77 protein-coding genes and 1 other annotated feature are annotated in these 82,460 nt (G+C 37.0%); of the genes, 14 read left to right on the forward strand and 63 right to left on the reverse strand.

Features of this window, described 5'->3' with window-relative positions:
• Positions 1-81 precede the first annotated feature (81 nt).
• The 4 genes from ACPLOV_RS05590 to nifV all read right to left on the reverse strand — a co-directional run bounded on the left by ACPLOV_RS05590 (position 82) and on the right by nifV (position 5,904).
• Positions 82-1,641, reverse strand: coding sequence for a methylenetetrahydrofolate reductase C-terminal domain-containing protein (locus ACPLOV_RS05590; RefSeq protein ID WP_424910785.1), 1,560 nt, complete (start codon positions 1,639-1,641; stop codon positions 82-84).
• Between the two features lie 176 nt (positions 1,642-1,817).
• The gene (locus tag ACPLOV_RS05595) at positions 1,818-2,825 is read right to left on the reverse strand and encodes an isocitrate/isopropylmalate dehydrogenase family protein (RefSeq protein WP_424909793.1); all 1,008 of its coding nucleotides are present in this window, start codon (positions 2,823-2,825) and stop codon (positions 1,818-1,820) included.
• A complete protein-coding gene (locus ACPLOV_RS05600) occupies positions 2,822-4,756 on the reverse strand; it encodes an aconitate hydratase (RefSeq protein ID WP_424910786.1) in 1,935 nt (644 codons plus the stop codon). The genes ACPLOV_RS05595 and ACPLOV_RS05600 overlap by 4 nt, the downstream gene beginning before the upstream one ends.
• 2 nt (positions 4,757-4,758) lie before the next feature.
• Positions 4,759-5,904 carry a homocitrate synthase gene (gene nifV / locus ACPLOV_RS05605; protein ID WP_424910787.1) on the reverse strand — a complete coding sequence of 382 codons (1,146 nt, stop codon included), beginning with the start codon at positions 5,902-5,904 and terminating at the stop codon, positions 4,759-4,761.
• Between the two features lie 297 nt (positions 5,905-6,201).
• On the opposite strand from nifV, the gene ACPLOV_RS05610 reads away from it, so the two are divergent.
• From ACPLOV_RS05610 to ACPLOV_RS05620, 3 genes are read left to right on the forward strand one after another with little or no spacing between them, the layout of a single operon-like run.
• The gene (locus ACPLOV_RS05610) at positions 6,202-7,287 is read left to right on the forward strand and encodes a class II glutamine amidotransferase (protein ID WP_424910788.1); all 1,086 of its coding nucleotides are present in this window, start codon (positions 6,202-6,204) and stop codon (positions 7,285-7,287) included.
• The gene (locus tag ACPLOV_RS05615) at positions 7,284-8,786 is read left to right on the forward strand and encodes a glutamate synthase-related protein (RefSeq protein ID WP_424909313.1); all 1,503 of its coding nucleotides are present in this window, start codon (positions 7,284-7,286) and stop codon (positions 8,784-8,786) included. Before ACPLOV_RS05610 ends, ACPLOV_RS05615 begins: the two co-directional genes overlap by 4 nt.
• A gap of 38 nt (positions 8,787-8,824) precedes the next feature.
• Positions 8,825-9,562: a hypothetical protein gene (locus tag ACPLOV_RS05620; protein WP_424910789.1), complete on the forward strand. Its 738-nt coding sequence runs from the start codon at positions 8,825-8,827 to the stop codon at positions 9,560-9,562.
• Positions 9,563-9,582: 20 nt separating this feature from the next.
• Here the strand turns inward: ACPLOV_RS05620 and accC are convergent, their stop codons facing one another.
• From accC to ACPLOV_RS05635, 3 genes are all read right to left on the reverse strand, one after another.
• Positions 9,583-10,926 (reverse strand): acetyl-CoA carboxylase biotin carboxylase subunit, encoded by a 1,344-nt coding sequence (gene accC / locus ACPLOV_RS05625; RefSeq protein ID WP_424909315.1) that lies wholly within the window; start codon positions 10,924-10,926, stop codon positions 9,583-9,585.
• Between the two features lie 3 nt (positions 10,927-10,929).
• The gene (gene accB, locus ACPLOV_RS05630) at positions 10,930-12,768 is read right to left on the reverse strand and encodes an acetyl-CoA carboxylase biotin carboxyl carrier protein (protein ID WP_424910790.1); all 1,839 of its coding nucleotides are present in this window, start codon (positions 12,766-12,768) and stop codon (positions 10,930-10,932) included.
• A 361-nt stretch (positions 12,769-13,129) separates the two neighbouring features.
• Entirely contained in the window at positions 13,130-14,314 is a 1,185-nt protein-coding gene (locus ACPLOV_RS05635; RefSeq protein WP_424910791.1) for a trans-sulfuration enzyme family protein, read from the reverse strand.
• Between the two features lie 243 nt (positions 14,315-14,557).
• Between ACPLOV_RS05635 and hypD the strand changes: the two genes are divergently transcribed.
• The gene (gene hypD, locus ACPLOV_RS05640) at positions 14,558-16,993 is read left to right on the forward strand and encodes a trans-4-hydroxy-L-proline dehydratase (protein WP_424909318.1); all 2,436 of its coding nucleotides are present in this window, start codon (positions 14,558-14,560) and stop codon (positions 16,991-16,993) included.
• 26 nt (positions 16,994-17,019) lie between these two features.
• Positions 17,020-17,928: a glycyl-radical enzyme activating protein gene (locus ACPLOV_RS05645; RefSeq protein ID WP_424909319.1), complete on the forward strand. Its 909-nt coding sequence runs from the start codon at positions 17,020-17,022 to the stop codon at positions 17,926-17,928.
• A 43-nt stretch (positions 17,929-17,971) separates the two neighbouring features.
• Here the strand turns inward: ACPLOV_RS05645 and ACPLOV_RS05650 are convergent, their stop codons facing one another.
• The gene (locus ACPLOV_RS05650) at positions 17,972-19,327 is read right to left on the reverse strand and encodes an MATE family efflux transporter (protein WP_424909320.1); all 1,356 of its coding nucleotides are present in this window, start codon (positions 19,325-19,327) and stop codon (positions 17,972-17,974) included.
• 87 nt (positions 19,328-19,414) lie between these two features.
• Entirely contained in the window at positions 19,415-20,308 is an 894-nt protein-coding gene (locus ACPLOV_RS05655; protein WP_424910792.1) for a copper amine oxidase N-terminal domain-containing protein, read from the reverse strand.
• Between the two features lie 179 nt (positions 20,309-20,487).
• Between ACPLOV_RS05655 and ACPLOV_RS05660 the strand changes: the two genes are divergently transcribed.
• Positions 20,488-20,853, forward strand: coding sequence for a zinc ribbon domain-containing protein (locus ACPLOV_RS05660; RefSeq protein WP_424910793.1), 366 nt, complete (start codon positions 20,488-20,490; stop codon positions 20,851-20,853).
• On the opposite strand, the gene dapB is transcribed toward ACPLOV_RS05660, so the two are convergent.
• The 20 genes from dapB to ACPLOV_RS05760 form a co-directional block, all read right to left on the reverse strand.
• Entirely contained in the window at positions 20,845-21,585 is a 741-nt protein-coding gene (gene dapB / locus ACPLOV_RS05665; RefSeq protein WP_424910794.1) for a 4-hydroxy-tetrahydrodipicolinate reductase, read from the reverse strand. The two genes, ACPLOV_RS05660 and dapB, sit on opposite strands and share 9 nt — an antisense overlap.
• Before the next feature lie 133 nt (positions 21,586-21,718).
• A complete protein-coding gene (locus tag ACPLOV_RS05670) occupies positions 21,719-21,922 on the reverse strand; it encodes a hypothetical protein (RefSeq protein ID WP_068747653.1) in 204 nt (67 codons plus the stop codon).
• A gap of 51 nt (positions 21,923-21,973) precedes the next feature.
• On the reverse strand, positions 21,974-22,972 hold the full coding sequence (locus tag ACPLOV_RS05675) for a biotin--[acetyl-CoA-carboxylase] ligase (protein ID WP_424908155.1): 999 nt from the start codon (positions 22,970-22,972) through the stop codon (positions 21,974-21,976).
• A 124-nt stretch (positions 22,973-23,096) separates the two neighbouring features.
• On the reverse strand, positions 23,097-23,534 hold the full coding sequence (locus tag ACPLOV_RS05680) for an OsmC family protein (protein WP_424908154.1): 438 nt from the start codon (positions 23,532-23,534) through the stop codon (positions 23,097-23,099).
• 158 nt (positions 23,535-23,692) lie between these two features.
• Positions 23,693-24,172: a macro domain-containing protein gene (locus ACPLOV_RS05685; protein ID WP_424908153.1), complete on the reverse strand. Its 480-nt coding sequence runs from the start codon at positions 24,170-24,172 to the stop codon at positions 23,693-23,695.
• A gap of 15 nt (positions 24,173-24,187) precedes the next feature.
• On the reverse strand, positions 24,188-24,511 hold the full coding sequence (locus ACPLOV_RS05690) for a hypothetical protein (protein ID WP_424908152.1): 324 nt from the start codon (positions 24,509-24,511) through the stop codon (positions 24,188-24,190).
• Between the two features lie 99 nt (positions 24,512-24,610).
• On the reverse strand, positions 24,611-27,262 hold the full coding sequence (locus tag ACPLOV_RS05695) for a calcium-translocating P-type ATPase, SERCA-type (protein WP_424908151.1): 2,652 nt from the start codon (positions 27,260-27,262) through the stop codon (positions 24,611-24,613).
• Between the two features lie 126 nt (positions 27,263-27,388).
• Positions 27,389-28,267, reverse strand: a complete 879-nt coding sequence (gene ilvE, locus ACPLOV_RS05700; RefSeq protein ID WP_424908150.1) for a branched-chain-amino-acid transaminase — start codon at positions 28,265-28,267, stop codon at positions 27,389-27,391.
• A gap of 36 nt (positions 28,268-28,303) precedes the next feature.
• Positions 28,304-29,980, reverse strand: a complete 1,677-nt coding sequence (ilvB, locus tag ACPLOV_RS05705; RefSeq protein WP_424908149.1) for a biosynthetic-type acetolactate synthase large subunit — start codon at positions 29,978-29,980, stop codon at positions 28,304-28,306.
• A gap of 14 nt (positions 29,981-29,994) precedes the next feature.
• A complete protein-coding gene (ilvC, locus tag ACPLOV_RS05710) occupies positions 29,995-30,987 on the reverse strand; it encodes a ketol-acid reductoisomerase (RefSeq protein ID WP_424908148.1) in 993 nt (330 codons plus the stop codon).
• Positions 30,988-31,048: 61 nt separating this feature from the next.
• Positions 31,049-31,256, reverse strand: a binding site (T-box leader).
• A 143-nt stretch (positions 31,257-31,399) separates the two neighbouring features.
• On the reverse strand, positions 31,400-33,148 hold the full coding sequence (gene pyk / locus ACPLOV_RS05715; protein WP_424910795.1) for a pyruvate kinase: 1,749 nt from the start codon (positions 33,146-33,148) through the stop codon (positions 31,400-31,402).
• Between the two features lie 14 nt (positions 33,149-33,162).
• Positions 33,163-34,122, reverse strand: a complete 960-nt coding sequence (gene pfkA / locus ACPLOV_RS05720) for a 6-phosphofructokinase (RefSeq protein ID WP_424908145.1) — start codon at positions 34,120-34,122, stop codon at positions 33,163-33,165.
• Positions 34,123-34,140: 18 nt separating this feature from the next.
• Positions 34,141-34,335 (reverse strand): hypothetical protein, encoded by a 195-nt coding sequence (locus tag ACPLOV_RS05725; RefSeq protein WP_068747642.1) that lies wholly within the window; start codon positions 34,333-34,335, stop codon positions 34,141-34,143.
• Positions 34,336-34,337: 2 nt separating this feature from the next.
• On the reverse strand, positions 34,338-37,787 hold the full coding sequence (locus ACPLOV_RS05730) for a DNA polymerase III subunit alpha (protein ID WP_424910796.1): 3,450 nt from the start codon (positions 37,785-37,787) through the stop codon (positions 34,338-34,340).
• A 3-nt stretch (positions 37,788-37,790) separates the two neighbouring features.
• Positions 37,791-39,089: a DRTGG domain-containing protein gene (locus ACPLOV_RS05735; protein ID WP_424908143.1), complete on the reverse strand. Its 1,299-nt coding sequence runs from the start codon at positions 39,087-39,089 to the stop codon at positions 37,791-37,793.
• A 45-nt stretch (positions 39,090-39,134) separates the two neighbouring features.
• Entirely contained in the window at positions 39,135-39,401 is a 267-nt protein-coding gene (locus ACPLOV_RS05740; RefSeq protein ID WP_068747640.1) for an HPr family phosphocarrier protein, read from the reverse strand.
• Entirely contained in the window at positions 39,394-40,356 is a 963-nt protein-coding gene (gene whiA / locus ACPLOV_RS05745; RefSeq protein ID WP_424908142.1) for a DNA-binding protein WhiA, read from the reverse strand. The genes ACPLOV_RS05740 and whiA overlap by 8 nt, the downstream gene beginning before the upstream one ends.
• Positions 40,357-40,416: 60 nt before the next feature.
• Entirely contained in the window at positions 40,417-41,352 is a 936-nt protein-coding gene (locus ACPLOV_RS05750) for a gluconeogenesis factor YvcK family protein (RefSeq protein WP_424908141.1), read from the reverse strand.
• Between the two features lie 6 nt (positions 41,353-41,358).
• A complete protein-coding gene (gene rapZ / locus ACPLOV_RS05755) occupies positions 41,359-42,270 on the reverse strand; it encodes an RNase adapter RapZ (protein ID WP_424910797.1) in 912 nt (303 codons plus the stop codon).
• Positions 42,260-42,988, reverse strand: a complete 729-nt coding sequence (locus ACPLOV_RS05760; protein ID WP_424908139.1) for a PHP domain-containing protein — start codon at positions 42,986-42,988, stop codon at positions 42,260-42,262. Before ACPLOV_RS05760 ends, rapZ begins: the two co-directional genes overlap by 11 nt.
• 109 nt (positions 42,989-43,097) lie before the next feature.
• Here ACPLOV_RS05760 and ACPLOV_RS05765 point away from each other — a divergent pair, with 109 nt between their 5' ends.
• From ACPLOV_RS05765 to ACPLOV_RS05775, 3 genes are read left to right on the forward strand one after another with little or no spacing between them, the layout of a single operon-like run.
• Complete coding sequence (locus ACPLOV_RS05765) at positions 43,098-43,835, forward strand: HAD family hydrolase (RefSeq protein ID WP_424910798.1); 738 nt, start codon at positions 43,098-43,100, stop codon at positions 43,833-43,835.
• Positions 43,822-44,157, forward strand: coding sequence for a YlbF family regulator (locus ACPLOV_RS05770; RefSeq protein WP_424908137.1), 336 nt, complete (start codon positions 43,822-43,824; stop codon positions 44,155-44,157). The genes ACPLOV_RS05765 and ACPLOV_RS05770 overlap by 14 nt, the downstream gene beginning before the upstream one ends.
• 12 nt (positions 44,158-44,169) lie before the next feature.
• Positions 44,170-45,342, forward strand: coding sequence for a class I SAM-dependent rRNA methyltransferase (locus ACPLOV_RS05775; RefSeq protein WP_424908136.1), 1,173 nt, complete (start codon positions 44,170-44,172; stop codon positions 45,340-45,342).
• A 26-nt stretch (positions 45,343-45,368) separates the two neighbouring features.
• On the opposite strand, the gene ACPLOV_RS05780 is transcribed toward ACPLOV_RS05775, so the two are convergent.
• The 3 genes from ACPLOV_RS05780 to murB form a co-directional block, all read right to left on the reverse strand.
• On the reverse strand, positions 45,369-45,806 hold the full coding sequence (locus tag ACPLOV_RS05780; protein WP_424908135.1) for a hypothetical protein: 438 nt from the start codon (positions 45,804-45,806) through the stop codon (positions 45,369-45,371).
• 113 nt (positions 45,807-45,919) lie between these two features.
• Positions 45,920-46,498 (reverse strand): hypothetical protein, encoded by a 579-nt coding sequence (locus ACPLOV_RS05785; RefSeq protein WP_424908134.1) that lies wholly within the window; start codon positions 46,496-46,498, stop codon positions 45,920-45,922.
• Positions 46,499-46,565: 67 nt separating this feature from the next.
• Positions 46,566-47,480 (reverse strand): UDP-N-acetylmuramate dehydrogenase, encoded by a 915-nt coding sequence (gene murB / locus ACPLOV_RS05790; RefSeq protein ID WP_424908133.1) that lies wholly within the window; start codon positions 47,478-47,480, stop codon positions 46,566-46,568.
• A 409-nt stretch (positions 47,481-47,889) separates the two neighbouring features.
• Here murB and ACPLOV_RS05795 point away from each other — a divergent pair, with 409 nt between their 5' ends.
• Positions 47,890-49,206, forward strand: a complete 1,317-nt coding sequence (locus ACPLOV_RS05795) for a hypothetical protein (RefSeq protein ID WP_424908132.1) — start codon at positions 47,890-47,892, stop codon at positions 49,204-49,206.
• A gap of 4 nt (positions 49,207-49,210) precedes the next feature.
• Here the strand turns inward: ACPLOV_RS05795 and ACPLOV_RS05800 are convergent, their stop codons facing one another.
• From ACPLOV_RS05800 to hprK, 5 genes are all read right to left on the reverse strand, one after another.
• Complete coding sequence (locus ACPLOV_RS05800; RefSeq protein WP_424908131.1) at positions 49,211-50,560, reverse strand: ABC transporter substrate-binding protein; 1,350 nt, start codon at positions 50,558-50,560, stop codon at positions 49,211-49,213.
• Between the two features lie 76 nt (positions 50,561-50,636).
• The gene (dat, locus tag ACPLOV_RS05805; protein ID WP_424908130.1) at positions 50,637-51,488 is read right to left on the reverse strand and encodes a D-amino-acid transaminase; all 852 of its coding nucleotides are present in this window, start codon (positions 51,486-51,488) and stop codon (positions 50,637-50,639) included.
• A gap of 75 nt (positions 51,489-51,563) precedes the next feature.
• On the reverse strand, positions 51,564-52,310 hold the full coding sequence (locus ACPLOV_RS05810) for a phosphatase (protein WP_424910799.1): 747 nt from the start codon (positions 52,308-52,310) through the stop codon (positions 51,564-51,566).
• A 14-nt stretch (positions 52,311-52,324) separates the two neighbouring features.
• Positions 52,325-53,377 (reverse strand): bifunctional phosphoglucose/phosphomannose isomerase, encoded by a 1,053-nt coding sequence (locus tag ACPLOV_RS05815; protein ID WP_424910800.1) that lies wholly within the window; start codon positions 53,375-53,377, stop codon positions 52,325-52,327.
• A gap of 15 nt (positions 53,378-53,392) precedes the next feature.
• A complete protein-coding gene (hprK, locus tag ACPLOV_RS05820; protein ID WP_424908158.1) occupies positions 53,393-54,316 on the reverse strand; it encodes an HPr(Ser) kinase/phosphatase in 924 nt (307 codons plus the stop codon).
• A 117-nt stretch (positions 54,317-54,433) separates the two neighbouring features.
• Between hprK and ACPLOV_RS05825 the strand changes: the two genes are divergently transcribed.
• The 3 genes from ACPLOV_RS05825 (at position 54,434) to ACPLOV_RS05835 (ending at position 55,860) form a co-directional block, all read left to right on the forward strand.
• Positions 54,434-54,634 (forward strand): DUF1540 domain-containing protein, encoded by a 201-nt coding sequence (locus ACPLOV_RS05825; protein ID WP_424910801.1) that lies wholly within the window; start codon positions 54,434-54,436, stop codon positions 54,632-54,634.
• Between the two features lie 93 nt (positions 54,635-54,727).
• On the forward strand, positions 54,728-55,615 hold the full coding sequence (locus tag ACPLOV_RS05830) for a ComEC/Rec2 family competence protein (RefSeq protein WP_424908157.1): 888 nt from the start codon (positions 54,728-54,730) through the stop codon (positions 55,613-55,615).
• A 29-nt stretch (positions 55,616-55,644) separates the two neighbouring features.
• Positions 55,645-55,860, forward strand: coding sequence for a DUF3006 domain-containing protein (locus ACPLOV_RS05835; RefSeq protein ID WP_424908126.1), 216 nt, complete (start codon positions 55,645-55,647; stop codon positions 55,858-55,860).
• Positions 55,861-55,896: 36 nt separating this feature from the next.
• Here the strand turns inward: ACPLOV_RS05835 and ACPLOV_RS05840 are convergent, their stop codons facing one another.
• The 14 genes from ACPLOV_RS05840 to ACPLOV_RS05905 all read right to left on the reverse strand — a co-directional run bounded on the left by ACPLOV_RS05840 (position 55,897) and on the right by ACPLOV_RS05905 (position 67,898).
• The gene (locus ACPLOV_RS05840) at positions 55,897-56,238 is read right to left on the reverse strand and encodes a tRNA-binding protein (protein WP_424908125.1); all 342 of its coding nucleotides are present in this window, start codon (positions 56,236-56,238) and stop codon (positions 55,897-55,899) included.
• Between the two features lie 12 nt (positions 56,239-56,250).
• Complete coding sequence (locus ACPLOV_RS05845; protein ID WP_424908124.1) at positions 56,251-57,366, reverse strand: aminopeptidase; 1,116 nt, start codon at positions 57,364-57,366, stop codon at positions 56,251-56,253.
• A gap of 22 nt (positions 57,367-57,388) precedes the next feature.
• Positions 57,389-58,252 carry a radical SAM protein gene (locus ACPLOV_RS05850; protein ID WP_424908156.1) on the reverse strand — a complete coding sequence of 288 codons (864 nt, stop codon included), beginning with the start codon at positions 58,250-58,252 and terminating at the stop codon, positions 57,389-57,391.
• Between the two features lie 93 nt (positions 58,253-58,345).
• On the reverse strand, positions 58,346-59,050 hold the full coding sequence (locus ACPLOV_RS05855; RefSeq protein ID WP_424908123.1) for a hypothetical protein: 705 nt from the start codon (positions 59,048-59,050) through the stop codon (positions 58,346-58,348).
• Positions 59,051-59,058: 8 nt separating this feature from the next.
• Positions 59,059-59,529 (reverse strand): HAD family hydrolase, encoded by a 471-nt coding sequence (locus ACPLOV_RS05860; protein ID WP_424908122.1) that lies wholly within the window; start codon positions 59,527-59,529, stop codon positions 59,059-59,061.
• 201 nt (positions 59,530-59,730) lie between these two features.
• Positions 59,731-60,267, reverse strand: coding sequence for a 2-oxoacid:acceptor oxidoreductase family protein (locus tag ACPLOV_RS05865; RefSeq protein WP_424908121.1), 537 nt, complete (start codon positions 60,265-60,267; stop codon positions 59,731-59,733).
• Positions 60,267-61,013 carry a thiamine pyrophosphate-dependent enzyme gene (locus ACPLOV_RS05870; RefSeq protein ID WP_424908120.1) on the reverse strand — a complete coding sequence of 249 codons (747 nt, stop codon included), beginning with the start codon at positions 61,011-61,013 and terminating at the stop codon, positions 60,267-60,269. Before ACPLOV_RS05870 ends, ACPLOV_RS05865 begins: the two co-directional genes overlap by 1 nt.
• A complete protein-coding gene (locus ACPLOV_RS05875; RefSeq protein WP_424908119.1) occupies positions 61,013-62,068 on the reverse strand; it encodes a 3-methyl-2-oxobutanoate dehydrogenase subunit VorB in 1,056 nt (351 codons plus the stop codon). Before ACPLOV_RS05875 ends, ACPLOV_RS05870 begins: the two co-directional genes overlap by 1 nt.
• A 1-nt stretch (position 62,069) precedes the next feature.
• Positions 62,070-62,288, reverse strand: a complete 219-nt coding sequence (locus tag ACPLOV_RS05880) for a 4Fe-4S dicluster domain-containing protein (protein WP_424908118.1) — start codon at positions 62,286-62,288, stop codon at positions 62,070-62,072.
• A 21-nt stretch (positions 62,289-62,309) separates the two neighbouring features.
• The gene (gene buk / locus ACPLOV_RS05885; RefSeq protein WP_424908117.1) at positions 62,310-63,380 is read right to left on the reverse strand and encodes a butyrate kinase; all 1,071 of its coding nucleotides are present in this window, start codon (positions 63,378-63,380) and stop codon (positions 62,310-62,312) included.
• Between the two features lie 16 nt (positions 63,381-63,396).
• Positions 63,397-64,437, reverse strand: a complete 1,041-nt coding sequence (locus tag ACPLOV_RS05890) for a Glu/Leu/Phe/Val family dehydrogenase (RefSeq protein WP_424910802.1) — start codon at positions 64,435-64,437, stop codon at positions 63,397-63,399.
• 25 nt (positions 64,438-64,462) lie between these two features.
• Complete coding sequence (locus ACPLOV_RS05895) at positions 64,463-65,353, reverse strand: bifunctional enoyl-CoA hydratase/phosphate acetyltransferase (RefSeq protein WP_424908115.1); 891 nt, start codon at positions 65,351-65,353, stop codon at positions 64,463-64,465.
• 160 nt (positions 65,354-65,513) lie between these two features.
• Positions 65,514-67,223, reverse strand: coding sequence for a sigma 54-interacting transcriptional regulator (locus ACPLOV_RS05900; protein WP_424908114.1), 1,710 nt, complete (start codon positions 67,221-67,223; stop codon positions 65,514-65,516).
• A 36-nt stretch (positions 67,224-67,259) separates the two neighbouring features.
• Positions 67,260-67,898, reverse strand: a complete 639-nt coding sequence (locus ACPLOV_RS05905; protein WP_424908113.1) for a thiamine diphosphokinase — start codon at positions 67,896-67,898, stop codon at positions 67,260-67,262.
• Between the two features lie 169 nt (positions 67,899-68,067).
• Between ACPLOV_RS05905 and ACPLOV_RS05910 the strand changes: the two genes are divergently transcribed.
• Positions 68,068-69,426, forward strand: coding sequence for a phosphomannomutase/phosphoglucomutase (locus ACPLOV_RS05910; protein ID WP_424910803.1), 1,359 nt, complete (start codon positions 68,068-68,070; stop codon positions 69,424-69,426).
• 42 nt (positions 69,427-69,468) lie between these two features.
• Here the strand turns inward: ACPLOV_RS05910 and ACPLOV_RS05915 are convergent, their stop codons facing one another.
• The 12 genes from ACPLOV_RS05915 to ACPLOV_RS05970 all read right to left on the reverse strand — a co-directional run bounded on the left by ACPLOV_RS05915 (position 69,469) and on the right by ACPLOV_RS05970 (position 82,432).
• Positions 69,469-69,879: a hypothetical protein gene (locus tag ACPLOV_RS05915; RefSeq protein ID WP_424910804.1), complete on the reverse strand. Its 411-nt coding sequence runs from the start codon at positions 69,877-69,879 to the stop codon at positions 69,469-69,471.
• A 92-nt stretch (positions 69,880-69,971) separates the two neighbouring features.
• Positions 69,972-70,778, reverse strand: a complete 807-nt coding sequence (locus ACPLOV_RS05920; protein WP_424910805.1) for a TIM barrel protein — start codon at positions 70,776-70,778, stop codon at positions 69,972-69,974.
• 12 nt (positions 70,779-70,790) lie between these two features.
• The gene (iolG, locus tag ACPLOV_RS05925) at positions 70,791-71,801 is read right to left on the reverse strand and encodes an inositol 2-dehydrogenase (RefSeq protein WP_424910806.1); all 1,011 of its coding nucleotides are present in this window, start codon (positions 71,799-71,801) and stop codon (positions 70,791-70,793) included.
• A gap of 64 nt (positions 71,802-71,865) precedes the next feature.
• Positions 71,866-72,987, reverse strand: a complete 1,122-nt coding sequence (gene iolN, locus ACPLOV_RS05930; protein WP_424910807.1) for a 3-dehydro-scyllo-inosose hydrolase — start codon at positions 72,985-72,987, stop codon at positions 71,866-71,868.
• 28 nt (positions 72,988-73,015) lie between these two features.
• The gene (gene iolM / locus ACPLOV_RS05935) at positions 73,016-74,200 is read right to left on the reverse strand and encodes a scyllo-inosose 3-dehydrogenase (RefSeq protein WP_424909948.1); all 1,185 of its coding nucleotides are present in this window, start codon (positions 74,198-74,200) and stop codon (positions 73,016-73,018) included.
• Positions 74,201-74,332: 132 nt separating this feature from the next.
• The gene (locus ACPLOV_RS05940; RefSeq protein ID WP_424910811.1) at positions 74,333-75,310 is read right to left on the reverse strand and encodes an ABC transporter permease; all 978 of its coding nucleotides are present in this window, start codon (positions 75,308-75,310) and stop codon (positions 74,333-74,335) included.
• Positions 75,311-75,341: 31 nt separating this feature from the next.
• Complete coding sequence (locus tag ACPLOV_RS05945) at positions 75,342-76,844, reverse strand: sugar ABC transporter ATP-binding protein (RefSeq protein WP_424910808.1); 1,503 nt, start codon at positions 76,842-76,844, stop codon at positions 75,342-75,344.
• A gap of 100 nt (positions 76,845-76,944) precedes the next feature.
• The gene (locus tag ACPLOV_RS05950) at positions 76,945-77,916 is read right to left on the reverse strand and encodes a sugar ABC transporter substrate-binding protein (RefSeq protein WP_424910812.1); all 972 of its coding nucleotides are present in this window, start codon (positions 77,914-77,916) and stop codon (positions 76,945-76,947) included.
• Positions 77,917-78,010: 94 nt separating this feature from the next.
• A complete protein-coding gene (locus tag ACPLOV_RS05955; RefSeq protein ID WP_424910809.1) occupies positions 78,011-79,018 on the reverse strand; it encodes a LacI family DNA-binding transcriptional regulator in 1,008 nt (335 codons plus the stop codon).
• 335 nt (positions 79,019-79,353) lie between these two features.
• Positions 79,354-80,736, reverse strand: a complete 1,383-nt coding sequence (locus ACPLOV_RS05960) for a glycine--tRNA ligase (RefSeq protein ID WP_424910810.1) — start codon at positions 80,734-80,736, stop codon at positions 79,354-79,356.
• Positions 80,737-81,053: 317 nt separating this feature from the next.
• Complete coding sequence (locus ACPLOV_RS05965) at positions 81,054-81,737, reverse strand: energy-coupling factor ABC transporter ATP-binding protein (protein ID WP_424909952.1); 684 nt, start codon at positions 81,735-81,737, stop codon at positions 81,054-81,056.
• A gap of 2 nt (positions 81,738-81,739) precedes the next feature.
• Complete coding sequence (locus ACPLOV_RS05970) at positions 81,740-82,432, reverse strand: ABC transporter permease (protein WP_424909951.1); 693 nt, start codon at positions 82,430-82,432, stop codon at positions 81,740-81,742.
• Between the last annotated feature and the right edge of the window lie 28 nt (positions 82,433-82,460).

Genomic DNA, 82,460 nt, shown 5'->3' on the forward strand with positions numbered 1-82,460 from the left:
TATTGGAAGGAAATTTTTTGGTACCAAAAAGTACCAATTTATATCATAACTTCAGTTAAAACTATTATTTTATACTATATCTTATTTTTTACCTTTTTCATTATTTTCTATTCCTAAATGGGAAGCTGAATGATCCCGTCCTAAGTAATAATTCAGCCAGGAGGATGTATGATAAAGATCCCAGTTGGGAGGAGGTATTATATCACCGGCAAGTTTTTCTTCTTTACCGTCATTTTTTAAGCGGGCATAAGCTCTAACATAAGCGCATTTTTTCTTATTTGGATATACCTCGCACCAGCCCATAAAACTGCCACCGCAAGCTCCATTCCTTTGTTTTTTGGGGCATTGAGACATGGGACATACATAGGCCACATCCATTAAAGCGCAGTCTCCGCAATCGTGGCAATCGTATAAACAAACCTTCATTAAATGTTCAAAAGCATGGTAAGGTCGCTCCAGCGATGTTCCGTCAACCCTTTTTGCTATTGCCCGCATTGGCTTCCATAATGGCGCTTTGGGTTCCAGCATTAGTTTATGGGTTAAAGTTGAAAGTTTATATACAAATTCCACCTTTGTATCAAGGGGTCTATTTTCCCTATCCACCGGTTGTGATGTATTTAAACCTGTTTCGGGATCTTTTTCATAATAATAAAAACCACCGGGGATGGGGTAGTCAAATTCATGAATATAGTCCATCCAATTTGCACTTAATTCCTCACCTTTTTCAATGATGTACTCCACATCCTCGTATTTTAAATTATGGCCACCGATATGAACACCATCAAAATTCATACCCTTCATAAAAGCATACATTTTTGCCGCTCTATCAAGGCAAGCTTTATATCCCTTATCCGGAGCTTGCGCTTCTTTTTCCAGCTCTGCTACCAATTTATCTGTAACCACGCATCCCGGAATTTTATTTTTGTTCATCGCCTTTGCAGTACCAATGGGTAAAACGTAAATATTGCCTATTACAGGGATATCCCATCCTTGCTGCCTGATATATTGAATTACTTCATGAAATTTCCTTGCATCATATCCCAGCTGGGTAACAATAAATTGGGCTCCCACTTCTATTTTCTTCTTTAACTTATAATATTGCACCATTTGCTCAGCTTCGGTGGCCTTGAAGGGAGACACTACAGCACCTGCAAAAAAATCACTGGGTTTATGCTTAACAGTCCCCTTAATTCCCGGGTATTCCAGCCCATTGTTCATCTTTGATATGAGTTCCAGGACGTGAACAGGATCTAAATCAAAAACCGGCATGGGACGACCCTTATAGCCTGTAACAGGATAGTCTCCAGTCATTACAAGGAGATTTCTTATTCCCATTCTATCCAAAGCATAAAGCTGGCTCTCAATCTGGTTGCGATTCCTATCCTTGCAGGTAAAATGAACTAAGGGCTCTATACCTTTTTTAATAATTTCTAAAGCAAGATAGTCAGCCAGTATCGCGGGATTTCCTCCCGGATTATCCGTCAGCGTAATAGCGTGAATTTTTCCCCCTTTAGCCGCCTGTTCAGCTGCCATGAGTACTTCTTCCTGGTTTTTTTCAAAAGCGCCCCTGCCAGGCACCAATTCCCAGGTTATAGAGAAAACCTCTTTATTTAATAATGATTCTTTAAAGCGGTTCTCCATCTTTTCTCTTCACCTTCCAAAATAAATTCCCCCTGCTGAATATCGGTATTATTTAAAAAATTCATTTTTTTCAATAATATTTTTTAAATACTTTATATTTTAATTAAACAATAATTTAAATAATTTTTCAATAGCTTAATTAATAACACGGTTCGAAAATTTGTCGTATTATTTAATTAAAGTTCTTTTATTTTTTCACAAATTTTTATTGAAAACTCTTCGGTAGTGGCATTTCCTCCAAGATCGGGAGTTAAGCATAATTTTTCTTTTATTACTATTTCCAGAGCTTTTTCTATTTTTCGTCCCCGTTCTGACTCACCTATGTATTTTAGCATTTGCGCTGCTGAAAGAATCAAAGCGGTAGGGTTTGCTATATTTTTCCCTGCGATATCCGGTGCACTCCCGTGAACTGCTTCAAAAACAGCTAAATTATCACCTATATTAGCACCAGGTACAACTCCCAGGCCACCCACAAGTCCAGCACAAAGGTCAGAAATTATATCCCCGTAAAGGTTCGGGCATAAAATAACATCGTAAATTTCAGGGTTTCTCACCAGCTGCATACACATATTGTCTACTATAATCTCTTCATAAATTATATCAGGGTATTCCTTTGATACATTACGGACACATTCTAAAAATAGTCCATCAGTAAGCTTCATAATATTTGCTTTATGAACGGCTGTCACTTTTTTTCTGCCCTCTCTTTTTGCGTATTCAAAGGCAAATTTTGCTATACGCGTAGAGGCTTTTGCGGTGATAATTTTAATACTTTCCGCCGCAAAGTCTCCTATTCTGTGCTCCACGCCACAATAAAGATCTTCTGTGTTTTCGCGAATAACTACAATATCCACATTTTTATAATGGCTATTTATTCCCTCAAGGGATTTAGCCGGTCGAACGTTCGCAAATAAATCTAATTCCTTTCTTAAAGCCACATTAATGCTTCGAAATCCCTCGGCAATTGGAGTAGTTGTAGGCCCTTTTAAACAAACACCATTTCTCCTTATTGAATTTATAACCTCATCGGGCAACGGGTTTTTATATTTTTCTATAGCACAAGTTCCTGCTTCAAAAATTTCCCACTCCACTTTTAAGCCTGTCGCTTCCACAACTTCAAGGGTAGCTTTAGTTATTTCCGGTCCAATTCCATCACCGGGTATTAGAGTAATCCTGTGCATCATACCTCACCCCTGAAATTTTGTTTTATAAAATTTAAAAGACCTCCAGCAAGCAATATCTTTATTTGTCTTGGTCCCAAATCAAACTTAACTGGAATTTCAATATTTCGGGTAACATTTTTTAGTATTGCCTCACCTTTCATTAAGCTTTCTTTTATATTTTTTAACACCAATTTGTCATTATCAGTTATATTCTCATAATCTTCAACTTTTTTAAATGTCATTGGAATAATTCCATAATTAACTAAATTATCCCGGTGTATCCTTGCAAAGGACTTGGCGATAACAGCTTTTACCCCAAGGTAATAAGGAGCCAGTGCGGCGTGTTCCCTGCTGGATCCCTGTCCGTAATTTTCACCAGCAACAATAATTCCCCCGTTTTTTTCTTTTGCCCTTTTTGAGAAATCTTTATCAATAGCAGAAAAACAATATTCGGCTAACGCAGGTATATTTGATCTCAAAGGTAAAAGCTTTGCTGTGGATGGTAAAATATGATCGGTGGTGATATTATCTCCTACTTTTATTAAAACCGATCCTTCTAAATGTTCACCCCGTTCCCGACCAGCAGAAATCGGAATTATATTTGGCCCATAATAAACTTTTATCGAATCTCTATCAATAGGAGGAGGTATAATCATATTATCTTCTATTACGTATTTTTCCGGTTCACATACTTCGGGCATATCGCCCAATTCTCTCGGATCGGAAAGTTCACCTTTTAGAGCAGTAATTGCTGCAACTGCAGGACTTGCTAATATTACTTGAGCATTTTGGGTCCCACATCTTCCTTTAAAATTTCGGTTAAATGTCCTGACGGAAACCTCTCCTGTGCCTGGAGCCTGCCCCATTCCTATACATGGTCCACAAGTACATTCCAGAATTCTGGCTCCGGCGGAAATTATGTCTGCAAGAATTCCACTTTGAGCCATCATCGTCAAAACCTGCTTTGACCCCGGAGATATTACAAGGCTCACCCCTGGATGAACCGTTTTCCCTTTTAGCATTTTCCCTACCAGCATCATATCTTTGTAGGAAGAATTGGTGCAACTACCAATTGCTACCTGATCCACTTTTATTCCTTTTACTTCATTGATGGGATGAACATTATCCGGGCTATGGGGAAGTGCTACTAAAGGTTCCAGCTCTGAAAGATTTATTTCAATTTTCCCATCGTAATTCGCTCCTACATCAGGCAGTAATTCGATCCAGTCTTTTTCTCTTCCCTGTGCTTTAAGAAACTTACATGTAACTTCATCGCTGGGAAAAATTGAAGTTGTTGCTCCGAGCTCTGCCCCCATATTGGCAATTGTAGCCCTTTCATGAATTGAAAGAGTTTTTACCCCTTCACCGGTGTATTCAAATATTTTGCCAACTCCTCCCTTTACACTTAATCTCCTTAAAAGCTCTAAAATTAAGTCCTTTGCAGTAACCCACGGTTTTAGCTTTCCCTTCAGCTCCACATTAATAATTTGGGGGACCCTTAAATAATAAGGATATCCTGCCATGGCAGCCGCCACATCAAGTCCCCCTGCGCCTATTGCAAGACAGCCTATTCCCCCCGCTGTAGGAGTATGACTGTCAGAACCTAAAAGCGTATCTCCGGGCACTGCAAACCTTTCTAAATTTACCTGATGGCAAATACCATTCCCGGGTTTTGAATAATAAATTCCGTATTTTTGTGCAATGGTAGCTATAAATTTATGGTCATCGGCGTTTTCATAACCTGTTTGGAGGGTATTATGATCTATATAGGCTACAGACCTTTTTGTTTTCACCCTATCTATTCCCATTGCTTCCAATTGTAAATATGCCATTGTACCCGTTGCATCCTGGGTCAGGGTTTGATTTATTTTAATAGCAATTTCTTCACCTGCTCTAATCTCTCCTTCTACTAAGTGATTTAATAAAATTTTTTGAGTGATATTTAATTTCATCTTTAGATCACCTCCCGTCCAACCTTTTTCTGATTCCAATTGTAATATAAATATAAAAATTCCCTTTCCGTTAGACTTCGTTTTATTGATACCGCGGTTTCTCTTACTCTTTTCAATAATTCTTGAGCTTCTTCTCTCGATATCCTTATATCATATTTCCCCAGGGTGCTAATTATTGCCGCAGTCCCCGAATGTTTACCAATGAAAATTTTTCTTTCCAGCCCCACCTCTGAAGGATTAAAAACTTCATAGGTTTCCGGATGTTTTAAGGCCCCATCCACATGTATTCCTGATTCATGAGCAAAAATATTTTCTCCAACAATTGCCTTCCACGGTGGTAAAATTCTTCCGCTGGCCTTAGCCACATATTCGGATATTTCTTTAAACAGTTCAGTTTTTAAATTTATTTCCCATCCGAGTACATATTTTAATGCCATTGCTACTTCCTCCAGTGCGGCATTACCCGCTCTTTCTCCCAAACCATTAACGGTCACTCCCACATGAGTAGCACCCGCTATTATTCCTGCTATGGCATTGGCCGTAGCCATTCCGAAATCGTTATGAGTATGCATTTCTATTTCTAAATCTACGGCTTCTCTTAACTTTTTTATCTTCTCATAGGTCGAAAATGGGTCTAAAATCCCCACCGTGTCGCAAAACCTCAATCTATCTGCTCCCGCCTCTTTTGCTGCTTTACCGAACTCTATCAAAAAATCCTGATCTGCCCGGGAAGCATCTTCGGCATTAACAGATACGTAAACACCGTGCTTTTTTGCAAAAATTGTCGCCTCTACCATTTGTTCTATTACTTTTTCTCTTGTAGTTCGTAGTTTGTGCTGTATATGAAGATCAGAAACTGCAATGGAAATAGCAACCGCATCCACACCACATTTGAGAGATTTTTCAATATCGTCGATAACTGCCCGGTTCCAAGCCATGATGCTGGCTTTCAGTCCAGCCTTTACAATTGCTCTAATACTTTTTTCTTCTTCCTCTCCCATCGCAGGTATCCCAGCTTCTATCTGGTCTATCCCTATCATATCGAGAAGCTTTGCTATAATCACCTTTTCCTCCGGCGCAAAAACCACTCCAGCGGTTTGTTCCCCATCCCTTAAAGTAGTGTCTACCCATAAAACTTTGGGTTTCATACGGCTACCCCCTTTGTTTATTTGTATTCTTGATTTATTGTATGCAATTATACAACGTGAGGATTTAGCTGTCAATATTTCAGGGAAAGTTTTTTTATTTATTTAATACTTTATCAATTTATCTTTTTAATTTTTAAATTTATTATTGACATAAATATCGCACGAATATATAATTTAAAAATAATTGTTTTATTGTATGCTATAATACAATTTACTATGTTTTCTTATTATTTTCTTAATTTACCTAAGGTTACAATAATTGTGTTTTATAATATTGAAAAGCATAGGAGGTTAAAAATGTTTCAATCACCATCTTTAAAGGATATTTCAGGATGTGCAATTGCAAGTATTTTAAATACTAAAGGAAAAGGTATTAAAGGGGATGTCATTACATCCGCAATATCTGTCATGCGAGAACGCTCAAATGGTTTAGGCGGAGGATTTGCTGCTTATGGAATATATCCAGAATTCAAAGATTATTATGCCTTTCATATTATGTTTGTGGATGAAAGTATAAAAGAATCTGTGGAAGCCTACCTTCAGGAAAAAATGGTACTGGTTAAAAGTGAGGCTATCCCTACTCGTAAAAAAATGAGCTTTTTAAATACTCCGCTTTTGTGGCGATATTTCCTTGAAGTGCCAAAAAGCAAATTGACATCTGCAATTACTGAAGAGGATTATGTAGTTTCAATAGTTATGAAGATTAATAAGCGCTTTAAAGGTGCTTTCGTCTTTTCCAGCGGTAAAAATATGGGAGTTTTCAAGGGGCTTGGTTATCCTGAAGATATAAGCAGGTTTTATAGATTGGAAGAATATGAGGGATACCTTTGGACTGCTCATGGTAGATTCCCTACAAATACACCTGGATGGTGGGGAGGGGCTCATCCTTTTGCCCTGTTAGATTGGTCCGTTGTGCATAACGGTGAAATAAGTTCTTATGGAACCAATAAAAGATATGTGGAAACTTTCGGATATGAATGTTCCCTCTTAACCGATACTGAGGTAATTGTCTATTTACTGGACCTTTTAATCAGACGACATGGATTACCTATAGATATCGCGCTAAATGCCTTAGCCCCACCTTTTTGGGCAGAAATCGATTCAATGGATAAAAACATGAAAGAAGCTCTTAGTGCGTTAAGGATGGTATATGCAAGTGCCCTTCTAAACGGCCCTTTCAGCATAATAATAGCTAACAGCCACATGATGATAGGATTGACCGATAGGATTATGCTAAGGCCTTTGGTGGCAGCAAAAAAAGATGATTTTTATTATATGGCTTCTGAAGAAGCGGCAATTAGAGAAATTTGTATCGAACCTGATACAGTATGGAGCCCTAAAGGAGGAGAGCCTATAGTGGTACGCATGGAGGTGAGAACATGAAATTTTCCCATCCTGACTTCTTAGTTAAAATAAATGAAAACTGTATAAAGTGTAAACGTTGTATATCTGAATGCAGCTTTCAAGTTTTTACCTGGGAAAAGGATAAAGTAAAAATTGCCCATGAAAAATGCGTAGCCTGCCATAGATGTACAGTCTACTGTCCAGCAGGAGCAATAGCTGTGGTGAAATTTCCTGCAGAATATAAAGAAAACTATCTCTGGGCTCAAGAGATTATTAAAGATATCTGGAAGCAGGCCGATACCGGCGGGAAAATATTAACCGGTACAGGAAACGATAGGCCTTACCCTGTATTGTGGGATAAAATCCTTCTGGATGCCAGTCAGGTGACCAACCCTTCCATAGATCCTTTAAGAGAACCTATGGAGCTACGCACTTACTTAGGAAAGAAACCAGAAAAGTTAGAATTCTGGTGCAACAAAAATGGGGAAGTGAAGCTTACAACAGTAATGGAACCGCAAATAAAACTTGAAACTCCCATAATTTTTGCAGGTATGTCCTATGGAGCAGTAAGTTTAAATGTTCATCTAATTCTTGCAAAAGCCGCTCAAGAATTAGGCACCCTTATGAATACTGGAGAAGGGGGACTTCCTGCAGAGCTTTTACCCTATAAAGATAATATTGTAGTTCAATGTGCTTCCGGCAGGTTTGGAGTAAGCCTTGAATATCTTAACTCCTGTGCCGCCGTTGAAATTAAGATCGGGCAAGGGGCTAAACCAGGAATCGGTGGACATCTCCCCGGTGAAAAAGTTACAGAAGATATTTCGCGAACCAGAATGATTCCATCGGGCACTGATGCCATATCGCCTGCACCTCATCACGATATTTATTCAATTGAGGACTTGAAACAGCTCATATATGCTATCAAAGAGGCTACTCGTTATAAAAAACCGGTAGGAGTGAAAATAGCCGCGGTTCACAACGTTGCCGCCATTGCAAGCGGCGTAGTTAGAGCAGGAGCTGATATTATTACCATTGATGGCTTTAGAGCTGGAACGGGAGCTGCACCAAAAGTTATAAGGGACCATGTGGGAATCCCTATAGAAATTGCCCTTGCGCAGGTGGATGAACAGCTTAGAAGAGAAGGTATTCGTCATATGGCATCTATTATAGCAAGTGGTGGTATAAGAAATAGCGCTGATATAATAAAAGCTATTGCCCTGGGAGCGGATGCAGTAGCAATCGGTACAGCTGCTTTGATAGCATTGGGTTGCCATTTATGCCAGAAGTGTTATACCGGGCTTTGCCCCTGGGGGATAACTACCCAAAAGCCTGAATTAATAAATCGCCTGGATGTGAATGAAGGAGTTTTAAGAGTAACCAATTTGGTTAAAGCGTGGAATCTGGAAATAAAGGAAATTCTTGGAGCCCTCGGAATAAATTCCATAGAAAGTCTTAGAGGCAATAGAGAAAGGTTGAGAGGCATTGATTTGGATGAGGTTTACTTAGATGTGCTGGGAATAAAACCGGCAGGTCGATAACTCTTGAGGATTATTAAATAAACAGGAGGGATAGAATCATGAAAATTGACGCAAAAGGAATGCATTACAGGGAACTTAACGAACGCATTCATGACGCAGTCTTAAAAGGTATTGAAGAAATTGATATAGTAAATGTTCTCGGACAGCGATATATCGGTACCGGCATAGGGCAGAAGATTACAATAAATATTTACGGAACACCAGGTAGTGACCTGGGAGCTTTTATGGATGGCCCAAGGATAAACGTTTACGGCAGCTGTCAGGACGTAATTGGAAATACCATGAACGATGGTGAAATAGTAATTCATAAAGATGCGGGTAATGTACTCGGGCTTTCCATGAGAGCAGGAAAGATGTTCATTAAAGGGTCGGTGGGTTATAGGACTGGAATTCATATGAAAGCCTATAAGGATAAATGCCCCGTGATAGTAATAGGGGGAAAGGCGGGAGATTTTCTCGGTGAATATATGGCTGGAGGGAGACTCGTGGTTTTAGGTATTTTTGGCAGAAAAAAAGACCCTGTAGCTGGAAGGTTCATCGCTACCGGTATGCACGGAGGTGCCATTTATATAAGAGGTGATATCAACCGCACTCATGTAGCAAATGATGTCTGCATAGAGGAAATATGCGAAGAAGATTTACCTATATTAAGGAAGGATATAGAAGAATTTTGCAAACATTTTGAGATAGGTGATATAGACTCCATTCTCTCTGGTCCTTTTATAAAATTAGTACCAAAAAGTTTAAGACCCTATGGTAAAATGTACGCTTATTAATATTCTTTCGATCATTTACATTAATCTAAAAGCCGTCGCTGAATAAAGTTGGTATAAACTTCTCCCCGCTGGAAGAAAGCATTATCCATGATTTTCAGATGGAAGGGAACGGTAGTAGTTATCCCTTCTATTTTTATTTCATTTAAGGCACCTCGCATGCGAGAAATTGCCTGGTCTCTCGCAGGAGCCCATGCTATTATCTTGGCAATGAGAGAATCATAATAAGGCGGTATTTCATAGCCCGTATAAATAGCGCTATCTACGCGTATGCCAAATCCTCCCGGGGCATGATAATATCGTATCCGTCCGGGAGATGGTTGAAAATTCCGCGAGGGATCTTCCGCATTAATACGACATTCAATAGCATGGCCGTTAATTTTTACATCTTGCTGTTGATAGGATAATTTTTCACCGGCGGCAATAAGTATTTGTTCTTTCACTATATCAATACCTGTCACCGCTTCCGTTACAGGATGTTCCACCTGAATCCGGGTATTCATTTCTATAAAATAATATCTACCCTGTTTATCTACGAGAAATTCGATTGTTCCAGCACTACAATAATTTACTGTTTTTGCAGCTTTTATAGCTATTTTACCCATTTCCTCCCGCATTTCGGGCGTTAAAGCAGTTGAAGGGGATTCTTCGAGAATCTTCTGGTGCCTGCGCTGTAAAGAACAATCTCTTTCATAGAGATGTATTATATTACCATGGGTATCGCCTAAGATTTGAAATTCTATATGTCTTGGTTCTTCAATGTATTTTTCAAGATATACCGTAGCATTTCCAAAGGAAACTTCCGCTTCTTGTTTAGCTGTCATAATTTCTTTTCTAAGCTCATCAGGATTCTGAGCAACTCTCATTCCTCGTCCTCCACCACCGGCTGCTGCCTTAATAATAACAGGATATCCGATCTCTTTTGCGACAGACAAAGCATGATCAATATTTTCAATGACACCCTCCGATCCCGGAACAACGGGAATTCCCGCGCTCATCATTGTTTCCCTGGCAGTTGCTTTATCTCCCATCATTTCAATGGAGCGGGGAGAAGGTCCTATGAATTTTATTCCACATGTGGCACACATTTCAGCAAAATAAGCATTTTCGGCCAAAAAACCATAGCCGGGATGTATCGCATCTGCTTTTTTAACCTTCGCCGCAGCTATAATGTTTGTAATATTAAGATAGCTCCTTACAGGAGAAGCAGGACCTATGCATATTGCTTCATCGGCAAGCTTTACATGCAGTGAATTTTTATCGGCTTCCGAAAAAACCGCAACTGTCTTTATTCCCAGTTCTCTACAAGCACGTATTATTCTGACCGCTATTTCTCCTCTATTTGCTATCAGTATCTTCTCAAACATATTCTAAATCTCCCTCTCCAATATAAAAAGAGTCTGTCCGTATTCTACCGGCTGCCCATTTTCCGCGAGAATTTCTACTACACGCCCACCTTCTTCTGACGTTATCTCATTCATTAATTTCATAGCCTCAATAATACAGAGGGTTTGCCCGGGTTTTACGCGCGTACCAATTTCTACAAAGAAAGGTGCATCGGGAGCAGGTGCCCGATAAAAGGTTCCTACCATTGGCGATTTTATTTCAATAAAGTTATTTTTTTTATTATCCGCCTCTTCACAGGGTTTTGACATTTCCTGCTTTTGCTTAAAAACTCTATCATCTTTTTCTTTTACGATATCACTTTCTCTTTTTATATTAATTTTTACCCCTCCGCTCTCGAGATTTAATTCCGTTACTTTCGTTTCCTCCAAAGCTTTTATAAGTTCAGTAATATTTTTGATATCCATATTTTCTTCTACCTCCCTTACAGATTCTTCGTATTTTTTATCCTCCCTTTTTCCTGGTTGAAGTTTCCCTTCTTTTCTTTTTTCCAAAAACTTCCTGGTCACTTGAGGAAAAAGAGCATAAGAAATTATATCCTCGTCGTTTTCAGCAAGTTCTCCTATTTCCAAACGAGCCTGTTCTAAAAGGGGTTCTAAATAATCAGCCGGTCTTCCCGAAATAGGTTCTACCTCATTCAATATCCTTCTTTTTATTTCTTCGTCCATTGGTGCCGGTGGTTTCCCGTAAAATCCTTTTACATAATTTTTTACTTCTTCCGGGACAATCTTATATCTTTCTCCTAAAAGAACATTTAAGACCGCCTGAATTCCAACTATCTGGCTTGTAGGAGTTACCAGGGGAGGATATCCCAATTCCGCCCTCACCCTCGGTATTTCCTTTAGTACCTCAGCTAATCGGTTTTCCGCTTTTTGTTCTTTTAGCTGTTGGATCAAATTGCTTATCATCCCTCCAGGAACCTGATGTTCAAATACCCCCATATCCGTTAATCGAGTTACCCCTCGCTCATATCCCAGCTCCCGGCGCAAATCATCAAAATATTTTGCTATATCAAATAAAAGATGAAGGTCAAGCCCGGTATCCCAGGGCGTACCCATTAAAGACCTTACTACAGTCTCTACAGGCGGAAGGGAAGCACCAAAAGCAAGCGGAGTAGTAGCCGTATCTACTACATCTACTCCTGCACGGACGGCTTCTATATACGCTCCCAGAACCAACCCGCCTATATAATGGCTGTGAAGTTGAACTGGCACTCTCAGATTTTCTTTGAAAAGTTTTACAATTTCATAAGCAGAAAAAGGAGTAAGTAATCCCGCCATATCCTTTATACATATTGAGTCCGCACCCATATTTTCGATATCCTTCGCTACTTTTAAAAAATGATCTATGGTGTGCACGGGGCTGACGGTATATACTACGGTCCCTTGAACATGGGCACCTTCCTTTTTTGCCACACTGATCGGCACTTCCATATTTCTTAAATCATTTAGAGCATCAAATATGCGGATGATATCTATGCCGTTTTCTACCGCCTTTCCAATAAAGGCCTTTACAACATCATCGGGATAGTGTCTATAGCCTACCAGGGATTGACCTCTCAAAAGCATTTGTAACGGGGTATGTTTCACATACCTTTTTATAGTTTTCAGTCGAATCCACGGATCCTCGTCTAAATATCGAAGACACACATCAAAGGTGGCACCGCCCCACACTTCCAAGGAATGATACCCTGCGCTATCTATTTTTTCCAGCACCGGTATCATATCTTGAAGTGACATGCGTGTTGCCCATAAACTCTGATGACCGTCTCTAAGAGTTACATCAGTTATTTTCACCGTGCCCAATTTGTTTCCCCCCTTATAAAGATAGATCTGAGTAAATGTTCTAAATTAATTATCGAAAATTGTTTTAAAGTAAATTTTTGTTTTTTATTTTTATATATTTGTTATTGACATAATTTTTTGAAATATAAATTTAAAAAATAAAATAATACCCCAATACAATATAATTTCAAGACAATAAAATATTTTTAGTTTTTTATTTTGTAACTTATTAACTTATTAAAAAAAATATTTCTAATAATTATACATACATCACAATTAGGTGTCAATATTATTTTTCGTTGGTATCCGTACAATTTTTTAGTAATATTTTTCTTCATTCGCCGATTTTGAATATTTAATATATAAAAATACCCTGTTAATATTACACCTTCGACAATGCTCTTTCTAAATCGTCGATCAAATCTTCAACATTCTCAAGACCTACAGATAACCTCACCAACCCCGGTTTTATACCAAAATCTTTAAATCTTTCTGCCGGGATTTCCTTGGAATAGCTAATTACCGGCGGGAAGGCAAGGCTTTCATATCCTCCCCAGCTTACCCCTAATTTTATTATTTTCAAATTGTTTATAAATCTTTTTACACCTTCTATGTCACAGTCTATCTCAAAACTCAGTAGCCCTGAAAATCCCTTCATTTGTTTTCTTGCAAGTTCATATTGGGGATGGGAAGGATGGCCTGGGTAATATATTTTGCTAATTTTAGGGTGTTTTGCCAAAAATTCAGAAATTGCAAGAGCGTTTCTCATGTGCTTTTCCATTCTTATTTCAAGGGTTCTAAGACCTCTAATCAATAACCAGGCTTCGAAGGGGGCCAAAATACCCCCCAATAAAGGGTACTCATTTTCTTCAATTCTACTAATTATATCTTTATTCCCTATGATACATCCAGCGACTACATCACTGTGTCCTCCAATGTACTTAGATGCAGAATGAACTACTATATCAATTCCCATTTCCAGTGGATTTTGAAAAACAGGACTTGCCCAGGAATTGTCAATTATTGTTTTTATTCCTCGTTCCTTTGCAAAGGATGCAATTTTTTTTATATCCTGGAGCATAAATATCAGGCTGTTGGGACTTTCCAAATATATTAAAGAAGTATTTTCTCTGATCGCCTGTTTAATTTCCTCAAAATTTTCACCGTTTACAAAGGTTGTCTCAATGTTAAATTTAGTAAGATATTTTGATAAAAAATTGTATGTAGGACCGTAAATATTTTTTACACAGATTACATGGTCTCCTGCCTTTATAACACTTAAAATAGCCGATGAAATTGCCGCCATTCCCGAAGCAAAACATTTTGCCCTTTCACCCTTTTCCAGGGCTGCCAATTTTTTTTCTAAAATTTCTACGGTAGGATTCATGCCCCGCGTATAGATATACCTTTTATTTTTACGAGAGAAAGCATCATCTATTTCTTCATAACTTTCAAATACAAAGGTAGAGGTTTCAAAAATCGGTACAGCAGCAGCCCCTAAATACTTTTCATTTTCTTCAGCATAGTGAGAAAGTAATGTCTGCAAACCATAATTTGTGTAATCCATTATTATCTCCCTTTCATCTTTTTGTTTTTGTTGATATTAATTATCTTATCATCGATAAAATCTCCTATCAACAAACATATCGTCAACTTTTTAATATAATGTATTTATTTTGAGATTTTGTCTCATAATTAATACACTTTTAAAATTATCAATCCCGGGTAAAACGGGATTTTTTAATTGGCACAATTTTTGCAAATACAATAAATTAATTAAAATTTAATTTTATTTCGGAGGAGGGTTTCTATGTGTGCTATAGCAAAAGAAAAAATAGAAAGGGAAATGGATAAAAGAAGGTCTTCGGTAAGACCCATAAATGAAAGAATCGCAAGGTTAAGGCAGGAAAGTGTAGATTCCGAAGTAAAAATCTCTTCGGAAAGAGCGAGAATAATTACGGAATTTTACAAAAGTGAAATGGCAAAAGGTAAATCTTTTCCGGTACTCAGGGCTATGGCTTTTAAGTACCTAATGGAAAGAGTAAGCCTTCCTTTAGAAGAGGGTCAATTAATAGTCGGACTAAGAGGAACGGGACCAAAAGAAGTCCCGACAAATCCTGAAATTTGCGTGCACAGTATGGAAGATTTGGAAATTTTAGATACCAGAGAAAATATGCCCTATCGTGTGGATCAGGAAACCAAGGAATTATATAAAAATGAAATTATCCCGTTCTGGAAGGGAAAAACGATGAGGGAAATAATCTTTGAGAACCTTCCCGAAGAGTGGATTGAAGCTTATAATGCGGGATTATGGACGGAATTCATGGAACAAAGAGCCCCCGGGCATACTGCCGGTGGTGACAGAATATTTAAAAAAGGTCTCTTAGATATAAAGGAAGAAATCAGAAAAAAAATGCAGGAATTAGATTCCAGCGATCCGGAGTATTACGATAAATTGGAGGAGCTAAAGGCAATGGATATTGCCGCAGATGCTCTTATAATATATGCAAAGCGTTACGCGGAAAAACTTCAAAAAATGGCGGAAGAAGAAAAGGATGTAAAAAGAAAAGAAGAATTAAGAAAAATGGCAGAAATTTGCAATTGGGTACCCGCCCATGCTCCAAGAACTTTCTGGGAAGCCCTTCAGCATTACTGGTTTATACACGTAGGAGTTGTATATGAAACAAACCCCTGGGATTCTTTCAACCCTGGTCGTATTGACCAGCATTTATTTCCTTTTTATGAAAGGGACATAAAAGAAGGAAGGCTTACGAGAGAACAAGCTAAGGAACTTTTGGAAGCTTTCTGGATTAAAATTAATAATCAACCTGCTGTTCCAAAAGTAGGCGTAACAGCTGAAGAAAGTTTTACTTACAATGATTTTACCAAGATTAACGTAGGTGGCTTAAAAGAAGACGGTGCTGATGGAGTAAACGAAATATCCTATATGGTTCTTGAAGTTCTGGATGAAATAAGGACATTGCAACCAAATACTGCGGTTTTAATTAGCAATAAAAATCCTGATCGCTTTTTGACTTCCGCACTGAAAGTAATCGCCCCAGGATTTGGCGAACCTCCCTTTTTCAATTTTGACGGTGTCATTGTAAAAATGCTTAGACAGGGAAAGAGCCTTCTTGATGCCCGTACCTGTGGAGTAAGCGGATGCGTAGAATCGGGGGCATTCGGAAAAGAAGCTTACATCTTAACCGGATATTTTAATTTCCCTAAAATACTCGAAATTACCTTAAACAACGGAATTGACCCCAGAACGGGTAAAAAACTGGGTATTGAAACGGGAGACCCAAGGAATTTTAATACCTATGAAGAACTTTATGAAGCCTTTCTGAAACAAGTAAAGCACTTTATGGACATAAAAATGAAAGGAAACGATATAATTGAAGCCCTTTACTCAAAATATCTTCCGGTACCCTTTATGTCCTTATGGATCGATGACTGCGTTAAAAAAGCAAAGGATTATAACGGAGGTGGAGCAAGATATAATACCCAGTATATCCAGGTAGTAGGTTTGGGAACGGTTTCTTCAGCCTTTTCAGCAATAAAATTCCATGTATTTGACAAAAAGGATATTTCAATGGATGAGCTCTTAGAAGCATTAGAAAACAACTTTGAAGGAAAATACGAGATAATAAGGCAAATACTTTTAAATAAAACACCTTTTTACGGAAATGATGAAGATTACGCTGATGTAATCGCAAAGGATTTCGTTGACAGAATTGTAGAAATGATAGAAAGCTACCCGCCTACACCTGTTAGAAAGGCATCAAGAAGGGCATACTTTTTGCCCACCACAGTACACGTATACTTTGGCGCAGTAACGGGAGCTACACCGGATGGCAGGAGAGCCGGATTCCCGGTTTCTGAAGGAATTTCCCCAATACAGGGAAGTGATAAAAAAGGTATAGCTGCTGTTTTCAGATCGGTATCAAAGTGCGATTGGGATAAAACCGGCGGTGCACTACTTAATCAAAAGCTAACTCCGGACCTTTTAGAAAACGAAGAAAATATTAAAAAGCTCGCCCAGCTAATTCGAACCTTCTTTAGAATGGGAGGTCATCACGTACAGTTTAATGTAGTTAGTGCCGAACTTCTCCGGGAAGCACAAAAACACCCCCAGGATTTTCAGGATTTGATGGTAAGAGTTGCCGGTTACAGCGATTATTTTGTAAACCTTCCTAAGGGATTGCAGGAAGAAATAATTGCAAGAACCGAGCATAAGGAGCTGTAATTAATTAGATTACTGGAGGTAAATTTATGAAAGAAGGTATAATATTTGACATAAAAAGGTATGCCATACACGACGGTCCAGGTATTAGAACTACGGTTTTTTTTAAAAAATGTCCTTTAAATTGCTGGTGGTGCCATAATCCGGAAGGAATCTCTCCTTCAAAAGAATTAATGTATTTTGAGTATAAATGCATTTTCTGTAAGACCTGCCAATTAGTTTGCCCGTTAAATGCAATTTCTCTTGATGAAAGGATTCATAAAATTAACCGCGAATCCTGCAATGGATGTGGAATTTGCTCCGAGTCCTGTCCTACGGGTGCCTTAAGGCTTGTAGGAAGAACCGTTACCTGCAGTGAATTAATTGAAGAAATCGAAAAAGACACCCTTTTGTATGATTCATCAGGAGGCGGGGTTACTTTTTCAGGAGGAGAACCTCTTTCTCAGTCAGCTTTCTTAATTGAAGTCCTGAAGGAGTGCAAAAAAAGGTACATCCATACCGCTCTTGACACTTCAGGATATGCTCCCGGCAATATTTTTGAATCAATTATCGATTATGTGGATTTATTCCTTTTCGATATCAAACTATTCGATGAAAAGGACCACATAAAATATACCGGAGTTTCAAATAAATTAATAAAAGAGAACTTGTCGCTACTTTTGGAAAAAGGCAGGGGAAAAGATATTATTTTACGCTTTCCCGTAATTACAGGTATAACCGATACTGAAGAAAATATTGAAAGTTTAGCTTCTTTCATAGCTTCATTAAAAGGAATAAAAGAAATAGATCTATTGCCCTTTCACGACATCTGTGAGAAATATCAAAGATTAGGGAAAGAATACAAAATGCCCACCAACCAGGCTCCTTTGGAAGCAAAAATAAAATATATTAAAAATAGATTCGAAAAAATAGGGCTATTCGTCAAAATCGGAGGATAAAAACAAAAAATTCCTTAAAGGTTTTAACCTTTAAGGAATTTTTTTATAATTTTATCTTCTTCCATTTACCCTTTTTAAATAAGGCATACATAAGCAGAGCTTCAAAAAAATACTGAATCACCGTTGATATCCATACATACTCCAGGCCTTTTCTAAATACAAATATAACCAAAAAAATCAACGGGAGCCTGATCAACCATGTGCTTATTAAAACTACTCTAAAAGGCCCCTGAGTATTACCAGCCCCTTTTAATGCCCCCGATAGGGTCATAGAAATCGCAATGGTGGTTTGTTCAAAAGCTGCAATTTTTATACATACTGAGGAGAGTCTCTCCACCTGGGGAATATCGGTAAAAAAATTGATAATTTTGTCGGGAATCAGGAAAAAAGCTATACCCACCATACTCATCAAAATCGCTGCCAGTTTTGTCGCTTCAATGCTCCCTGCTTCCGCCCTTTTTTCATCCTTTGCCCCTAAGCTCTGCCCCACTACGGTAGAAGCAGCCACTGAAAAGGCGTAACCGGGCATAAAGGAAATGGATTCGGCACTAACGGAGACCTGGTGTGCCGCATAAGATAACGTTCCTAAACGGTTCAGCCATTGAGTAGAAATAAGTCTACTTACATTAAAGGAAATTTCTTCTAAAGATGCGGGAATACTTAAAATAACCAGCTTTTTTATCGTTTTAATGTCCAATTTCTTAATATATTTTAATTTCATTTTCAGGTTTCCCTTTCCGTAAAATAAATAAAAAACGGTTATTAAAAAACATAAAACCTGAGCAACGGCAGTAGCAACAGCAGCTCCTTTAACCTCCCATCTCGGGAAACCGAAATTACCAAAGATTAAAAGATAATCCCCCGCTATATTAACAATATTGGCAATCGCTACCGAGTACATCGGGATAATGGTATTCCCAGCTCCTCGTAAGGCTGAATTTAACACCATAGCAGCTATATAAAAAGCTGCCCCGGCTGAAGCTATTTTAAGGTATACTGTACCCAATTCTACTACCTTAATATCCCTGGTAAAAAGTAATATCAAATTTTGAGCAAAGGCAAAATTAATTAAAAACACTGCAAACCCCAACAGGGCGGAAATTATAAAGGACTGTCCGGTTATAAAATTTGCTTTTTCTATCTCTTTGCTCCCAATAAATCGGGATACCATTGCTGTGGTACCAACGCCAAGAGCACCGAAAATAAAGGCACTGCTGTAAGCCAAATGACTCCCAAGCCCTACAGCGCTTAAGGCTTCTGCGCTCAAATGACCTACCATAGCAGTATCCACTACCCATATTACGGTTCCGGAAAGCATCTCTAAAATGGTAGGCCAGGCAAGTCTTAATATTTCTTTTCGAAGCAACTTAATTTCGTTTCCTTTTGCCGTTGTTTGCATAAAAATTCCTCCAAAAAATTTTACGTCATTTTCTACAATGACAGGTATATTTATTATACAACAAAAAAGCAGGGTCAAAAACCCTGCTTATTGATTTTGAGTTGTCGTTTGCTCCTGGGATTGTTCGGAGATAGACTCGGACGAACCGCTGTTGTTCCCTTGATTTTGATCGGTAGTTCCGGTTTGCATAGTTTGATTTTGTTGATCATTGGTTTGTTCACCCTGACCGGTTGTACCCTGGTTGCTTGAAGTATCGGAAGTATTGCTTGTGCTATTTGTATTTTCGTTATTGCTTTGATTACCGGCCTGTTGTTCGTTAGAACCTTCTACTTGAACATCTCCATTCTTATCCTGGTAAACTTTTAATCCAAAAATATCCCTCAATACTCTTATAGGAACATACGTCCTGTTGTTTATAGAAAGCGCTGGTACGTCAATCGTTATCTTATTTTCCTTGCCGGGCTCTGTTACAATGATTTCCATGGAACCCAATACTATTGCTACCGTTTTATCTCCTTTAATAATGTAAACCACCTTATTTTGTTCATCCCATTTGACTTCCGCATTTAAAACGTTCTTAATTACGTTTATTGGTATAAGTATCCTCCCATCCTTTATTACCGGTGGGGCATCAAATTTCCCTTCTTTGCCGTTAAGTTTTACTTTTTTCTTGAATTCCTGTACCTTTTTAGGGTTCATTACGATATTAGCCTTTGCTTTCTCCCTTTTCTCTAACTGCTCTTTAATAAGATTTTTTAACCTTTCCTGAACCTTGGGATCCTTTAAAAATTCCTTTACTTTTTCTTCAATAACCTTGTCAATCTTTTCCATAATGTTTTTTTCTTTTACGCTTTGCATTACTTTTTCTTTAGCCTGTAACCCCTTGCCGGGCACTGTCCCGTTTGGTTTTGCAAAAGCAACCGTTGATAAAACCATTACCAGTATTAGAGTTAAAGAGATAATTTTGAAGAACCCTTTCATAATCCCATCTCCTCCTTTTGTAGTTTTTTTGTGCCCCTCTTTCTAATAATACTTATTCGAAGTATAATGAAATAAAGTTGGGGTTATTTTATAAAAAATTTTTTTACCGAAACACTGCTTTAAAAGTATTAAAAAAACTTATAAAATATAACCAGAATAAAGTGTCGGGAGGAATATAAATGTTTTTTTTCGGGATTTTTGGAATCCAGGACAGAGAAAAAACTATTAAAGAATTTGAAAGCACCATTTGCCCGCGCTGCGGAAGGCTAACCAGGGCAGAGCTCATAGAGGTTTATACCTATTTTCACTTCTTTTTTATTCCTTTATTTCAATGGAATCACAGGTATTACGTAACTCTAAGATGCTGCAGGGCTTTTTACGAAGTTCCTAAGGATTATATTAACGAGCTCAAACAAACTTCAATAATAGATTTCTCCAGATTAAAAGATTTATCCTATTTTAACCCAAATACCTGCCCTCGTTGCGGTAATATCGTTAACCCCAATTTCAATTACTGTCCCTTCTGCGGTGAAAGGCTAAACTAAGTCTTTCATTGTGTAATATCCGGGAGTTTTACCTACGACAAACCTGACAGCTTTTAGTGCTCCCCTGGCCAAAACCTTCCTTGATGTTACGGTATGTGCAAGTTCTATGGTTTCATCTTCCCCGGCAATTAAAATCCTATGTTCACCCACTAAATTACCCGCCCGGATGGAGTGTATCCCTATTTCATTCTTATCCCTCTTTTTCCTTTTTTCTGCCCTGGAAAACACATACTCGCAGTCCTTTTTTAATTCTTTTATGGCCTCGGCGATCATTAGCGCCGTTCCGCTGGGTGCATCAATTTTTTGATTGTGGTGTCTCTCTATTATCTCTATATCGTAATCGTCGAGAACCTCTACTGCCTTTTTGACAAGATTTACCAACAAGAACACCCCGAGGGACATGTTGGAGGAAACGAATACGGGCACGAATTTAGAGGTTTCTTTTAACATTTTATAATGTTTTTCTTCCAGTCCAGTAGTTCCTATTACTAAAGAAATCCCATTTTCTTTTGCGAACCTGCAAAGATTCTCTATGGATGTAGGATGTGAAAAATCAAGTATAACATTTGCTTTTTCCGTAATTTTAAAAACATCATCGAATATTGGAAATTCGCCGCCTTCCGTGTTTTTGTCTACCCCCGCTACTATTTTGAAATCATTGCTCTCCTTTATGATTTCACGAAGGGTTCTTCCCATCTTCCCGTTTGCCCCGCTCAAAATAATATTAATCACTTACATTCCCCCTTTTTTAATATTAGGATTTATATAAATAATTATATTTTTTAGTATTACATATTATAAACAAAATCCCTGCAGCCGTCTACCGCAGGGACGTTATCTTTCATGATTTTTTCATTTCAAATCCTTATTTAATCATGTAATAAAAAGTTTCCAATTCCTCATTATCAGCTCGAGGGAGTTTCACCTGCAACTCATGAATTACCTCATCATCCACCTTAATAAATTTATCTCCCAGCATCCTTGAACAAATATTAATGCTTGCAAGGGAATTTTTATGGTGTTTTATAAAGTCTATTATCTCCTCAATGGTTTTTTCTCTATCGTGCATAAATGTAAACACCTCCACTATTATTTTTAATAATATTTATTTTTTTATGCCCTATCTTAACGAAACATCTCCGCTCAATATTCTCTCCACACTTCCATCGTTTTTTCTAATTAACAATGCTCCGAACCCATCTATATCAAAAGCTATCCCTTCAATCTCTTTTGTTTTTCCTATTATTTTTACATTCCGGCCAATAGTACAATTTAAAGCCTTCCATTCCTTCAACACCTCATGAAAATTACCTTTTTCCAGCTTTGAATAAAAATATTCAAATTCCTTTAAAAAATCGATTAATATTTTTTTCCTGTCAACGGGTTCTCCTTTTATTAAATACAAAGATGTGGCAATGTTTTCCAATTCACCGGTAAATTTTTTGGTGTTTACATTTATGCCTACGCCGACGATAACATGATTTATCCTATCTATTTCCGCGCTGATTTCGGTTAAAATTCCTGCTAATTTTTTCTCCTCATATAAAATATCATTTGGCCATTTTATTGCACAGTTTATTCCCTGTTTCCTGATGGCTTTTGCACAGGCCACTGCGGTCACCAGGGTGATTTTGGGAGCCTCTTCGGGGGATAAATTAGGCCTTAAAATTATAGATAACCAAATACCTTCATTTTTTGGAGATTCCCATTTTCGGCCCATTCTTCCCTTACCCATAGTTTGTTTTTCAGATAAAATCAAAGTGCCATGGGGTTCCCCGTTTACTGCTAAAATCTTTGCTTTTTCATTTGTAGACCCTATGGACTCATAATAGTAAATTTTATTTCCTAAAAATTTTAGTTCTTCATCCTTCCATATTTCTTCAGGATACAATATATCGGGGGAACTTTTTAAACAATACCCCAGCCTTGGAACCGAATCAATTTCGTATCCAAGCTTTTTGAATCCATTTATGTGTTTCCATATAGCCGTCCTGGTCACATTCAATTTTTCGCTCAGTTCTTCTCCGGATACGTATTTCCCCTTGTTGTTCAAAAGATATAAAAGTATCTCATTTTTATTTTTTTTATCCTGAGCCTTAATTAAAATCTCTTCTTCCATTTTTCATCACCTTACTTTTAAAATAAAAAACTACTACCAATATTCTATATTTAAGGCTTTCAAAATTAAAGACAAAAATTAAAACGGCTGCAAAAATTATATCGGCAGCCGTTTTTCCTTCCCTTTAACCTATAACAAGATCACCTTTTACGGGAACACCCCGAAGAGTATCCTTTACAGGGCATCTCTCCTCAATGAGATGATAAAGTTTTTTTATATTTTCTTCCGGTGAATCGGATATGATATGCATTTTATACCTTATTTCAGAAAAACCCTTCCTCACATTGGGATTTTTCCCTAAAAATCCATCGGGATCAAGATCGCCTTCCAATTCTACCGAAAATCCCTTTAATTCTACTCCGCATTTTGGTGCAAAAGCACTGGCTACAATTCCCATACATCCTCCAAGAGAGCAAAGAAGTAATTCCACAGGGTTCATTGCGGTGTTGGTTCCTCCCAGCTCTTTTGGCTCGTCTACCGTCACTTTAAAACCCCTGGCTTCACCCTCTACTACCATACCGTTTTTCCAGTTTGCTTTTGCAGAAAAAGTTACGTTTGGCATTTATTTACCCTCCTTATTTTTTCTAATATCCCATAATTTTTGTTATATTAAAAAATAAATTACACATCCCCTTATCTCATTTCTTTCTATATTTTTTATTAAATTTACTTTTATTATTCGCAAAAAGTAAAAACCGCATCAAAATGCGGCTAAAAAAATTAATCTTCATTAAAATAATTTATAAATTCTTCATTAATATCCATAACGGTAACATCAATATCTTCAACGTTCCTTAAAACTTCTTTGAAAACCTCTGCCGCTTCCTTTTTAGAAACACCGCCAACTCCGGTAGCGAGAGCCGGAATTACCATTGATTTTATTTTCATTTCTCGAGCTTTTGTAATAAGATTATTTAAGCATTTCCTTACAATCTCAATATTTGATTTTTCAGCGGGATACTTCATGGTTACAGCATGGAATATATATTTTGCATTTAATGCTCCCGCTGTGGTCACATAAACATCTCCCGGTTGAGGATCTAATTTTTTGCAAACTTCAATAGCTTCCTCTTCTATTACCTTACCACCCGCTTTTTTTATTGCGAAGGCTACTCCACCGCCCATAGGACCTATGCCATTTGCGGCATTAACTATCACATCAGCTGAAGCTTTTGTTATATCACCAATAACAGCTTTCATTTCCATCCCTTCTTTTTACATCCCGCAGGAGGATCCTACTTTTTCCATCGAGAGTTCTTCGTATTTTTTCCTCCAGTAATCCAATCTCCTTCTCATTTCTTTTACCAGTCGCTTATCCTCTTCAGTACAGAAACCTGATTCAACCTTTTCTTCTGCATGCTTTACGGCTTCCTCGTAGGTTTCCAATGCTTTCTTTAATAAACCTTCTGCGAAAATAGCTCTTTCTCTTTCATGGGGCCAGGGAGATTTTTTTGCGTCTCTTATGAGGACCTTCAGTAAATCAAAAAATCTTTCTCCTTCTGTGTAAAGGTTTATTGAAAATTCCAGGTCTTTTAACATATACATCCCTCCCGGGTGCTTTTATAATATTAATTCCACAAAAATATGAAAATTCCTCCTAAGATTAAAATTAATTTTGTCGAAAAAGGTCAAAAGAGATTAAATTATAGTTCCAATTGCAGAAATAGCTATTATGAAAATCCAAACCGAAAAATCTAAGGGAACTGTATGAAAGATACCCTGTAAATTCGGAACATAAATAGTTAACAAAAACACACCAAAGGAAATTATTACCGAAAATAATAAATAAATATTGGTAAATAGTGATTTAATGGTGATCCCTTTTTCATCGTTTCTGCACTCAAAAGCAAATATTAGCTGGGACACTATCAAAGTAGAATAAGCTAAGGTCCTGGAATAAATAAGATCACCCGAAGATAGGTACATTCCAAAGATATAAGAAATTATCGTGCATATACCTATCTTGATCCCTCTTACAAATATCTTTTTTTCAAGCCCACCGGCAAAAATATCCTCTTTTTTCCTTCTGGGAAGTTTTTTCATCACATCTTCCACGGGAGGATCAATACCCAGTGCCATTGCCGGAAGTCCGTCGGTTACTAAGTTCATTAAAAGAATCTGGGTTGGAAATAGGGGAAGAGGTAAACCGAGTATTATTGAAAAAATCATCGTTAAAACTTCCCCCGTATTACATGAAAGCAAATACCTGATAAATTTTTTAATGTTTTCGTAAATAATTCTTCCTTCTTCCACAGCATTAACAATGCTTCTAAAATTATCATCCGTTAATACCATTGCCGAAGCTTCTTTTGTTACATCCGTTCCGCTAAGCCCCATGGAAATTCCAATATCCGCTTCTTTTATTGCAGGTGCATCGTTCACCCCATCACCCGTCATTGCTACGACGTGTCCTCTCTTTTTTAGGAGTTTGACTATTCTTAGTTTATGTTGCGGCGAAACCCGGGCATATATAGCTATGTCCTCAATTATCTCTTCAAGATTTTTATCCGTTATTTTATCCAGTTCCTCTCCTGTTACTATTCGCCCTCCTTTCTCTAAAAGACCTACTTCCTTCGCAATAGCCCAGGCCGTAGATTTATGATCTCCGGTTATCATTACAGGTTTAATTCCTGCAGTAAAACATTTTTCTATTGCTTCCTTTACTTCTCTCCTGGGAGGATCTATCATGCCCATTAAACCTGAAAATATTAAATCCCTTTCCAAATCGCCCTTTTTTGCCTCATTTAAGCTTACATGTTTATAGGCAAAAGCCAGAACCCTCAGCGCTTCCCCGCCCATTTCTTCGCTGACTTTCATGATTCTTTCTTTATCTTCAAAAGTTAAAGGAATAACCTTCCCTTCCACATCCATATATCTGCAAAGGTTAACTACAACTTCGGGAGCGCCTTTTGTAAAAAGTAAAAGTTCTCCTTTTCTTGTTTTCACCATAACCGACATTCTTTTTCGATCCGAATTAAAAGGAATTTCCTTTATTCTCACATATTTTTCGTCGATTTCTTCTTTACTCACTCCCCCTTTTAATCCGGCAATGATAAGCGCAGCTTCGGTTGAATCACCATAAACAGTCAGCTCTTTTTTCCGGTAATCCATCAAGTTTAAAAGAAAATTGGATGTTTCTTTTTCTTTCAGGTAAGCATTATTGCATGAAACCGCTATTTCAAATAATCTTTTCAGTTCATCACCATTTTTAAAAACACTTCCATCTTTTCTTACGATTTCTCCTTCCAAACGGTAGCCGGTTCCCGTTACAATATACATCTCATTATTTGCATATATTTTCCTTACGGTCATTTTATTTTCTGTAAGTGTCCCGGTTTTATCGCTGCAAATTACGGTAGCACAACCTAAGGTTTCTACTGCGGGAAGCCTTCGGATCAACGCATTTTTTTTAGCCATCCTTTGAACACCCATGGCTAAGACTATCGTCACTATAGCTGGCAAACCTTCCGGGATTGCAGCTACCGCAAGGCTAACACCAAATAAAAACATATTTGCTATGCTCTCTCCGCGAAGAATACCTACCAATGAAACAAATACGCATATTAATGAACATATTACTATCAACTTTTCGCCCAGTATTTCAAGTTTCTTTTGTAGAGGGGTTTTTTTATCTTCAATACTTTCAATTATATGGGCAATCTTACCCATTTCGGTGTTCATGCCCGTTTCCGTAATAAGTATCTTTGCCCTGCCCGATATTACCAAGGTTCCCATAAAAACCATATCTTTTCTGTGAATTTTTAGTCCTTTATTATTTGTATTTAAGTCAAAAGCACTTTTTTCTACCGGAAAGGATTCCCCTGTAAGCAGTGATTCATCTACTAAAAAACTTTCACATTCCAATATTTTCCCATCCGCAGGTACCCGATCTCCCGATTCCAGTAAAACCACATCTCCGGGCACCACTTCCCGGGCGGGAATAATCTTAATTTCACCGTCTCTCAATACCCTGGTGGTGGGTGCTGCAAGTTCTTTCAATTTATCTAAGGACTTTTCGGCTCTATATTCCTGGATAAAACCCATTATACCGTTAATAAGAATAATTATTAAAATAGCCAGGGAATCGGTTATTTCCCCCAAAATATAGGAGACCAACAGGGACCCGAATAGCATATAAGAAATCAGGTTATTGTACTGATTTAAAAAAATAGACACCGGATTTACCTTTTTTTTCTCTATAATTTCATTTTTTCCAAATAATCTTTTTTTAACCATTACTTCCCTATTTGTAAGACCTTTTTTTATATCTACCGAATAAGAATTTTGCATTGTACATACCTCCTATCTACTGCTCCATTAAAACTTTATTCCTTAAAAGGTAGTATTATGTCATTTCAAATATAAATTTTGCACAAAAAAAAAGGCCCCTTTTCAGGAGCCAGATATTCGCTCTTTTTAATTGTAGATAGGGGTACCTTCGTTTTTAATATATTCTTTAAATTCGCTTAATAATTTTTTAGTAATTGGGCCGGGTTTACCGTCCCCTATAGGTCTTCCGTCCAATTTAACTACGGGAATCACTTCTGCTGCGGTACCGGTAAGGAAACATTCATCGGCAGAAAAGATTTCAAATCTTGTAAATACCTTTTCTTCTACATTGATTCCCTGTTTTTTGGCCAGTTCCATAATGACATTTCGTGTTATTCCTACCAGAATTCCAGCGTAAGGTGGAGGAGTAATAAGTTTTCCATCCTTAATTATAAAGATATTATCTCCGGTACACTCTGCTACATAATCTTCAGTGTTCAAAATGAGGGCCTCTAAAGCACCATACATATTTGCCTCAATCTTTGCCAAGATGTTGTTCAGATAGTTCAGGGATTTTATCTGCGGATTTACTCCCTCCGCAGGATTTCTTCTAACCGCCGCAGTTATTATCTCCAATCCTTCTTCATACATCTTTTCGGGATAAAGGGTTATTTTATCAGCAATGCAAATTATTGTTGGCTCTTTACATTTTCTGGGGTCAAGTCCTAAGTCTCCTTCCCCTCTCGAAACAACAAGTCTAATATAAGCATCTTTTAAGTTATTTTTCCTTAATGTCTCTAAGACTACTTCTATCATTTCCTCCTTGGACAAAGGAATATTTAACATTAAAGCATTGGCACCATGGTATAGTCTATCTATATGCTCTTTTAATTTAAATACCCTGCCATTATAAGCCCTTATACCTTCAAAAACTCCATCCCCGTACAAAAAGCCGTGATCAAAAACCGAGATTTTGGCATCTTCTTTATTATAAAATTTCCCATTGATATAAACCTGTATGCTCATATTCATCCTCCTAAAAAATATGTTTATATGCCCTTTTTACACACCGAGCATATTGTAAATGGGCTCACCCGCGGGAACCATAGGCATGACATTTTCTTCTTTATCAATCATAGCTTCTATCACGGTAGGTCTACCCGAATCGATCGCCTCTAATATGGCTTTTTCTACTTCATCTTTTTCTTTTATCCTTATAGCATTGCATCCACAACCCAGGGCAATTTTTACATAATCGGGTTCTTCGGAAAGAATCGAATGGGAATACCTTTTATTGTAAAACAGTTCCTGCCACTGCCTTACCATTCCCAAACTCCCGTTGTTAAATATTACAACTACAATAGGAATATTATACCGGGCAGCTGTAATCAGTTCATGGCAGTTCATCTCAAAACTACCGTCACCGGCGATATTAAATACTATTTTGTCAGGTCTTCCTATTTTTGCTCCTATAGCAGCCGGTAACCCAAATCCCATGGTTCCAAGTCCACCGGAAGTTATTAAGCTACGGGGTTCCTTGAATTTATAATATTGGGCCGCCCACATTTGATGTTGGCCTACTTCCGTAGCAATTAGGGCATCTCCCTTTGTAATTTCCCATATTTTTTCAATAATATACTGAGGTTTTAAACCCTCATTTTTATACTTAAGAGGATATTTACTTTTTAAGACCTCTATTTCCTGGAGCCAATCCTTCAGATATCTTTTGCTCACCCTGTTTAACAATTTTTTCATGACTTCCTTTAAATCACCTTTAATGGGTAGATCTGCGTTTTTATTCTTGCCCAGTTCAGCTTGATCTATATCGATATGAATTATTTTTGCATTTTTTGCGAATTCACTGCCTTTCCCAATTACCCTGTCATCAAATCTCGCACCCAGGGCTATTAGTAAATCGCATTTTGAAACAGCGTAATTTGCGTAAGCGGTACCGTGCATCCCAAGCATTCCCAGGAAGTGTGGATGTTCATAGGGGAAAGACCCTAATCCCATCAGGGTAACTGCTACCGGAGCGGATATTTTCTCCGACAGCTCCAATACTTCCTTCCATGCCTGGGAAGCAACTACTCCTCCTCCGGCGTAAATTACTGGTCTTTCGGCTTCCTCCATCATACGCACAGCTTTATCGATTTTTTCTTCTATATCCGACGTGGTCTGATACTTTTTCTGAAAAGAACTGATGAAACCGTTAATTTCCCTATCTACACATCCCGGATCCACTTCGGATGACATCACATCTTTGGGGAGATCCACCACTACGGGACCAGGCCTCCCTGTTGAAGCTATTATAAAAGCCTCTTTGACCTTTTTAACTATTTTTTCCTTTTCTCTAATAATAAAGCTGTGCTTGGTAATAGGGAGTGTAACCCCCGTTATATCCACTTCCTGAAAGGAATCCCTTCCCAGAAGGGGTAAAGATACTTGACCGGTAAATGCCACCACCGGTACAGAGTCCATATACGCAGTAGCAATACCCGTCACGAGGTTTGTAGCTCCCGGTCCGGATGTGCTCAGGGCTACGCCTACCTTCCCCGTTGCCCTTGCATAGCCATCGGCGGCGTGGGCAGCCCCTTGTTCATGAACCGTCCTGATATGTTTAATCTTTTTATTTCTGTAAAGTGCATCGTATATGGGAAGGGCAGACCCTCCCGGAAAACCAAAAATTACTTCTACACCCAGTTCTTCCAGTGTAGAAAGCAATAAATCCGCTCCCGTCATTATTTCACCTCAAATCATTTTTTGAGCCAGGGCATCATATTCCTTAAAACTTCACCTACTTTTTCTATGGGATGTTCTGCTTCTTTTTCCAGTACCGTTTTATAAAAAGGCCTTCCAGTTTTATTTTCCAAAATCCATTTTTTCGCAAATTCGCCGTTTTGTATTTCGTTTAATACCTTTTTCATCTCCTTTCTTACTTCTTCATTTATTATCCTTTTACCAACGGTAATATCGCCGTACTTAGCCGTGTCGCTTACGGAGTAACGCATCCATTTTATTCCACCTTCATAGATTAAATCAACGATCAATTTCATTTCATTCAAGCATTCAAAATAAGCTATTTCCGGCTGATATCCTGCTTCCACAAGGGTTTCAAATCCAGCCTTAATAAGTTCCGTCAAACCTCCGCATAAGACGCACTGCTCTCCAAAAAGATCGGTTTCAGTCTCTTCTGCAAAAGTCGTCTCAATAACTCCCGCCCTTGTCGCTCCTATTCCCTTGGCGTAAGCCAGAGCTATTTCCTTAGCCTTATTTGTATAGTTATTGTGTACTGCTATCAATGCGGGAACACCATTACCCTGTTGATACATCCTTCTTACAATATGGCCGGGCCCTTTTGGTGCTACCATAAATACATCAACATTTTTGGGTGGTTCTATTTGATAAAAACGTATATTAAACCCATGGGCAAAAGCTAAAGCCTTTCCCTCGGTCAAATGTAGCTTTATGTATTTTTCGTAAATCTCCGGCTGAGTATGATCAGGAGTAAGAATCATAATGACATCCGCTTTCTTTGCTGCATTTTCAACGGTATCCACCTGTAAGCCATCCTCTTTTGCTTTTTCCCAGGATTTGCTCCCTTCATATAGCCCAACTACTACCTTTATTCCGCTATCCTTTAGATTCAAAGCGTGGGCATGCCCCTGACTTCCATAACCTATTACCGCTACTGTTTTTTCCTGCAGTAATTTCAAATCCGCATCATTATCGTAATATACTTTTGCCATAAAAATCCCCCTTTAATTTTTTTTTTCAAAAATAAACTCCCCTCGTCCCGAGAAAGATCTTCCCAGGGACGAGGGGAGTTTTTCCCCGTGGTACCACCCTGATTTACCTTAAAAGGCCTCATTTATTTAACGCAACAGGCGGCTGGTACTACTCAGGTTCGCACCAGCTGCTCCGGAGCGATAGAAAAACACAGACCCGTACCGGCTTTCACCTTACCCGGCTCTCTTTGACGGTGTCAACTGTCTTTCTTCTCCTTCACAGCATTTTATAATATTAAATTTTTAAATAAATAATCTACATCTTTATAAAAATACCAGCGATTTTATCGCTGGATATTCTTATAGTTTAAGAAGTATTTTACATCCTCATTAAAGATATGTCAAGGGGGTGTTATAAAAAAATTTTGTTAATTTATTTTACATCCACCCTTCCCCTAAAAATAAGCCCCCTTTGGCTATCTACAGTGATCTCTTCTCCGGTTCTTATCCTTTCCGTTGCACCTTCAGCTCCGACAACCACGGGAATACCAAATTCAAGGCCCAGTATTGCCGCATGGGAAGTAAGTCCACCTTCTTGTGTAATAACGGCGCTTGCCCTTTTTATTATCGGAGTATAATCCGCATCGGTAGCATCTACAACAAGAATAGCTCCGTCCGGCATTTCCATAGCTTTTTTTAGCGTATCCGCCACAAAAGCAATACCGGTAACAAATTTATTTCCTATACCCGTCCCTTTTAAAATTACCTCGCCCACAATATGCACCCTTATCAAATTTGTTGTACCTGTTACATTCACCGGCACACCGGCGGTAATAACCACCAGGTCTCCTTTTTTAATTATACCAGAATTTAATGCTCCAGATATAGCCTCTTTAAACATTTCATCGGTAGAAATAACCTCATTTATTTTTATTGGATAAACACCCCATACGATTTGAAGAGTTTTCAAAACTTTTTCTTTTGGCGTAACGGCTATAATCGGGGCTTGTGGCCTGAATTTAGCCACCATTCTTGCAGTGTAACCCGATTTTGTGGACGTAATTATGGCAGCAGCACAGAGGTCTCTCGCGATGGTGTATGTAGCATGGCTGATAGCGTCCGTTACCGTCTTTATTATGCGCTGCCTTCCGGATGTCACCTCATCAACTTTTATAGATTCCTCCACTTTTTCAGCTATTTTCGCCATCATTCGAGCAGCTTCTACCGGAAAATCTCCCGCTGCTGTCTCCCCAGAAAGCATAATTGCATCCGTACCATCTAAAATAGCATTTGCCACATCGGTGGTTTCCGCTCTGGTAGGCCTGGGATTTCTTATCATAGAGTCAAGCATTTGAGTCGCGGTAATGACAGGTTTTCCTGCTTTATTGCACTTTTCGATGATCTTCTTTTGAACTATTGGCACTTCTTCTACCGGGATTTCAACACCTAAGTCACCCCTTGCTACCATTATTGCATCGGCCACTTTTATGATCTCATCAATGTTATTTACTCCTTCCTGGTTTTCAATTTTTGCAATTATTTGTATATCCTGTCCACCATTTTCCTCCAAGATCTTTCTTATTGCGATCACATCCTGAGCCTTTCTGACAAAGGATGCCGCAATAAAATCCACTCCCATTTTAATGCCGAAAATAATGTCTTCCTTATCTTTCTCGGTAACGGAAGGCAGGGGTACAATTTTGTCGGGAAGATTGACACCTTTTTTGCTGCCCAGTTCTCCCTCATTATTAACCGTACAGATAATTTCTTCCCCTTTTATTTCATCCACGAAAAGTTCTATCAAGCCATCGGCTATTAGCACCCTGTCTCCTTTTGTTAAAATTTCACTTATTTGTTTTAAATCCACGTATACTCCCGTTTCGTCCCCTTCACAGGGATATGTTTTTAAAGTAAATTTCTGTCCTTTTTTCAGGTAAACCTTACCGTTTTTAAAAGTTCCTATTCTTATTTCGGGCCCTTTAGTATCAAGCATTATTGCAACGTTTGCCCTTAATTCTTTTTCTACTTCCCTTATAGCGATTATTCTTTTTTCATGCTCTTCATGGGTACCGTGAGAAAAGTTAAGCCTTGCTACATTCATACCGGCCAGAATTAATTCCCTTAATACATCCTTTCTTTCGCTGGACGGTCCAATGGTACAGATTATTTTAGTTTTTCTCATTGCCTTCCTCCCCTTTAAATCGAAAGAATATTTGCAAGCTCATATAATTCCATGTTAAAGGTTTTTTTCTTTTCCTTTATTTTTTCTAAATCGGTAATGACAATTTCTCCCTTGGAATAACCTACCATCTTTGCAGTTTCACCTTTAATTAATAGTTCCACAGCCTTGGCTCCCATGCGGCTTGCCATAATCCTGTCAAAAGCCGTTGGTGTTCCTCCCCTTTGCACGTGTCCCAGGACAATAATCCTTGTTTCAAGACCGGTAATTTCGTGTATTTTTTTCCCCACATCAAAACTATGCCCTGCACCTTCGGCTAAAATAATGATGCTGTGGAGTTTACCCCTTTTATACCCGTTCATTATTTTTTTACAGACTTCATTTATATCATAGGGAATTTCCGGCACCAAAATATTCTCCGCTCCACTTGCTACTCCTGCATAAAGGGCGATGTTCCCCGATTCCCTTCCCATTACTTCTACAATAAAGGTTCTTTCATGAGAAGTGGCCGTATCCCTTATTTTGTTCACTGCTTCCACAACGGTGTTTACTGCGGTATCAAAACCAATTGTGTACTCCGTATAGGGAATATCGTTGTCTATTGTTCCCGGCACGCCAATTGCAGCAATCCCTCTTTTTGAAAGCTCATAAGCTCCCCTGAAGGAGCCATCTCCACCAATTACGACCAGTCCTTCGATCCCGTAATCATTAAGATTTTTAATAGCTTTAGCAATTCCTTCCTCGGTTTTAAATTCTTCCGATCGAGCTGTCCTTAAAATGGTTCCCCCCCGGTGAATAATATCCCCCACAGAACCGAGGTCCATTTTGACAAAATCCGCGTTTATCAGTCCCTGATAACCTTTTTTTATACCGTAAACTTCTACTCCGTTAAATATAGAATGCCTTACCACCGCCCTTATTGCTGCATTCATTCCGGGAGCATCCCCACCGCTTGTAAGCACTCCAATTCTTTTCATTACTTTCTCCCCTTTAAATTATAAATTTTTCTCCAGAATTATTTTATGAGCTTCCTCAGCTTCGGCTTCAGGTACAAGAATTTCTATATAACATCCCTTTTTTTTACTTTTTAAAGCTTCCTTGGTTTTAACAAGAAAACCTTCATTTTTCAATATCTCCGCTACTTTATCAGCAGTCTCCTTGCTGGTAGTCATATAAACAACCGTCCACATTTTTAAACCTCCTCTTCAAAATTATTTAGAAAGAGGCATCCCTGAACTCCTTTTATGCTAATTAACTCTTCTAAGGTTTTTTCACTCTCATTTATGAAAAATTCCTTACCCGTAACTATTGCTTTTTTTAATTCGCTAATATAAATTGTAACAGGACAATTGCCTGGATGCAAAAGGAAAAATTCTTTAAGAGAATTTATCAGTTTTTCATCTCCCTTATTAATATTTATTATTATTGCCCCGGGTTTTTTTGAGTTAACTGCTATCAACGGTTCAATTTCTTCTGCTATGATCTTGGGAGTTTCTTCTTCCTTTAAATTGACGCGACCCCTAATAAGTACTTTATTATCCTGGACTAAAAGCTCCCTGTATTTTTCCAAGACCACTGGAAATACTATTATTTCCATTGTACCGGTTAGATCTTCAAGATTTAAAAATGCCATCATTCTATTTTCTTTTGTAGATTTAAGTTTTATTCCCGAAATTATTCCACCTACGGTTACGTTAGCTCCGTCACTCAAATTATAGCTTTCTAAAATTTCTTTTGCTCTTAAATTGGTGTTTTTTAAAAGAAAATTCTCATATTCTTTGAGAGGGTGTCCGCTGAGGTAAAGCCCCAGAACATCTTTTTCCATTGCAAGAAGCTGGTTTTTGTCATATTCAGGTATATCGGGAAGTTCATCCTTTTCATAATCTTCATTTTGTTCTTCCAGTAACTCTAAAAAAGAGACCTGATTTTTATCTACATTCCTTCCGTTTTTCCTTTTTTGTATTTTTTCCAGCACATCCTCGTAAACCGACAATAATTGCGACCTTTTTGCACCAAAAGAATCCATGGCTCCGGCCATAATTAAGCTTTCGATCAATCTCTTATTCAACTCTCCCGAAGATAGTTTTTCGCAAAAATCCGCCAGCGATTTAAATTTACCCTTTTCTTCTCTCACTTTAATTATGCTTTTTACAGCATTCTCACCTACATTTTTAACGGCCGAAAGCCCAAAGCGAATTTTCCCATTAACTACCGTAAAGCTTTCATAGCTTTCATTTACATCAGGAGGCAGTACATCGATCCCCATTCGCCTGCACTCTAAAATATACTGAGCAACCTTGTCTAAGTTATGCATTACACTGCTTAACAGGGCTGCCATGTATTCCACAGGAAAGTGTGCCTTCAAGTAAGCAGTTTGATAGGCAATAAGGGCATAAGCAGCCGCATGGGATTTGTTAAATCCGTAACCCGCAAAATATGAAATGTCATCGAAAATTTTTTCCGCAACTTCCCTTTCTATGCCATTTTTAAGGCACCCTTCGATGAAGGCATTTCTCTGGGCTTGCATAACATCCTGCTGCTTTTTGCCCATAGCTTTTCTCAAAATATCCGCCTGGGCAAGAGTAAAGCCTGCCAGTTCTTGAGCTATCTTCATTGCCTGTTCCTGATAGAGTATAATACCGTAGGTCTCTTCCAGTATGGGTTTTAATTTGGGGTGCAGGTATTTCACCTGTTGTTTGCCGTTTTTATTTTTTATAAATTCCTGGGCAGCTCCGCTTCCCAGCGGCCCCGGTCTGTATAAACCAATTACAGCTATAATGTCTTCAAAACGTTCGGGTTTCAACTCTTTTAATAAAGTTCTCATTCCTTCGCTTTCTAATTGAAATACACCAAGGGTTTCTCCATTGCTCAAAAGTTCATATACCTTTTTATCATCTAAGGGAAGAGTCTTAAGGTCAATCTCCACTTCTTTAGACTTTTTTATTAAATCTAAGGCATCTCTGATAACCGTTAAAGTCCTTAAACCCAAAAAATCCATCTTTAAAAGGCCGATCTCTTCTAAATTGGTCATAGTATATTGAGTAGATACGGTGTCTCCCACTTTGTGCAAAGGAACAAGGTCCGTTAATGGCAATGCTGAAATTACTATTCCCGCCGCATGAGTAGAAGCATGCCTGGGAAAACCTTCTATAGATTTAGCTATATTTAAAAGTTTTTTTATTCTATCGTCCGTTTGATATCTAATTTTCAGTTCTGGATTCAATTCTAAGGCTTTTTCTACAGTCATCCCCAATTCCATGGGTATCATCTTTGCTATTACATCAACTTCACCGTAAGGATAACCCAGTACCCTTCCTACATCCCTTACTGCTGCCCTGGCTGCCATTGTCCCAAAAGTACCTATCTGGGCTACCCTATCTTCCCCGTATTTATTTATTACATATTTGATTACCTCTTCTCTTCTCTCAAAACAAAAATCTACATCAATATCCGGCATTGTAACCCTCTCGGGATTTAAAAACCTCTCAAACAGTAAATTATATTTTAACGGATCTATATCGGTAATTCCCAAACAATAAGCTACCAAACTTCCTGCTGCAGAACCCCGTCCGGGTCCTACCATTATTTGATTTTTCCTGGCATAATTTACGTAATCCCATACTATTAAAAAATATGCAGAATAACCCATCTTTTTTATAACTTCAAGTTCGTACTTCAAACGCTCTTTTATAGCAGGACTTATACTTTTATATCGTTTTAATAAACCATCCTGGCATAGTTTTTCCAGATAGGAATCATGGGTATATCCTTCCGGAACCTTAAAATCCGGAAGATAAATTCTATTAAACTCAATTTCCACATTGCACATTTCCGATATTTTGATAGTATTTTCCAGAGCCTCGGGAACCTCGAAAAACAACCGCCTCATTTCGGTTTCGGTTTTCAGGTAAAATTCATCCGTAGGAAATTTTAACCTGTCCTCATCCTTTATGGTTTTACCGGTTTGTATACATAAAAGAGCATCGTGAATTTCATAATCTTCCTTAGATATATAATGTACGTCATTGGTAGCTACCAGAGGAATGCCTGTTTCTTTGCTAAGATTATACAGTGCCTGATTTACTTTTTTCTGTTCCAAAATTTTGTGGTCCTGAAGCTCTAAATAAAAATTTCCCTTCCCAAAAATATCTAAATATTCCAATGCTATTTTTTTTGCCTCATCGTAATCTCCTTCAAGAATTTTAGAAGGAATTTCTCCCGCAAGACATGCACTTAAACCGATAAGCCCCTTAGAATATTTTTTCAATAATTCCTTATCTATCCTGGGTTTATAGTAAAACCCATCAATAAAGGCTATGGAGGTAAGTTTAACCAAATTTTTATAACCTTCATTATCCTTTGCTAATAGAACCAAATGATACTGTTCATCATCTTTGCCCGGTTCTTTATCATTCAATCGGCGTTTTGCAAGGTATACTTCGCATCCTATAATTGGCTTTAAACCTTCTTTTTTCATAGCCTTGTAAAAATCTATCACTCCATACATTACTCCGTGGTCTGTAATGGCTGCCGCCTTCATTTCTCTTTTATTAAGTTCTTCTACCAGCTTTTCTATGCTGCAGGCTCCATCCAGAAGGCTATAATTGGTATGCAGGTGTAGGTGTACAAATCCCAGAATCATCACCTACCTTATAAGTACTTTTACGGACATTACTCCCTTTGCTATCATTCCGTTCTGATTTTCGACATTTATTTCAACTTTTCCTGCTTTTCTACCAATTTCCATTATCTCTGCTTTAATAATAATATCTTCTTTTAACTGGACCGGCTTAGAGAAATACACAGTAAATGTATCGGGAATGGTTTCCAGCCTTTTTACTATTCTAAAAGCTTCGAGTCCCGCATTGGCCATTGCAGTCATTAAAGACCCAAAACTCGTTACCCCGTATTGATTTAGCATTGCAGGCGTTGTAAATCCTTTTAGAATCACACCGTCGCTGAATTTCTCTATAGAAAAAGAGTTTAATATCATTTCATCTATTGTCTCACCAATTTGAGGCTGCATGCTCAAACTTTTTAGTACCTTCATGGTATCCTGTCGAGAAATTACGCCGACCAATTTTTTGTTTTCCACTACCGGAATCAGCTCAATACCTTCCCATACCATTAAATGGACAGCATATGCAATCGGTGTATCGGGCGATACACATATAGGATTTTTTGTCATTAGGTCCTTTATAGGCACATCATCAGGATAACCTATGACATCATTGGTTGTAGCTATCCCAACCAGTTCTCCTTCGTCGTTTACAACCGGGAATTTGCTGTGCCTTGTTGCTCTGAGTAATCTCCTCCAGTCCCCTACCTTTGAATTAATATCAAGAAAATACGGGTTACTTACCATTACATCTTTTGTTAAAATTACTTCCTTTTGTTTTAACTTTGTAGAAATTGCCCTATTAATAAGCATAGCTACCGTAAAGGTATCATAGGAGGAAGTAATTATTGGTCTTTCAACTTTATTTGCAAGTTCAATTACTTCAGAATCAGGGTAAAATCCTCCTGTTACCAAAACCGCTGCTTTTCTATTCAGTGCAAGGAGCTGGGCTTCTTTTCTGTTCCCTACTATAAGTAGGTCACAGGGCTCTATATACCTGGCTATGTCTTCGACTTCCATTGCACCTATCAAGAATTTTTTCAACGGTTTTTCTAATCCGGAAAAACCCCCTAAAACTGAACCTTCTACAATATTTACAACTTCCTGAAAGGTAAGTTCCTCTATCCCTTTTTTATTCTCTTTTTCAATTCTAATTGTCCCGATTCGGGGAAGTGTAGTCACAAGACCTTCTAATTGAGCATCTTTAATAGCTCTATATGCGGTCCCTTCGCTTACATTCAACTCCTTGGCTAATTTTCTTACCGATATCCTGTTCCCTATTTTCAAATTTTTTATATATTCGATTATCTTCTCGTGTTTTGTCATAACCTTCCCTCTCAATATTAATAAAAGCTACCTTTAAGGTAGCTTTTATTCTTCTCCAAATTTAGAATCGATAAGTGCAACGAGTGCTTCAACTGCTTCTTTTTCATCTTCTCCCGATGCGGAAATCTCTATTTTTGTCCCCTGACTTACCGCAAGAGACATTACTCCCATTATACTTTTTGCGTTTACCTTCTTACCTTCTTTTTCGATAAAAATTTCTGATTTAAACTTACTTGCTGTTTGTACGAACAAAGCAGCCGGCCTTGCATGTAATCCGGTTTTGTTTTTTACTTCTACAGCAATTTTATACATTTAAGTTTCCCCCTTCAAATTGTTTAAATTTTTCCGCTATCTGCTTTAATCTTTTTAACCTATGGCTTACGCCCGATTTACTTAATGGTGGGTCCATAATTTGACCCAGTTCCTTTAAACTGAGTTCTGGAAATTTCAATCTCATTTCGGCTATTTCCTGTAAAACCGGAGAAAGTTTGGGTAAAATACCTTTCTCCTTTAAAAAAATAATAAACTCCATCTGATTAAAAGCTGCATCAATGGTTTTGTTTAAATTGGCTGTTTCGCAATTGACCAACCTGTTTACATTATTTCTCATATCCTTTAATACTCTTTCATTTTCAAACTTTAAAAGGGACTCATTAGCTCCCATCAATCCCAGTAAATCTTTTATATTATCACCGTTTTTTAAATAAACAACATACTTTTCCTTTCTCCTCGTTATTTTTGAAGAAATATTAAATTCCTCCATAAGCTTCGACAAATCATGGGCAATTTTAATGTTGTTGGTGATAAATTCTAAATGATGCGCCCGCTTAGGGTCACTTATTGACCCGCCACCCAAAAAAGCCCCTCTTAAATAAGCTTTTTTGCAGCATCTTTTTTTAAATATTTTAAATTTTATTCCTTCCTCTAAGGTGATCTTGCCGTTTTTCACACTTATGATCCCGATTTTTGATAAAAATTCTTCCATCTTTTTTTCCCGAGAGAAAGCTTTTACCAGGTAAAGATTTTTATTTCTCAATTTTTCTTTTTCGACGGTAATTTCAAACTCTACGGTTTCATATTTTTTCATTAATTGGATAAACCTGCGGGCAACAGCGGCATTTTCGGTATGAACGGTAATAACTATGGAATCTCCTCTGGGAGACATACCACCGCTCATTTTGATCAAAGCGGATAATTCCGCCAGGCCGCAACAATCCTTATCGGTGATTTTTGAAATTTCTTCTTTTAATTCCGATGAAAAAGACAATTTTTTTCACCCTAACTTTTTTTATTCTACATAAAATTATTCCGTTTGTAAATAAGCAAACTAAGAAAATAACTTCATAATTTCCCTGGCTAATTTTTCTGAATCATGTCTTATTACATCATTTATTGAAAGCACTTCTGTTTTTATTATTTTATAACCCATTTCTAATATTCGCTCTTCATCTACAACTACAGGCACCGACCCTTCTTCTTTGTACTTTTGCAATAATCTTTCGGGTATTTTTTCCACATTAACGAGCACATACTCTATAACCTTTCTCCCTGCATGCTCGACTATCGCTTTAACATGGTCAAAGGCAGTATAATTGTCAGTTTCTCCCGGCTGAGTCATAATGTTTACCACAAAGATTTTTTTGGCGGAAGAACTTTCGATAGCTTCCCTGATACCGCGAATCAAAAGGTTGGGTATTATACTTGTATAAAGACTTCCCGGACCCAATATAATTACATCCGCTTTTTCAATGGCTTCCAGAGCTTCATTTAAGGGTTTTGCATCTTCCGGAATCAACTTGACTTTATTAATTTTTCTTTTTATTCTTGGTATTAAAGACTCTCCTATGGCTACACTTCCATCATCGTATTCAGCCATCAATACTATATCCTCAAGAGTTGATGGCATTACCTGCCCGCTTACTGCAAGAACCTTACTCGACTCCTTTATGGCAAGTTCAAAGTCTCCCAAAACTTCTGTCATGGCTGCTAAAAAAAGATTGCCAAAACTATGCCCCTTTAAAAAACCGGTATCAAATCTATATTGAAAGAGCTTCTCCATTAAAGGCTCGGTATTCGCAAGAGCCAAAAGACAATTCCTGATATCCCCTGGAGGAGGCATCTTCAATTCATCCCTTAAACGTCCGGAACTACCTCCATCATCGGCAACAGTGACAATCGCAGTTATATCCTTTGTATAGTACTTTATTCCCCTTAGCAAAGAAGGCAATCCGGTACCTCCACCGATCGCTACCACTTTTAACACCGGATATTACCCCCTTGTTTCTTTTTCATCTCTGTGTTCTATATTTACATAATAACCCCTTTCTTTTAACAACCTCGCCAGTTCATCGGCTACGGCTATTGACCTGTGCCTTCCTCCGGTACATCCTATAGCCACCACTAATTGAGATTTTCCTTCTTTAATATAGTAAGGAATTAAAAACTCTATCAAGTCCTGCACTTTCTTAAGAAATTCCTTCGTTTCCTCAAAATTAAAAATATAATTTTTTACCTTTTCATCACTACCCGAAAGGGGCCTTAGTTCATCATCATAAAATGGATTTGGTAAAAACCTTACATCAAAGACTAAATCCGCATCAAGAGGAAGCCCTTGCTTAAAGCCAAAGGAAACGATATTTATCAATAAACCTGTATCGCTTTTATCCCTCTGCAAAAACCTTTTTTCTATTTCTTCTTTAAGCTGGGCAGGAGTCTTGAAAGAAGTATCTATTATAAAATCTGACTTTGCCTTTAAAAGTGCCAGTTTCCTTCTTTCTAAGTTAATACCTTCAACTATTCTTTTATCCGGTGCAAGCGGATGTTTTCGTCTGCTCTCTTTATACCTTTTAATCAAGACCTCATCGGAGGCATCTAAAAAAATAATTTTATAGGAGTAACCCATATCTTCTAAAGATTTTAAGCTATCAAAAAGGTTATCGAAAAAATCCCCTCCCCGGATATCGATAACAAGAGCAACTTTTTCGAGCTTTTTTCTGCTCTGACTGCATAACTCCGCAAACTTGGGAATAAGCTGGGGAGGTAAATTATCAATACAGAAAAAGCCGTTATCTTCAAATACCCTCAAAGCAAGGGTCCTTCCTGCCCCCGAAAGTCCGGTAATTATTACAAAATTTAAATCTTTTTCCACAATTCCCCCTCCAAACTTCAAGCTATAAAGCATTAATAATATCTGCTTTTGTCAATCCTGCTTCTTTCGCAAGTTTTATTGCCCTTGAAAGTTCTCCCACTCTTTCGGGCTCATGAGCATCGCTGCCCAGTGCAAACTTAGCTCCCTGGCTTTTTGCTATCCTTATATACTCAACCGTCGTATGGTCATGCCCCGCATTTATCTCCAAAGCGGTGCCTTTTTCTGCCGCCTTTTTAGCAAGAACCCCTGTATCGATTGGCATATGAAGCCCGGGGTGAGTTATTATGTCTATTTTATACCTCTCCATAGCATTGATTAAAGCCTGAGTATTTTGTTTCATTATTTTTTGCAGGTTAGTATTTATTGTTTTTACTAAATAATTTTCTATTAAAATATGATAAGTGTCTTTAATACTTTTACCCCAGATTTGCGGATGAAGCCCTACCATTACATAATCCATTTGTTGTAAAATTTCTTCTGGAATATCCAAGTCCCCTTCTAAGCTAATGACATTCGCTTCACACCCAAAAAGTATATCAATTTCTTTAAATTCTTTTTTAAGTTGTTCAATTTCCTTCTTTATCCTTTCAAAATCTCTAAGATTGGTGCCAACTCCTATATTGTTGGGCCCGTGTTCGGATATTCCTACTGCCTTCAACCCTTTTTTCAAAGCCGAACATACATTTTCTTTAACGGTTCCCTTGCCGTGGCTATATTTGGTATGAGTGTGAAAATCTGCAAACAATTTCATCGACTTACCCTCCTTGTAATAGTATAATATATTGTAGGATTAAAATCTATTTTTATTATTTCAAATATTTACATCTTATTTGTATGTAAACTTTCAGGAGGGGTAAAAATTGATAGATACGCTGCTATTTGATCTGGATGGCACCCTTCTTCCCTTAGATACCGATGAATTTATAAATTCCTACTTAAAATTAATCGCAAGGAAGATGAGTAAATTTTTCGATCCTCAACAACTCATCGACCTCTTGCTTGATTCCACCATGGCCATGGTGAATAATCTGGATCCCTCAAAAACCAATAAAGAAGTTTTCTGGGAAGCTTTTTTCAGCAACAATATAAACATCGAAAAAGAAATACTTCAGTTTGAGTTTGAAGAATTCTACGATAAAGATTTTCCATCTCTTAAAAAAGTTTTGAAACCCCATCCCTTTCCCAATAAAATTCTTAAAACTGCATTCTTGATGAATTATGATGTCGTAATTGCAACAAATCCTATTTTCCCGTTAAATGCAATAAAACAAAGGTTGAGATGGATAAATTCTGAAAACTTTCCTTACAGGCTTATAACTTCTTACGAGATCATGCATTTTACAAAACCTCATATTCAATATTATGAAGAAATTTTATCTATAATAAAAAAATCTCCAGAAAATTGCCTGATGATTGGAAATGATGTGGAAGAAGACCTTATTGTGAGAAAGCTGGGAGTAAAAACTTTTCTATTAAAGGATTATATGATAAACCGAAATAACAAAAAGATAATTTCCGATTATTCCGGTTCTTTTAATGACCTTTTAAATTTGATAATAAATTTAAGGGAAAGGGGGACCGGTGTTGAACGTTTATGATAAAGCTCATGAACTTGCCAGAGCCCTTTTAGAATGCAAGGAATATATAGAATTTAAAAAAGCAAAAGAAGAACTTGAAAAAGATAAAAAGGCCTTAGAGATGCTTAAGGACCTAAGGGCAAAAGAGATAGAGGTGCAGACCCTCGCTTTGTCGGGTAAAACCTTTGCCGAAGAAGAACAAAAGTTAAATAACCTGTATGAAATAGTCAAATACCATTCGGGTATAAAAAGATATTTAGAAGCTGAAAATAAATTAATGGTATTGATCTTTGACATCCAAAAAATAATATTCAGCTCATTGGACGTACAACTTGGCGAGTAACGGAGGAATAAAATGGCTAAGGTAATTTTAAAAGGGAAAAAGAACGAAAGAATAGAAAAGGGCCATCCATGGGTTTACAGTACCGAAATATTAAGCATCAAGGGAAATTATAAGCCGGGGGATATAGTAGAAGTTTACCTGGAAAACGGCAAATTTTTAGGAAAGGGTTATATCAACCCTAAATCCCAGATCACCGTTAGATTTCTCACAAAAAATAAGGACGAAGAAATTGATAGGGAATTTTTTAAAAATAGAATAATAAAGGCTTTAAATTACAGAAAACAATTAAATTACGGCGAAAGTTACAGATTAATTTATGCCGAAGCCGATTTTCTTCCCGCTCTTATTGTGGATAAATTTAATAATACTCTCGTGATTCAAACTCTATCCCTTGGAATGGAAAAATACAAAAATATTATCGTGGATATTCTTGTAGAACTTTTAAGCCCAGAATGTGTATATGAACGAAATGACGCTCCTGTAAGGGAACTCGAAGGGCTTGAATTAAAAAAAGGTGTATTATACGGGGAGTTACCAGAGAAAATCATAATTGAAGAAAACGGTATCCAGTATTATGTGGATGTAGTAGAAGGACAAAAGACGGGCTTTTTCTTTGACCAGAGGGAAAATCGAAAAGCAATAGAACCCTTTGTAAAAGGAAAAGAAATCTTAGAATGTTTCTGTTATACAGGATCCTTTGCCTTGAATGCGGCAAAATACGGCGCCAATAACATCCTGGCCTATGATTATTCCGATGAAGCAATTTCTTTAGCAAGAGAAAATGCAAAATTAAACGGAGTACAAGATAATATAAAATTTGAAGTAGGCAATGCCTTTGATATTTTAAGGAAATTCTACAATGATAAAAAGAAGTTCGATGTTGTTATCCTCGATCCCCCTGCTTTTGTCAAAAGTAAAAAAGCATTGGAAGGTGCTATTCGAGGTTATAAAGAAATAAACTTGCGGGGAATGAAGCTTTTAAAACCCGGTGGTTTTTTAATTACCTCTTCCTGTTCCCATCACGTCAAGGATGAGCTTTTTTTTGAGATTCTCATGTCTGCCGCATACGATGCAAAGGTTACCATGAGAATAATCGAAAAAAGATCTCAAGCAAAGGATCATCCGGTACTGGCAGCTTCTGAAGAGACAAGCTACTTAAAATTCTATATTTTGGAGTTATATTAAAAAGGGGGGATTCCCCCCTTTATTCCTTAGCTTAATTGCTGGTTTTGTTGCTGCATCTGCTGGAGTTGTTGCTGGGCCTGTTGCTGGGCTTGCTGCTGAGCCTTCTGCTGATTCTGAAGGGCTTGATTAAACTGCTGGTTTAATTGAGAAAGCTGTTTGTTAAATTGATCTAAGAGCTGATTCATCTGATAAAATATCTGATTGGCCTCTATGCTCTGCTGAGCCTGAGTTAATGCATTTATTGCCTGTTGTATTGCTTGACTAACCTGATTATCCGTAAGCTGCTGCTGGGATTGGGCCTGGGCTTTTAATTGATTCAAAAGCTGCTGAAACTGATTGGAAGCTACTCCCTGCTGGGCTGTTGCCTGATAAGTGGTCTGATAAGGAGTTGCTAATTCCTGCGAGGTTTCAGCCTCCTTTTTTTTCTCTTCCAAATAATCGGCTAAGCTTTTCTTTTGGGTCATTCATTACATCCCCCTTCATTTAATAACTTCCTTTATTAATTTACCCTGATTCCCTGTTCAATATATTATTTAATTGCTGTAAATACTGTATTTACGAAGGGGGTAAAACCTCGTTATTGCATATTATCCAAAGTATTGGTTATTTCATTTAATACTTTGTTTTCGGCAATATTCTGTCTAATCTTGTTTAACGTATCTATCGCTGTCTGAATGGATTGATTTACCGCCAAAACGGGATTTGGAGAAACCATGGAAAATTCAGAGGAATTAACCTGCTCCAATACAGTTTTTACTTTATTTTCCATTTCTTTGTAAGTAAGCATTTGTTTATTCAGGCTTTCCACAATGTTTTGAACAGAATTTGAAAAATCCTTGTTCAGGCTTTCCAATTGTTTTTCTATTTCACTGAGCTCGTTAATAATATCCATTCTCCTTTTGGATACCTGTTCCTGCTGTAGCTTTTGGTTTGATCCTGCAAAAAGCTTTGCAAGGGTTCCGTTATTTTGAGAGATTTCTAATTCTAATTGTTTTAGATTATTTTCCGTGTTAGAGATGGCACGTCTTAATTTGTCATGCAAATCTTTTAAAACACCGGTAAACTGGTTATAATTATCCTGTAAAAGGTTAATACAACTGGTAAAATTTCCATTCGCAGCTATCAAATCCCTGGATAAATCGCGATAATCGTACAACATATTCACCTCCTATAATAATAGTGTAGCCCGTATTGCGTAGTTTACTTCATCCTTATTTTGTAAATTATTTTTCACCCAAAATTTTTACCTCCGGTTCCAACCAGATTTGGAATTTTTCGTAAACTTTTTTCTGCACGTACTCTATTAGCCTTTCCACATCACATGCTGTCGCATTACCTAAATTTACAATAAAGCCCGCATGAAGCTCGGAAACCGCAGCATCCCCAATTCTCATTCCCTTTAAACCCGCTTTTTCAATTAATGTTCCGGCAAAATGGCCTTTTGGCCTTTTAAAGGTGCTCCCCGCACTCGGTAAATTAAGAGGCTGTTTTTCCTTTCTTCTCGCTGAATACTCTTCCATTTTTGACTTAATCTCATCGTAATTTCCTTTTTCCAATTTAATTAAAGCTTCCAGAATAACATGGTTTTTCTCCTGGAAAACGCTCCATCGGTAGTCAAATTCTAATTCCTCCTTCATCAAGTCCCTGATATTCCCTTCATAGTCCATTGCCGTTACCTTTTCTATTATTTTTGAAAATTCCCCGTCATAAGCCCCTGCATTCATAACTATCGCACCGCCCAGGGTCCCGGGAATACCTGAAGCAAACTCCAATCCTTTTAGATGATTTTCAAGGGCAGTTTTTGAAAGTACGGTCACCAGCGTCCCGCTTTTTGCTTTTATAAAATTATCCTTTACTTCTATATCGTTGAAATTTTGAGAAATTTTTAAAACAATACCTCTAATTCCCTTATCCCTTATTAAAAGATTTGATCCATTGCCAATTACGTACAAAGGAATATCATGTTTTCTGCAGAATATTACCACATTTCGGATTTCCGAAACTTCTGTCGGCAATAGGAGTATATCCGCGGGACCGCCTATTCGAAAGGAGGTGTGCAATTTCATCGGTTCATTTAGCCTTATTTTATCTTCAGGTATTATTTTTTTTATTTCATTAATAACTGTATTAACCTCCATAAAACCTTTCCTTTCAAATACATTTTCTGTTTATATTACATCGCTATTATACACCTTCCGGACCTCTTTTAAAATATTTGAAATAAGACTTTTTAAATCGGTTTCCCTCAATTCCCCTGTATTACAAAAAATATATAATTCTTCTTCTAAATAAAAAATGACAATTACCGGCTCAAAAACTACAGAAGATATAAAGGGATAATGGTAGTTAGTTAATAAAAATTTAATCTCACAAATCACCAATAATTGTCCATTATAATTTTTTTTCATTAAAATAATATAATCTTTTTTTTGAGAAATTTCCAATTAATTAAAACCTCCTATAAAAAAATATTAATCCTTGAAGGTATAAAGTCTATTTTTGTCGAATATTGTATCTTGTGTAAAAATTTTTCAGGTGGTGAATATATTGTTAAAAAAGAAATCACTGATAATTATTTTCTCCATTATCAGTTTTATTATTATATCAAACACCAATTTTTCAAAAGCACAAGTAGATGAGTTTGACATTGGAGGTTACACTATTGTTCAAACGGATGGTCAAAATATAATTTCGTCTTTCACAATCCCTGAAGGGACAATGATATCCAAATATAGTTTTTTAATTATAGCCAATAATGTTACTAAATCTTCTTTTGAAAGTCAGTACTATCCGATACCTGCTAATGCTTTTTTTATCAACTCTTCAGGAAAATTCCCCGAAATCTTCTCTACAGGAGATGGAAAATTTTTAACCGGTCAATTTATACTTTACGACAGGAGTGGAAATAAATTAGATGAATCCATATTTACATCCATTTCCAAAATCTTTTTAAGAATTGACCCTTTATCTCAGGGTTCAACACCTGCCGCATGGGAAGTAAAAGACTACACTAATAAATTACAATTATGGAACTCAATTCAAAAAAAGTCTTCAGGTAAAATAGTGCTTAGCCACATCGTTTTACCATATTTCCCTAATATTTACAAAAAATTCTCTTTTGTTGCTTTGTACTTTGACAAAAACAACCCCCCGAGCATCTTAAATATTTCATCGGAAGGAGAAATAACAAAGGGAAGCCCGTTCAATATAAGGGTGTCAGCCCAAGATGAGGACAGTAATGATTTTATAAATGCAGCATTAAAATATAAATATATGGATTCAGAAGATGAATTTACTCTGCCCCTTGGGAAGGACGGAGAGGATTTTTTTATTTCCTTTTATCCTGAAAAAAGCATACTTTGGAGAGTAATAATTAGTGATGGCAAGGAGGAGGTTTCATCCGGAGAAAATATTTTAATAGTTAAAGAAAATGAAAACCCACAAGATCCTGATGAGGAAAATAATTCATCAGAAACCGCAAATAATGAAAATACCGAAAATAACTCGGAAAATGTATCAAATACTGACGAAGGTAATTTTGGCGAAAATAATCCTGCAAATAACGATCCGGCTAACCAAACTAATGACGATAATTCAAATATAAATAATAATAATATCGACAATAATAATGTCAATAATAATATCGATAATAATATTCCCGGCAATTCTTCTATAAATATTACTTACATTGAAAAACCCAGAAATCGCAACAAATACGTCATGGATTCTTTTAACCCTACTCCTGATGAAATTGCCTATATAAAAAAGGTTTTAGACCAATTCTCTTATGAAGTAGAAGGTAAAAAAGTGTTAAATCATTACAGATTTTTCTTTAATCACTTTTGGGATAATTTTTTTAAATGATCGCTTAATCTGAAGTTACAATCCCTGAAATATTTTTTTTCATATCCTGAAGGGCTTTTTCGGGAGTTTTTTTACCTTTTATGCATAAAAGCAGCTCGGTATTTATAATATTTTCAATTTCCTGCCAGTTTCGTACCTTTGGTAAAAATTCTGCAGAAGTCAATAATTCTTTGCTTTTTTTATAAAATTCATTTTCTGAAACTGCTTTCTCCTGTACACTTTTAAACGCAGGTAACACACCGTATTTTAATAAATTTTCCTGTTCCTTCTCCGATGTTATAAACTTTAAAAACTCTCCACATAATTTCTTTTTTCTTTCATCATTTTGTTTTAAAATTGCATACCCGGAAGCTACAGCAAAAGAATGAGCTTGACTTTCCCCACCCGGATAGGGTAGCAGTTCAAAATTAAATCCGGAACCTTCATTTTTTTTCTTTTCAAGAAGTGGGATTGCCCAGTTACTCATAAAGGTCATGGCTACCTTTTTTTTCTCGGTAAAATTTCCCCATAGCCGTTTTTCATCCCTGTCTCCAGCTTCGGGAGGAAAGATTACATTTTTTTGAAAGGCTTCACTTATTTTCTTTAATGCTGATAATCCTTCTTTCGAATTTAATATAAAATTTCCCTCATTATCAAAGAATCTTGCTCCATCCATCGTCAATAATCCCCAAAAACCGTAGTTACCGGGTTTTAATACGTAATCAAATCCATAGTAATCAACTTTTTTATCCCTGTTTTTATCCCATGTAAGCTTAATTGCTGTATCCATAAATGTTTGGAAAGTCCAACCACCTTCCGGTGGGAAAGATAATTTCCTTTCTTCAAAAAGATCTTTATTTATAAACATCCCGTAGGTAGTCAAAAACCATGGAAAACCGTAAAGCCGCCCGTTTACTCTAAGCGCTTCTTTTGCCCTCTCGTCGTACTTCTCCAGTTCTTCTTTTGTGAAGAATTCGTCTACCGGCTCTACGTAACCCCTGAGTATTAAATCATATTCACCTGCTACAGGAGCAATATCGGGATTTATCCCTGCCTGGCATGCCGCTTTTATCTCAAACATACCGTATTCCCATTTTAATTTTTTTAAATAAATATATACCCCCGGATGTGCTTTTTCAAATTCCTTTATCTTTTTTTCAATCCATCCGAATCTGCTGTTGTTTTCCGCTTCCCATCGAGGAAAATCCCATAAGGTTATCACAATCTCTTCCTTTTTCTCTTCCTTTAATAAATCATTGCTGTTAATTTTTCCCCCACAGCTTACTAAGATAGAAAAAATAAAAATAATTATTACGAAAAGAGAAATCTTTTTAACTATTAATCTATTAAAAAATAGGGTAAAAGGTCCTTTCATAATATTACCTCCCGAAAGTAAGACCTTCCACCCTATTTATTATATTAATGAAATAATGTTTATATGATTAAATTTTTTAACAGTCTACGGTTTCCGTTAATTTTCTGAAATCTTCTATTAATTTCATTGTTATTTTCCCCGGTACTCCATCCCCGATAATTTTTCCATCCACCTTAACGATGGGCATAACCTCTGTCATAGTTCCCGTCAGGAAAACCTCATCTGCTGCGAAAAGCTTTTCCTTTGAAAAGGGCTCTTCCCGCAGTTCAAAATTATTATTCTTTATTAGCTCCAGAACCGCAAAGCGGGTAATACCGTGTAGAATCAGATTATTGGCGGGATGTGTGAATATTGTTCCGTCCTTTACTATAAATACATTGCTGCTGGATGCTTCGGTAACAATATCTCCTCTATGGAAAATAGCTTCATATGCACCTGCACGCTTTGCTTTTTCCTTCGCAATACAGTTGGCGAGTAATTGAACTGTTTTAATATTACATCTTGTCCATCTTTCATCAGGGACGGTAATGGCTTCAACACCATTTTCGTAAAATTCCTGAGGCTGAGGTTTAGCTTCCCTTACTATTACCAGCCAGGTGCATTTTGCATTGGTAGGGAAGGCATGCTGTCTCGGTGCTGTACCCCTTGTTACCTGCACATATACCGATGCATCCTTGAATCCGCTTTCTTTTACCGCTTTTTTTATCGTTTCCACCAGAGTATCCGGTCCGAAATCTAATTCAAGATAAATCTGTTCTGCTCCTTTTTTAAGTCTTTCCATGTGTTTTTCCAGGTAAAAGAACTTTCCATTGTATACCCTGATAACCTCATAAAGACCATCGCCAAAAAGAAATCCCCTGTCTTCTACATGTATTTTGGCATTTTCGTAATCTACCTTTTCACCGTTTAAGTAAATTAAAGTATCCATAAATTATGCCTCCTTAATTTTATTATGATTTTCCTTATACCACAGGCAATTTATTGCCCGCGGCTAATATCCTAATTAATATTCCTGATACTTTTTAATAAAAGAAAAATCCCTGCCTTTGTCTTTTAAATAATCTATTAACCTCAGGTAACTCACATTAAGTATATTTTCCTCTTTAATCCCCGCTACCTCCACAATCTTTAAAGCCTTTTCAAAATTCCCCACATCAAAACATATATGGGCGTCACTTCCTATTGCAATTCTTGCTCCTACTTCCCTTGCTTTCTTTGCTATTTGCAGGCAATTTTCTTCGCTACCCCTTCTGCTGACGGTAAAAGAGCTGTTATTTATCTCTATGGCAACATCGTAATCTTTTGCAGCTTCCACAAATTTTTCTATATCTATCGAAAACTCAGGATTTCCCGGATGAACGATAATATCTACACAGGGATTTTTAATTGCATTAATAATAGCTCTGGTATTTTCTTCTACAGTACCCCCCGGGTAACAAAAGGTATGAAATCCTGCAAGAACTATATCCAGTTCCTTTAAATATCTTTCCGGCAAATCCAGTCTTCCATCACAATCTAAAATATTAGCTTCAACTCCTCTCAGGATAATGACCCCTTCAATCACTCTGGGAAGCACCTTTAAATTCCCGAAATGATATATATGGGGGCCTCCCGGGAGAGAGGGGCCGTGGTCGGTAATGGCTATCAATTTTAAACCCCTCTCCTTAGCAGCTTTTGCATTTTCTAATATTGTGCTGTACGCATGGCCGCTGGCTACCGTATGACAATGGGTATCAGCTTCTAATTTCAATTTTTTCACTCCTTTTAACCCATCCGCTCTTTTAAAGTGTTTATAAAATTAATCTCATAAGGATCTTTTTCATTTAACAGTGCTAGATAATAACTTACAAAATCCCCGAGCATTATATGGTAAAAAATCCTTTCTAAAGTATTTTCACCCTGGGGCCATATCTCTTCAACATATGTAATTTTATCCTGGATTAAATCCCTTGTAATTTTTATTCTTTTATCAATTCTTTCATGCTCTTCAGGCATTCGCAATATAATTGCAACAAAATTTTTCAGTAAATTCTTCTCGGCTTCAAATCCCATTATTTCATTATGATTGAGTTCCGGGAAAACATTGTAGAATGCAGGATGTTTGGAATTCTCGTTTAACTGCCCTTTCCACCTCACAGCTACAGCCTCGGTTATTCCCTGAGATCCGTAAATCAAAGGTATTTTTCCATATATCCTCTCGGCTAACATCTTTGCCTTGTTTTGTCCCCCGGGAGCCTCTTTTGCAAAATCTTCTCTAACCTTTTTCAAAAACTTTTGCAGGGATTGTATTCTTTCAACGGTACCTAAAAGAGAATTTATTTTAGCTAATATTAAATATATGGGAACAAAAGAATATCCTATTGCTGCTCTTGGAGGAAGCCCGGAGGGTATGATAAGCACAGGTACTTTATCTTCTAAGGCTTTTTCTTTAAGCTTCCCTCCTGTGGTAATTGCTATCATCAAAGCCTGCCGGTTTTTCGCATCTTCATAACAGCTCAGGGTTTCCTCCGTGTTTCCCGAGTAACTTGATACTATCACAAGGGATTCACTGTCTACAAACCCCGGAAGTTTATACCCCCTATTTACGAGGACCGGGACTTTTAATTCGAATTCCAGAATTGATTTGGCAAGTTCTCCACCAATGGCAGAACCGCCCATTCCCGCAATTACTACATGTTTTACATTTTTCATTGAAATACCGTTTAAAAATTTAAAGGATATGTCAAAAGCTTCTTCAATTTGTTCTGGTAATCCGTAAATTAGACTGTACATTTTATAAATATCGTATTTATCTGCTAATAATTCATAATCCTGCATAAACCCTCCCCTTTCCTACGTGTTTTTATTGTTAATTTCATCAAATAATTTTTGTGAAAAATTCAGCGCCGCATTATATCCCATTGTTTTCAAACGATGGTCCATAGCCGCTACCTCGATAATTGATGCTAAATTTCTTCCGGGTCTTATTGGTATGATTTTTTTAGAAATATTAGATTCCAAAATAGTGATTTTTTTATCTTCAATCCCCAGCCTATCATCATCGCTGTATTTTTCCCATTCCACCAGTTCTATTACCAGGTCAATGCGAATATCATCCCTTACGGCTCCGGCTCCGAAAATGGTTTTTACGTCAATTATTCCTAAACCCCTCACCTCAATAAAATACTTCAAAATTTCCGGGGCCATACCAACAAGTACATTTTTTGCAACCTGTTTTATTTCAACCACATCATCGGCAATCAGTCTATGTCCTCTTTTCAAAAGCTCCACTGCTGTTTCACTCTTTCCGATACCGCTTTCGCCAATTAATAAAACCCCTATGCCGTAGACATCCATCAATACCCCGTGCATTGTGGTTCTCGGCGCAAGTTCGCTTTCTAAATAATCGGTCAATTTACTTATTAAACTCGTCGTGGGACTGAGGGACCTTAACAGAATTCTGCCTTTCTTTTCAGCTATTTCCAATAGTTCCAAAGGAATGCCAAGCCCTCTGGTAATTATTATACACGGTATAGAATAAGATAAAAGTTTTTCCAGCCTCTCGGTCTTTATTTCTTTTTTCAGACCATTCAAAAACTTAATCTCGGTCATTCCCAGTACCTGTATTCGTTCAAAGGGAAAATAATCAAAAAAACCAGCAAGTTCTACCCCTGGTCTGTACAAATCTGAGGTATTTATTACAATATCGTAATCAAATCCAGTAATAATTTCCAGCCCGAATTTTTCAATAATCTTTTTTAAATTTACACCTTTTATTTTTTCCATATATATTCACCTTTAAATTCATTTCTACAAAAAAAACTAAATTCCTTTAAGCAAAGTAATTTTTTATAAAATAATGGGAAAAATATTAAAAAATTAAGGAGGGTCGATATGCCTGAAATAAAGTGTAACGTCACATCGTGCAGATACAATCGTGATAATTATTGCCATGCCGAAAGTGTTTTAGTAAACGCAATAAGGCCTGGTTGCAGTTCAAAGGAAGGCACTTATTGTGATGCCTTCGAACACAGAAATTCCTATAAAGAAAAAGAATCGCAGTCCAATTCAAAATTTATGTCCTTATGGGATTGATAGAGGAGGTCAAAACTCCTTTTTTTTATTTCAATTTATTTACTAAGGTTTATAATATATAGTAGGAATTTATATCTGGAAGGTGATTCAATGCTGTATAAAAAAAGAAAAACATCTTTATTAATAATATTTTTCCTTTTTCTATTATTTTTATTGACATCCTGTACCAATGAAAGTACGGAAAATCTTGAAAAAAAAGCCCAGGATACGGAGTTTTCCAGTGGTTATCTTTATATTACATTTTTAGACGTCGGACAGGCAGACAGCATATTTGTAATGTTACCCGATGGTAAAACCGCTATGATCGACGCAGGTAATAATGATGATGAAACTAAGATAATCAACTTTTTAAAAAAAAGGAATATTAAAAAGATCGATTATCTGTTTGGTACCCATCCCCATGAAGACCACATCGGTTCTATGGATAGCGTCATTAACAACTTTGAAATAGGCAAAATTTACATGCCCTATGTTACAACTACCACTAAAACCTTTAAAGACGTATTAGAGGCTGTAAACAAAAAAAGCCTAAAAATTACTTCCGCAAAAGGAGGAATGGAAATTACGCCTTCTCAGGATGTAAAAATAGAAGTTTTAGCACCCAACAGCAAAAATTATGAAGATTTAAATAATTATAGCATTGTATTGAAAATAACCTATAAAAATACATCCTTTTTGCTCACCGGCGACGCAGAGTACATATCGGAAAAAGAAATGATAAATAAGAATTATAACCTAAAAGCCGATGTTTTAAAAGTTGCCCACCATGGCTCCAGTTCGGGCACTTCCATTGAGTTTTTAAAGGCTGTCTCTCCCAAATACGCCGTTATAAGTTACGGAAAGGGAAATGATTACGGACATCCCCATAAAGAAACCATAGATAAGCTCAATAAAATGAAAATTAAAATATTATCTACTGCCGAAAACGGTGATATTACTTTCAAAAGTAATGGCGAAATCCTGCAACTTATTAAAATGTAGAATAAATTTTGGAAAGAGGTATGATGATTATGTCAAAAAAGGGTGTTATAGACAGGTTTGAAGGCAGGTATGCCGTAGTAGAATTATTCGATAAAAGTATAATAAATATTGAAAGGATTCTCCTTCCTCAGGAAGCCAGGGAAGGAGATGTTATTGATATCGAAACCTATAATATAGACAAAGAGGAAACCGAAAAAAGAAAAGTAGAAGTTAATAAAATGGCAAGGTACCTTTTTGAAGAGTAAAAAATAAAGTATATTAAGCCTTCCCTGCAGGAAGGCTTAATATACTTTTTCTCCTAATTTTACATTCCTCTCGGTTGTCAGCAATACTACGTTCCCCTCTTCATCATTAACACCCAGGACAAGCACCTCGGAAATAAAATCGGCAATTTTCTTGGGAGGAAAATTAACCACTGCAATTACAAGTTTACCAGGTAGTTCTTCTTTTTTATATAATTTTGTAATCTGAGCGCTGGATTTTTTAAGTCCAATTTCAGGTCCAAAATCGATGGTAAGTTTATATGCCGGTTTTTTGGCTTTGGGAAAATCCTCTACATCTATTATCCTTCCCACCCTCATTTCTACTTTTTCAAAATCGCTATAGGAAATAACACCCTGCATCCTTTATCACCACTATTTCAAGTTTTCCGGGTTCAGGCCCTTCAGTTCTTCCAGTACGAATAAACCGTCTTTTCTCACCAAAACATCATCAAAATAAATCTCGCCGCCGCCGTATTCCGGTCTTTGTATTAAAACAATATCCCAGTGAATGGCAGATTTATTGCCATTGCCGCAATCTTCATAGGAATTACCCGGCGTAAAATGAATGCTCCCCGCTATTTTTTCATCAAACAGGGTATCCTTCATTGGTTTTAATATATAGGGATTTACACCTATAGCAAACTCCCCTATATACCTTGCTCCTTCATCAGTATCCAGGATCTTATTTATTCTTTCGGTATCGTTAGCAGTAGCCTTTACGATTTTCCCATTTTTAAACTCAAATTTTATATTTTCAAAGGTAAAACCCTGGTACAAAGCAGGGGTATTATATGTAATATATCCATTTACCGAATCGATCACCGGTGCGGTAAAGATTTCGCCGTCGGGAATGTTCTTTTTGCCATCGCATTTTTCAATTCCGATACCTTTTATAGAAAATGTAAGATCCGTACCCGGACCCACGATCCTTACCCTGTCGGTTCTGCTCATAAGTTCTACCAAAGGGTCCATTGCTTTGGACATCTTCTCATAGTCAAGACAGCAAACATCAAAATAAAAATCCTCAAAAGCTTCGGTGCTCATATCGGCAAGCTGGGCCATGGAAGGATTGGGATACCTCAAAACCACCCATTTTGTTTTCGGGACTCTTATATCCATATGAACCGGTTTTGAATAAAGTTTCATATAAAGAGTCTTTTTTTCCTGAGGAACATCGGAAAGCTCCGCCACATTATCGCCACCCCTTATTCCGATGTAAGCATGCATATCCTTCATTTTCTCGGAATCATATTTTGCCATTAATTTTAAAGTATCTTCATCCACGTTCATCAGTATTTCCCTAGCTATCTCCTGCATTGAAATGTTAACAAAAGGGTGAGCACCTTTTTCATAAGCAAATTTAATTAGCTCCTTCACAAGAGGACTTTCTCCGGGTCCCGCTTCTATTAAGATGTTTTCTCCTTTTTTTAGTTCCACAGAATAATCAATCAATAATTTTGCAAGTTTTTTAATTCTTGGGTCCTTCATATTTAAAACCTCCTTGTATTTTTTATATACCCTCAAAATCAAAATCGGGAACAAATTCTTCCGAATTTGCGCCTTCTCCCTGAATAAAGCCGTTTTCAAGACCCACTTCAAAAAAGTATTCAACGGCTTCATCGTATTCTTTTTTTGTGAGTGGCCTGTTTATTTCCGAATATTCCTCCGTTCTGTAATAGGGCATGTACTGGCTCATTAAACTTACGTAAACACCCCCGAGCAGGTTTTCGCTAATCCATTTTAATATTTTCTTCGTATCTTTTACATAACCCGGTAACACCAGATGTCTTATTATCACACCCTTCTTTATTATTCCCTTTTCATCAAACTCAGGCTCTCCCACCTGTCTTACCATTTCCAGGATGGCTTTCGAAGCGTATTCAAAGTAATTCCTTGCTTTTGAATATTTGTATGCAATTTCATCATCGTAATATTTCAGGTCGGGAAGATATACATCGATTAAACCTTCCATCTTACTTAATATCTCAACGTTCTCATAAGCGTTGGAATTCCATACAATAGGAACCTTTAGCCCTCTTTCTTTGGCTAATTTTATTGCCTCAGCAATCTGGGGTGTATAAATGGTAGGAGTTACCAGATTAATGTTATGAACTCCCCGCTCTTGAAGCCTCAAGAATATTTCTGCCAGAGCTTTCAAATCCCTGGGTTTACCAACCATTTCCTGGCTGATTTCGTAATTCTGGCAAAATACGCATTTTAAATTGCATCCGGAAAAAAATACCGTTCCCGACCCTTTGGTACCGCTTATACAGGGTTCTTCCCAGGGATGGGGGAATGCCTTTGAAACAATGCAATCAAATCCTGCCCGGCAAAATCCGAGTTCTCCGTTAATCCTGTTCACTTTACATCTCATAGGGCATACTTCGCAGGATTTTAACAGTTCTAAAAAATCCAAGGTATTTCTCTCCTTCTTTGAGACTGATTTTAATCTATAATTAATATTCCTTTATATCTTTAACTTTATTTGCACCTGCCCTTCCTTGCAGCCTTTTAAATTTAAAAGCATAGATCTTATCACCGAATAAAATAAATCTTCCACAAAGGGTACCAGCGGTATATCTTTATTATCCACCAGGATTTTTATCTTCCCTTCCCCTTCTCGCTTGCAGAATTTTCTGTCGGCTTTTCCGCTAATTATTTTTTCTGCCATTTTGTTGCAATCTTCTCCGCATTTTCCACATCCTCCTCCAAAAAGGGCAGGAAGTTTTTCAAATACCCTTTCTACGATCAAATCGGTAATATTTCTTATTTCTTCTAAGCTAAGCACGGGTATATTTTCCATAAATTTTTTTTCGGTTTTTCTTGTTACGGCTGCAATAGTTTTAGAAGACAGTTCGTCCTTTTTTATTTCTCCATTAAAACAAACTATCTCGGGGAAAGCTCCTTGTAAATTCTCAAGAATCAGGTAATCACAGTTATAGTAATTTATAACATCTTCCAGGTCCGATTCTTTAAAAATAAGCTCTACCTTGCCATCCTTAAAATATCCGACCATCTTGAATTTTTCAAACTGGCCCTTCAAACTCTTGTCTTCTTTTAATAAGCCTACAGAATATCCCCTGCTTACGAGCTCATTTCCTATTTTATTTATAAAGTCTTCCCTTTCAATTTCTTTTTCCACATTTTGAAATCTAATAGAAAAAACCTTCATACCATTCCCTACTTTCTCAATGTAGCTATCAATCTTTTGGGATTTAACAGGAGATTTAGAGCATCCTCGGGAGAAAACACAACAATTTGAGCATTAATAATAGATTCCCTGTAAGCCCCTTCCCTTCCTATTACTGCAATACTTAGTTTTGCAGTTTTTATCATTTTAACATCATTTTTCCCGTTTCCAATACATGCGACGAATTCTGCTCCCAGCTTTTCAACAAAATTCTTCTTATCTTCTCCTCCATCCAGGGGATCAACTTTGTAAAATTTAACAGGAATATCCTTTAATTCTTCAGAAGCTGTCCCATAAGTATCAGCTGTAAGTATAAAAACCTCCATTTTTTCTGAAAGCTTTTTTATCAATTCTTTTACCTTTTGCGAGCATTTTCCGTCCTCTGCCAGGGTGCCATTGTAGTCAAGAACCAAATACTTTAAATTTAAAGTGGTTCCTCCAGGAATTTCAACTTCCAGCATAATTTACCTCCTATGGGAAGACTAACATTAAATTATTCTCCATAAACTAAAAAATTCCTCTAAAATCCACCTTTCATCGCTTAATTTATTGCCTTTTTTAATTTTTATTCCCAATTTAATAGTAAATACAGTATTTTTTAAAAGCTAAAAAAAAAAGATTCCTGCAAAATCAGGAACCGTAAATCTTAATTATTTTTCTATTTATTTTACTATCTCTAATCCCTTTTTAAAAGCCTTTTCATTAATTTCATACATAGCCTTCCGGTGCTCCGGAAGGAAATAATCTATAGATTTTAACACCGTGTCGGGTTTTACAATTCCGGTCTTACCCACTACCACTCCCAGAGCTACCATATTCGCCGCCTTTATATTTCCTATTTCATCAGCAATTTTTATTGCGTTTATTTTAATCGTTTCTACCCCGTCTTTTTCCAGAGCTTTATCTATTAAATCCATATTCAATACCGCAAGGCCACCCTTTTTTACAAAAGGCATGAATTTTTCCATGGAAGGCTTGTTCATTGCTACCAAAACATCCGGCGAAGATATAATGGGAGAAGGTATCCTCCTGTCGGAAATAACTACCATGCAGTTTGCAGTGCCACCGCGCATTTCGGGGCCATAGGAAGGAATCCAGGAAACCTCTTTTCCTTCTACCATTGCACTGTGGGCTAATATTTCTCCCATTAACATAATGCCCTGTCCGCCAAACCCGGCCATAATTACTTCAAGTTTCATTACCGCCCCTCCTCCCAATCCTTATATATTCCCGGAGGAAAAACTTTTGTCATTTCGTTTTTTACCCATTCAATAGCATTAGATGGAGACATGCCCCAGTTTGTAGGGCAGGGGGAAAGGATTTCTACAAGAGAAAAGCCCTTTTTGTTGATCTGAGTTTCAAAAGCCTTTTTAATATAGCTTTTTGCCCGTAAAATATTTTTTACATCGGTAACCTGAGCTCTTGCTAAATAGGCGGAACCATCAAGAGTTGATAGCATTTCGCAAACTCTAATCGGGTATCCCGCGCTTTGTGGATTCCTTCCGTACGGTGAAGTCTCGGTTTTTTGTCCTAATAAAGTGGTAGGTGCCATCTGTCCTCCCGTCATGCCGTAAATAGCATTATTTACAAATATTACCGTGATGTTTTCTCCCCTTGCGGCTGCATGGATAATCTCTGCAGTTCCAATAGCTGCGAGGTCCCCATCACCTTGATAGGCAAAAACTATATTTTCCGGCAGAACTCTTTTTATTCCGGTAGCCACCGCCGGTGCTCTACCGTGCGCAGCCTGTTGCATGTCACAATTAAAATAGTTGTAGGCCAATACGGAACATCCTACCGGAGCTACTCCAATGGTTTTTTCTCTGATATTCAGCTCATCCATAACCTCAGCCACTAATCTATGAATAACCCCGTGACCGCATCCCGGGCAGTAATGGGTTTTTGTTTCCTGTAGTGATTTTGGCCTTTCAAACACCACTTTCATCAGGCCATCCCCCTCATCTTTTCGATTTCTTTAAGGATTTCTTCTGCAGTAAATACCATTCCACCGGGTCTTCCGTAAAAATATACGGGTGCCCTTCCATTTACCGAAAGCTTAACATCGTCTACCATTTGTCCGAGAGAAAGTTCAACGGTTAGAAAAGCTTTTGCCCTCGATATAACCTCTTCAAATGCCTTTACGGGATAAGGCCATAAGGTTATCGGCCTAATAAGTCCAACTTTAATTCCCTTTTCTCTGGCCATTTCGATTGCAGAGAGAGCTATCCTCGCAGCTATTCCGTAAGCCACTACAAAATATTCCGCATCATCGCAGTTTATCATCTCATACCTTACTTCTTTTTCTTCAATTTCTTTATATTTTCTATATAACTTCCAGTTATGCTCCTCTAACTTTACCGGATCAAGATACAGGGAATTTATAATATTCTGTTTTCTATCCTTCATTCCCGTCGTTGCCCAATCTTTTGGGGGAAGTTCTCTTTTGGGCCTTTCCTTAAACACAACGGGCTCCATCATTTGCCCTAAAATGCCATCCCCCAGTATCATAACAGGGTTTCTGTAAAGGTCCGCCAAATCAAAGGCATCGTACACGAGATCGACAAGTTCCTGGACAGAAGAAGGTGCAAGGACTATGGTCCTGTAATCTCCGTGTCCACCGCCTCTCGTAGCCTGATAATAATCCGATTGAGCGGGTTGTATATCCCCCAGCCCCGGTCCTCCTCTCATAATATTTACAATAACACAGGGCAGTTCCGCACCACAAAGATAGGAAATCCCTTCCTGCTTCAGACTTATTCCCGGACTCGATGAGGAAGTCATTACCCTTGCTCCAGCTCCAGCAGCTCCATACACCATGTTTATTGCGGCTACCTCGCTCTCTGCCTGTAGAAAAACTCCTCCTCTTTTAGGCATTTCCCTCGCAAGGTACGCAGGTAGCTCACTTTGAGGGGTGATTGGATATCCAAAAAAGCATTGACATCCTGCCCTTATTGCCGCTTCTGCCAGAGCCTCATTACCTTTCATCAGTATTTTTTCCAATTTATTCTCCCTCCTTTTCTTCCTTGTAGATTGTAAAAACTATATCAGGACAAACCGTCGCGCAAAATCCGCAAGCAATACATCCTTCTTTTGACGCTACCGGATGATAACCCAATATATTTACTTCTTCCTGGTCAAGAAAAAGAATTTTCCTGGGACAAACATTCACGCAAAGCCCACAACCTTTACATCTATCTTTATCGATAATAAGTTTATTCAACGCAAACCTTCCTCCTTTCATTTAACTGTATTCTTTAGCCACCTCTTCCCCTCTTAAAACCCTCAAAGCCCCTTCTGCCAGAGCCTTTAGCTCGTCTTCCCCGGGGAATACTTCTACAGGAGCTATGAAAGATACTCTTTCCTTTATCCAGTTCACCAGCCTTGCATCATAAGCAAGGCCGCCGGTTAAAATTACCGCATCCACTTTTCCGGATAAAGTAGCTGCACATGCGCCTATTTCCCTTGCAATTCTATACGCCATAGCTTCATAAACTAATTTAGCTTCGGTATTACCATTATCTATCATTGCGCCTATTTCCCTCGCATCATTTGTGCCAAAATACGCGACAAGCCCTCCTTTGCCGGCAATCAACTTCTTCATTTCTTCCCTGCTCATATTTTCTTTAAAAATTAAGTTTGCCACATCCATTGCAGGAAGGCTTCCCGCTCTTTCCGGCGAAAAAGGTCCCTCTCCCTCAAGACCGTTATTTACATCTACTACTTTACCTTTTTTATGAGCGCCTACGGTAATACCGCCACCCATATGAGCTACTATTAAATTCAGTTCTTCGTATTTTTTGCCGGTATTTTTTGCATACCTTTTTGCAACGGCCTTTTGATTCAGTGCATGAAAAATACTTTTTCTTTTTATTTTGGGTACCCCGGTAATTTTTGCTATGGGTTCCATTTCATCCACCACTACCGGGTCTACAATAAACGCAGGGGCATTTATTTTAGAAGCTATTTCGTATGCCAGCACTCCTCCTAAATTAGATGCGTGTTCCCCGAGAACTCCTATTTTTAAATCTTCAAGCATTTTTTCATTTACCCGGTAAGTTCCTCCCTCCACAGGTTTTATCAACCCACCCCTGCCTACTACCGCATTTAAATTGTTAATGTTGTATTGTCTCTTTTCTATTGCTTCCAGTATTACTTTTTTTCTAAACGGATACTGATCAAAAATTGTCCGGAATTCCTTTAAATCTTCAGTAGAATGAGAAATTTTTTCTTCAAATATCATTTCTTCGTCTTTAAATACGGCTATTTTTGTAGAAGTTGACCCGGGATTTATTGCAAGAATTTCAAAAGCCATAAAATCCCTCCGAATATTAACCTTTTTTCTTAAATTTACTTTCGGCAATCATATCCGCAGCCTTTGCAGTAGTAATCCCTTTTTCTTTTGCCATATTGAAAACTTCCTTTAATCTTCTTGGAATGATTTGCAGTTTTTGTTCTACTACTTCCAAACTGTAAGGGATTCCTGACACTTCAATAGATACATTAATTACTCCGCCACCATTTATTACATAGTCAGGAGCGTATAAAATATCCCTTTCTGATAACTTTTGCGCAAAACTTTCGTCTTTAAGCTGGTTATTCGCAGCACCAGCTATTATTTTGCATTTCAGTCTTTCTACTGTATTTTCATTTATTACCGCACCAAGAGCGCAAGGTGAAAATACATCACACTCTATATCATAAATCTCCTCAGCGCTTACAACCTTCGCATTGAATTTCTTTTCAGCTTCTTTTACCCGATCCTCATAAATATCCGTTACTATTAGCCGTGCACCCGCTTCATAGAGTAATCCTGCGAGGGACATCCCCACATGCCCTAAACCCTGAATCGCTACTACTACATCTTTTATATCCGTTTGTCCAAAAAGCCATTCGGAACATGCTTTAATACCTAAAAATACACCTTTTGCCGTTATAGGCGAAGGGTCTCCGCTTTTACCATCAAGTCCCGCCACATAGTGCGTTTCCATAGCTACATATTTCATGTCTTCCGGACAGGTACCTACATCTTCTGCAGTGATGTATTTTCCACCCAAAGAATTCACAAATTTGCCGAAGGCCCTGAAAAGTTTTTCGCTTTTATCCTTCCGGGGATCCCCTATTATTACGGATTTTCCTCCGCCCAGGGGTAATTCCATCATGGCATTTTTATAAGTCATTCCCCGGGACAACCTCAAGACATCTCTTACCGCATCCTCTTCGGTAGCGTAGCTCCACATACGACATCCACCTAAGGCAGGACCCAGGTTGGTGTTATGAACCGCAATTATAGCTTTTAGTCCAGCTTCTTTATCATTGCAAAAAACCACTTCCTCATGCTCCATTTGATCCAGTACTTTAAAAAGCTCCATTTTAAAATACCTCCTTTAATATTTTTTAATTACCCATTAAAGCAGCAAGAGAAATAGAATAAGCTTTTGATTCATCACTATCGGCTCTTGACGTAAGAACAAGCGGTACCTCTGCACCCACCACAATGCCAGCTACCTTTGCATTAGCAAAGTAAACAAGGGATTTGTATAAAATATTTCCGCTTATAAGGTCGGGCACCAGTAATATATCCGCATCTCCCCCCACTGCCGAATTAATCCCTTTATGCTCACAAGCTTCCTTTGAGATTGCATTATCCAGCGCTAAGGGGCCATCCACCAATGCTTTCAATTTTTCCCTTTCTGCCATTTTTGATATAATAGCCGCATCTAAAGTAGAAGGAATGGATGGATTTACATTTTCCACTGCCGAAAGTAAAGCTACTTTTGGCATTTCTATTCCCAGGATTTTTGTAACCTGTAGCGCGTTTTTCATTATCTGGTATTTTTGAATTAAATCCGGACTTATGTTCATAGCCGCATCCGTTACAAGAATCAATTTTGGATAATTTTCTACTTCAAATACTGCCACATGGCTTAAAAGTCTTCCTCCAGTCAATGATTTATCTCCTGAAAGGACACCTTTTAAAAAATCTTTGGTTTGAATTAAACCTTTCATAAGAGCCTGCACCTTTTTTTCTTTTGCAAGTTCCACACCTATTAATGAAGCCTTTATAGGATCTTTTTCATCTATAATTTCACCATCAAAATCAAATTCAATTTGTTCCGATATTTTTTTTATCTCAGCTTTATCCCCAATTAAAACCGCATCTACAATGCCTTCTTCCCTGGTTTTTTTCACCGCTTTTAATACATCCTCATCCTCCGCTTTTACAACAGCCATTAGTCTCTTGGGTAAGTTTTTGGCTTTTACTTTCAATTCATTAAGGGTGTTCAAATAAAATCACCTCCACCAAAAGTTTTTTATGCAAACTCCGTGCCGCATTCCAAAAAAATAAAGGCTCATAAATCGAGCCTTTTCATATCAATTATATAATTTTTAGTGCAACTTTTTTCACTGAAAGATTTTTTTTGCACGCTAAAATTTGCATTCACCATTACAACCCGTATTTTTTTATTTTATAAAATAAATTTCTTATGGAAATCCCCAGTATTCTCGCGGCTTCGTGTTTATTACCGCCGGTTTTATTAAGGGCACTAATTATCGCTTCCTTTTCCGTTTCCTCAATTAAAGATTTTAAAGGTAAATTTAAATTTTTACTATTTACTATTCTCAATTTTTCTTCAAAATACCCTCCTACAAAAGAAGGAAGGTGTTTTTTTTCAATAATGGATTCTCCCGTCTTCATATTTATAATTGCTCTGCTTATAACGTTTTCCAATTCTCTTATGTTACCGGGCCAATCGTAATCCATTAAAGATTTTAATGCACTTTTTTCAATACTTTCCACCGCCCTGCCGTATTCCTGATTATATTTTTTTATAAAATGCTCTACGAGCAATGGTATATCCTCCTTTCTTTCTCTCAAAGGAGGTATATATATAGGGAAAACATTGAGCCTAAAATACAGATCCTTTCTAAACCTTCCTTCCTCCACGGCTCGCTCTAAATTCACATTGGTAGCAGCTATCACCCTTACATTTACGGGAACGGGTTTACTTTCCCCCACTCTTAAAATTTCCTTCTCATTTAAAACCCTTAAAAGCATAGCCTGATGACTTAAACCTATTTCGCTTATTTCATCAAGAAAGATCGTCCCGCCATCCGCCTCTTCAAAAAGACCCTTCCTGCCTCCTTTTTTAGCTCCGGTAAAAGCCCCTTCCGCATATCCAAACAGTTCGCTTCCAAGCAAACTATCCGTTAACGCTGCGCAGTTTACCCTGACAAATTGATTGTGCTTTCTGTAGCTGCTGTTATGGATCGCATGGGCAAAAAGTTCCTTTCCTGTACCGCTTTCTCCTCTTAAAAGAATTGTGGCATTTGTAAGGGCTACACTTCTTGCTGCTTCCTTGGCCTCTACTATAAGAGGGCTTTCCCCTATAATATCGTCAAAGGTGTACTTTGCCTCAAGATGCCTTAGCTTTCTTTTAGTTAAATCCAATTCCTCGGTGAGCCTTTTTATTTCCGAAACATCGTGAATAACCGCTACACTTCCCTTTAATTGATCGTTTACAATTATCGGAGCAGCATGAACGATAACTTCTTTTTTGTTTGGCCCTACCTTCATAGGTACACCTTTAATTGGCATTCTCGTTTTTAGAACCTTGTAGTGCACGCTCTCTCCTTCAGCAATATCTACCGTCGCCGGTTTTCCGATAATATCTTCCTTTGTCAAACCCACTAAATTAGTATATGCTTTGTTTATCAATATACCCTTTCCTTCTGAATCAACTACTGAAATAGCATCTTGAGTGGAGTTAATAATTGCTTCCAGCAGGGTCCTGATTTCTTTTAAATTCGTTAATTCTTCAGCTAAATTTTTTACCTCGCTTATATCTCGAAAAATTGCCACGGCACCTTTTATATCTCCTTTTTCATCGAAGATCGGCATACGGCTGGTAATAATTGTCGTATCCTTTAATTTTTGTATCTGGTTTAATTCCGGATTTTTTGTCCTTAATACTACAGGAAGCCTTGTATTTGGTAATATCTTAACAACATTTTTACCTTCTGCATCTTTTTTTTCTACACCTATTAATTTTGCCGCAGCATTGTTTATCATTATTATATTTTCATTAGTGTCCACTACAAGGATTCCTTCATTAATAGCATCAAATATTGCCCTTAATATTTCAGGTGAGACCATATTTTTCACCTTCTACAATAAAAACTTAAAATCATTTTAATTTGAATGTACCCTTATTCCCAGCAAAATTCCTTTTTTCAGGCTGATCTTTGATTTATTATCAAGAAAGACATTGCTGATCCCGCGGGATGTGCCAAAACCTAAGGTTTCTCCCTTTAATGGATAATAGAGCCCTTCGGTATAAATATTTTCTGCAAATTCAGTAACGGGAATCAGTGAAAGCAAGTCACCTTTTTCCCCTTCTATTTCTTTCTCACCTTTAATTAAAAATATTTCAAAATCCTTATCCACTATTTTTAATTCTAAACCTTTCTTTAAATATTTCACAAGCAGAAAAATGTTTGCCAGGCTGTGATCCGGGCGTGTCCCGATTCCCGCAACTATAATAGCTTTTTTTACTCCTAAACTTAATGCGTATTCCACAGCAAGTTCGGTATCTGTAAAGTCTTTTTCCTTGGGATAATATATAATTTTTGTATTTAATTTTTTTATATATTCAAAAACGTTTTCGGGAATAGAATCCATATCGCCAATTAAAAAATCCGGTTTTAACCCCGCGTTCAAAGCATGAAGGGCTCCACTGTCCGCACAAATAACTATATTGTAAAAGCCTTCGTATTTTTTTATGAATTCATAGTCCTTTACATTTCCACCGGCAAAAATAAGGGCATTCATCCCATTATCCTCCTGTTTTTTCATCTTTATAATTAATTTATCATATTTTTTATTACAAAGTTTACATTTTTTCATTTTCTATAGAAAAATTTTAGCTTGTAAATATATGTTTGTTAATAATTAATAAAATTTACCAATTATGGTATAATTCTTTTTGGAGGTGAAAAAATTGCACAGATTTAACCCCAATATTTTCAGACAGTACGATATAAGAGGTGTAGTAGGCGAAGAGTTAACCGAGAATGTTGCAGAAACCCTGGGGAAGGCTTTCGGCAGTTTTTCAATAAAAAAAGGTGAAAAACTCGTAGTGGTTGGAAGCGATAATCGTTTATCATCTCCTTCCTTAAAAAAGGCGGTTATTAATGGACTCCTTTCCACCGGCTGTGATGTAGTCGATTTAGGAACCGTTGTAACTCCCGTATTTTACTTTGCAAGAATTCATTATAAAATTAATGCCGGTATCATGGTAACGGCAAGCCATAACCCTCCACAATTTAACGGCTTTAAGGTTGCTTTCGGTCATGCGACCCTTTACGGTGAAGATATCCAATACATTAGAAAATTAATGGAAGAAGGAAATTTTGAGAAAGGAAACGGCACCCTTAAGTGTATTGACCCCACCGAAGACTATATAAACGATATTACGAGTAGAATCAAACTTTCAAGACCTCTGAAAGTCGCCATTGACTGCGGTAATGGAACTGCGTCCTTTATTGCTGAAAGGCTCTTTACAAGACTTGGAGCACAGGTATATCCCCTTTACTGTGATTCCGATCCGAATTTCCCAAATCATTTTCCAGATCCGGTAAAACCCGAAAATATGCAGGATTTAAAGAATTTAGTGCTGAAAGGAAACCTGGACCTGGGAATTGGCTTTGATGGAGATGGAGACAGGATTGGTGTGGTGGACGATAAGGGGCAAATAATCTGGGGAGACATGTTGATGATTCTTTTTTGGAGGGAAATTTTGCCAAAACATCCCGGGGCCACTGCAATTGTTGAAGTTAAATGTTCCCAGGCCCTTGTAGAAGAAATTACTAAACTTGGAGGTAATCCCATCTTTTATAAAACCGGTCACTCCCTTATAAAAGCAAAAATGAAAGAAATCGGAGCAATTTTCACCGGTGAAATGTCTGGCCATATGTTTTTTGCGGATGAGTACTACGGTTTTGATGACGCTTTGTACGCTGCTGCGAGATTGTTAAGAATTCTCTCGAATACAGAAAAAAAACTCTCCGAACTATTGAGCGATGTACCCAAGTACTATTCCACACCGGAAATACGGGTCCATTGCTCGGATGAAGAAAAATTTGATAAAGTTCAGGAGGTAAAAAAATATTTCTCAGGTAGGTACGAAATAATTGATATCGACGGTGCCCGGGTGATTTTCCCCGATGGATGGGGGCTGGTAAGGGCATCCAACACCGGTCCGGAATTAATAGTAAGATGCGAATCAAAAACCCCTGAAGGACTGGCGAAAATAAAGGAAGAAATAAAAAGGGCGCTTTCGCCCTTAGAGGTTTTTTAAATATTTAAAATGCCGCTTTTTATGCGGCATTTTTTATTAATACTAATATCGAAAATTTATATAACCCCAGGTAAGAGGATCCGGTACGGGAAGCTGAATATAGCCGTAAGTATTCAAAACGGCTATTAATGAAAAAAAATTTATTTTTTTATGGTGGAAATGGCGGGGTAATAAGAAAGAATTTACGCTGCAAATTTTCCCCTTCCATTCCAGCCCAAACCAGCAATTAAAACAGCTCAAATTATGTTTTTTCTTGTTTAGCACCATATAAAAATCCAATAATTTATCTTCCATATAAGTACCGGGACAGGTCATGGTCAATTTTAAATCGAAAATCGAAATTCTGTCCTTTCGTTCTCTCACAAAACAATTGTCAGCCATTTTCATTATTCTATCAACTGCAGGTCCTTTTGTAAAATCCAGAATATTGCCATCAAATCTAAAATAGTACATAAAATGCCCACTCCTTATTTATCTCAATTATAGAGTGGGCATAAAATACCATATTTATACGTTTTGTATCTTTTAAGAATCAATTTAAACCATCATAAAAAATTTTTTATATAGTTTATTCCTCTTTCTGCTGCAACTTCACCATCAGGTACCGGCAAATATTCAAAAGCAATTGCACCTTTGTAATCTATATATTTTAATGCTTCTACTATTTCTTTAAAATTAATATGACCCGACCCTGGATATTTTCTGTTGCTATCTGAAAAATGGATATGCCCCAATTTTCCCTTTGCTAAAATTATTGCATCTTTAAAATCTTTTTCTTCAATATTCATGTGAAAGGTGTCTAAATGTACCTTTAAAAATTTCGACCCTATTTTTTCTATTATTTCAAGGGCTTCCTCTAAATTATTTATAAAATTGGTTTCATATCTGTTAAGAGGTTCAATGACAAGTTCAACATTATATTTTTCTGCATTTTCTAAGCATTTTTTAAAACAATCTATTGCAAAGCTTTTATACATTTCAAAATTTTCTATGTCAGGTATAATACCTCGAATAGATCCTATTATTACTTTTGCATTTAATATTTTTGCAGCTTTTATATGACCATTTATTCTTTCTACTGCCTTTTCTCTAATTTCTTTTTCAGGATTTGTAAAACTTAGTTTATCCTTTACATAAACAAGCCCTGTTCCTAATGTTGTGACTGTCATTTTATTTTCATTTAAAGATTCAATAATTTTTTCTACGTTCAATAAAGACGCATCTTCAATATGTATTTCGATTGCATCATAACCAAAATGCTTAGCCTTTTTAATATTTTTCGTAATATCCCCTCTTAAAAGAACTGGGAAATTTAATCCTACATTTTCTGCAATTGAAAGGCTTATTCTCATATGAACACCGCCTTATCTTACAATTTTAATCGGTTTCCCTTCTTCTATTGATTTTTTAGCCGCGAGGCCTATGATTACAGGTTCCAGTCCATCTAGTCCGGTCACCGGTGTGTCCTTATCATTAACAATTGCTTCTATAAATGCTCTCATTTCTTCTATATACGCATCTTTATACCTTTCAATGAAGAAATATTTGGGTTTTTCCGAAATTATCCCTTCGGAGGAATTATATACTACATTTGTCAAAGTTTCATTTCCGGCAATCAGGCAACCTTTATTTCCAAATACTTCTATCCTTTGATCATACCCATAGACAGATTTTCTGCTGTTATCTATAACTCCTAAGGCTCCGTTTTTAAACTTTAAAGTAATTACGACAGTATCGACATCACCGGCTTCACCAATTTTCTTATCTACTAAAACATTTCCTAAAGCAAATACCTCTTCTACTTCGCTGGATGTCAAAAACCTTGCCATATCAAAATCGTGAATAGTCATATCAAGGAATATCCCGCCAGATACTTTTATATACTCGATAGGTGGTGGTTCGGGGTCTCTGGAAGTAATTTTTAATATATGTATATCCCCAATTTTACCTTGTTGAATCATCTCCTTAATTTTTCTAAAATTATGATCGAACCTTCGTTGGAAGCCTATTTGCAACTTTACACCAGAATTTTCTACTTCCGTCAATGCTGTTTTAATTTTCTCCAAATCAAAATCTATAGGTTTTTCGCAAAATATATGTTTCTTTTCTTGGGCAGCTTCAATTATAAACTGGCAGTGGGTATCAGTAGAAGAACAAATAAGCACAGCATCTATCCCTTTATCTTCCATTATTGCCCTGCGATCGTCGTATATTTTTTCAATTCCCAAATTTTTAGCCCAATCATAAATTTTATCCGCAAATACATCCGCAACCGCTTTAATTTCAGCTACATCATTAAAATATCTTTTAATATTTTCTGCGTGCATCTTTCCGATTCTACCTGCTCCCAAAAGCCCCAGTTTAATCTTTGCCATTATGATTCCTCCTTTACTTTTAATTTAAGACCTTCGCCCTTTTCAGGCGAAGGTCTTTTTTAAATTATAACTTATGAAATACGCCAATTAATGGTAATTCATACACGGACTTCCATCCCGGGCTTAATGGCTCTTTCAAGAAGGGCTCCATTTCTTTTTCTGTTCTAAGCGTTACTTTTTCTACCGGCGGAACTGTACCAGGCGGGAAAGCCTCAAGTATTTGATCAATTACTAAGGTCAAATACGTCAATATTGCTGCAATTGGACGTTTTGCCTTCCTTGGGTCGGCAAGGCTTGGTTTACCCACTACGCCTTGGGGCGTTGCAGCTCTTTCTATAGCCATATGACCTTCGCCTTCCGACCAGCGGCTGGGTCTACCAAAAGGATCTACCGATTTATCAAAATGTCCATCGGGTAAAAAGCTCTCTGGTTCTGCATCTTCTACAACGCTCATGTCAATCATTTCAGGAAATAAAAGTAGAGCAACTGAAGTTTCTGCTTCATCCGCATGAACAAAATGAGTTTCTAAACTATCGGGCCTATTTGTTGGATAGAAAAATTCTCTTACTGCCCTATGCCAATCTATTACCCTGAAAATTCCAGGTAGCTGGAATCTCTTCATAAACTCTTGAATTGCGGATTCCAGCATCCATAAATGGCCATGATTGTTTATTAAAATTATCTTTCTAAATCCATCATTCCATAAACCTAACATTGTATATATAAGAGTTTCCTCAACTACTTCTTTTGGCATAACGACTGTTCCAGGCATACCTAAATGATGATAGGGATGTCCCCCATAATTCAGTGGAGGAAATGCGAGGCTAACTTCTCTTCCCTGCTTCGCAGTAAACCGCCTTACTCCTTCAAGAATCTGTGTTACCATAAAAGTATCAAGGCCGCTATTGGCATGCATACCGTGATTTTCCGTACAGCCAATCGGTACCAATACAATATCATTTTTCTTTCTCTTTTCAATTACCTTAGCCCTTGGTGTATTTTGAATATAGCATCCAGCTTTACCCAGTTCGGAGGGAGAAGGTATTTCGTATTCTTTCAATATTGCATCAATTTCCTCTTCCGATGCATCCCAAATCCTCTTTTTGAGTCTTCCAACCTCATTATCTTCAAAAATAATTGCAGGATTATCTGTTAATATCCATTTTTTGTCCTTTGGTTTTTCCACTTTTTTTGCCTCCTTTATTTTAATGAGATTAATCCATCACACAAGTGACTTTGCATTCAGTTCTATCCGTCTGAAGTTTAATAATATGCTCCGGAACTTCGTCTAACTTAATCTTTTTAGTAATTATCGGGGTCATATCCATGCCTGCAGCCATGCTCTCGATAACTCTCGGGAATGTACCGTGACCAGAATGTCCCTGAGCACCTATTATCCTTGCCCTTCTTACCTGCAATACTTCACCGGTTACAGGAATTTTAGCATCTGCCCTTGCAACTATCACCACTGTAGAGTTTAATGTCCTTCCCTCCCAAATAGTTTTTTCTATTTGAGGATATACAATCTGTGGCAATCCTGTAGCTTCTAAGTAAAGGCTTGCTCCGTAACCGTCAGTTATGCGCAGTACTTCTTCGGTAAAATCTACCTTTGTTGGGTCTATTATATAATCCGCCCCTAATTTCTTGCCAAGCTCTGCCCTTGAAGGTGATGGTTCTGATAATATTACTCTTGCAGCACCATGGCGTTTTAATATAGCTACCGCTGCAAGTCCTATTGGGCCACCTCCGCAAATAACAACATTATCTCCAGGCCTAATCCCTCCACCTCTTTCTATAACCGCATTGTAAGCAACAGAAGTGGGTTCTACCAAGCTGCCTGCAAGGAACATTTTTTCTTCTCCATAGCGTTCCCTAAGAGGCTCTAAGCTCCACAGATATTTTGCAGGAAGAACGATATACTTTGCAAAAGCACCATTGACATTGAAACCAATTTCATTTAATCTTTCGCAATGATTAGGATAACCATCCGAACAAGGTTGACACTCTCCGCACCAAAGCATTTCTTCTGCACATACAGGTTCTCCACCTTTAAAAGGTTTATTTGTCCTCTTATCGTAAGCTCCGGGGCCTGCTTCTACAACCACACCAGAAAGTTCATGTCCTAAAATGCAGGGAAAACCTGTCAATCCAGGATATAAAATATATCCTTCTTCATCCGCTTGAGCCATATGTACATCGCTTCCACATATACCGCAAGCTTTTACTTCAATTAAAACCTCCCCTGGACCGGGTTTGGGAACATCATATTCTCTGATTTCAAGCCTCGGATTCCTCCAAACACGGCTTCCTAAATAAGTCTGCCTCCCTTCAATATCTTTTGAACCAAGTTTGAAACCAGGCCTTGGATCCCAATCAGCGATTAGTGTAACCGCTTTCATCTTTGACATTAAAAAAACCCCCTTTTAATTTTTGAATTAATCCTTATTTTTATTGATTCTAAAATAAATTGGATAAACTTCTTTTATAATTAGTTATCAAAAAGTTTTACAAATCGAATTAAAATTAATTTATCATTTTACTTTTGCCTCAGCTCTTCTTCTTAATACATCAATATATACAGCTCCAATTATCACTGCTCCTATAGCAACAGTTTGCCATTCTGCTGAAACACCTAATAAATTTAAGCCATTTCTAAGAACTGCCATTATCATTGCACCTATTAAAGTTCCCCAAACCGTGCCAATACCACCCATAAAACTTGCACCACCAATAATTACTGCTGCAATTGCATCCAATTCATAACTTAAACCCGCTAAAGGATAAGCTGCATTTACTCTGCCAACTAAAACTACCCCTCCTAAAGATGCCATTAAACCACTTAATGTGTAAACAATAATTAATATTTTTTCAACATTAATTCCGGACAACCTCGCAGCTTCTGGATTTCCTCCAACCGCATATATATATCTTCCTGTTGGAGTTTTAGTCAAAAATATATGGTAAATTATATATACAACTATTACTAAAATAAAACTTACAGGTATCATCCCAATAAAAGCAGCTCCAAAATATTGTATAGATTTAGGAAAACCAGAAATAGGTGTTGCTTTTGTAATTATTAAAGCTAATCCCCTGGCTATATTCATCATCCCCAGGGTAGAAATGAAGGGATGCGGCAAATGTAGTTTTGTCAACATAATCCCATTTAAAAATCCTAAAAAAGCTCCTATTCCTAAACATACTATTATACCTATAATTGGATTAAAATTATAATTCTTAACTAATATTGCCATTATAACTGTAGATAATGCTAATACAGAACCAACAGATAAATCTATACCTCCTGTTAGAATAGCTAATAACATTCCTACAGCAATTAAACTATTAATTGCAGATTGTCTTGCAATATTCATTATATTTTCTATTCTTAAAAAATATGGTGATAAAATTGATAATACAATACATAATAATATCAATCCTGCGAGTGCACCTGCTGAAGATAATATATTTTTTATATTCAAATTAGTTTTTTCTAAGTTGTTTTTTATTTCTATTTTTACAAACAATTTAGATTCCTCCTTAAATAACTCCTGTTGCCGCTTTCATTATGATTTCCTGATTTGCCTCATTTTTCATGAACTGACCAGTAATTTTCCCTTCATGAATTACTAATATTCGATCACTCATTCCTAAAATCTCAGGAAGCTCAGATGATATCATAATAACACATGCTCCTTGTTTTACTAATTCATTCATAATGTTGTAAACTTCTACTTTTGCACCAACATCAATTCCTCTTGTAGGTTCATCAAAAATAAATATTTTAGCATTTCTACATAACCATTTTGCAATTACTACTTTTTGTTGATTTCCCCCACTTAATTCTCTAACAATTTTTTTCATTGTAGGAGTTCTAATATTTAATTTGTTAACTAATTCATTAGCTTTTAAATTCATTTTTTTATAATCTAATAGGATTTTTCGTTGGAATTTTTTTAAAGAGCTTAAAGTTATATTATCTAAAACATTTTGGATTAATACTAACCCTTGGTTTTTTCTATCTTCTGTTATTAAAGCTATACCTTTATTCATTGCATCAATTGGACTCTTTATTCTACATTCTTCACCAAAAATAAATATTTTCCCAGAATCAATAGGATCCGCTCCAAAAATTGCCCGAGCTATTTCTGTTCTTCCAGCACCTACAAGACCTGATATTCCTAAAATTTCACCACAATAAGCACTAAAGGTTATATTTTCAAATACTCCTTTGCGTGTCAAATTTTCTACTCTTAATGCTTCATTTTTTCTAATGGTATTTATTTTAGGATATTGCTGTTCAAGAGTTCTACCAACCATATATTTTATTAAATCATTTTTATTAGTTTCTTTTGTATTTAAGGTAATTATCCTGTTTCCATCTCTCATTACAGTTACCCTATCACAGATAGTAAAAATTTCTTCTAATCTGTGAGATATATAAATAATTGAAATCCCTTTACTTTTTAATTTAAAAATCACTTTAAATAGTTCATCAGTTTCCTTATTACTTAAACATGCAGTAGGTTCATCTAAAATTATTATATTAGCATTTGTTGATAATATCTTTGCTATTTCAACCATTTGTTGTTGCCCAATACCTAATTTGTTTACTGTTATATTGGGATCAATATCTTGGCCCAATTCTTTTAAAATTTTTTGTGCTTCTTCTTTTGTTTTCTTCCAATTAATAAAACTTACTAATTTACCTTCACTTTTTATTTCTTTCCCCAAATAAATATTTTCCGCTACTGTAAGAAAAGGTTGTAGGTTTAATTCTTGATATATAGCTGCTATTCCTAAATTAATTGCATCTCTTGGATTGTTAATATTCACTTCTCTACCATTTAAAAAAATTTGACCTTCATCTTTTTGGTAAGCTCCTGTTAATATTTTTATTAGAGTAGACTTTCCAGCTCCATTTTCACCCAAAAGCCCATGAACTTCACCTTTTTTTAATTCAAAATCTACAGAATTTAAAGCTTTTACACCAGGAAAATTTTTTGTAATTTTTTTCATACTAAGGACTATATTCTGTTCCATATAATATACCTCCATATTCTTCTGGTGAGGTTTAAAAACCTCACCAGAAGAATGAAGAAATTCATATACAGAAAGTTTATTATTTAATTTATTTTGTTGATTATTTACCTAAAATTTCATTAAGTTTTTTCTGCTCTTGTTCAACATTTTCCTTGGAAATTATGTAAGTTCCAGTATCAATTCTCTTATCCACAGCTTCTTTTTTTACCGCCTTAACTGCAGCTTCAACACCTTTATAGCCTATATTATAAGGGCTTTGTGCTACAGAAGCAGTAAGTTCTCCAGCTGCAATTGATTTTAAGGCATCTGGTGAGCCATCAAAACCCACCACAACTATATTTTTATTTGCAGCCTGAATAGCTCTTACAGCACCTAAAGCCATTTCATCATTCGTAGCAAAAACTCCTTGAATATCTGGATGAGCTTGTAGCATATTTTCCATAACTGTCATTCCTAAGCCTCTTTCACTATTAGCAGGTTGAACATCTAAAATTTCCAATCCTTGGGCTTTTAATACTTCAATAGCACCATTAGCTCTTTCATCATGTGTAGGATCACCCATTGCACCTCTAATTATTACAACTTTTCCACCTTTACCTAATTTTTGAGCTAAAAATTCTCCCGCTAACTTACCACCATTAAAGTTACCAGTTCCAACAAAACTTACTTTATCCTGCCAATTTGCATCAGTATCAATCAAAACCACAGGAATTCCTGCCTGTTTTGCCTTATCAAAAAATGGAATAGCTGAAGGTGGCTGAGAAGGTGCAACCGCTAATGCAGAGACCTTCTTTGTAATTTGATCTTCAATCATCGCTACTTGTTCAGATACAGCAGTTTCTGCAGAAGGTCCTAGCACTACAACATCAACTCCTAAATCTTTACCAGCTGCCTTAGCACCAGCCTCAACAATTTTCCAATAATCACTATTTAATGCTTTTACAATAACTGCTATTTTAATTGATTGATTAGAGGGCTGGGATTGTTGTTGCTGCTTTGCCGTATTTCCACAACCAGCAAAAAATGAAACTGTAAAAATAAAAATTAGAATCAGACTCAAAAGTTTTAAAATTATTTTTTTCACGAAATTAGCCCCCTTTTCATTTTTTATTTAAATTAAAAATAGCAAAATATTTTATCATTCCTCCTTTCATTACATTTTAATATCATATATAATCCGTCGACTTCCTTATTACTAAATTGACATCAAAAACTACCTTTTCCCCGGCTGTTCTTTCATTTTTTATCCTTTTTATCAACATTTCAGCAGCAAGATATCCCATTTTTTTCATTTGTTGACTAATAGTAGTTAATGGTGGATCCACTAATTCGGCTAGCATTGTATTATCATAGCCTACAACAGAAATATCCTGAGGTACTTTCAAACCCAAGGATTTTGCAGCTTTAATTACGCCTATCGCTGTTAAATCATTGGCAGCAAAAAAAGCTGTAGGTTTAATTTTGCCCGTGAGAATTTCCAAAGCTTTTTTATAACCAAAATCTACTTTAAAATCACCGTATCCAACTAATTCTGGATAAATTTTTAAATTAGCTTCGTGTATGGCCTTTAAATAACCTTTTTCCCTTTCCAAATTTACCTTAACCCTTGGAGGTCCTAACAAACAGGCAATTTTTTGATGTCCTAAATCAATTAAATGCTTGGTAGCTAAATACCCCCCCTTCTCATTATCTGAAACCACCGCATCAAAATTACAACCTTCACATTCTATATCTCTACCCAATAGTATCATAGGAACATTGGATTTAATCATTTTTAAAACAATCTCATCATTATAGTAAGCAGTAGAAATTATATAACCATCAATACTTTTTTGTTTTAGGAGTTTAATGTAAGTAACTTCTTTATCTATGCTGTTATCTGTATTACAAATAATTAAATTAAATCCAAAATCATTACATGCATCTTCAACACCTCTTGTAAGCTCCGCAAAAAAAGGGTTAGAAATATCTGGTACTACTATTCCTAAAGTTTTTGTTGATTTTTTTGTTAATGCAGAAGCAATTACATTCGGAGAAAAATTTAATTCTTCGATTGCTTTCATGACCCTTTCACGAGTTTTTGCTGAAACTAAAGAACTATTATTTAACACTCTTGAAACGGTAGCAATTGAAACATTTGCTTTTCGCGCCACATCATAAATAGTTACTGGCATTAAAGCACCATCCTTATTATTTTTTAAATATTGTTGTTTGATTGTATATAATTTTTTTTCTTAATAAATTTTTTTGTAAGAAAATTGTAAGCGGTTACAATTTATCATTAAAAAAAGTTCCTAATTATTAATATAACTTTATGAAAGGGGTTTCATTTTTTTAAATAATCTATTTATACACAAATATAATTATTCTTCATATTTTTAAAAATTCCTGCTTAAAAAATTAAATTAAAAATAATTTTTTTTATTAATTATTTTATCAAATATTTAACCCTATTTTATAAAAAAACCCTTGAAGAAAAAATTATTATTTCCTCAAGGGGCAATTCAAACTATATTTTTAATCTTTCTTCCAAATATTCCTTTACCTTGCTGATTTCTATTCTGTCCTGAAGCATGGTGTCCCTATCCCTTACAGTGACTTTATTGTCGTTTAAGCTTTCATAATCCACCGTGATGCAGTAAGGAGTTCCAATTTCATCCTGTCTTCTATATCTTTTCCCGATACTCCCGGCATTATCATATTCTACGGTGAAGGACTTCTTCAAATCATGGTAAATTTTTCTCGCCAGCTCTTCTAAAGGTTCCTTTTTAAATAAAGGCAGCACGGCGCATTTTACGGGAGCCATGACTGGATTTAACCCCAGGACTACCCTGGTTTCTCCCTCAACTTCTTCTTCTCTATAAGCATCGCATAGTATAGCAAGCATGGCTCTATCCACACCTAAGGAAGGTTCTATGACATAGGGAATTATATGTTTTTGTTCTTCCTGATCAAAATAGGTTAAAGCTTTACCTGAATACTCCATGTGCCTTGATAAATCAAAATCGGTTCTGTTAGCTACGCCCCATAACTCACCCCAGCCGAAGGGGAAATTATACTCTAAATCCGTGGTAGCCTTTGAATAATGAGATAATTCTTCGGGTGAATGATCTCTAAGCCTTAAATTTTCTTTTTTAACCCCGATCGATGTAAAAAATTCCATGGTGAAATTTCTCCAGTAATCAAACCACTCCATATCCTCTCCCGGCTTTACGAAAAATTCTAATTCCATTTGTTCAAATTCCCTTGTTCTGAAAATGAAATTGCCTGGAGTTATTTCATTTCTAAAAGCCTTCCCTATCTGGGCAATTCCAAAGGGAAGCTTAACCCTGCAGGTATCCACTATATTCTTAAAATTTACAAATATCCCTTGAGCTGTTTCCGGTCTTAAATACACGATAGAGCTTGAATCTTCGGTAACCCCCTGGTAAGTCTTAAACATAAGGTTAAATACCCTTGCATCGGTCCAATCTACCGCACCGCATACCGGACATTTTACCTTGTTATCATGTACAATTTCAGACAATTCTTTTACACTTTTGCCCTCTACATGAAGCCCTAAGGTCTCTTCTATAAGATGGTCAGCCCTAAACCTGGACTTACAATTTTTACAATCAATCAGGGCATCGTTAAACCCAGCTACATGCCCCGAAGCTTCCCATACCTTAGGATGCATTAAAATAGCGCTGTCAAGTCCAACCACATCGTCCCTTTCATGGACAACTTTCTTCCACCAATACCTTTTTATGTTCTGCTTCAATTCTGCTCCGTAAGGTCCATAATCCCAGGTATTTGCAAGTCCTCCGTAAATCTCCGAACCCTGATAGACAAATCCTCTCCTTTTACATAATGATACTATTTTGTTCATTAATTTTTCTCCGGTATCAGCCATACTAAACTCCTTTCCATTAATTTTTAGAATAAAAAAATTAAACCCCAAGACCTTAAAAGGCCTAGGGGTCCTTTCCGGACGGTTCCACCCTAGTTGCAGGTTATCACCTGCCACTTTAAAAAGCTAATAAATTATATTTATTACTTAGTTTCTTTAATCACCTCAGCTGCCACATGCCTTTTTTACCGCGAAGCTTCCACCATCCTTCGCTCGCTTTTGGCAGGGAAAAGGCACTTTACTGAGGCCAAAATAAATTTTATTATATTATAGCATGAAGTAGATTTTTTAGCAATGTTTAACATGTGTTTTGTGTTTTTCTAATAATCTAATGTTAATATTTCCTCTATACTACCCTGTTTTATTATTTTCCCGCTTTCTAAAATTATGCCCCTATCAGCAAGAACCGATATTTCCTTCTTTTCATGGCTTACGAAAAAAGCAGTCATTGATGTGGATTTTAATATTTCCGTGAGCTCCATTAGCAAATCGCCTTTACTGGGCTCGTCTAAATTAGCAAAGGGTTCATCCAAAAAAATTATTTCCGGCTCTAAAGCAAAGGCTCTGGCTATGCTCACCCTTTTAGCCTCACCACCTGATAATACCCTGGCCCATCTTTTTTCTAAATGACTTACTTTTAATTTTTCCATCCAGAACCTGGCCTTTTTTTCCGCAGTTTTTGAATCAACTCCCCTGATTTTTAGACCCAAAAGAATATTTTCTTTTACAGTAGTATTAAGTAATAAAGGCTCCTGAAAGACCACCGCCATTTTTCTTCTTATTTTTATTATTTCCTTTTGCCTCACTTTCTCTCCATTGTAAAAAATCTCACCTCTATGCGGATTTTGCAGAAGCGTCAACACTCTTATAAGAGTACTTTTCCCTGCCCCATTCGGACCAATACAGGCAAAAACGCTTCCCTCAGGAATTTTTATTTCGTTTATGTTTAAAATTACCTTATCTCTGGATTTTACCTGAATATTATAACCTTCAATTATATTCATCTTTAAGACCTCCGCTGCTGTATAAAAGTAAGCCAAAAAGTCGCTAAATAGGATAAAGTCATTAATATTATACTTAAAGCAAGTGCCGTCTCAAAGTTTCCTTTGCTGGTTTCCATAACAATAGCTGTTGTCAGAACCCGGGTATAGCCTTCAATATTTCCCCCTACCATCATGGAAGCTCCAACCTCTGATATAGCCCCTCCAAACCCGGCTATAATTGCAGCCATTAGAGAATACCGTGCTTCCTTAGCCATAAGGTACATCAACTGAAACGGGGTTGCTCCGAGAGACATAATTTGCCACTTCAGTTTATGGTCTAATTGCTGGAAGGCAGCAGTGGCAAGGGATAACACTATAGGTGTGGAAATAAGGGTTTGCGCTATTATTAATGCAGCAGGAGTGTAAATTAGCCTTAAAATTCCCAGAGGACCGCTTCGCCACAATAATAGGCTAACCCATAACCCTACTACCGTTGGCGGTAGGCTCATCCCCAAATTTACAAAACTTATTACAGCCTTTTTCCCCGGAAAATCCTTCAGAGCTAATAACATAGCGATGGGAAAAGCAATAATTACGCTTATTAATGTGGCAGTTAAAGAAACTTTCAGGGAAAAAAAGGCTATACCGTAGACCTCTTTATTGAAGGAAAATAGCATTATTAATCCCTTTTTTAAACCCTCTAAGATTGTATTCATAAAAATTCCCTCTAATTTTCTAAATTAA

The organism is Thermovenabulum sp., assembly GCF_049723235.1.
Classification (GTDB): Bacteria; Bacillota; Thermosediminibacteria; order Thermosediminibacterales; family Thermosediminibacteraceae; genus Thermovenabulum.

Coding starts and splice junctions, on each gene's coding strand:
- rapZ (WP_424910797.1), bottom strand. CDS start 42,270: ATGCTTTATAGCTTGAAGTTTGGAGGGGGAATTGTGGAAAAAGATTTA.
- pyk (WP_424910795.1), bottom strand. CDS start 33,148: ATGAGAAAAACTAAAATAATCTGTACCATTGGACCGTCCAGCGAAAGA.
- ACPLOV_RS05815 (WP_424910800.1), bottom strand. CDS start 53,377: ATGCAGGATTATGAATTATTAGCAGATAAATACGATATTTATAAAATG.
- murB (WP_424908133.1), bottom strand. CDS start 47,480: ATGGAGGTTAATACAGTTATTAATGAAATAAAAAAAATAATACCTGAA.
- ACPLOV_RS05725 (WP_068747642.1), bottom strand. CDS start 34,335: ATGTGGACGGTTGTTTATATGACTACCAGCAAGGAGACTGCTGATAAA.
- nifV (WP_424910787.1), bottom strand. CDS start 5,904: ATGAAACCCAAAGTTTTATGGGTAGACACTACTTTAAGGGATGGGGAA.
- ACPLOV_RS05970 (WP_424909951.1), bottom strand. CDS start 82,432: ATGAATACAATCTTAGAGGGTTTAAAAAAGGGATTAATAATGCTATTT.
- ACPLOV_RS05590 (WP_424910785.1), bottom strand. CDS start 1,641: ATGGAGAACCGCTTTAAAGAATCATTATTAAATAAAGAGGTTTTCTCT.
- ACPLOV_RS05835 (WP_424908126.1), top strand. CDS start 55,645: ATGTCAAAAAAGGGTGTTATAGACAGGTTTGAAGGCAGGTATGCCGTA.
- ACPLOV_RS05915 (WP_424910804.1), bottom strand. CDS start 69,879: ATGTACTATTTTAGATTTGATGGCAATATTCTGGATTTTACAAAAGGA.
- ilvC (WP_424908148.1), bottom strand. CDS start 30,987: ATGGCAAAAGTATATTACGATAATGATGCGGATTTGAAATTACTGCAG.
- ACPLOV_RS05850 (WP_424908156.1), bottom strand. CDS start 58,252: ATGAGATGTAAAGTGAACAGGATTAACGGAGAACTCGGATTTTGCCGG.
- ACPLOV_RS05845 (WP_424908124.1), bottom strand. CDS start 57,366: ATGAAGGACCCAAGAATTAAAAAACTTGCAAAATTATTGATTGATTAT.
- ACPLOV_RS05595 (WP_424909793.1), bottom strand. CDS start 2,825: ATGATGCACAGGATTACTCTAATACCCGGTGATGGAATTGGACCGGAA.
- ACPLOV_RS05610 (WP_424910788.1), top strand. CDS start 6,202: ATGTTTCAATCACCATCTTTAAAGGATATTTCAGGATGTGCAATTGCA.
- ACPLOV_RS05825 (WP_424910801.1), top strand. CDS start 54,434: ATGCCTGAAATAAAGTGTAACGTCACATCGTGCAGATACAATCGTGAT.
- ACPLOV_RS05855 (WP_424908123.1), bottom strand. CDS start 59,050: ATGAAGGTTTTTTCTATTAGATTTCAAAATGTGGAAAAAGAAATTGAA.
- ACPLOV_RS05690 (WP_424908152.1), bottom strand. CDS start 24,511: ATGTTAAAAGACCTGGAATTTTCAATAAACCTTTACACAGAAGGAGAA.
- ACPLOV_RS05775 (WP_424908136.1), top strand. CDS start 44,170: ATGGCTAAGGTAATTTTAAAAGGGAAAAAGAACGAAAGAATAGAAAAG.
- ACPLOV_RS05920 (WP_424910805.1), bottom strand. CDS start 70,778: ATGAGAATAAGCCTTTCAATTGCAGAAAATGTAGGATTAAATTTCCCA.
- ACPLOV_RS05695 (WP_424908151.1), bottom strand. CDS start 27,262: ATGCAAAATTCTTATTCGGTAGATATAAAAAAAGGTCTTACAAATAGG.
- ACPLOV_RS05735 (WP_424908143.1), bottom strand. CDS start 39,089: ATGACAAAACACGAGAAGATAATCGAATATATAAAAAATTTGAAAATA.
- ACPLOV_RS05870 (WP_424908120.1), bottom strand. CDS start 61,013: ATGAAAGTGGTGTTTGAAAGGCCAAAATCACTACAGGAAACAAAAACC.
- ACPLOV_RS05740 (WP_068747640.1), bottom strand. CDS start 39,401: ATGTATAAAATTGCTGTAGAAGTAAAAAACAAAACCGGATTACATGCA.
- ACPLOV_RS05675 (WP_424908155.1), bottom strand. CDS start 22,972: ATGGAAGAAGAGATTTTAATTAAGGCTCAGGATAAAAAAAATAAAAAT.
- iolG (WP_424910806.1), bottom strand. CDS start 71,801: ATGGCAAAGATTAAACTGGGGCTTTTGGGAGCAGGTAGAATCGGAAAG.
- ACPLOV_RS05900 (WP_424908114.1), bottom strand. CDS start 67,223: ATGGTCTCACCTGAAATATTAAGGGCAATATTTGATGCTATTAATGAA.
- ACPLOV_RS05860 (WP_424908122.1), bottom strand. CDS start 59,529: ATGCTGGAAGTTGAAATTCCTGGAGGAACCACTTTAAATTTAAAGTAT.
- ACPLOV_RS05905 (WP_424908113.1), bottom strand. CDS start 67,898: ATGAATGCCCTTATTTTTGCCGGTGGAAATGTAAAGGACTATGAATTC.
- ACPLOV_RS05760 (WP_424908139.1), bottom strand. CDS start 42,988: ATGAAATTGTTTGCAGATTTTCACACTCATACCAAATATAGCCACGGC.
- ACPLOV_RS05680 (WP_424908154.1), bottom strand. CDS start 23,534: ATGCCAAACGTAACTTTTTCTGCAAAAGCAAACTGGAAAAACGGTATG.
- ACPLOV_RS05655 (WP_424910792.1), bottom strand. CDS start 20,308: ATGAAAGGGTTCTTCAAAATTATCTCTTTAACTCTAATACTGGTAATG.
- ACPLOV_RS05960 (WP_424910810.1), bottom strand. CDS start 80,736: ATGGCTGATACCGGAGAAAAATTAATGAACAAAATAGTATCATTATGT.
- hypD (WP_424909318.1), top strand. CDS start 14,558: ATGTGTGCTATAGCAAAAGAAAAAATAGAAAGGGAAATGGATAAAAGA.
- ACPLOV_RS05600 (WP_424910786.1), bottom strand. CDS start 4,756: ATGAAATTAAATATCACTCAAAAAATTTTATTAAATCACTTAGTAGAA.
- ilvB (WP_424908149.1), bottom strand. CDS start 29,980: ATGACGGGAGCGGATTTATTGCTTTCTACACTGGAAGAACTGGGTGTA.
- ACPLOV_RS05660 (WP_424910793.1), top strand. CDS start 20,488: ATGTTTTTTTTCGGGATTTTTGGAATCCAGGACAGAGAAAAAACTATT.
- ACPLOV_RS05615 (WP_424909313.1), top strand. CDS start 7,284: ATGAAATTTTCCCATCCTGACTTCTTAGTTAAAATAAATGAAAACTGT.
- ilvE (WP_424908150.1), bottom strand. CDS start 28,267: ATGAGCATACAGGTTTATATCAATGGGAAATTTTATAATAAAGAAGAT.
- ACPLOV_RS05650 (WP_424909320.1), bottom strand. CDS start 19,327: ATGCAAACAACGGCAAAAGGAAACGAAATTAAGTTGCTTCGAAAAGAA.
- ACPLOV_RS05965 (WP_424909952.1), bottom strand. CDS start 81,737: ATGAATATAATTGAAGGTTATAATATTCAGGTAAAATCCAGAGATAAG.
- ACPLOV_RS05865 (WP_424908121.1), bottom strand. CDS start 60,267: ATGAAACTTGAAGTAATTATGGCCGGGTTTGGCGGACAGGGCATTATG.
- buk (WP_424908117.1), bottom strand. CDS start 63,380: ATGGCTTTTGAAATTCTTGCAATAAATCCCGGGTCAACTTCTACAAAA.
- iolM (WP_424909948.1), bottom strand. CDS start 74,200: ATGAAAGCGGTTACACTAATCGCTGATTGGGATCCAAGGCCTGGTTTC.
- ACPLOV_RS05955 (WP_424910809.1), bottom strand. CDS start 79,018: ATGCCAGTAACTATTTATGATGTGGCGCGAAAAGCAAATGTTTCAATT.
- ACPLOV_RS05840 (WP_424908125.1), bottom strand. CDS start 56,238: ATGCAGGGTGTTATTTCCTATAGCGATTTTGAAAAAGTAGAAATGAGG.
- ACPLOV_RS05635 (WP_424910791.1), bottom strand. CDS start 14,314: ATGGATTACACAAATTATGGTTTGCAGACATTACTTTCTCACTATGCT.
- ACPLOV_RS05890 (WP_424910802.1), bottom strand. CDS start 64,437: ATGGAGCTTTTTAAAGTACTGGATCAAATGGAGCATGAGGAAGTGGTT.
- ACPLOV_RS05800 (WP_424908131.1), bottom strand. CDS start 50,560: ATGAAAGGACCTTTTACCCTATTTTTTAATAGATTAATAGTTAAAAAG.
- ACPLOV_RS05670 (WP_068747653.1), bottom strand. CDS start 21,922: ATGCACGATAGAGAAAAAACCATTGAGGAGATAATAGACTTTATAAAA.
- ACPLOV_RS05730 (WP_424910796.1), bottom strand. CDS start 37,787: ATGATTCTGGGATTTGTACACCTACACCTGCATACCAATTATAGCCTT.
- accC (WP_424909315.1), bottom strand. CDS start 10,926: ATGTTTGAGAAGATACTGATAGCAAATAGAGGAGAAATAGCGGTCAGA.
- ACPLOV_RS05685 (WP_424908153.1), bottom strand. CDS start 24,172: ATGAAAGCTGTTATTGGTGATATAACAAAAGCTTCAGCTGATGTGATA.
- ACPLOV_RS05620 (WP_424910789.1), top strand. CDS start 8,825: ATGAAAATTGACGCAAAAGGAATGCATTACAGGGAACTTAACGAACGC.
- ACPLOV_RS05645 (WP_424909319.1), top strand. CDS start 17,020: ATGAAAGAAGGTATAATATTTGACATAAAAAGGTATGCCATACACGAC.
- ACPLOV_RS05780 (WP_424908135.1), bottom strand. CDS start 45,806: ATGACCCAAAAGAAAAGCTTAGCCGATTATTTGGAAGAGAAAAAAAAG.
- ACPLOV_RS05945 (WP_424910808.1), bottom strand. CDS start 76,844: ATGGAACAGAATATAGTCCTTAGTATGAAAAAAATTACAAAAAATTTT.
- dat (WP_424908130.1), bottom strand. CDS start 51,488: ATGGATACTTTAATTTACTTAAACGGTGAAAAGGTAGATTACGAAAAT.
- pfkA (WP_424908145.1), bottom strand. CDS start 34,122: ATGAAAAGAATTGGAGTGCTTACAAGCGGTGGGGATGCTCCCGGAATG.